Annotated in this window: 101 protein-coding genes and 3 pseudogenes (1 of these 104 cut by a window edge); 58 read left to right on the forward strand and 46 right to left on the reverse strand. The window is 60.8% G+C overall.

Translation table 11 applies throughout. The annotated features are described in order from the left end of the window. Positions 1 to 233 precede the first annotated feature (233 nt). A complete protein-coding gene (locus JG743_RS33050; RefSeq protein WP_199201102.1) occupies positions 234 to 698 on the forward strand; it encodes a transposase in 465 nt (154 codons plus the stop codon). A gap of 35 nt (positions 699 to 733) precedes the next feature. Here JG743_RS33050 and JG743_RS33055 read toward each other — a convergent pair whose 3' ends face one another. After that, positions 734 to 1,927: a DUF1173 domain-containing protein gene (locus tag JG743_RS33055; protein ID WP_199201025.1), complete on the reverse strand. Its 1,194-nt coding sequence runs from the start codon at positions 1,925 to 1,927 to the stop codon at positions 734 to 736. A gap of 184 nt (positions 1,928 to 2,111) precedes the next feature. Between JG743_RS33055 and JG743_RS33060 the strand changes: the two genes are divergently transcribed. From JG743_RS33060 to JG743_RS33095, 8 genes are all read left to right on the forward strand, one after another. Continuing rightward, positions 2,112 to 6,569 carry a strawberry notch family protein gene (locus JG743_RS33060; protein WP_199201026.1) on the forward strand — a complete coding sequence of 1,486 codons (4,458 nt, stop codon included), beginning with the start codon at positions 2,112 to 2,114 and terminating at the stop codon, positions 6,567 to 6,569. A 12-nt stretch (positions 6,570 to 6,581) separates the two neighbouring features. Further along, positions 6,582 to 7,625, forward strand: coding sequence for a DUF7146 domain-containing protein (locus tag JG743_RS33065; protein ID WP_199201027.1), 1,044 nt, complete (start codon positions 6,582 to 6,584; stop codon positions 7,623 to 7,625). A gap of 245 nt (positions 7,626 to 7,870) precedes the next feature. Beyond that, entirely contained in the window at positions 7,871 to 8,812 is a 942-nt protein-coding gene (locus JG743_RS33070) for a DUF2493 domain-containing protein (RefSeq protein ID WP_199201028.1), read from the forward strand. Between the two features lie 208 nt (positions 8,813 to 9,020). Then, complete coding sequence (locus JG743_RS33075) at positions 9,021 to 9,305, forward strand: type II toxin-antitoxin system TacA family antitoxin (RefSeq protein ID WP_199201029.1); 285 nt, start codon at positions 9,021 to 9,023, stop codon at positions 9,303 to 9,305. Continuing rightward, positions 9,306 to 9,809: a GNAT family N-acetyltransferase gene (locus JG743_RS33080; RefSeq protein WP_199201030.1), complete on the forward strand. Its 504-nt coding sequence runs from the start codon at positions 9,306 to 9,308 to the stop codon at positions 9,807 to 9,809. Between the two features lie 199 nt (positions 9,810 to 10,008). Further along, positions 10,009 to 10,542, forward strand: a complete 534-nt coding sequence (locus JG743_RS33085) for a hypothetical protein (RefSeq protein ID WP_199201031.1) — start codon at positions 10,009 to 10,011, stop codon at positions 10,540 to 10,542. Positions 10,543 to 11,222: 680 nt separating this feature from the next. After that, entirely contained in the window at positions 11,223 to 11,546 is a 324-nt protein-coding gene (locus JG743_RS33090) for a DUF736 domain-containing protein (protein WP_006205585.1), read from the forward strand. A gap of 58 nt (positions 11,547 to 11,604) precedes the next feature. Beyond that, positions 11,605 to 11,946: a hypothetical protein gene (locus JG743_RS33095; protein ID WP_199201032.1), complete on the forward strand. Its 342-nt coding sequence runs from the start codon at positions 11,605 to 11,607 to the stop codon at positions 11,944 to 11,946. A gap of 118 nt (positions 11,947 to 12,064) precedes the next feature. Here the strand turns inward: JG743_RS33095 and JG743_RS33100 are convergent, their stop codons facing one another. Together JG743_RS33100 and JG743_RS33105 are read right to left on the reverse strand one after the other, a co-directional pair. Then, positions 12,065 to 12,475, reverse strand: a complete 411-nt coding sequence (locus JG743_RS33100; protein WP_199201033.1) for a hypothetical protein — start codon at positions 12,473 to 12,475, stop codon at positions 12,065 to 12,067. Next, positions 12,472 to 13,152, reverse strand: coding sequence for a ParA family protein (locus JG743_RS33105; protein WP_199201034.1), 681 nt, complete (start codon positions 13,150 to 13,152; stop codon positions 12,472 to 12,474). The genes JG743_RS33100 and JG743_RS33105 overlap by 4 nt, the downstream gene beginning before the upstream one ends. Before the next feature lie 487 nt (positions 13,153 to 13,639). On the opposite strand from JG743_RS33105, the gene JG743_RS33110 reads away from it, so the two are divergent. The 6 genes from JG743_RS33110 to JG743_RS33135 all read left to right on the forward strand — a co-directional run bounded on the left by JG743_RS33110 (position 13,640) and on the right by JG743_RS33135 (position 21,675). Then, positions 13,640 to 14,020, forward strand: coding sequence for a hypothetical protein (locus JG743_RS33110; RefSeq protein ID WP_202303231.1), 381 nt, complete (start codon positions 13,640 to 13,642; stop codon positions 14,018 to 14,020). After that, a complete protein-coding gene (locus JG743_RS33115; protein ID WP_199201036.1) occupies positions 14,017 to 16,239 on the forward strand; it encodes a relaxase/mobilization nuclease domain-containing protein in 2,223 nt (740 codons plus the stop codon). The genes JG743_RS33110 and JG743_RS33115 overlap by 4 nt, the downstream gene beginning before the upstream one ends. Before the next feature lie 696 nt (positions 16,240 to 16,935). After that, positions 16,936 to 17,898: an ABC transporter substrate-binding protein gene (locus tag JG743_RS33120; RefSeq protein ID WP_199201037.1), complete on the forward strand. Its 963-nt coding sequence runs from the start codon at positions 16,936 to 16,938 to the stop codon at positions 17,896 to 17,898. 56 nt (positions 17,899 to 17,954) lie between these two features. Continuing rightward, positions 17,955 to 18,989 carry a quaternary amine ABC transporter ATP-binding protein gene (locus JG743_RS33125; RefSeq protein ID WP_199201038.1) on the forward strand — a complete coding sequence of 345 codons (1,035 nt, stop codon included), beginning with the start codon at positions 17,955 to 17,957 and terminating at the stop codon, positions 18,987 to 18,989. Continuing rightward, positions 18,986 to 20,524, forward strand: a complete 1,539-nt coding sequence (locus JG743_RS33130; RefSeq protein ID WP_199201039.1) for an ABC transporter permease — start codon at positions 18,986 to 18,988, stop codon at positions 20,522 to 20,524. Before JG743_RS33125 ends, JG743_RS33130 begins: the two co-directional genes overlap by 4 nt. Positions 20,525 to 20,667: 143 nt before the next feature. Beyond that, entirely contained in the window at positions 20,668 to 21,675 is a 1,008-nt protein-coding gene (locus JG743_RS33135) for a LysR family transcriptional regulator (protein ID WP_199201040.1), read from the forward strand. A gap of 2 nt (positions 21,676 to 21,677) precedes the next feature. On the opposite strand, the gene JG743_RS33140 is transcribed toward JG743_RS33135, so the two are convergent. Then, positions 21,678 to 23,234 (reverse strand): trimethylamine methyltransferase family protein, encoded by a 1,557-nt coding sequence (locus JG743_RS33140; RefSeq protein ID WP_199201041.1) that lies wholly within the window; start codon positions 23,232 to 23,234, stop codon positions 21,678 to 21,680. A gap of 196 nt (positions 23,235 to 23,430) precedes the next feature. Between JG743_RS33140 and JG743_RS33145 the strand changes: the two genes are divergently transcribed. After that, positions 23,431 to 25,851 (forward strand): GcvT family protein, encoded by a 2,421-nt coding sequence (locus JG743_RS33145; RefSeq protein ID WP_199201042.1) that lies wholly within the window; start codon positions 23,431 to 23,433, stop codon positions 25,849 to 25,851. Between the two features lie 186 nt (positions 25,852 to 26,037). After that, positions 26,038 to 27,186, forward strand: coding sequence for a GlxA family transcriptional regulator (locus JG743_RS33150; protein WP_199201043.1), 1,149 nt, complete (start codon positions 26,038 to 26,040; stop codon positions 27,184 to 27,186). A 79-nt stretch (positions 27,187 to 27,265) separates the two neighbouring features. On the opposite strand, the gene JG743_RS33155 is transcribed toward JG743_RS33150, so the two are convergent. Then, complete coding sequence (locus JG743_RS33155; RefSeq protein WP_202303233.1) at positions 27,266 to 28,171, reverse strand: LysR family transcriptional regulator; 906 nt, start codon at positions 28,169 to 28,171, stop codon at positions 27,266 to 27,268. A 98-nt stretch (positions 28,172 to 28,269) separates the two neighbouring features. Here JG743_RS33155 and JG743_RS33160 point away from each other — a divergent pair, with 98 nt between their 5' ends. The 9 genes from JG743_RS33160 (at position 28,270) to JG743_RS33200 (ending at position 38,790) form a co-directional block, all read left to right on the forward strand. Beyond that, entirely contained in the window at positions 28,270 to 29,721 is a 1,452-nt protein-coding gene (locus JG743_RS33160) for an aldehyde dehydrogenase family protein (protein WP_244673266.1), read from the forward strand. Next, a complete protein-coding gene (locus JG743_RS33165) occupies positions 29,718 to 30,734 on the forward strand; it encodes a membrane dipeptidase (RefSeq protein ID WP_199201046.1) in 1,017 nt (338 codons plus the stop codon). Before JG743_RS33160 ends, JG743_RS33165 begins: the two co-directional genes overlap by 4 nt. Continuing rightward, the gene (locus JG743_RS33170; RefSeq protein WP_199201047.1) at positions 30,731 to 33,175 is read left to right on the forward strand and encodes a DUF3726 domain-containing protein; all 2,445 of its coding nucleotides are present in this window, start codon (positions 30,731 to 30,733) and stop codon (positions 33,173 to 33,175) included. The genes JG743_RS33165 and JG743_RS33170 overlap by 4 nt, the downstream gene beginning before the upstream one ends. Position 33,176: 1 nt before the next feature. Then, entirely contained in the window at positions 33,177 to 34,190 is a 1,014-nt protein-coding gene (locus JG743_RS33175; RefSeq protein ID WP_199201103.1) for an Ldh family oxidoreductase, read from the forward strand. 26 nt (positions 34,191 to 34,216) lie between these two features. Continuing rightward, entirely contained in the window at positions 34,217 to 35,404 is a 1,188-nt protein-coding gene (locus tag JG743_RS33180; protein WP_199201048.1) for an ABC transporter substrate-binding protein, read from the forward strand. 107 nt (positions 35,405 to 35,511) lie between these two features. After that, on the forward strand, positions 35,512 to 36,399 hold the full coding sequence (locus JG743_RS33185; RefSeq protein WP_199201049.1) for a branched-chain amino acid ABC transporter permease: 888 nt from the start codon (positions 35,512 to 35,514) through the stop codon (positions 36,397 to 36,399). Further along, on the forward strand, positions 36,399 to 37,109 hold the full coding sequence (locus JG743_RS33190; RefSeq protein ID WP_199201104.1) for an ABC transporter ATP-binding protein: 711 nt from the start codon (positions 36,399 to 36,401) through the stop codon (positions 37,107 to 37,109). Before JG743_RS33185 ends, JG743_RS33190 begins: the two co-directional genes overlap by 1 nt. Beyond that, positions 37,106 to 37,852 (forward strand): ABC transporter ATP-binding protein, encoded by a 747-nt coding sequence (locus JG743_RS33195; protein ID WP_199201050.1) that lies wholly within the window; start codon positions 37,106 to 37,108, stop codon positions 37,850 to 37,852. The genes JG743_RS33190 and JG743_RS33195 overlap by 4 nt, the downstream gene beginning before the upstream one ends. Next, on the forward strand, positions 37,849 to 38,790 hold the full coding sequence (locus JG743_RS33200; protein WP_199201051.1) for a branched-chain amino acid ABC transporter permease: 942 nt from the start codon (positions 37,849 to 37,851) through the stop codon (positions 38,788 to 38,790). The genes JG743_RS33195 and JG743_RS33200 overlap by 4 nt, the downstream gene beginning before the upstream one ends. A gap of 95 nt (positions 38,791 to 38,885) precedes the next feature. Here the strand turns inward: JG743_RS33200 and JG743_RS33205 are convergent, their stop codons facing one another. Together JG743_RS33205 and JG743_RS33210 are read right to left on the reverse strand one after the other, a co-directional pair. After that, complete coding sequence (locus JG743_RS33205; protein WP_244673267.1) at positions 38,886 to 39,242, reverse strand: substrate-binding domain-containing protein; 357 nt, start codon at positions 39,240 to 39,242, stop codon at positions 38,886 to 38,888. A 128-nt stretch (positions 39,243 to 39,370) separates the two neighbouring features. Beyond that, positions 39,371 to 40,291: a LysR family transcriptional regulator gene (locus JG743_RS33210; protein WP_199201052.1), complete on the reverse strand. Its 921-nt coding sequence runs from the start codon at positions 40,289 to 40,291 to the stop codon at positions 39,371 to 39,373. A gap of 109 nt (positions 40,292 to 40,400) precedes the next feature. On the opposite strand from JG743_RS33210, the gene JG743_RS33215 reads away from it, so the two are divergent. The 8 genes and pseudogenes from JG743_RS33215 to JG743_RS34915 all read left to right on the forward strand — a co-directional run. Next, entirely contained in the window at positions 40,401 to 41,423 is a 1,023-nt protein-coding gene (locus tag JG743_RS33215) for a D-cysteine desulfhydrase (RefSeq protein ID WP_199201053.1), read from the forward strand. A 4-nt stretch (positions 41,424 to 41,427) separates the two neighbouring features. Further along, entirely contained in the window at positions 41,428 to 42,636 is a 1,209-nt protein-coding gene (locus JG743_RS33220) for a DegT/DnrJ/EryC1/StrS family aminotransferase (protein WP_199201105.1), read from the forward strand. Beyond that, positions 42,633 to 43,319 (forward strand): aspartate/glutamate racemase family protein, encoded by a 687-nt coding sequence (locus JG743_RS33225; RefSeq protein ID WP_199201054.1) that lies wholly within the window; start codon positions 42,633 to 42,635, stop codon positions 43,317 to 43,319. Before JG743_RS33220 ends, JG743_RS33225 begins: the two co-directional genes overlap by 4 nt. Positions 43,320 to 43,413: 94 nt before the next feature. After that, positions 43,414 to 44,406, forward strand: coding sequence for a taurine ABC transporter substrate-binding protein (tauA, locus tag JG743_RS33230; RefSeq protein WP_199201055.1), 993 nt, complete (start codon positions 43,414 to 43,416; stop codon positions 44,404 to 44,406). A 64-nt stretch (positions 44,407 to 44,470) separates the two neighbouring features. Beyond that, positions 44,471 to 45,259: a taurine ABC transporter ATP-binding protein gene (locus JG743_RS33235; protein WP_199201056.1), complete on the forward strand. Its 789-nt coding sequence runs from the start codon at positions 44,471 to 44,473 to the stop codon at positions 45,257 to 45,259. Next, positions 45,256 to 46,125 carry an ABC transporter permease subunit gene (locus JG743_RS33240; RefSeq protein WP_199201057.1) on the forward strand — a complete coding sequence of 290 codons (870 nt, stop codon included), beginning with the start codon at positions 45,256 to 45,258 and terminating at the stop codon, positions 46,123 to 46,125. The genes JG743_RS33235 and JG743_RS33240 overlap by 4 nt, the downstream gene beginning before the upstream one ends. Positions 46,126 to 46,141: 16 nt before the next feature. Next, the gene (gene hisD, locus JG743_RS33245; RefSeq protein WP_199201058.1) at positions 46,142 to 47,452 is read left to right on the forward strand and encodes a histidinol dehydrogenase; all 1,311 of its coding nucleotides are present in this window, start codon (positions 46,142 to 46,144) and stop codon (positions 47,450 to 47,452) included. Between the two features lie 178 nt (positions 47,453 to 47,630). Further along, a pseudogene (locus JG743_RS34915) lies at positions 47,631 to 48,023 on the forward strand (alpha/beta fold hydrolase); the annotation flags it as partial. A 196-nt stretch (positions 48,024 to 48,219) separates the two neighbouring features. On the opposite strand, the gene JG743_RS33250 reads toward JG743_RS34915, so the two are convergent. Further along, positions 48,220 to 49,158 (reverse strand): LysR substrate-binding domain-containing protein, encoded by a 939-nt coding sequence (locus tag JG743_RS33250; RefSeq protein ID WP_199201059.1) that lies wholly within the window; start codon positions 49,156 to 49,158, stop codon positions 48,220 to 48,222. 100 nt (positions 49,159 to 49,258) lie between these two features. Between JG743_RS33250 and JG743_RS33255 the strand changes: the two genes are divergently transcribed. From JG743_RS33255 to JG743_RS33275, 5 genes are all read left to right on the forward strand, one after another. Further along, positions 49,259 to 50,254 (forward strand): sterol desaturase family protein, encoded by a 996-nt coding sequence (locus JG743_RS33255; protein WP_199201060.1) that lies wholly within the window; start codon positions 49,259 to 49,261, stop codon positions 50,252 to 50,254. Positions 50,255 to 50,256: 2 nt separating this feature from the next. Continuing rightward, the gene (locus tag JG743_RS33260) at positions 50,257 to 51,051 is read left to right on the forward strand and encodes a 3-methyl-2-oxobutanoate hydroxymethyltransferase (RefSeq protein ID WP_199201106.1); all 795 of its coding nucleotides are present in this window, start codon (positions 50,257 to 50,259) and stop codon (positions 51,049 to 51,051) included. A gap of 50 nt (positions 51,052 to 51,101) precedes the next feature. Next, the gene (locus tag JG743_RS33265) at positions 51,102 to 51,425 is read left to right on the forward strand and encodes a 2Fe-2S iron-sulfur cluster-binding protein (protein ID WP_199201061.1); all 324 of its coding nucleotides are present in this window, start codon (positions 51,102 to 51,104) and stop codon (positions 51,423 to 51,425) included. 76 nt (positions 51,426 to 51,501) lie between these two features. Continuing rightward, a complete protein-coding gene (locus JG743_RS33270) occupies positions 51,502 to 52,707 on the forward strand; it encodes an NAD(P)/FAD-dependent oxidoreductase (protein ID WP_199201062.1) in 1,206 nt (401 codons plus the stop codon). 351 nt (positions 52,708 to 53,058) lie between these two features. After that, positions 53,059 to 53,724: a dimethylsulfonioproprionate lyase family protein gene (locus JG743_RS33275; RefSeq protein WP_199201063.1), complete on the forward strand. Its 666-nt coding sequence runs from the start codon at positions 53,059 to 53,061 to the stop codon at positions 53,722 to 53,724. A 451-nt stretch (positions 53,725 to 54,175) separates the two neighbouring features. On the opposite strand, the gene JG743_RS33280 is transcribed toward JG743_RS33275, so the two are convergent. The 6 genes from JG743_RS33280 to JG743_RS33305 form a co-directional block, all read right to left on the reverse strand. Next, positions 54,176 to 56,323, reverse strand: coding sequence for a type IV secretory system conjugative DNA transfer family protein (locus tag JG743_RS33280; protein ID WP_199201064.1), 2,148 nt, complete (start codon positions 56,321 to 56,323; stop codon positions 54,176 to 54,178). 12 nt (positions 56,324 to 56,335) lie between these two features. After that, complete coding sequence (gene virB11 / locus JG743_RS33285) at positions 56,336 to 57,361, reverse strand: P-type DNA transfer ATPase VirB11 (RefSeq protein WP_199201065.1); 1,026 nt, start codon at positions 57,359 to 57,361, stop codon at positions 56,336 to 56,338. Continuing rightward, positions 57,358 to 58,821, reverse strand: coding sequence for a type IV secretion system protein VirB10 (gene virB10, locus JG743_RS33290; protein ID WP_199201066.1), 1,464 nt, complete (start codon positions 58,819 to 58,821; stop codon positions 57,358 to 57,360). Before virB10 ends, virB11 begins: the two co-directional genes overlap by 4 nt. Next, entirely contained in the window at positions 58,821 to 59,618 is a 798-nt protein-coding gene (locus JG743_RS33295) for a TrbG/VirB9 family P-type conjugative transfer protein (protein WP_199201067.1), read from the reverse strand. The genes virB10 and JG743_RS33295 overlap by 1 nt, the downstream gene beginning before the upstream one ends. After that, positions 59,615 to 60,334 carry a virB8 family protein gene (locus JG743_RS33300; protein ID WP_199201068.1) on the reverse strand — a complete coding sequence of 240 codons (720 nt, stop codon included), beginning with the start codon at positions 60,332 to 60,334 and terminating at the stop codon, positions 59,615 to 59,617. The genes JG743_RS33295 and JG743_RS33300 overlap by 4 nt, the downstream gene beginning before the upstream one ends. 68 nt (positions 60,335 to 60,402) lie before the next feature. Further along, positions 60,403 to 61,446 (reverse strand): type IV secretion system protein, encoded by a 1,044-nt coding sequence (locus JG743_RS33305; protein WP_199201069.1) that lies wholly within the window; start codon positions 61,444 to 61,446, stop codon positions 60,403 to 60,405. A 12-nt stretch (positions 61,447 to 61,458) separates the two neighbouring features. Here JG743_RS33305 and JG743_RS33310 point away from each other — a divergent pair, with 12 nt between their 5' ends. Next, positions 61,459 to 61,632 (forward strand): hypothetical protein, encoded by a 174-nt coding sequence (locus JG743_RS33310; RefSeq protein WP_199201070.1) that lies wholly within the window; start codon positions 61,459 to 61,461, stop codon positions 61,630 to 61,632. Here the strand turns inward: JG743_RS33310 and JG743_RS33315 are convergent. Genes JG743_RS33315 through JG743_RS33340 form a run of 6 tightly spaced genes read right to left on the reverse strand, consistent with a single transcriptional unit; the run spans position 61,629 to position 67,191 of the window. Beyond that, positions 61,629 to 62,363, reverse strand: a complete 735-nt coding sequence (locus JG743_RS33315) for a type IV secretion system protein (protein ID WP_199201071.1) — start codon at positions 62,361 to 62,363, stop codon at positions 61,629 to 61,631. The genes JG743_RS33310 and JG743_RS33315 overlap by 4 nt on opposite strands. A 10-nt stretch (positions 62,364 to 62,373) precedes the next feature. After that, positions 62,374 to 63,531, reverse strand: a complete 1,158-nt coding sequence (locus JG743_RS33320; protein ID WP_199201072.1) for a transglycosylase SLT domain-containing protein — start codon at positions 63,529 to 63,531, stop codon at positions 62,374 to 62,376. Continuing rightward, positions 63,515 to 65,917 (reverse strand): VirB4 family type IV secretion system protein, encoded by a 2,403-nt coding sequence (locus JG743_RS33325; protein ID WP_199201073.1) that lies wholly within the window; start codon positions 65,915 to 65,917, stop codon positions 63,515 to 63,517. The genes JG743_RS33320 and JG743_RS33325 overlap by 17 nt, the downstream gene beginning before the upstream one ends. Then, positions 65,914 to 66,207 (reverse strand): type IV secretion system protein VirB3, encoded by a 294-nt coding sequence (locus JG743_RS33330; RefSeq protein ID WP_199201074.1) that lies wholly within the window; start codon positions 66,205 to 66,207, stop codon positions 65,914 to 65,916. Before JG743_RS33330 ends, JG743_RS33325 begins: the two co-directional genes overlap by 4 nt. A 3-nt stretch (positions 66,208 to 66,210) precedes the next feature. Further along, positions 66,211 to 66,525: a TrbC/VirB2 family protein gene (locus tag JG743_RS33335; protein WP_199201075.1), complete on the reverse strand. Its 315-nt coding sequence runs from the start codon at positions 66,523 to 66,525 to the stop codon at positions 66,211 to 66,213. A 12-nt stretch (positions 66,526 to 66,537) separates the two neighbouring features. Next, entirely contained in the window at positions 66,538 to 67,191 is a 654-nt protein-coding gene (locus JG743_RS33340) for a lytic transglycosylase domain-containing protein (protein WP_202303235.1), read from the reverse strand. Between the two features lie 87 nt (positions 67,192 to 67,278). Here JG743_RS33340 and JG743_RS33345 point away from each other — a divergent pair, with 87 nt between their 5' ends. Genes JG743_RS33345 through JG743_RS33355 form a run of 3 tightly spaced genes read left to right on the forward strand, consistent with a single transcriptional unit; the run spans position 67,279 to position 68,587 of the window. After that, positions 67,279 to 67,881, forward strand: coding sequence for a hypothetical protein (locus JG743_RS33345; RefSeq protein ID WP_199201077.1), 603 nt, complete (start codon positions 67,279 to 67,281; stop codon positions 67,879 to 67,881). Beyond that, positions 67,878 to 68,426 (forward strand): thermonuclease family protein, encoded by a 549-nt coding sequence (locus JG743_RS33350; protein ID WP_199201078.1) that lies wholly within the window; start codon positions 67,878 to 67,880, stop codon positions 68,424 to 68,426. Before JG743_RS33345 ends, JG743_RS33350 begins: the two co-directional genes overlap by 4 nt. Next, positions 68,423 to 68,587, forward strand: a complete 165-nt coding sequence (locus JG743_RS33355) for a hypothetical protein (RefSeq protein WP_199201079.1) — start codon at positions 68,423 to 68,425, stop codon at positions 68,585 to 68,587. Before JG743_RS33350 ends, JG743_RS33355 begins: the two co-directional genes overlap by 4 nt. Here JG743_RS33355 and JG743_RS33360 read toward each other — a convergent pair. Further along, the gene (locus tag JG743_RS33360) at positions 68,584 to 68,928 is read right to left on the reverse strand and encodes a hypothetical protein (RefSeq protein ID WP_199201080.1); all 345 of its coding nucleotides are present in this window, start codon (positions 68,926 to 68,928) and stop codon (positions 68,584 to 68,586) included. The genes JG743_RS33355 and JG743_RS33360 overlap by 4 nt on opposite strands. Positions 68,929 to 69,067: 139 nt before the next feature. Between JG743_RS33360 and JG743_RS33365 the strand changes: the two genes are divergently transcribed. Genes JG743_RS33365 through JG743_RS33380 form a run of 4 tightly spaced genes read left to right on the forward strand, consistent with a single transcriptional unit; the run spans position 69,068 to position 72,201 of the window. Then, positions 69,068 to 69,697, forward strand: coding sequence for a response regulator transcription factor (locus tag JG743_RS33365; protein ID WP_199201081.1), 630 nt, complete (start codon positions 69,068 to 69,070; stop codon positions 69,695 to 69,697). A gap of 5 nt (positions 69,698 to 69,702) precedes the next feature. Beyond that, positions 69,703 to 70,404 (forward strand): FkbM family methyltransferase, encoded by a 702-nt coding sequence (locus JG743_RS33370; protein WP_199201107.1) that lies wholly within the window; start codon positions 69,703 to 69,705, stop codon positions 70,402 to 70,404. Next, positions 70,394 to 70,939: a hypothetical protein gene (locus tag JG743_RS33375; protein WP_199201082.1), complete on the forward strand. Its 546-nt coding sequence runs from the start codon at positions 70,394 to 70,396 to the stop codon at positions 70,937 to 70,939. The genes JG743_RS33370 and JG743_RS33375 overlap by 11 nt, the downstream gene beginning before the upstream one ends. Then, positions 70,936 to 72,201 (forward strand): sensor histidine kinase, encoded by a 1,266-nt coding sequence (locus tag JG743_RS33380; protein WP_199201083.1) that lies wholly within the window; start codon positions 70,936 to 70,938, stop codon positions 72,199 to 72,201. The genes JG743_RS33375 and JG743_RS33380 overlap by 4 nt, the downstream gene beginning before the upstream one ends. Before the next feature lie 146 nt (positions 72,202 to 72,347). On the opposite strand, the gene JG743_RS33385 is transcribed toward JG743_RS33380, so the two are convergent. Further along, complete coding sequence (locus tag JG743_RS33385; RefSeq protein ID WP_244673268.1) at positions 72,348 to 72,875, reverse strand: helix-turn-helix domain-containing protein; 528 nt, start codon at positions 72,873 to 72,875, stop codon at positions 72,348 to 72,350. Positions 72,876 to 72,992: 117 nt separating this feature from the next. On the opposite strand from JG743_RS33385, the gene JG743_RS33390 reads away from it, so the two are divergent. The 3 genes from JG743_RS33390 (at position 72,993) to JG743_RS33400 (ending at position 77,046) form a co-directional block, all read left to right on the forward strand. After that, entirely contained in the window at positions 72,993 to 73,595 is a 603-nt protein-coding gene (locus JG743_RS33390) for a hypothetical protein (RefSeq protein ID WP_199201085.1), read from the forward strand. 57 nt (positions 73,596 to 73,652) lie between these two features. After that, the gene (locus JG743_RS33395; RefSeq protein WP_199201086.1) at positions 73,653 to 74,111 is read left to right on the forward strand and encodes a hypothetical protein; all 459 of its coding nucleotides are present in this window, start codon (positions 73,653 to 73,655) and stop codon (positions 74,109 to 74,111) included. Between the two features lie 691 nt (positions 74,112 to 74,802). Next, positions 74,803 to 77,046, forward strand: coding sequence for a cation:proton antiporter domain-containing protein (locus tag JG743_RS33400; protein ID WP_199201087.1), 2,244 nt, complete (start codon positions 74,803 to 74,805; stop codon positions 77,044 to 77,046). 787 nt (positions 77,047 to 77,833) lie between these two features. Here JG743_RS33400 and JG743_RS33405 read toward each other — a convergent pair. From JG743_RS33405 to JG743_RS33440, 8 genes and pseudogenes are all read right to left on the reverse strand, one after another. Continuing rightward, positions 77,834 to 78,094: pseudogene (locus JG743_RS33405) on the reverse strand (N-acetyltransferase family protein); the annotation flags it as partial. A gap of 82 nt (positions 78,095 to 78,176) precedes the next feature. Further along, positions 78,177 to 79,505: an aspartate aminotransferase family protein gene (locus tag JG743_RS33410; protein WP_199201088.1), complete on the reverse strand. Its 1,329-nt coding sequence runs from the start codon at positions 79,503 to 79,505 to the stop codon at positions 78,177 to 78,179. 36 nt (positions 79,506 to 79,541) lie between these two features. Beyond that, positions 79,542 to 80,516, reverse strand: a complete 975-nt coding sequence (locus JG743_RS33415; RefSeq protein WP_199201089.1) for a phosphotransferase enzyme family protein — start codon at positions 80,514 to 80,516, stop codon at positions 79,542 to 79,544. A gap of 309 nt (positions 80,517 to 80,825) precedes the next feature. Then, positions 80,826 to 81,494: a haloacid dehalogenase type II gene (locus JG743_RS33420; RefSeq protein WP_199201090.1), complete on the reverse strand. Its 669-nt coding sequence runs from the start codon at positions 81,492 to 81,494 to the stop codon at positions 80,826 to 80,828. A 772-nt stretch (positions 81,495 to 82,266) separates the two neighbouring features. Next, the gene (locus JG743_RS33425; protein WP_199201091.1) at positions 82,267 to 83,721 is read right to left on the reverse strand and encodes an aldehyde dehydrogenase family protein; all 1,455 of its coding nucleotides are present in this window, start codon (positions 83,719 to 83,721) and stop codon (positions 82,267 to 82,269) included. Beyond that, entirely contained in the window at positions 83,718 to 83,861 is a 144-nt protein-coding gene (locus tag JG743_RS33430; protein ID WP_199201092.1) for a hypothetical protein, read from the reverse strand. Before JG743_RS33430 ends, JG743_RS33425 begins: the two co-directional genes overlap by 4 nt. 58 nt (positions 83,862 to 83,919) lie before the next feature. Continuing rightward, the gene (locus JG743_RS33435; protein WP_199201093.1) at positions 83,920 to 85,089 is read right to left on the reverse strand and encodes an alanine racemase; all 1,170 of its coding nucleotides are present in this window, start codon (positions 85,087 to 85,089) and stop codon (positions 83,920 to 83,922) included. A 16-nt stretch (positions 85,090 to 85,105) separates the two neighbouring features. Beyond that, positions 85,106 to 85,969, reverse strand: a complete 864-nt coding sequence (locus tag JG743_RS33440; protein WP_199201094.1) for a GNAT family N-acetyltransferase — start codon at positions 85,967 to 85,969, stop codon at positions 85,106 to 85,108. A 223-nt stretch (positions 85,970 to 86,192) separates the two neighbouring features. Here JG743_RS33440 and JG743_RS33445 point away from each other — a divergent pair, with 223 nt between their 5' ends. Next, the gene (locus tag JG743_RS33445; protein WP_199200867.1) at positions 86,193 to 87,128 is read left to right on the forward strand and encodes an ornithine cyclodeaminase family protein; all 936 of its coding nucleotides are present in this window, start codon (positions 86,193 to 86,195) and stop codon (positions 87,126 to 87,128) included. A 41-nt stretch (positions 87,129 to 87,169) separates the two neighbouring features. Here the strand turns inward: JG743_RS33445 and JG743_RS33450 are convergent, their stop codons facing one another. Further along, entirely contained in the window at positions 87,170 to 88,048 is an 879-nt protein-coding gene (locus tag JG743_RS33450; RefSeq protein WP_199200868.1) for a LysR substrate-binding domain-containing protein, read from the reverse strand. A 74-nt stretch (positions 88,049 to 88,122) separates the two neighbouring features. On the opposite strand from JG743_RS33450, the gene JG743_RS33455 reads away from it, so the two are divergent. From JG743_RS33455 to ltaE, 4 genes are all read left to right on the forward strand, one after another. After that, complete coding sequence (locus JG743_RS33455) at positions 88,123 to 89,187, forward strand: four-carbon acid sugar kinase family protein (RefSeq protein ID WP_199200869.1); 1,065 nt, start codon at positions 88,123 to 88,125, stop codon at positions 89,185 to 89,187. Then, a complete protein-coding gene (gene pdxA, locus JG743_RS33460) occupies positions 89,184 to 90,194 on the forward strand; it encodes a 4-hydroxythreonine-4-phosphate dehydrogenase PdxA (RefSeq protein WP_199200870.1) in 1,011 nt (336 codons plus the stop codon). The genes JG743_RS33455 and pdxA overlap by 4 nt, the downstream gene beginning before the upstream one ends. Beyond that, a complete protein-coding gene (locus JG743_RS33465) occupies positions 90,194 to 91,249 on the forward strand; it encodes a cupin domain-containing protein (RefSeq protein WP_199200871.1) in 1,056 nt (351 codons plus the stop codon). The genes pdxA and JG743_RS33465 overlap by 1 nt, the downstream gene beginning before the upstream one ends. A 73-nt stretch (positions 91,250 to 91,322) precedes the next feature. Next, on the forward strand, positions 91,323 to 92,357 hold the full coding sequence (gene ltaE / locus JG743_RS33470; protein ID WP_199201108.1) for a low-specificity L-threonine aldolase: 1,035 nt from the start codon (positions 91,323 to 91,325) through the stop codon (positions 92,355 to 92,357). A gap of 457 nt (positions 92,358 to 92,814) precedes the next feature. Here ltaE and tdh read toward each other — a convergent pair whose 3' ends face one another. The 9 genes from tdh to JG743_RS33515 form a co-directional block, all read right to left on the reverse strand. Beyond that, entirely contained in the window at positions 92,815 to 93,849 is a 1,035-nt protein-coding gene (tdh, locus tag JG743_RS33475; protein WP_199200872.1) for an L-threonine 3-dehydrogenase, read from the reverse strand. Beyond that, positions 93,849 to 95,036, reverse strand: a complete 1,188-nt coding sequence (locus JG743_RS33480; RefSeq protein WP_199200873.1) for a glycine C-acetyltransferase — start codon at positions 95,034 to 95,036, stop codon at positions 93,849 to 93,851. Before JG743_RS33480 ends, tdh begins: the two co-directional genes overlap by 1 nt. 39 nt (positions 95,037 to 95,075) lie before the next feature. Continuing rightward, positions 95,076 to 96,020: a homoserine kinase gene (locus JG743_RS33485; RefSeq protein ID WP_199200874.1), complete on the reverse strand. Its 945-nt coding sequence runs from the start codon at positions 96,018 to 96,020 to the stop codon at positions 95,076 to 95,078. Between the two features lie 36 nt (positions 96,021 to 96,056). Further along, on the reverse strand, positions 96,057 to 97,484 hold the full coding sequence (gene thrC, locus JG743_RS33490; RefSeq protein ID WP_199200875.1) for a threonine synthase: 1,428 nt from the start codon (positions 97,482 to 97,484) through the stop codon (positions 96,057 to 96,059). 63 nt (positions 97,485 to 97,547) lie between these two features. After that, a complete protein-coding gene (locus JG743_RS33495; RefSeq protein WP_199200876.1) occupies positions 97,548 to 98,861 on the reverse strand; it encodes an NAD(P)/FAD-dependent oxidoreductase in 1,314 nt (437 codons plus the stop codon). 55 nt (positions 98,862 to 98,916) lie between these two features. Continuing rightward, positions 98,917 to 99,795 (reverse strand): ABC transporter permease, encoded by an 879-nt coding sequence (locus JG743_RS33500; RefSeq protein WP_199200877.1) that lies wholly within the window; start codon positions 99,793 to 99,795, stop codon positions 98,917 to 98,919. A 32-nt stretch (positions 99,796 to 99,827) separates the two neighbouring features. Continuing rightward, positions 99,828 to 100,778, reverse strand: coding sequence for an ABC transporter permease (locus JG743_RS33505; protein WP_199200878.1), 951 nt, complete (start codon positions 100,776 to 100,778; stop codon positions 99,828 to 99,830). Positions 100,779 to 100,856: 78 nt separating this feature from the next. Next, positions 100,857 to 102,527, reverse strand: a complete 1,671-nt coding sequence (locus JG743_RS33510) for a peptide ABC transporter substrate-binding protein (RefSeq protein ID WP_199200879.1) — start codon at positions 102,525 to 102,527, stop codon at positions 100,857 to 100,859. Positions 102,528 to 102,550: 23 nt separating this feature from the next. After that, the gene (locus tag JG743_RS33515) at positions 102,551 to 104,215 is read right to left on the reverse strand and encodes an ABC transporter ATP-binding protein (RefSeq protein WP_199200880.1); all 1,665 of its coding nucleotides are present in this window, start codon (positions 104,213 to 104,215) and stop codon (positions 102,551 to 102,553) included. 366 nt (positions 104,216 to 104,581) lie between these two features. Here JG743_RS33515 and JG743_RS33520 point away from each other — a divergent pair. Together JG743_RS33520 and JG743_RS33525 are read left to right on the forward strand one after the other, a co-directional pair. Continuing rightward, positions 104,582 to 105,110, forward strand: a pseudogene (locus JG743_RS33520) (isocitrate/isopropylmalate family dehydrogenase); the annotation flags it as partial. A 10-nt stretch (positions 105,111 to 105,120) separates the two neighbouring features. Continuing rightward, positions 105,121 to 105,597: an Lrp/AsnC family transcriptional regulator gene (locus JG743_RS33525; RefSeq protein WP_127421036.1), complete on the forward strand. Its 477-nt coding sequence runs from the start codon at positions 105,121 to 105,123 to the stop codon at positions 105,595 to 105,597. A 171-nt stretch (positions 105,598 to 105,768) separates the two neighbouring features. Here JG743_RS33525 and JG743_RS33530 read toward each other — a convergent pair whose 3' ends face one another. Further along, positions 105,769 to 107,244 (reverse strand): NAD-dependent succinate-semialdehyde dehydrogenase, encoded by a 1,476-nt coding sequence (locus JG743_RS33530; RefSeq protein WP_199200881.1) that lies wholly within the window; start codon positions 107,242 to 107,244, stop codon positions 105,769 to 105,771. 439 nt (positions 107,245 to 107,683) lie between these two features. After that, complete coding sequence (locus tag JG743_RS33535) at positions 107,684 to 108,040, reverse strand: cupin domain-containing protein (RefSeq protein ID WP_127286285.1); 357 nt, start codon at positions 108,038 to 108,040, stop codon at positions 107,684 to 107,686. A gap of 402 nt (positions 108,041 to 108,442) precedes the next feature. Between JG743_RS33535 and JG743_RS33540 the strand changes: the two genes are divergently transcribed. Further along, the gene (locus JG743_RS33540; protein WP_199200882.1) at positions 108,443 to 109,318 is read left to right on the forward strand and encodes a GNAT family N-acetyltransferase; all 876 of its coding nucleotides are present in this window, start codon (positions 108,443 to 108,445) and stop codon (positions 109,316 to 109,318) included. A 406-nt stretch (positions 109,319 to 109,724) separates the two neighbouring features. Here the strand turns inward: JG743_RS33540 and JG743_RS33545 are convergent, their stop codons facing one another. The 4 genes from JG743_RS33545 to JG743_RS33560 all read right to left on the reverse strand — a co-directional run. Further along, positions 109,725 to 111,047, reverse strand: coding sequence for an NAD(P)/FAD-dependent oxidoreductase (locus JG743_RS33545; RefSeq protein ID WP_199200883.1), 1,323 nt, complete (start codon positions 111,045 to 111,047; stop codon positions 109,725 to 109,727). Positions 111,048 to 111,385: 338 nt separating this feature from the next. After that, positions 111,386 to 112,051: a GntR family transcriptional regulator gene (locus JG743_RS33550; RefSeq protein ID WP_199200884.1), complete on the reverse strand. Its 666-nt coding sequence runs from the start codon at positions 112,049 to 112,051 to the stop codon at positions 111,386 to 111,388. A gap of 77 nt (positions 112,052 to 112,128) precedes the next feature. After that, on the reverse strand, positions 112,129 to 113,499 hold the full coding sequence (locus tag JG743_RS33555) for an aspartate aminotransferase family protein (protein ID WP_199200885.1): 1,371 nt from the start codon (positions 113,497 to 113,499) through the stop codon (positions 112,129 to 112,131). Continuing rightward, positions 113,499 to 114,447, reverse strand: partial view of a phosphotransferase gene (locus JG743_RS33560; RefSeq protein WP_199201109.1) — the 3' portion only. Its footprint extends 62 nt past the window's final position; 949 of the gene's 1,011 nt are visible here — the last part of the coding sequence; its start codon lies beyond the right edge, outside the window — the gene reads right to left on this strand; the stop codon is at positions 113,499 to 113,501. The genes JG743_RS33555 and JG743_RS33560 overlap by 1 nt, the downstream gene beginning before the upstream one ends.

Raw genomic sequence — 114,447 nt, forward strand, 5'->3', positions numbered from 1 at the left:
CAAGGAACAGACTATGAAGCGCCAGATCCGGCCATTCATCGTGGAAATGAAACAGAGGCGCGGTAAGCAGAAGCCAAGCCATTCGATCTGGGGGCGATCTCGACCTGTCCAAGATTGCCACCGAGATGACGCAGCCGGGCTATGCTGCTCCGCTCCCAAATTCCCAGGTCATTGACTTCAGTATAAGACCCCTTGATGCTGAAGAAGGGGATAAACCACAAGCGGAGTATATGATGGCCGATTTTCAGGACGCTCAGACTGTTCAGACGACAGTAGCGCCAGCCAAAGTGGAAGTGCCTGAATCCAAGAAGAAAGTTCCGCGAGAAAAGAAATCGAAGGCAGAGCTCGTAAAGCCGGCCCGCAAGAACGGAGCGAAACCTGCGCCCGCGGCCGCAGGAGCTCCCGTGGCAGCGAAGACCGCCCGCAAGACATATTCCGAGAAGGAACGCGCCCAGAAGCTTGCCCAGATCGAGAAATCGATCGCTGCCGGCGCGACCAGCAAGATTGCGGTCGGCCAGGCCGGCATATCGGAGCAGACCTACTATTATTGGAAGAGGGCTGTGGCGCCCGCTTCGGACAGCGGCGATCTCCGTGATCTTGTCGCGCTAGAAGAAGAAAACAAGCGCCTTAAGAACCTGCTCGCTGACCGTCTGCGCAAGGAAAATGCCGAGCTCAAGAAGAAGCTGGGCCTGGCCTAAGGCATACTGAGGCGCGTTGGAAATTCCGCCGACGCTCAAAGGGGTAGCGGCGGCATATCGCCTTCGCCGACCCGCCAGACCCAGGAGCCGATCTCCGGACGCGCGGCCATCAAATCCTGCAACGAAGCGTTGAACGCTTCGTCCGCACCGGCCGGGACAACAAAGAGGGCGATCGGCTCTTGCCTGTTCTGAAGCAAAGCGTTGGCGATCGGTTGGTCGGTTTGCAGGTCGTAGCGCAATCCCTTCACGCTCTTCTCGCGCAGGCGGGCGAGCCCATCGACGAGCCTTTTCTCCGGGACCGTCTCGTAGGGAATCCAGTTCTCGGAGACCACCATCAACGCAATCTCCTCGACAATGGCGAGGCCGGCCGGGTTCAGTCCGAAGGTCGCGATCACCATCAGATGTGAGTTCGGATCCGCTGCCCACAGCGACAATTCTCTCTCGAAACGTGCCTGCAAACGGCGATGCAATGCATCGTCGATGATGAAGGGAAAGCCGGGCAAGTGCCTAATGACGAGTTTCTGACCGGAGCGGGCGGGAACCATCTCCTTCATCTCGCCCACCAGGACGAGCAACTTTCGTGGACCTGATTTCGGCGGGAGCGCCGTGCCGAGAACCGCGTTGCGACGCTGCTCGATGGCTTGCCTGTTCTCGGCCCGAAACGGCTCGGGCACGAACAGGATATCGGCGAGTGGTCCGCCCCTCACTGTCATTTGCCCGGCAGCCTCGAGCAGATGCCAACGGACATTCCACCAATGCCGCTTGCCGGCCCACCTCGATGTCCAGACCGTCAGTTCGGCCTCGTGCCAGAGATAATGAAGCAGGCCACGCAGCGACATCCGCCTGGGATCGGCGGTTACACCGGCGGAACTTTGCCCCGCAGGCACCGATGCCGCCCGGCTCCCCGTCTTCGACAGGCTGAAATCCAACTTGAGGGCGGCCAAGCCGTTTTGCGGATCGAGCTGTATCGCACTGCCCATCAAGGCGCCCAGGCCGGACAGTTCGTAAGGCGATTCATATGAATCACAGGACGGATCATGGCCGCCGCCGCTCAGCGGCATGCGCTTGATCAAATGAAGGTCGCCGATGCGGGCGATGTACATCGGGCAGCCCGGCTCGCGGCACAGGCATAGCGGACGCTCGGTGCGGGCATAGGCCTTGGCCAGCGCCGCTTGCAGGTTAGGTGCTCCCTCCTCGTAGACCTCGCTGCCAATTTTGAACCGTCGCATCCCCTCCATAGCTCCAGGTCGCCGCCGCATCCCCTGCGCGCATTCAAGTCTGGCTTCGCGCAGAGCGCAACCCCTTTGGTGCATCGGCGCCAGAGGCAGAGGGGAGCCGGGAGGAGTGTGGCCCGGCTGGCGCGGAGAGAGTGCCGGCGTGAGGGCCACTCTCCCTCTCGCGAAGGACATCTCCATGAACATCGTTTCGACCACATCGATCGTCGCCCGTACGGCCGCTTCCCTTGCCGCGCCGGCACAAGACGCCGTCAACAACGCCCAGGCGATCCATCAGGCGGCAAAGCACCTTCTGCCTTTTCTCGAGCAGGGTGAGCCTGTCACCACCGCCGCACTGCGCACCGCCATGACGACAAGTTTTGGCGGCAGCGATGCGCAAGGGTTCTGGGTCTGGAAGGACGCCTATGAGTCGCTGGAAGTCGCGCAGGTGCTGTTTCTGCGCCGGTTCGGTCCGGCGATCCTGTCCCGGTCGACCACGCCCCAGGCAATGCTGGCGATGATGAAGCGCATCGCCGACCTTCTTCCCACCCATACGCGACGGTCGGACGAGAGCCAGGCCATGCAGCAGCTCTCCACGCCCTTGCCGCTGGCCTTCGTTACAGCGCACGCCGCGGCGATCGCATCTTGCGACCTCGTTCTCGAACCCTCGGCCGGCACCGGTCTGCTCGCCGTCCATGCCGAGATGGCGCGCGCCTCGATCGCCGTCAATGAGCTTGCCGCGACGCGGGCCGATCTCCTCGACCTGCTGTTTCGACGGTTGCCCGTCTCGCGGCACGACGCCGCCCATATCGACGATCATCTCGACGCGGCCATTGAGCCGTCCGTCGTGCTGATGAATCCACCCTTCAGCGTCGGCGCTTATGTCGACGGCCATGTCGCCGATGCGGCATGGCGGCATCTCTCTTCCGCATTCGCACGCCTGCGCGCCGGCGGGCGCCTGGTCGCCATTACCGGCACCGGGCTGTCTCCCGAAAACCCCAAATGGCGGCCCGCTTTCGAAGGCCTGCAGCAGCGGGGCACCGTCATCTTCAACGCAGCGATCGACGGCCGTGTCTACGCCCGCCATGGCACCACCACTGAGACCCGCCTGACAATTATCGACAAGGTACCGGCCACGGACCCGACCGGCTTCGTCCCGTCGCCCGGCAAGGCCACGGATGTTGAAACGCTGCTCTCCTGGATCACCGATCTGCCGCCGCGGGCGCCGGGCGGCTTTCCGGACTCGATCGGTGCATTTTCCAGCGGCATCCTGCGCAATGCCGCCATGCACATGGGTGCCCGATCGGGTGCGGCTCTCGCCCCCCTCGCTGTCTCAAGGGCTGCTCCGAAGACCATCCAATCGGTCCGTCCGATTGCGCGGGCGAAGCCCGCTCGCCAGGTCATGGCAAACAGCACGCCGGCTGTCCCCCTCGCCTATGAGCTCCGCGACTGGATGCCGGAGCAGGGCGGCCGGCTTACCGACACGATCTACGAACCATATGCCCTCCAGTCGATCGACATTCCCCGCGCAAAACCGCATCCGACGCCGCTGGTACAATCGGCCGCCATGGCCGCCGTCGCGCCACCAAAACCTTCCTATCGTCCGCTCCTTCCTGATGCGATCATCGACGAGGGCCTCCTGTCGGACGCCCAGCTCGAAAGCGTCATCTATGCAGGCGAAGCCCATTGCGGCCATCTCACTGGCGCCTGGACGGTTGACGAGACCTGCGATGTCGTCTCGGCCGCGCCAGAAGGTGTTGCGAACGCCGTCCGCTTCCGTCGTGGTTGGTTTTTGGGTGATGGAACCGGCTGCGGCAAGGGACGGCAAGTCGCCGGCATCATCCTCGACAATTGGCTGCAGGGGCGGCGCCGCGCGATCTGGATTTCCAAGTCGGACAAGCTGCTGGAAGACGCTCAACGCGATTGGGCGGCACTTGGCCAGGAAAAACTTCTCGTGCAGCCGCTGTCGCGCTATCGGCAGGGCACGCCGATCCGCCTTGCCGAAGGCATCCTCTTCACCACCTACGCAACCCTTCGTTCCCAGGAACGCGAGGGCAAGAAGTCCCGCATCGCCCAGATCCTCGATTGGGTCGGGAAGGACTTTGATGGCGTCATCGTCTTCGACGAGGCGCACGCCATGGCCAATGCCGCCGGCGGCAAAGGCGAGCGCGGTGGCGTTGCTCCCTCGCAGCAGGGCAGGGCGGGCTTGCGGCTGCAGCACGCCCTTCCCGACGCGCGCGTCGTCTACGTCTCCGCGACCGGTGCGACCGCGGTCGAGAACCTGTCCTATGCGCAGCGTCTCGGCATCTGGGGCAGCGAGGATTTTCCATTCGCCAACCGCGCCGAATTCGTCGCCGCGATTGAGGATGGCGGTGTCGCGGCGATGGAAGTGCTCGCCCGCGATCTCAAATCGCTCGGTCTCTATACGGCGCGTTCGCTCTCCTATGACGGCGTCGAATACGACCTCCTCGAGCACACGCTGACCGAGGAGCAGATCCGCATCTACAACGCCTATGCCGATGCATTCCAGGTCATCCACAACAACCTGACCGCCGCACTCAAGGCGGCCAACATCACCAGCGAGGCAGGCACGCTGAACCGCAACGCCAAGTCGGCGGCACGCTCAGCCTTCGAGAGCACGAAGCAGCGCTTCTTCAGCCATCTCATCACCTCGATGATGACGCCGACCCTGATCGGCGTGATCGAGCAGGACCTCGCCGACGGTCATTCGGCGGTCGTGCAGATCGTCTCCACCGGCGAAGCGCTGATGGAACGACGCCTTGCCGAGATCCCGACCGAGGAATGGTCGGATCTGCATGTCGACATCACGCCGCGCGAGTACGTCGGCGGGTACTTGATGCACTCCTTCCCCACGCAGTTGTTCGAGGAATATTCGGATGCGGAGGGCAACGTCTATTCGCGGCCTGTCCATGACGAAGATGGCAATCCCGTCCGGTGCCGGGAGGCCGTGCGTCGGCGCGACGAGATGATCGAGAAGCTCGGGTCGCTGCCGCCGGTCGGCAGCGCGCTCGACCAGATCCTCCATCACTTTGGCACCGACACCGTCGCCGAGGTGACCGGCCGCTCGCGCCGCATCGTGAAGAATACCGGCCGCGATGGCATCGACCGGCTTGCCGTCGAGAATCGCCCAGGCTTGGCCAACCTCGCCGAGACCCAGAGTTTTATGGACGACGACAAGCGCGTGCTGATTTTTTCAGAGGCCGGCGGCACCGGTCGCTCCTACCACGCCGATCTCGGGGCGCGAAACCAGAGGCTGCGCAAGCACTATCTGCTCGAAGCCGGCTGGCGCGCCGACAACGCCATCCAGGGTCTCGGACGGACCCACCGCACAAATCAGAAGCAACCGCCGTTGTTCCGGCCGATGGCCGCCAATGTGAAGGCGGGCAAGCGCTTCCTGTCAACCATAGCGCGACGTCTCGACACGCTGGGCGCGATCACACGCGGCCAGCGCCAGACTGGCGGGGCAGGGCTGTTCCGTGCCGAAGACAATCTCGAGAGCCCGTACGCGCGGGCCGCACTTCGCCAATTCTACATGCTGCTGCATCAGGGCAAGATCGAAGGTTGTTCGCTCACGACCTTCGAGACCGTGACCGGGCTGTCTTTAACGACCGACGAGGGCGGGTTGCGCGACGAGCTGCCGCCGATCACGACCTGGCTCAACCGCCTGCTGGCGCTGCGCATCGAAACACAGAACCTGCTGTTCGAAGTGTTCGAGCAGTTGATGACGGCGAAGGTCGAGGCCGCGATCGCTGCCGGCTCCTATGACAAAGGTCTGGAGACGATTGCGGCGGAGAGCATCGTCGTCACCGATCGTCGCACCGTCTACATGCATCCGGTCTCGGGCGCGCAGTCGCATGTGCTGACCGTCGCGCGCAGGGACCGTATTCGGCCGCTCGGTCTGGTCGATGCGCTGGCGATCACCCGCGCGGAGCCACAATCTGTTCTGTTGGTGAACACGCGGTCGAACCGCGCGGCGATACAGCTGCCGACGGCGAGCCTGATGCTCGACGACGGCACGATAGAGCATCGCGTACGCCTGCTGCGGCCGACGGACGAGGTGCGCTTCGGTCTCGACGCCCTTGCCGAAACCCACTGGCAGCCCGCCGACCGAAAACTTTTCTGCGACCTGTGGCAAGCAGAAGTCGCCGCCCTCCCGGAGTTCACCACCAGCACCTTCCACATCGTGACGGGTCTGCTGCTCCCGATCTGGCGTCGGCTGCCGGACCATGATTGTCAGGTCTACCGGATCCAGACCGATGCCGGCGAACGCATCATCGGGCGTCACATTGCGCCGACCCTTGTCACGACCATGTTCCGCAATCTGGGGCTCGATAATGTACCGGCGCTCGCACCGGACGATGCATGGACCGGCTTGGTCGAGGGCAGGATCGAGTTACAACTTGCCGACGGCTTGATCCTGCGCCGCAGTCGGGTCATGAACGATTACCGTATCGAGCTGATCGGCTTCACGGACGCTTTTGTTCCCCGACTGAAGGCGCTGGGGCTGATCTCCGAGATCATCTCCTGGAAGCTCCGGCTGTTCATCCCGACGTCCACGCTGGGGTCCGCCATCCTCGCCTCCCTTCTCGAGCGCCATACGCTGGTCGGGGTCACCGACCGTACTGCAGTGGCTTGAGGGGAGGCGATCATGTCCGGTTCGGCCTCCGAGCTGGCACGCCGCCTTGGCGAACATGCCGAGGCGGTGTGCCGCGAATATCTCTCCAACGGCCATCGCGCCGGCAATTACTGGATGGTCGGCGATGTCCGCAACACGCGCGGCCGTTCCATGCATGTGCGGCTCAAGGCTGTTGGTGGCAAGGCAGCCGGAAAATGGGTCGACGAGGCGACGGGGGAATATGGCGACCTGCTCGACGTCATCGAGCAGAGCTGTGGTCTGGTCGACTTCCGCGAGGTCGCGGATGAAGCACGCCGCTTCCTCTCCATGCCGCTGCCACCGCCCCAGCCCCTTGGCGTGCCGCGCCAACCTGCCGCGGCACGCAGCTCGCCTGAGGCCGCGCGTCGCCTGTTCGCCATGTCGCAACCGATCGCCGGCACGCTGGCTGAACGATACCTCGCCGGCCGCGGCATCCTGCTTTCCACGCACGAGAGTGCGCTACGTTTCCATCCCGGCTGCTACTACAGGGATCTCGTGACCGGCGAGACGCAGACCCTGCCTGCGCTGATTGCCGCTGTCACCAACCTCGACGGGGAGATCACCGGCCTGCAGCGCACCTGGCTTGATCCTTCGGGTCAGGGCAAGGCGCAACTCACTGATCCACGCCGCTCACTGGGAGACCTCCTTGGCAACGGCATCTGGCTTGGTCTTGAGTCCGGTGCGCCCGTCCCGGCCATGGTCGCCGGCGAGGGGTTCGAGACGATGGCCTCGCTGCGCACGGTGATGCCGACACTGCCTGTAGCCGCCGCCACCTCGGCCAATCACCTTGCGGGCCTGTCCTTCCCGGCGGGCTGCCGTCGCCTCTACATCGCGGCCGATGCCGACGCCGCCGGCCGGCACGGCATCGAGCGTCTCAGCCAGCGCGCAGCCGAATCAGGGATCCTCGCCCTGGTGTTGCGGCCGCAGCTCGGCGACTTCAACGACGATCTGCGCCATCTCGGCCCCGCGCATCTCGCGGCATGGCTCAGCGATCAGCTCGTCCCGGAGGATGCCCGTCTTTTCCTGCCGCCCGGGTGAACGGCCCGAACCGGCACGCGGGCAGGGGTGGCGTCACCGGAATATTCGCTGGCATGGCGGCGGTCCGCCGGAGAGGCCGCGCCCGCGGCCTGCCCGAGAGGCGACCCCTGCCACCCCCCGGTCACGGCTGCAACGGCTGCGCCGTCCTCCGCTTTGCTACGGCCTTCGGTGCAGCCGCGCCCGGCGCGCGGCCGGGTTTCGCTGTCAGGCCGCGATGGGCGCGGCACAACCGACGGAGACCCACCATGACCTACGAACTTCCTTTCGACGACGCCCACGAGCCCTACCACGCCTCCTCGCCGACCGATCGCGTCATCCTCGAACTGCAGATGTACGGCCACCGCCCGCATCAGGACGACCCGGATCCCCGGCCGCTGCCCGATGACGAGGTCATCCGGGCCGGCCTGGCGGGGATCGTCGAGACCTTTGCCGGCATGCTCGGCGATACCAGGCTCGAACCCGATCTCGACGACCTGCTCTGGTCCTTCGCAAACGTCTTCCACCGTGCCGCCGAGCGCGTCGCCCGAAGCCTCGACCGCAACGAGGAAGCGCAGCGTTCGAGCCAGCAGGAGCAGGACGGCTCCGAGGTGAAGTCGGTCGAGCTCGAACGGCTCACCGCGGAAGGCATCACCTATATCGAGCGCCGCAACGTGCTCGAAATCATGCGCGATGAGGCCGCCGACCTCTACGAGGCACAAACCGGATCGGCATGGCGGCCGCGCACCGGCTCCAAGGTCAGCCACCAGGCGATGACCGCGGCGGTGATCGACTCCAGAGACTTCCTCGCCGCCCGCCGCCACGCCGAAACCGAGGTGCTGGTCCCGGCCGGCACCAAGATCGCGTTCGCCGGCGGCCTCGACTGCAACGATCACGACCGGATCTGGAACGCGCTCGATACGGCCCGGGAGAAGCATCCTGACATGGTGCTGCTCCACGGCGGCAGCCCGCGCGGCGCCGAGCGCATCGCCGCCAGCTGGGCCGACAACCGCAAGGTCACCCAGATCGCCTTCAAGCCAGACTGGAACCGTCACGCCAAGGCGGCTCCGTTCCGCCGCAACGACCAGCTTCTCTCGGTGGTACCCTACGGCCTGATTGTCTTTCCCGGCTCCGGCATCACCGACAACCTTGCCGACAAGGCCCGCAGGCTCGGCATCCCCGTCTGGCGGTTCGCGGAGGGTGGCGCGTGAAGCGCCGCTTTCCTCGCAACCGCATCATTGAACCCGACCGGGCGCGGTCGGGTTCGGCCCGCGCGACGTGCAGCAAAGCACGCGCAGGAACCACGGCACCCTCCGACTCCACGGATCGTATCGATGCGGTGGAGCCTTCCGCCAGGCAACGTGGTATTGCGTTCCGCGTTACATAGACGTATATACGTCCGCAGCACAGGAGCGCGCCATGGCCACCACAGCCACGAGGAAGGAAACACCCGTCTCGATGCGGTTTCGCGACGATGATCTCACCATCATCGACCGCGGCGCGGAGTTGCTCGGCCTGTCGCGTACGGAGTTCGTGCGGCGCGCGGCACTCCACGAGGCGCAGGCGGCCATCCTCAACGAAACCGTCATCCGCGTGTCCCCGGAAGCCTATGACGCCTTCATGCAGGCGATCTCGGCCCCCGCCGCCGCGCCTCCGCCGAAGGCGGCCGAGCGGCTGCGTCGTTCCGCGCCCTGGGATCGCTAGGTGGCGCTTTCAGGCATTGAACTCCTCGACGACGCACACCGCCTCGACAGCTTCGATTGCGGCAAGCCGGCGCTCAACGCTTGGCTGGCCGGCTTCGCGCGAACGAACCAGGCGCGCGGGTTTACCCGCGTCCTGGTCGTTCACGACGAGGGAACAGTCGTCGGCTATTACGGCCTCGCGCCGGGCGTGATCCAGCCAAACAGCGCACCGCGCGCCATCCGCACCGGGCGCCCGCCCGATCCGATCCCCTGCCTGCTCATTGGACAACTCGCCGTCGACCACCGCTATGCCGGACAAGGCATCGGCAGCGGCCTGGTCAAGGATGCGCTGCATCGCTGCGTCGCCGGCGCCGGCATCGTCGGCGGTCGCGCGGTGGTGGTGCGGGCGATCGACGCCGAGGCCGAGCGCTACTGGCAGAGCTGGGGTTTTGTCCCGTCGCGGGACAACCCGTCTATCCTGATGCGCTCGATCCAGGATGTGAGCCTCTGGCTGGCCGACCACTAGCTTCACGCGCGTAGCGCCTCCGGCAGCGGCAGGGTCCGGGCGCGCCGGCCTGCGGCCGGCCGGGCTCTAGTCGCGGCGTCCCGCCGCTCCCCGCGCCGGCTTCGCCGCGCGGCCCTTGGGTGACGATCCTTCGCGCAGGGCCAGAGGGAGAGGGCGGCCGGCGCGGGGGCGGGGGCGCTGGAGAGAAGGGAAAGTCACGATGTCGATGATATTCATAGGTGGATCACGCGAGATATTCGAGCTGCCGGAACCTGTCATCACGCGCATCGGCGCAATCGTTGCTGCCGAGCACGGCGTGCTGATTGGCGACGCCTCGGGAGCCGATGCCGAGGCGCAAGGCCTGCTCGCGGGCTACAAGTACGAGCATGTCGGCGTCTTCCATGCCGGCAAGGAACCCCGCAACAATCTGGGCGACTGGGCTGCCTACCATGTCCCGTCTCTTGACGATGCCAGAGGGGACTTTGTCCACGCCGCCAAGGACCAGGAGATGGCGCGGCGCGCCGACTTTGGGATGATGGTCTGGGACGGTGCATCACCCGGCACGGCCGTCAACGTGCTTCGGCTCGCCATCGCGAACAAGCCGTGCGTCATCTACGATCTGGCCAGGGGCAGCGTCGCGACCACTTACCATGTGCAAGACTGGTGCGCCATGCTCCGCCATGCCGGTCCCGACATTCGCCGCCAAGCCGAGGCCCGCATGACGCCGGACGAGCGTCTGGCGCTGCCAGGATGATGTAGGCGCGGACCCGCCGACAGCCCGGCGGGTCCGATCCTGATCGCCCCCTGAACGCCGAGGCCGGCCCCTTTCGAAACCGGACCATGCGCCGCGGGGCGTTGTGCAGGACGATCATCTCCACCCGTCTCGCATCTGAAGCCTGTGCAAGCGTGGCGAACATCCTGGCTTGCGCGGTCATCCATCGTGACTTCGAGGTATTGCTACCGAGGGGCGTGAAGTTCGCTGCCAGTCGGCTCCGGTCTCGAAAACGCTGTGCCGATATGCCCGGTACGCAAGGCGGTTCACACGCCATGCTGCTGTTGGATGTAGTGACGACGCAGGCGACATGACTCGAAAGGTGCGCGGCAAGCATCCCGGCGATCCGGCAGCGTTGAATGAGCGGCCACGCGATGGCGGCCTGAGTTATTCTCCTCCGGTTACATCCGGGGCCATTCCCGTTTCATGTCGCCTTTGTAGACGACCGCCTGCTTTGTGCGGTCAACCCCCGTTGGGGGTACACTCGGCGAATATTCAGGAAAATTCGATTTCTGTTTTTGTCTGCGGACAGGCGAAGGGCCTGCCCGCTATTTTTCGGCAAATAGAATTTTCCAGAATTTTCGCCGAGATGACCGCAGCAGGACGGCCCTCTCCTTTGGCGCCATCGGGAATGGTCCCGATGCAACCGAAGGAGAACTACCATGGCCACCACGATCGCAAACCTCACCACCAAGGCCGACGGCTCGATGGAAGGCGTCTTTGCCACGCTCCGGGTCAACGCCCCGATCACCCTCATCCCGAACACCAACAAGTCGCGCGAGGACGCGCCCGACTACCGGATCGTCAACAAGCGCACGGGCTTCGAGATCGGAGCCGGCTGGCACCGCATCTCGCAGCGTTCGGGAGAGGAATACCTCTCGGTCAAGCTGGAAGCCCCCGAGATCGGCGTGATCTTCGGCAATCTCGCTCCCGCCCCGGGTGGCGAGGAAAACAAGAAGGTCATCCTCTGGAACAACCCCCAGTGAGGCATCGGTGGCCGGCCCCTCGAGGGGCCGGCTTCCCCACCGGCAAAAGGAGGTTGCAATGAGCCGCTACACCATCACTGTCACGGGCACCGTCACCGGAAAAGTCCGCTCGGATCCAGACGCTGTCATCGGCTACGATCCACCGCTTCGGACCTACTTCCTGCAAGCGTTCCCGCACGAAGAAACCGACGAGCCCGCACTCTGGCTTGGCACCCGCGATCGCGCGTTCGAAACGCTTGAGGATCTTCGCCACACAGCCATCTCACACGGCTACGACTTCATGCCGCTGCCGCCTGAACTGGCCGCAAAGCTGGTCGACGACAAAGCCGCAGCCAGCGGGCGTCCGGACCGGGACGGCGTGCTCGGGGAACTGCTGAAACACCTCGACCAGCCCAACTAGCCAAATACGTCTTAGAGCCCGCGACGGAGTATCCCGTCGCGGGCTCTTTTTTTTGCGCGTCGCAAAGAGCCAGGACCATCAGCCGTCACAGCATGCGACAGCGACTCCCGACCGCCGATTATTCCTTCGGCAGTTTGTGCTTATGAATGCGGATATAATCCTGCACAGCCTTTCGCAGCAGCTCGGTCATGCTGTGCCCGTTGCTGATCGCCAGCAACTTGAACTGGCGCTGCTCAACGGCCGTCAGATAGTACCCGCAGCGGATCATCTCCTCCTCGCGAATCTTCTTGCCGGCGATGGGATCCTTTTTCTGACCTCGCCGCAGCAGCTTGCGAAAGTCAGGCGTTGCACCCGATGTCGGCTCAGGCGTCTGCGGCATGGCCGATCCGGCATTTGGCTCCAGCTTCTGCCCCTCGTTTTTCGCTGAAGAAATGAACATGCTGGGCAATGCCGGCGGCTGCGTGGAGATCGCTTTCATCATGCGCGCTTTCTTGTCGTCACCGGGTTTCGGCGCGGTTTCTTCACTCATGCCGCGTTCCTCGTGGCTTCGATGAAGGTTTGCAGGAGGTCGTCGAAGACCCCTTCGCTCTCGGCAACCGCCTTCGCATCGGGCACCGCGGGGCTGTAAAGTGTCTGCCCGGTCTGTAGGTCGCGGTAGGCAACACGATTGTGCAGGACGTGTTCCGCAATCGGCGTGCCGTTGGCCTGGATGATGGCGCGCAGTTCGGTCAGGGCTCGCGCCCTGCCATCGATGATGGTCTGCTTGGTCAGCACGAATATCGCGGGCAGCGGTCTACCCCGGCTCTCGACCGCCAGCGGAATGTAGTGGTCGGTGATCTGGATGGCGGCGGTCACGTCGTCGAGGGCAAAATAGACAGGCACGACGACAATATCGGCCGCGAAGAGCCCGGCCATGAGGTTGTCATTTGTGGTGCCTTCCGTATCGATCAATACGACGGAGCGCTCACCGTTGTGAGTGGCTGCAGCGTCGAGAATTTCCTGCGGGGTGATTGCGCTGACCAGCTGCAGGCTGTCAGGGCGATTGCCAGCGTCACCCAGCATCTGGAACCAGCGGTTCATGTTCTGCCGCCGATCGCCATCGATAAGGGTGACCGAATAACCCCGATGCAGCGCGACGGATGCGAGGGTGCGCAGCAGCGTCGATTTGCCGGTGCCGCCCTTTGGGATCGCAGCGGAGATGATCATGGGGGCCTCCTTCCGGCGTTGGCTCCTTGTTTCCATGTCGACATGGAAACAAGTCATCATGGACACATGGAACAATGTTGCGGTCGAAACCTGGTGACATAGTCAACAGGGCAGACCGGTTTGGCAACCCAGGCGCGAATCAAAAAGGCTCGCCCAGGGGTGCCCATCACTACGAGGCTGCTACCTTTATAGGGATCGAATCCGGTGGGCCGTTCGTGACTGCGAACCGGCTCTGGTGTTTCTATGTTAACATGGAAACAAGTCCTCACCGCATCATAGACACATCGCATCAAATCACGATGGAAACATTGCGACCAGGGCCCTTGCGGTTGACAATCGGCCGGCGGAGAAAGGAACGTCCGCTTTCACTCGTTTATTGGCAGGATAGCCTATTTTGTGATACACACAAAATAGGCGGCGCGGCCCTGGCGGGCTTAGCGCCCGCAAGCGGGCTTGAGAGATGAATGCAAACCCCCAGAAAGCAGCGGTGAAGAGCGCGTCACGACGCTACGGCGAGGTGACGCACATCCGGTTTTCGGCTGACGAGCTGGCCAGCCTCAAAGCCATTGCGGAGCGGGACGGCGTCACCGTCAGCGAGGTCGTCCGGCGTCTGGTGCGGGCTGAGGCCGGGCATCTGCCTATCGCGTCAGAGGGGTTGCGGCCGGCGATCGTGGACATGACCGATCAGCTGCGGCGCGTAGGCGTCAATTTCAATCAGGCCGTGCGCGCCATGAGCGACGGCCGGGTTGCCCATGATGAGGATCTTGAGCAGGCGTTGATGGCGGTGGGCAACCTCGTGCGGCAGTTCCGCGAGGAGCTGAAGGCGATGACTGGCGAGTCCCGCAAGGCGAGGGACACCAGGCCATGAGCGGTCGCCTTGCTGGCTACGCGGCCGAAATCGAACGCTATCTTCGAGGCGAGTCCGGCGTGAAGCGTGAGGAGCTGGACGACGACAAGTCCGCGATGAGCGCCCGACGCGAGGCCGGAGAACTTCAGGCGATGAAGAGTTATGAGCGGACCGGTGGCGGCGGACGGATTGGGCAAGGACAGGCCGGCTCGACGCCAGGTGGGCGCAGGAACGCCCCTCGTTCGTCGCCGGGAGGGACAGGAGGAGGCTCCGTCTCCAGCGGTGCTCCGAAATCCGCGACGGCTGCTGCGACCTCTAGCGCGCCGATCATGGTCTATGGCGCCACGCTCGCCGGTTTTCGGCCGGAAGAGGAGGAGGAAGACTGGAAGCGGCGCGGCGGCGGCGGCCGTCGTGGGGGTCTCCCGGGCGGTACAGGGCGAGCGGCGCGGGCGGGCTATCAGGCGCGGGCCGTGGCGGCACGGGCAGGCTATGCGGCGGGCGCGCAGCCTGCTGTGTTCAAGGTCATGCCCAATCCGCCATCAACCAAGGAAGCCGCTGCTCGGCTGCTCAATTACATCGGAAAGCGCGAGGACGAAAAAGGCGAGAAGCACGACATCGAGATTTTTGACGAGGATGGACAGGTCCTTGCGACAGGCGGCGCGCGAAAGGCGTTCCTGGAAACGTTTTGCGAGACGTTCGAACCACCCCTGGAAAATACCAATTTTATCGAGGTTCGTTTCGATCTCGCCGGCCAGGTCACCGGTGCCGCCTTGAGCGAAGCGTTGAACAAGGCATTCGGCGTAAAACCGTTCATCTATGCACAGGACGGACAGACGGCGCAGGTATACGCGCACACCGATGAGCGGGCGGGACCGCTTGCGAAAGTCCTGGCCGGCGGTCGGGATAATTCCCGCAACAAGGCGCTCGACAAGATCGAGGCGCGCTTGTCTGAAGCTATGGGCGCGGCGGGGGTGGTAGCCAAGGCAGAGGTGACGGCGGCCGTGAGCCGTGAACCCAAGGCGAAATATTTCCTGCAGAAGTTCATCCGCACCCACAGCCAGGTTCGCCACGCAAATGGCGAGCCTGTGCCCGGGGCGAAGAACTCCAACAAGGCGGCGGCTTCTGTCTACGAACAATGGCGCCCGCAGTTTTCGGGGCGTGAGCGCCGCAATGCCTATCACCTGCTTTTCTCGGCAAGAGCCGGCACCGATGCCAACGCCGTTATGGCCGCGGCGCGCGCCGTGCTCGAGGAGCGCGCGCCAGGATACAAGTTCGTCCTGGCACATCACAAGGACACCAAGCACGTTCATATCCATGCGATGGTGCAGGCGCGGTCAGCCGACGGTGAGCGCCTGAAATTCTACAAGCCGGATCTCGCCGCCTGGCGCGAGAGCTTTGCGGAAAAAGCACGCGAGAACGGCATTGCGATGGTGGCGACGCGGCGTATGGATCATGCGATGACGCGGCCATTCACCAAGGAGCATGCCGGAGCCTACAGCCGCGCCCAGAGCGATCCGCGCTACCAGGTCAGCGCTAGGACGATCGAGCGGGTGGAGGCCAAACGGCAACGCCGTTTGGATGGGCAATCCCTTGTCGTTAACGGCGATGCAATCGCTGCCGCATGGCAAAAGACTGTGACGACCATGCGGACCGCGGGCGTAGTCGGTCAAGCTCTCACGGCAGCGGAGTCGATTGGCAACAATTTTCTGCAGTTCCGTCGCGATCGGACAGGGGAGGGGCAACCACGTCCTGCCGCGGGTCGCGGAGCTGATCAATCGGGACAGAAGTCTTTCCTGTCCCATCCCCGTATGAGAGAATTGAACGCACTGATAGGAGATTTGGACATGGCGCAAACCCCCTTGGAAATGCGGCGTCAGATGGCCCGCGTCAATCAGGCTTTGGACAACATGCGCGAGACGCTGCCGCCGGCGCATCAAGGACAGTTCGAGCAGTATCGTGAAGAGGTCAACGACAAGATGCACGACCGTCTCGCGCGGCTCCAATTCGAGCGGCAGCAACAGCGTCGTGGTAGTGGCGGTGGCGAGCCGATCCCCGAGCGCGAGGCGCGAGGGCGAGACCTTCCGACCCGGGACGAGCCCCGCCAGCCGGAGCAGCCGCGCACCGGCACCGAGCAGGAGATGAGAGCCAAGCAGAAGGACGCCAACAAGCAGAAGGCCCAGCAGGCTGAAGAGCAGGACCGCAAGACCCAGCGCTCGAACGATAACGATTACGAGCGCTGAGCAAGATCGCCTGCCGGCCCTTTAAGGCGCGGGAGAGCGGAGGGACAATGTTGCCGAGGCTCGTTCGTGCGTCGGAGGTTCCGGATCAAGAGCCACGCATCTCATTGCGACCTGCCTAATCGCGGGTGATCAGGTGCTGGTCCCGTTTCCGGCGAGCCGAAGCATCTGTCTTTTAACCTTGCTCTCCGATGACGGCAAATGAGATAGCCTGAGGTCGCACCGGCGGAGCCGGCATCCGGCGACGTACATAGCGCAGCTCACAAGTTCATCTTTTCTGAAGCCACCTTTCCAAAAAACTTAATTGAACAAATAATTCTGGAAGCACGTCTCCTTCCGCGCAAATGATGCCACGCAACGTGAAAGCATTAGTAGGACGATGCACCCTGCGGATCTGTCCCGACCGGGTGGCGCGCTTTAACCTGACCCCAGCCTTCGTCTCGCCCGTGCTCGAAGTGAAAGGACCTGCAGTATGTATCGAAGGTCATGCCGGGTTCAGTTGCGTCGTACGGGTAACTGGCGGGGGATTAGGCCGATAGAGCTCAATCTGCGACTGCCCCGCATCCCTATCGACCAATCAAGTGGATTTGGCGGATGGCTGTATGTCGACCACACGCCGGATGACGACTTGCAGTTCGATAATTCAGAACAAGTTCTACAATAGAGAACTAGACAACAACTATGAATGGGAGAAATGGAATGCGTGCAATCATAAAATCCATAACGGCATTGACCTTCGGGGCACTGGGCACTGTATCAACAGCCTCTGCGGCCGATGTCGTGGTCGGTCAACAGAACTGGCCATCCGCGACCGCAACTGCATATATCATCAAGGCGGCTATCGAAGAGAATCTCGGCTTGAACGTGGAACTACAAAACGGCTCGAACCCGATCATTTTTGAAGCGATGGACAAGGGCTCGATGGACGTGATGCCCGAGGTATGGCTGCCCAACCAGCAGAACCTTTATGACACCTATGTAAAGAACAAAGGTACGGTGGAGCTTAATCCCAACGGAGTGCCGGCTAAACAGGGACTATGTGTGCCTGCCTATGTTGTGGACGAAATGGGGGTCGCCTCGGTGGACGACCTGACCGATCCTGCCAAGGCGGCGCTGTTCGATACAGACGGCGACGGCAAGGGAAACATGTGGGTTGGAAATCCTGGCGACGCCTCCGGCAATGTGGAGAAGATCAAGGCGAAATCCTACGGCTACGACCAGACAATGAAGACGGAAGTTTATGATGAAGTCGTAAATTTCGCCAATCTTGGAAACGCGGTTAAGGCGCATAAGCCCTGGATCAGCGCCTGCTATTCGCCACATTATATTTTTGCGCTCTACGATCTCAAATGGCTAAAGGAGCCAGCCTACGATGCTTCGAAGTGGCACGTCGTCCAGCCGACGGACGATCCTGACTGGCTTAGCAAATCATCGGCGCCAGTCGCTTGGCCGGCCGCCTCTGTGCATGTTGCCTATCGCAAGGCGCTGGACACCGACAAACCCCAAGTCGCTACATTCCTGCGCAACATCAAACTGACTGACGAGGAGGTCAGCGCGATGACGAAGGCTTTAGTCATCGACAAAATCGAGCCCGAAACATTCGCAAAAAAATGGATACGGGATCATCAGTCCGAAATTGCCGGGTGGTTCGCAGGCAAGTAGCGGCCGCTTCAGTGGTCGTCGTTGCGACGGCCACTTCTCTCCGATCGGAGCCCTAGATGCCAGAAGCGCTTGTCAGCTTGTCGAATGTCTGGAAGATTTTCGGCGCCCGCGCTGCTGAGGCGATGACCGCTGTCAAGATGGAAGCGTTGACAAAGGCCCAAGTCCTTGAGCGCTTCTCATGCGTTGTCGGTGTTCAAGATGTCAGTTTTGCTGTGCCGCGCGGTGAGATTTTCTGCATTATGGGTCTTTCGGGCTCCGGCAAGTCGACCTTGATCCGCCACGTCAACCGACTGATCGAGCCGACGGCCGGTACGATCGAGATTCGCGGGACAAATGTCAGCGCAATGTCAGAGCGAGAGTTGCGGCAAGTCCGGTCGCGGCAGATCGGCATGGTCTTTCAGCACATGGCGCTTCTGCCGCACCGCTCGGTACGCGACAATGTCGCCTATCCGCTCCAAATCCGAGGTGTTGCCAAATCGAGACGCTGGGCGGTATCCGATCATGTGCTGAGGCTCGTCGATCTGGTCGGTTACGAGGATCGACTGCCAAGCGAGCTTTCCGGCGGCATGCAGCAGCGTGTTGGCATTGCAAGGGCGCTTGCCTCGGACCCCGAGATCCTATTGATGGACGAGCCTTTTTCGGCGCTCGATCCGCTGATCCGCATGCAGTTGCAGGATCAGTTCAAGGCGTTGGTCGGCCAGCTTGGCAAGACGACGATTTTCATTACGCATGATCTCGATGAGGCCATCCGCATCGGCCACCGGATCGCGATCATGAAGGATGGTGTCATTGTGCAGATCGGCACGCCTGAGGACATCGTGACAAATCCGGTCGACGACTATGTGCGCGAATTCGTCAAGGGTATATCGAGGCTGAAGCTGGTCAAGGCGCATTCGATCATGGAGCCGCTCAACGGCTATCGCGGGACGCTGGTGGACGCGCCGCGGACCGACGAGAACACCGATCTGGACCAGCTGATCGATCTGTCGGTCGCGACCGACAGACCCGTCGTTGTCACCAAAGAGGGTGTCGATGTGGGAGTGATCAGCAAACCGGGGCTGCTGCGGGGCATTCAGGGAGGAAAAGCGTGACAGAAATCAAGGCTGTCGCGGCCGCCGACATTAACGTTGACCGCGAAGCGCTGGATGCTTCGATTGACGAATTCGCCGGGAAGAATGGCAGCTACTACGCCAAGGCATTCCGCAGCATCCACGAATCCACCCGTGTCGTGCCTCTCAGCTTTAACGCTGCGACCGCTGTGCTGGGCCCGCTGTGGGCGGCCATGCGCGGTATGTGGGGCTTCTTCTGGACATTCCTCCTGCTCGAAATGATAGCTTTCGTGCAGATAGGTCGCGGTGCCTGGGGCAATCTTGGCGGCGACCTGATGGAGCGGGCAGCCAAACAACTCGCGCAGGCCCAGGTTTTTCTCAACAACGCAAAGGAGGCTCGCGACGCTCTCGAAGATCCAAGTCGCTTTGAAACCTTGGCTGCCAACCTGACCCGTGCAGCAGCCAAAAGTCGAGAGGCGGCGGAAGCAGCAGCGTCGGAAGCGACTTTCATCATCATTGCCGGCCTGATCTTGCTTGTCGCGATCAGGATTTGCGAGGGGATGGCGGCCAACATTGTCTATGAAAGGCAATATTCACGCTGGAGAATCAAACCCGGTCAAGTCGAATCCGGAGCTGGCCTGAGCAATCTCCTGCTGGGAATCGTACTGATTTTGGCGATTGCCCCGCTGACCGTCTACAAGTTCACCGCCGGGGATGCGCCCGAGTTCCTGAATGCATTTCCGGCCAGGAAGGAAGTGTTTGTCACCACAGCGAATTGGCTGGACATGCAGATCGATGCCGCCGCTATCGCCGGGTCCGGAGCGTTTGAGTCGATTGTGGCGGGCGTCCGTTCAGTGATCAACGCAATGTCGATTGCACTGATCGGGACCCCCTGGCCGGTGGTCATGGTGGTGATCTGTGCCGTGGCGTGGCGCGCGGCCGGGCCGCGCGTGGCCATCTTCACAGCGGCCTGCATGGCCTATATTGCGTTCTTCGGCTATTGGGAAATCTCAATGGAAACCGTCGCGCTGGTTGGCGCCGCAGTCATTATCTGCGTGGCGTTCGGCATACCGTTGGGAATCTGGTTCGGGAAATCCAAAAGGGTGTATCAGTTCGCCGAGCCGGTTCTCGATCTGATGCAGACGCTTCCGGCGTTTGTCTATCTTATACCGATCATCGCATTCTTCGGTACGGGCAATCCACCGGGAATTCTGGCGACAATCATCTTCGGTATGCCACCGGTCATCAGGCTGACCGCGCTCGGAATGCGGGGCGTCCCAGAAGGGATCAAGGAGGCGGCCACCGCGTTCGGGGCCTCCAGGTGGCAACTTCTCAAGGACGTCGAGGTTCCCCTGGCGCTGCCTTCGATAATGACGGGGGTCAACCAGACCATCCTCATGTGCCTGTCGATGGTGGTAATAATATCGCTGATCGGCGGCGGCGGCCTGGGCAAAGTGATACTCGAAGCGCTCCAGTACGCGGCCAAGGGACCGGGGCTGCTGGGTGGCCTGGCTATCCTTTGCGTCGCTATGGTCATGGACCGGATCGTCCAGGGCGCCTTCCGACGCTCCGGCTGAGCGTCCCCTTGTAAAAGGGGCATCCACGTGACGACCGCCTTGTTGGCCAACCTGCTTCTGGAGGCGCAGTCTAGCGCCTTACCGATTGATTGGGTGCGAAAATCGGTCCACTGTAGGCTTAGACTAGCCAGGTTCCCGCGCAATTGAATACCGACACAATTCGTTCCTCGAAAGCGAGCGCCAAGCCAAATTCGGGACTGAGTTTGCGTGGTCTTCGGGTGTTTGTCGCCGTCGAGGAAACAGGATCGATCGGTGAGGCGGCGACGCAGATTGGAGGCAGCCCCTCTGGGGTATCACAACTGATTACGGCACTGGAATCTGCCGTGGGGGCCAAGCTTTTCGACCGGAGTGCGCGCCCCGTCACGTTGACGCCGGCGGGTCAGGTCCTGCGCGTTCACGCGCACCGCATACTCGAAGCGGTGTCGGAAGCGCAGTCTGAATTGGCTGAATTGAACCTTTCCAGCCTGCCGCAACTAACCCTTGCGATCCTTGATGATCTTGATGCTTCACTGACGCCCGTTCTGGTCGCCAGCCTGCAGACTCGATTCCGCAATTGCTTCGTCAACGCCTTTTCCGGGCGCTCCGATACGATCACTCAAATGGTTATCGACCGCAAAGCAGATATCGCTGTCTCGGTGGTCATGCCATCGGACGCCAACCGATATCGGTCCATTGCGATTTTGCGGGAGCCTTTCATTCTGGTGGCGGCGAAGGGTGCGATCTCTCCCGGCAGCGATCTTCGCGAACAACTGGCTAGCCTTCCATTCGTGCAGTATTCGGAAGCCATGCCGATCGGGCGTATCGTGGCGCAGCAAATGAAGCGCTTGCGTTTCAAGGTGCCCCGACGCTATGCCTTCGAGGCGTCACGGTCCGTTTTTGCGATGGTCGTTCAAACCAAAGGCTGGGCATTGACTACGCCTCTGAATGTTTTGGATGCGGAGCGCTTCGTGCCGCAGCTCGACATCATGACAATACCGTTTCCGGCGTTTTCGAGACGAATTTATCTCATCGCCCGCAATGAGGAGCTTGGGCATTTGCCACAGCAACTCGCTGACGATTGCCGGCGATTGGTTCGTGAGCGGCTCCTTCCGAGATTCTCCGAGATCGCCCCGGCGATATCGTCTCCTATTGAAGTCGTTGAGGACGAATAGGGTCAGGCAGAGAGTTTCATCGCATTCGGTGCCAGGGCAATATTGAAGCGATCGCGAATTTTGGAATCGACTGCGGTGTCAAGATACAGCGGGTAGTGAGTTGAAAGGATTTGCGTAGCTTTGTCCCGCGCTTTTGACCAGATGTCGCGGGCGCCTTTTTCCTCCCAGACGCGCGGGGCATCGCGATCTGCGAGCGGCGGGTAGAAATAGTCGCGCTGCATGGCGGACATTGTATGCGGGGCTCCGAGGAAGTGGCCTTCACCAGTGACCGCGTTCCTGATCGCATCGAAGCCCAGCGTTTCGTCGTTAACTTCAATTCCGCGAATTATGCGATGGACGTGCGACAGCATTTCATTGTCAAGCACGAACGCTTCGAACGAGGCGCCAAGAAGGCTGGCCATCATCCCGGAAGATTCATAGATCATGTTTCCGCCGGCCAACCCGGCGGTCAGTGCCGCGATCGCTTTTTCCGCGCCCATTTGCGCATCGACTGCCTTTGCATCCGCCATCGATGACGCCACGCCAGATGGCAGACCAAGATGATTGCTGATCTGCGCTGCGCCAGCGTTCATCAGCGAGATTTCTCCCCCACCACCGCAGAACGCACCGGTTCTGAGATCGATGACAAGTGGCCAATTGGAAAAGATCATCGGATAGCCGGGGGCGAAGATGTTCACCAGAATAAGTCCGGCAAGCGTCTCTGCAGTGGTTTGGGCCAGCATACCGGCAAGTGTCGCCGGCGCGGTTGCTCCCGATTGTGCGGCGATGATGGAATTTATCGGCACGCCTCGTCGAATGCAGGCCAGCGTTACGTCGACCGCATCCTCGCCAAAACGCAGCGGGGAGATCACCGGCGAAATGTGCGCCTTGCAGAAAGGACGGTCAAGGAACCGACCTTCGCCGCCAAGTACCAGATCGAACATGTCGACGATCGGATCGACATGTTCGGCAACGGTAAATGAAGTGCCGACCGGTTTCATGGTCCCGGCCAAAAGGGCGTAAGCGGTGTTCACGTCAAGATCGAAATTGTCCGGTATGTCTGTTGCCACACAGCAGCGGGTGAACCAGCTTACGTTGTCGAGCGTGTCAGCCAGACGCGTGAAATCGTAAAGATCCTTGAGCGTCGACGACCGGTACAGACCCGTGTCCATGTCGAGTGTCTGCACAGCAGCTCCGCCCGTGCCGAAATAGACCCGATCACCACCGATTTCAAAGTCATGGCTGGGATCTCGGCCGTGGTAGACGAATTTCTTCGCAGCGCCGCTGACGATATCTTCGACAAAGGCTCTTGAGAACAGCAGGCGCCCGGTATCGCTTTTTGTGGCCCCCATATAGAGCGCCCGTTCGAGCACCACCGGCGGAACCTCACCAATACCGATCTCCGCCAGTATTCTGAAGGCGGTATCCAGGATCCTCGCGACGTTGTTGTCGGACAGGGGCCGATATTGCCCGCCGCGCTGCCCGGGCGGGCACGGATTGACTTCGGACTTCGGCGCCATCCGTGCCTGCACCCGAGAGGCTCGTCCACGCCGGTTAATGCGCAACTCTTCACTCGTCATTCCGTCTTCTCCCAGACCGCACGCAAATGTCGCGCGAAAGCAGATCGTGCGAAACAGCTAGTGCACATTGTTACAAATTCGGAACCAACTCTTCCGAAAAACTGAACTGCTGAAATGGGACTGGAAATGAAAGGTGGGTCCGCGCAACTCTCAGCGAGAAAATTGCTGCTGCTATTGCGGAAATCGGAAAACAAAAATGAAATCCCACGCAGAGGTTGTCGTCATTGGTGGGGGCATCGGAGGATGTTCCACACTCTATCATCTCACCCAGGAAGGGATCACTGACTGCGTTCTAATCGAACGGGACGAGCTCACTTCCGGAACGACCTGGCATTCGGCGGCGCAAGTCACGAATTTCGGCGGAACACAGACAATGGTTGGCCTGAAAAGCCACTCTATCCGTCTGTACAAGGAGTTGGCCGCCGATCCCGAATATCCGATCAACTACCACCAGGATACTGGCGGGCTCCGACTTGCCTCGAAGCAAGACCATATTGATGGCTACCATCATTTCATAAGCTTGGCGAAGGGTATGGGCGTAGATTTCGAGCTCATCGACGCCGTGGAATGCAAGCGCCGCCATCCTCTCATTTCGACCGAAAATTTGCTTGGGGCATTGTGGGACCCGATGGATGGCGACATCGATCCGGCGCAGCTCTGTCAGGCATTAGCGCAACGGGCACGAAAGGCGGGTGCGGAAATCTACCGCTTCAACCCGGTTGTCGGGCTCGTTCAAAAGCCGGACCAAAGCTGGATCGTCCAGACGAAGAACGGCGATATCCATTGCGAAAAGATCGTCAATGCCGGCGGCTATCGCTGCAACGAACTGAGCGCGATGATGGGGGTCGAGCATCCAGTCGCCTCGATGGAGCATCAATACATGCTCACCGAACCGATCGCCGAGATAGAGACGCTCGGATTTCGTGTTCCCCTGATCCGTTGTCCAACCGACGATTTCTATTCGAGACAGGAGAAAAATGGTCTTCTGGTCGGGTTCTACGAACAGGGCTGCAAAACCTGGGGCCTCGACGGGATAGACCCGAATTTCACCATGGCGCTTTGTCCTGATGATCTCGACCGCGTCGTTGATGTTATGGACGGCGCGTTCAAGCGTCTGCCATGCCTGACAGAGGCGGGCATTCACACCATCATCAACGGACCGATCACTTACACGCCCGACGGGCTGCCGCTCGTTGGCCCCATCCCGGGAAAACGCAACGCATACTGCATCACGGGTCTTCGCGCCGGCCTTGGAGAAGGCGGCGGGCATGGCTGGCTGCTGGCTCAGATCATTGCGCATGGCGAGGCTTGCTATGACACCTGGTGCATCGATCCTAGGCGATTTTCACGCTATGCAAATGTTGAGTATACCGCGCTCAAGGCCGTCGAGGACTATCAGAACGAATTCCGTTTTCACATGCCGCACGAGCATCGCCCGGCCGGCCGGCCCGCAAAGACGACTCCCCTGACTGAAACGCTTGCGGAAATGAATGCGGAATTCGGAGTCGTGAATGGTTGGGAGCGAGCGGCATTTTACAAACCATCCGCCGATTTCGTCGAAACCCATTCATTCCGCTTCAACAATACTTTCAAGATTGTCGCTGACGAGATCAACGCCGTCCAAAACGGCGTGGGTATCATGGAGGTGTCGGGCTTCAACCGATACGAAATCACAGGAGATAATGCCCAAGATTGGCTCGATGGCATTGTTTGCTCCCGGTTGACGCGCAAGTTGGGAAAAGTCGGCCTTTGCTACCTCCTCAATGAGCTTGGAAACATCAAAGGTGAGGCCACGATCGCCAATCTGGCTGACGGCCGGATTTGGTATGGCTCTGCGGCCGCCGCAGAATATCACGACATGGATTGGCTCACCAAGCACCTGCCTGCCGACGGGTCGGTGCGCCTCGAAATCCTGACGAACGACTACACCATCCTGGTCGTTGCTGGCCCGAAATCGCGCCAGGTTCTATCGAAGGCGGCCCCGCGCACCGATTGGTCCAAGGAAGCTTTTCCCTGGCTTTCTGTCCGTCGCACTTTCATCGGGAACGCCGAAGCAATCGCGATGTCGGTCTCGTTTTCTGGAGAACTGGCATGGGAACTGCACATTCCTAACGCCCAGTTGCGACGCGCATTCTCCGTTTTATGGGAAGCTGGCAAAGGTTTTGGCATGAAGCCCTTTGGGCTTTATGCCACTGAGTCCATGCGGTTGGAAAAGGGCTATCGGCACTGGAAAGCCGATCTGGTCACCGAATACAATCCGTTCGAAAGCGCGCTCGATCGCTTCGTCCGGCTCGACAAGTCCTTTATTGGCAAGGACGCGTTGCTGAAAATGCACAACACGGGGCCGCGCAAACGTTTCGTGTCGATGGTAGTTGATACGGATCTGGCGCCTGCTCATCCGGGCGATTCGATCGTTGTCGATGAGCGCGTCGTCGGAACAGTCACGTCCGCCGCTTGGGGCCATCGCGTAGGCAAGAACCTCGCTATGGGCTTCGTCGAGCCGGAGTTTTCAGCGATTGGAACCAACATTGGCATCGAGATCATCGGCAGGACATTCCCGGCGAGCATCTGTGAGGAGGTTCTTTATGATCCAGAATATCAGCGCGTGCGGGGATAGGCATCAACCGAATCTACAAGTGCGAGATTGTGGCCACAATATTACGAAGGCCCGATACGTTGCTGAACGAATTCGTAATCATCTTGGTTTAGTCTCAACCATTGTTAGATTGGCTTCCCTTTGGCAACCTATCGGCCAAGCTATGGATGAGGACGCTGCGACATCGGGCAGGGGGAGGATCGTCGAATGAACGCACCTCCACAATTAAAGGCCTTTCACGAGCGAGAGGGCGAAACCGCGTTACCTGATGCTAGATTTCTCGTTGAGACTCCTGTTGCCGAGTTAACGATCGTGCTTTTGCCAGGGTTTTCGCAGCTGTGCCTGGCATCATTGGTCGAACCGCTGCATATCGCCAATAAATTGACCCAACGTGTCCATTTCAAATGGCGACTTATCGGTCAAGACGGCGGCAGCGTCACATCCGCCAGTGGATTTAAAGTTGCCGTTTCGGCGACGCTAGATGACGAGAACAAACGCATTTCGGCCGGCCAGCCGGGTCGAATCTTTCTTTGTGCCGGCGAGGGGGTGGAAAACCACATAAATCCATCCTTGCTCCGACTGGTTCGCTCTTGCGTAAGGATGCGGGTGCCGCTAGTTGCGCTCGGCTCGGCAACTTTCGTTCTTGCCCATGCCGGACTTCTTGACGATGCAAGTTGCACAGTGCACTGGCCACAAATTGTGACTTTGTCGGAGCGCTTTGGGCGGCTTAATGTTCAAAACTCATTGTTCGTGAGCGATGGGCTTATGACAACGTGCGCAGGAGAGTTTGCCGCATTCGATTTCGTCATCGATCTCATTGGCAAGCAATTCGGCGACGAGCTGGTGCGAGGAGTATGCGCGCTGGCCTTGGCGGACCGATGGCGATCCGGCGAGCAGCATCAATCGGCGCCACCAGGTTTGAGTTACAGTGGCACCAGCGGCAAATTAATAACGGTCGTTCGTTTGATGGAAAAACACGTTGACGAGGTACTTAGTATTGACAATCTGGCGCGTGAGATAGGTCTTTCACGCCGTCAGATCGAGCGTTTGTTTCAACAGCATCTTGGCACGACCCCCTGGCAATACTACACCGGCCTAAGGCTTGAACGGGCCAAGCAGATGATCAGATTTACTGACATGCCCATCATCGAGATCGCGGTCGCTTGCGGATTTCAGACTGCCTCCCATTTTACGAAATGCTTTCGCACAAGGTTCAATACCTCGCCGAGCACCCTGCGGCGTTCGTCTCTGATCGGATTGAAACCAGTTGTGGCGTCCGGCAGACAGCGCGGCTTGACGCTGGGCCTGGACGCCGGCGATGATGTGGTAGACGTCGTCGGCACAACGGCCGCGTGACAGGTCGTTTGCTGGTTTGGCAAGACCACTAACGATTAGCCCGACCACCTTGGAGGCGTCGATCCGCAGGTGCGCCGCATCAGGCAAGAAGCCAAATCCCAAGTTCGTCCGCTCGGTGCCGCAACGACCGTCGCAGCTCGGCGATGAACGCTTCCTCGGCCGGAGAGTTGCGCTCGATCGACCGTGTGATCAGCCCAACGGCACGCTTGGCCTGGGGATCGCTCAACGGCACGAACGACAGTCCTTCGCGCGCCGAGACAATCGACAGATGCGGTAAGACCGTGATGCCCATGCCGGCGCGCACCAGGGCCAGGAGCGACAAAACGTTGTAGACGACGATCGGCGCCCCCGAGATCAATCCGGCCAGCTCGGAAATCTCCATTGCGCCGCTGATGCCGTTGCCCAGAAAGGTTCGTTCTCGCAACTGATGCCACTCGACAGCAGCCTGTACCTTTGTCAGCGGATCGTCGCTGCGGCAGACGATGCCCAACCCCTCCTCGAACAACGGTTCAAAGTGGAGCGCAGGTCGGGAGCGGCTCAAGCTGGCGATGCCGAGCGCTACCTTGCCCGTCTCGACCGCCTCAGAGACCGATGGCGAGTCGGCGTCGCGCACATTGATCTCGACGCCCGGATGGCGTTTGCGGAAATCGATCAGCAACGGCGGCAGGATCGCGGTTGCGACAGATGGCACGCAGGCGAGGTCGACGCGTCCGGACTGGTTACGCACGAAAGCCTGCATGGCCAGGACGCTGCGTGCATGATGGGCAAGCAGATCGCGCGCCTCCGCCAGCACGAGCATGCCTGTCTTCGACAACCGGTTCTTGCGGTCGCTCTCGAAGAGCGGTGCGCCTATCTCCTCCTCTAGCGCCTTGAGCGCCATGGAAACAGTGGAGGGTGTGCGGCCAAGTTTCGCGCCGGCCTCCGTGATGCTGCCCATTTCGGCCACGGCAGCGAATGTTCGTAGATTGGCCAGTGAGTAGCGCATCGCTCGATTTCAATTTTCTCGAAATTGAATTGACTTATTTCAAATTGACCGAACCGCACGAAAAATTCAAGTATGTTCTGACAATCGGGACGAGACCATTGGCTGAAGCATCTGCAAATTTAATTGGCGGCGCTTGGACAAACGGCCCATCTGCCATCGCCAACATCAATCCGTCGGACGTTTCCGATGTCGTTGGCCATTATGCGCAGGCCGATCTCAAGCAACTGGAACAAGCCATCGACGCGGCCAGGGCAGGCGCGCGCGCCTGGGGCCGCGCGCCGATCGAGCAGCGCCACAAGGTGCTGATGTCGATCGGCCGCGAGTTGATCGCGCGGTCCGCCGAGCTTGGCGAGCTGCTGTCGCGTGAGGAGGGCAAGCCTCGCGCCGAGGGTATCGGTGAGGTCTATCGCGCCGGACAGTTCTTTGAGTTCTATGCGGCCGAGTGCCACCGCCAGTATGGCGAGAACGCCGAGAGCGTACGGCCGGGCATCGATGTCGACATCAGGCGCGAGCCGGTCGGCGTGGTCGCAATCGTGTCGCCGTGGAATTTCCCGACCGCCACCGCGAGCTGGAAGATTGCCCCGGCGCTCGCCTATGGCAACGCGGTGATCTGGAAGCCCTCAAATCTCACCCCCGCCTCGGCTTGGGCGCTAACCGAAATCATCTCGCGGCAAGGGTTGCCCGCAGGAACGTTCAACCTCGTCATGGGCCCCGGGTTCTCGATCGGCAACGCGCTTGCAAGCAGTCCCGATATCGACGCGATCACGCTCACCGGCTCTTACGAAACAGGCCGGGCCGTGGCGATCGCCGCAGCACCCAACTTGACCAAGCTGCAACTCGAAATGGGCTCGAAGAACGCGCTGGTGGTGATGGACGATGCGGACATCGACCTCGCCGTGGCGCATGCAGTCAACGGTGCCTTCTTCGGCTCTGGCCAGAAGTGCACGGCATCCTCCCGCATTGTCGTCGATCGCAAGGTGCACGACGTGTTCGCGCAGAAGTTCGTGAAGGCCGCGGCCGCGCTCAAGGTCGGTCACGCCCTGGACGAAGGCACCCAGATCGGGCCGGTGGTCGACGAGAAGCAGCTTGCCGCGGCCGAGCGCTACGTGGAGATCGGCAAGGCGGCCGGCGCGGAGCTGGCCTGCGGCGGCGAAAAGCTGGAGCGACGTACAAAGGGCCATTATTTCGCGCCGACCGTCTTTCTCGGCACGAAAAACGAGATGCGAATAAACCGTGAGGAGATGTTCGTGCCGATCGCCTGCGTCATTGAGGTGGAGGGTTTCGAACATGCCGTATCCGTCGTCAACGACACCGAATTCGGCCTGACCGCCGGTATCATGACGCGCTCGCTGGGGCGCGCCAACGCCTTCCGCCGCGAGGTCAAGACTGGCTGCGTCATGGTCAACCTGCCGACCGCGGGCACCGACTACCATGTGCCCTTTGGCGGGCGAAAGCACTCGTCGCACGGGCCTCGCGAACAGGGCCGCGCCGCCGCCGAATTCTACACCGCGGTCAAGACCAGCTACATCAATGCGGGGATGCCGCAATGAGTGCAGCCTCGCCCGGCCACGTCATCGACTGCCTGCAATATTGCAACGTCTCCGAGACGATTCTGCGCGAGCTGCGCGCCGGCGGCGTCGATGCCATTCACACGACCATCTCTTACCATGAGGATTTCCGCGAGACGGTCGAGAACATCGTCGGCTGGAACACTCTGTTCGCCGAGCATCCCGACTTGATCTTCCATGGCAAAGTGGGCGGGGATGTGCGGCGTGCCCGCACCGAAGGCCGTACCGCCGTGTTCTTTGGTCTGCAGAACTGCTCGCCGATCGAGGACGATATCGGCCTCGTCGAGGTCTGCCACACGCTTGGCGTGCGCTTTATGCAGCTCTCCTACAACAATCAAAGCCTGCTGGCGTCCGGTTGCTACGAAAGGGAAGATACGGGCATCACGCGCATGGGGCGCGAAGTCATCGTCGAGATGAACCGGCTTGGCATGGTCATAGACATGTCGCACTCCGGCACGCGCTCGACGCTTGAGGCGATCGAACTGTCGCAGCGACCGATCGCGGTTACCCATGCAAACCCGCATCGCTGGCATCCGGTCGTGCGCAACAAGCCTGACGAGGTCCTGAAGGCGCTTGCCCAAGGCGGCGGCCTGCTCGGCTTCAGCATCTACCCCCACCATTTGAAGAACGGCGGAGCCTGCACGTTGCGGGAGTTCTGTGAAATGGTTGCGCGCACGGCCGATCTCATCGGCGTCGCGCATCTCGGTATCGGCTCGGACCTGTGCCAGGACCAACCCGACGAGGTGGTGCAGTGGATGCGCCGCGGCCGTTGGACCAAGGAACCTGTCGACGCGATAAATCCCGTTGTCTTCCCCAAGCAGCCGTCCTGGTTCCGCGGCAATGTAGATTTTCCGGGCATTGCGGAAGGGCTGGCAGCAGTTGGCTTCTCGCCTTCTGACGTCGCCGGCATCATGGGAGAGAACTGGCTCCGCTTTTTCGAGCAATCGTTTGCTCCGGCCGCCGCCACGTCAGGCGGTGCGAGGCAGACGCCATGATGCCCGGACCCGTCAGCGCCGCGCAGGATCCGCCGGACGGGCAGGCGCCGTTGCGTCGGCCGGAAACGGTTCTGCGCCTCGAGCGCATGGGCAGCTTCCACCAGACGCGGCTGAGTTTCATGCGTGTTCTGCTGCGCCGGCTGGCGCGTGAGGGCTGGCAATTCGCGACGGTGCTGTTTGACATCGACGCGCGTGGCAAAGGCGTCGCCATCTATGAAGCGCGCGGCAATGGCCGCGTCTACTCACTGGTCGCCTTCGGCCACGATCTCGACCCCGCCAAGCGCACCGACCGCGTCATCGCCGAAGAATGGGACGCGACATTTGCTCTGCATGACGGTGTTGTCAGCCGGGCCGATATCGAGCGCCTGTCGCGCAACGTTCCCAAGCAGGAGGCAGGCCGCTGCACCTGCGCGGAGCTAGTTCTCGCGCGCGCCAACCGCAGCGTGCGCCTGTTCGATCACGTCGTCGCCACGCTTGCCGACGGACGCCAGCCGGCCGCGCAGGACCTTGACGCCGTCGGCTATCTGATGCGCACCACGGCCGTCTATGGCAGTGGCAAGTTCGGCCTCGCAGACCGTGAGAAGATCGCCACGCGGCCTGAATTCTCCGGGCCGTTCGCCGCCGAAATGCTGACGGTCTGGTTGATTCGTGCCTTTACAATCGATCTCGTCGAGCACATGGCGAAACTCAAATCGCCCAAGACAGCCATTGCATTCGACCGCGCCCTTTGCCGGCGTCTGGGGGTCGGCAATTCCACCGGGCTCGGCATGGCCCCCTTCGTCGTCAACCATCCCAGCCTCTTCCACCGTTGGATCCACGCGCGCGAAACCGCGCTTGCCCGCGTTCGTTCGGTCAAGCACGCCAGCGCCGAGGCCATCGCGACGTTCCGCGACCGGCTTGCCCGCGGCATGCGGCAAGTGGCGGCATGGCGCGTCGACGACCTGATCCAGGGCGCACGCATCGCCGGCCTTGCCCGCGACCTCTCAAGCCTCGCCGACCACATCGAAAAGCTCGATCTCGCGGCAAGCTTCGGATGGGACCGATTGGTTCGCTTTGCCGCCGAGCAGCTCGGAACGGAAGCCCAGGAATTTCTGCTGACGCTGTTGCTTGAGCCCTATGGCGACCTGGTCGATGACCTCGCCGAGACCATGGGCGGCGAGGAAGCCAATGACCTGCGCATCGACGGCGCGGCGACGGTCGGATCGCTGCGGAACGAACTGGAGCGTTTCTATCGCCACGCCCTCGATACCGATTTCGAGCGGCCCGACGCGCAGGCCCGGTTCTGGTACGTTTCCGAGGAGAAGCTTGAGCCGCGTCTTGGCGAACGCGCCTCGGAAGACGGAGCCGAGCGCGAACAGCCCCTGGCCGTGGCGCGTGATGTTTCGCGTCTCCATCGAGCTTTGCGTGCCGAGGCAGCCGACACAAGCGTAGCGGCCTTCCTGTCGGCGCATCCCGAACACAGGCATGTTGTGCGCCGCGTGCAGCTTACCGCGCGACGGCCCTATGCAGAGATCCGCGACAATCTCATCTCGGCAAGGATGCGGCCGATCGACATTCTACGCTGCAAGCTCTCCTTCTTTGGCGCCACCGATTTCGATCCCCGTTCCGATCGCTGGGTGCGCATTTCGATGTTCAAGCATGCGCCGTTTCCGGACGAGTTGCATGCGATGGCCCCCGACGACTGGGCGATCCCGCCGCTGGAGCATTCCAACAACGCCTTGCCGCAAATGTCCGTACAATCCTGGACCCCTGCCAGGGGTACCGATCAACCGGCTGGTTCTTCGCTCAACGAAATCGAGGCCCAGGTGAAAAAAGCGGCGCGTGGCGCCGGGCTGCCCTGGGGTTTGGCCGAGGAAGCCGGGCGCGGCGGGCGCGCGCTGGCAGGTGCGTCACCGCGCCATCTCGAGGCACTCGCCGACGCATTGGAAGCGTTGAAAGCCGGACGGCATTCCTGGCGGTTCGACGCCAGCGGCACAAGTTTGCATGCACTGGACGACAAGCCGCTCAGCGCGCTCGCCGTTGCCCCTGCGGTCTCGGACCGATCGCGCGGGATGGAAGCGGGGGCGATGCTTTCGATCGACGCCCCGGTCGCCGCGGCCTGCCTGCTTGCACCGACCCTGGCGGACATCTCCAGACGCAGCGGCCGCAGGGTCCTGGTCAGCCTTGCCGGGCGCCAGATATCGATCGGCCCCGACATCGCCAAAGCCGCCACGGCGCTCGAGCAGGTTCCGGGCGACACAAGAAAACAGACTGTTGCAGAGATTTCGCTTTCCAGCGAGCCGGCATCCGACAGCGCCGCCGCCGCCTGCGATCATCAGGGCATCCACATCCCACAAGGCCTTTGGCAGCGTTTCGGCGCGCTTGCGGCTCTCACATATGTGCCCGCCTCGGAAATATCCCGCCTTGCGGGCGCCGGGGCCGGCTTGAGCGACAATGACTGACATGACAACCACAAGCCTTTCCCTCGACGAGGTCGAAGAGCGCGCCTTTGCCGCGCTGTCAGCCTGCGGTGCGTCGCAAATCGCCGCGAGCTCGCTTGCACGGGCCGTGGCAGCCGCGGAAGCCGAGGGCATTGCTTCGCACGGCCTGCTTTATGTGCCGACCTATTGCGAGCATCTCGGGTGCGGCAAGGTCGTGAGAGACGCAGTCCCCATGCTCTCGAAGACCAAGCCATCGACGCTCGTCGTTGATGCTGGCAGCGGTTTTGCCCATCCGGCGATCGACATGGGCTTCGAGAGTCTCATTCCGCTGGCGCATGAAATGGGCATTGCCGCGCTCGCCGTGCGCAACTCCTACAATTGTGGCGTTCTCGGCTACCACACTGACCGGCTTGCCGGTGCTGGCCTGCTGGCCATGGGCTTTACCCATGCGCCGGCCTCGATCGCACCTGTCGGCGGCCGCCGCCCGGTCATTGGCACCAATCCGTTCGCCATCGCCGCGCCCGGCGCCAATGGCAGCGTCGTCATCTCCATTGACCAAAGCGCCAGCGTCATTGCCAAGAGCGAGATCATCAAGCGAAAGCGTGATGGCCGTGGCATTCCACCGAACTGGGCGTTCGGCCCCGACGGCGAACCGACGACGGACGCCGATCTCGCCCTAAAGGGGACCATGGCGCCATCGGGCGGCTACAAGGGGTTCGGGGTGGGGCTCCTGGTTGAATTGCTTGCCTCGGCGGCCGCAGGTGCCCTGCCGTCGACCGAGGCCAGTCCTTTCTCCGGCCCCGTGGGCGAGCCGCCGCGGACCGGGCAGTTCTTCATCGCCATCGATGCCGGCGCCACATCGGGCGGCATCTTCGCCGATCGCATCGCGACACTTGTGGAGGCGATTGTCGGCCAGGACGGCGCGCGGCTGCCAGGGAAAAGGCGCGTTGCACAACGCGCCAAAGCCGAACGCGAGGGCGTGACTGTCCCCACCGAACTTCTGGAGCGGATCGCAAGGATCAGCTCCGGCAATTGAATAACAACCACAGAAGGGTAACTAACATGATCTATGGATTGACGCGGCTGTCCCGCCGCACGCTGTTGGGCTCGCTGGCAATGTTGGGAGCGCTTGGCGCGTTGCCAGCGACGGCCGAGGCAGCCGACATCACGCTGGGCCTCGTCTCGCCCCTGTCCGAGCCGGGCGACGCGCGTTCGGGCGATGCGATCAAGAAGACCGCCGAGCTCTGGGTGAAGCTGACCAACGAGGCCGGCGGCATCATCGGCAACCAGGTCAAGCTCGCCGTTTATGACGACCAGGGCAAGGTCGAGGTCGGCGCTGCCGCCATGGAACGCGCCATCACGGAAGCCAACGCCTCCGCCATACTCGGCATCTGGTCGTCGTCCGTCGCGCTGGCGCAGATGGAAGTCGCAAAGGGCTACAACGTCCCGCTCATGGCCTTCTATTCCTGGTCGGACGACATCACCCTGAAGAACTATCCGCAGGTGTTCCGCATCGGTCCTTACAACAGCCAGATCGCGGCGCAGATGGTGCCGTTCGTCAAGCAGCGTGGCTACAAGAAGGTGGTAGTGCTGGCCGAGGACACCGCTTACGGCCTGGGCTTCGCCAAGGCTTTCACGGAATCGGTCAAGGCCGCGCCCGAAGTGTCCGTCGACGTCGTGCAGTTCCAAGCGCAGACGCAGGACCTGACCGCCGTCATGTCGAAGGTCGCCGCATCGAAGCCCGATGTGGTGATCGTGCAGACGGTCTTCGCCGCGACCAACCTTTCCATCAAGCAGGGCCGCGAAGTGGGTTTGAAGGCCGACATCATCACCGGCTGGGACTGGCCACTTCTGCCTGATTTCTGGCCGACCGTCGGCGAGGCCGGCGTTGGCGTCATCTATCCGACTTTCTCCGATCCCTCGTTGAATGTCACCGCGACCGGCAAGAAATTCGTCGAAGCCTACAACGCTGCCTACGGAAATGACCCGGCAATCTTCCAGTACTACCTCTGGGACAATTTCAACGCGGTAAGGGCGGCGATCGAGAAGACCGGTTCCGCGGAGCCGGCGCAATTGGTCAAGGCACTGCCGGATGTCAGCTTCGAAGGCACGATCGGCCCTGTCTCCTTCCGCAATGAAGCCGGCACGGTGAATTTCCACCAGTGGGACAAGTTCGCCATGTTCTTCAAGAAGCTGAACAAGGTCGCCGATGGCGAGAAGGAAGCCGAACTGGTGGGTGTGGCCAAGTAGTCCCCTGGGGTAGCGAAGCCCTCCTCTTCACGTGGTGGAGAAGAGGGTTTCCTCCCCCTTCGAACCTAGTCCGAAACATCGCTACCTGCTTCGCCGGATAAAACTCCATGACCCAGCTTCTCGTTCAATCGCTGCTACTGGGCCTGCTTCAGGGCGGCCTCTACGCGCTGCTGGCCGTCGGCCTGTCGCTGGTGTTCGGCATCCTGCGAGTGGTCAATTTCGCGCATGGCGAATTCGCCATGCTGGGCAGCTTCGCCGCCGTCCTCGCGGTGACCACGCTCGGCCTGCCGGCGTGGACCGGGCTCATTGCGGCGGCTCTGGTCGGCGCGACCGTCGCCTACGCCACCAATATCATGGTTCTCAAACCCATCTATCTGTCGCGCATGCGGCAGAAAGGCGAATATACGATCATTGCCACATTCATGCTGAGCCAGTTCCTGATCGCGACCGCGACGCTGGTTCTCGGCACGACCTATCGCAAACTACCTGGCCTGTGGGATCAGAACCTCGCCATCTTCGAATATATCTACCTTTCGGGAAACCGTATCGTCGCCTTTGTCGCGGCGCTGATCCTGGTCGCTGTTCTGTTCTTCATCGTCTACCGCACCGACACCGGCCGCGCCTGGCGTGCGCTGACGCAGAATCCGCTTGGCGCATCGGTCGTCGGCATCAACGTCAACCGTTATGCCAACTATGCGTTCATGCTGTCGGGCGCCTTTGCCGGCGTGGCTGCAGCACTTCTCGCGCCGCTGATGTTCGTGTTTCCGTCCTCCGGCGTAGTCGCACTGGTGAAAGCCTTCATCGTCGTCATCATCGGCGGCATGGGGTCGATCGGCGGCACGCTTCTGGCCGGGCTGCTGCTAGGCGTGGTCGAGGTGATGTGCACCATCTACATCGCCACCGGCTACACCGATGCCTATGGCTTCGCGCTGATGATAGCGGTGCTGCTGTTCCGTCCCGCCGGACTGTTCGGGCGCGCAGGGAGGGCAGTCTGATGTCCGTCATCCTCGAAACGATCGGCCTCAAGAAGTCCTTCGGTGGCAACAAGGTGATCGACGGTGTCGACTTCGCGCTCAATGCCGGCGAACTCGTCGCCATCGTCGGTCCGAATGGTGCCGGCAAGACCTCGTTCCTCAATCTCATTTCCGGTCAGTTCAAACCCAACGGCGGCACCATCCGCCTCGGTGGCACGGACATCAGCCGTCTCCAGCCAAATGCCGGTGCCCGCAAACGCCTGTTTCGCAGCTTCCAGAATGGCGGCGCCTTCGGCAAGCTGACGGCCAGGGAGAATGTCGCGCTCGCCGGCATGATCCGCGGCATGGGGCGCGCCGAGGCCGAGCGCGAGGCGGCAAAGGCGCTGGAGCGCGTCGGGCTGTCGCCTGTCGCGGAGTGGACCGCCGAACATCTTTCCGGCGGCCAGCGCAAGCTGATCGATTTCGCCCGCCTGCTGCTGGCGCGTCCCAGCGTGGCCCTGCTCGACGAACCGACCGCCGGCGTCAACCCCGCAATCATGGATGTGATGCGCGGCATCATCGCGAGCATGCGCGACGACGGCTGCGGCTTCGCCGTGATCAGCCACGACCTGCCCTGGGTGTTTGGGCTCTGCCACCGCGTCGTCGTGATGGCGGCCGGACGCGTGCTTGCCGCCGGTTCGCCAGACGAGGTTTCCGCCAATCATGCGGTCCGGGAGGCCTATCTGGCATGAGCGCGGCAATTGAAATCGCAGGCCTGCGCGTCGCCTATGAGGCCGATGTCGAGATCCTGCGCGGCGTCTCGCTGTCCGGGCCGGCCAACACCATGACCGCGATTATCGGCCCGAACGGCGCCGGCAAGTCGACCCTGCTCAAGGGCGTCGCCGGCGTCGCGCCCGTAACCGGGGGCGAAATCCACCTGGGAGACAAGCGCATCGACCGCTTGTCGACCGCCGAACTGGTCCAGTACGGTGTCTCCTTCGTGCCCCAGGAAGCTTCCGTGTTCGGACAGATGACAGTTGCCGAAAACATCAGGCTCGGCGGCTGGACGCGCCGTCGCGAAAAAGCCTGGCTGGAGAAGCGCATCGAGATTTGTGGCAACCTCTTCGCCTCGATACGTCCGCACCTCGATCGCTACGCCGGCGACCTCTCCGGCGGCCAGCAGAAGCTGGTCGAGATCGCGCGCGGGCTGGTCGCCGAACCACAGCTGCTTTTGCTCGACGAACCGACGGCGGGTTTGAGCCCGATCATGGTCAAGGAGGTCTACACCGAATTGGCCCGCCTCAAGGACATGCGCTCGGTGACCGTGCTTCTGGTCGAGCAGAACGTGCGCGAGGCCTTGGCGGTGGCCGACCATGTGTATGTCCTGGCCACGGGCCGGAACGACACCGATGGAACGGCGTCCGAGGTCGCCAGCAGGCTGGACGAAATTGTGCGGAACTGGATGTTGCGGGAAGGCTCGGGGGTCGCGTCATGACCAGGTATGCTCACCACACCGCGCCGCTCATTTTTTCCCTGTCGGGCTTCGTGCTGGCCGCGATCGGGGTGAAGCCAAGTCTGGCCGACCTTCTCATCATGTCGGCCTATTATCTGCTGCTCGCCGGCTCATGGAACTTGCTGGCCGGTTTCGGAGGTCAGTATTCCTTCGCCCATGTCGGCCTTGCGACAGCCGGAGCCTATGGCACGGCCGTGCTGATCCATGCCTTCGGCTTGCCGGGCTGGAGCGGCTTCATCCTGATGCCACCTGTCATCGCGCTTTTGGGTGGCGGGCTCGGGCTGGTGGCATTGCGCGTCCGCGGCGTGCAATTGCCACTGATCACCTTCGCCTTTGCCGGCGCGTTTGCCGTGTTCCTGGCTGCCGCTGCTGATCTCACCGGCGGCTCGATGGGCATGCAATTGCCGAAACTGGTCGAAGGGTTTGACCGTTCGCCCTATCTCGTCATCGCAGGTTTCCTGGTCGCGTTGCTCTTCCTCGTCCAGAACCTCGTGATCGACGGCCGGATCGGCCTCTTCATGCAATCCATCCGCGACAATGAGGATGTCGCGCATGGCATGGGTGTCAATATTTTCGGCGTGAAGATCACGGCTTTCATGATCACCGCCGCGCTCGCCGGCTTGGCCGGCACCTTCTACGCGAACTATGTCGGCGTGCTGGCGCCATCCATGCTGTCGATGGGCGAGATGGGTTTTGTCGTGGCCATGGTGGTGATTGGCGGCCTCGGCCATCGCTACGGACCGTTGGTCGGCGTGGCCATCATTCGCACTATTGAGTATTTCGTGCGCGGCTTCGGTGCAGAATACACGCTGGTCATCATCACGGGCATAGCCCTTTTGGTCGTGCTGTTCTTTCGCGAAGGCGTGATCGCTCATGCCAAAAGCCTGCTGCCGCACAATACAACCCGATGGAAGAGCTGATTCAGTTTGCTCGATCCACTGGCGCGCCCGAATGACGCCAGGCGGCATTCACGATATCGGTAAGAGCCTGATTGGCTTGATGATTGACGACGCAGTCAAAAACCGAGCTTCGCGAGGGCGCGGCCGTGCCCCAATTCGACGACAGTTTGCCGGCTCGTGGAGGCAACCCGGAAATCGAGCCCCCGCTTCTCGTTTGATCTAATCGCAAACTCCCTACACCAGGCGGAATCTTCATAGATCGCAATTGGAAAAACGTCGCCATTGCAATACCACCGCCAGGTCGAGTTTGCCTGCATGGAGCGCTTCAATCTGTTCTGACGATGGCTGACGGTAACGTCTACCTTGGGATGGCGCTTTGCGAATGCGCCGAGTGCTCTGGTCAGCACCGAATAGCCGTACTCCTGCGGAATGCCGATCCGCACTGGCCCGCGAAATGGGCGTGCGTTCAACATTACGTGCCGGACACCTCGCGAAGCATCGTTCGACCCGAATCAAGCGCCTGATCAAAAAACATCTTCGGGCCCCGATAGCTGTCGTCTCCATGTTTGATGGCCACCGTCCATGGTAGCAGGTCAACATGCTATTCTCCGCTTGCGGCGTCAGCAGACTGATATTTGAGAAGTCTCTCCCAGACGGCAACCTCGACGGGTCTCGGCTTGCCAACCAGCCGGACCGCCGTCACGTCCAAGCTACAACTGGGAAGGGTTTCGGACAGGTCCACAAGTTTGCCCGTGTCGATGCGGTCCCGCGCAAGAGACTCGGGGACCCAGGCGACACCGATGCCCATGCTTGCCATCTCGATTGATGCGAGCGTGAGCGCGGTTTCCGCTTTTGGGGACGCATCGCCAAAGTCGCGGATTAGTGGCAGAATCGTGCGCTCCAAAACTTGGCCAAAAAAGACATCCGCAGGGTAGGCGATGTAGGGCACCTCGCCGGCCTCGCGGCTCGCGGACAATCGGGCCAATCCCTCAGGCGCCAACACGGGAATGAGACGCTCCACCCCAATAGTGACGCTGTCGATATAGGCCCCGAGGATGGGATGGTCGTGTCCTGGTAGTCGATAAACGATCAGGATGTCTGCCTGCCGCGACAGAAGTTGGGCGAAGCAGTCCGCCAGATTGGCCGAACGGAGACGGATATAGATGTCGCTGCGGTGAAGACTGATATCCTTGATAATCGAGGGTGTCAGGCTTGTCGTCAGCGAATGTTGGCTGGAAATGACCAGCTTGTTATCCGACATCCGGTCGCCGCGGCGTAGGTCGGCGTTAAGCTGGCGCAGCATTCTTGCGAGGTGTGCGATTTGATCCCGCTGCGCCTCTGTATGTTTGAGCAGATGGATCGGCTTGCGCGTCCTGTCGAAGAGTTCGGTGCCAACCTGGTCCTCAATATTCTGTATCCGGCGCGAAAAGGCAGACTGAGTGAGGTGGCGCCGATCTGCGGCCTCACTGAAGGAACCGGTTTCCGCAACCGCAAGGATGTCTTCAAGCCAATCCAGCCGCATTCGAGCCTCCAACTTGCACTATTTGCAAGTTATGTCAAAAATTTCGCATTTGCCATCGGCATATAGAGCGCAGATAGTTCCAGTACGCAAGTTATGATAAGGAAGCCAAATGCACCTCGCTCGTTTTCCTCGCGTCTTTCTGGCCCATTTGCCGACTCCGCTTGAAAAGCTGGATCGTCTGTCGAAAGAGTTGGGAGGGCCAGAAATCTGGATCAAGCGAGATGACTGCACAGGTCTGTCGACGGGCGGCAACAAGACGCGCAAGCTGGAGTTCCTGATGGCCGAAGCGCTGGCCATGGGTGCGGACACCGTCATGACCCAGGGCGCCACGCAGTCCAACCATGCGCGTCAGACCGCAGCCTTCGCGGCCAAGCTGGGCATGGATTGCCACATCCTGCTGGAAGACCGCACCGGGTCGAATGACGCCAACTATAACGGCAACGGCAACGTGCTGCTGGACCACTTGCATGGGGCGACAATTTCCAAGCGCGCCGGCGGCATGGATATGCAGGCCGAGATGGAGGCGGTGGCCGGCGAGCTGCGCGCCGAGGGGCGCCAAGTCTACGTGATCCCAGGCGGGGGCTCGAACGCCACAGGCGCGCTCGGCTATGTAAACTGTGCCTTCGAGCTGGTCTCGCAAGCGAATGATCGCGGGCTGGTGATCGACCACCTGGTCACGGCAACCGGGAGCGCGGGTACCCAAGCGGGTCTGATCACGGGCTTGAAGGCGATCAACGCGGGCATCCCGCTGACAGGGATCGGCGTGCGCGCGCCTAAGGAAAAGCAGGAAGAAAACGTCTACAATCTGGCGCTGTTAACGGCCAAAAAACTTGGGTGCCCGGATGTCGTGTCGCGTAGCGATGTTGTTGCAGACAGCAGCTATGTCGGGCCCGGCTATGGTATCCCGCGCGAAGATACGCTGGAAGCAATCCGAATGTTCGCGCAGCTCGAGGCTATCCTTCTGGACCCGGTATATTCCGGCAAAGGCGCGGCTGGCCTGATCGACTATTGCCGGAAGGGCAATTTCAAGAAGGGCGAGCGTGTTGTCTTCCTGCACACCGGTGGATCGGCGGCGCTATTCGGCTATGACGCTGCTTTTGCCGGCGACAACCAAGCCCTGGCTGCCGAGTAACCAGATGGTCCGACCTCGCTTCACCGGCAGCTTTACGCAACAGCCCTCGATCCCGGACGAGGCGATCGCAGCTGCAGTCGCGGTGATGCGCTCGGGTCGGTTGCACCGCTACAATATTGCCACCGGCGAAGAGAGTGAGACCATGGCTTTGGAGCGCGAGTATGCCTCCTGGCAAGGCTCGCGATATTGCATAGCTGTGGCGTCTGGCGGGCAAGCGATGCAAATCGCTTTGCGGGCGGCGGGAGTTTTGCCGCAAGATGCCGTTCTGACGAATGGCTTCACGCTTGCCCCGGTGCCTGGCGCGATTGCGGCGGTGGGGTGCAGTCCAATCCTCATCGAGATCACCGAAGACATGGTCATCGATCTTGACGATCTGGCCGTCAAAGCACGTCAGACCGGCGCGCGCCACTTGCTGCTGTCACATATGCGTGGCCATCAGTGCGACATGGACAGGCTGGTCCGCCTGGCTGCAGACCTAAAACTGGCCGTGATCGAAGATTGCGCGCATACGATGGGCGCAACATGGAACGGCCGTCGCTCGGGCGCTTTCGGGCTCGCGGGGTGTTTCAGCACGCAAACCTACAAACACCTGAACTCGGGGGAAGGCGGGCTTCTGACGTCGGATGACGCCGAGTTCATTGCGCGTGCGACCATCCTTTCCGGGTCCTACATGCTGTACGAACGGCATGGAGCGGGCCCCGGCAAAGAAACGTTTGCCGATATCCGTCTGGATACCCCGAACATGTCGGCGCGCATGGACAATTTGCGCGCCGCTCTGTTGCGGCCCCAGTTGAGGATGATCGACGAAAGCATCAGGGCGTGGAACGAGCGACATGACTATCTGGCTCGGCGTCTTGCCGCTTGCTCCTCGATCCAAATGCCGCACCGTCCGGATGCCGAAGCTTACGTCGGTTCGTCGATCCAGTTTCTCGTTCCCGGAATTTCTTCCGGCGCAGCCCGCGAAATTGTCGACCGTCTTGCCGAAGTCGGCGTCGAGCTGAAATGGTTTGGCGCCGAACAGCCAGTGGGGTTCACGTCCGATCACCACAGCTGGCGTTATGCAGGAGCTCAAAGCCTCCCCATTACCGATGCCATTCTGTCTGGCCTGTTCGACATGCGCCTGCCCTTGACGTTCAGCCTCGAGGATTGCGCCCTGCTGGCCGACCACATCCTCGACACCGTCGCGGTGCTCGCATCGAAGTGTGACGCATGATGCGACGCGTAGGTGTGCTCGGCGGCATGGGACCGGAGGCGACCATCCTGATCATGCAAAAGATTCTGACCCGGGTCAGAGCGGCGGATGATGCCGATCACATCCCACTGATTGTCGATCAGAATCCGCAGGTGCCCTCGCGAATTCGGCACTTGATCGAAGGAACTGGCGAAGATCCTGGTCCGGTGTTGGCCGATATGGCCCGTCGCCTCGTTGCGGCCGGAGCTGAAGCCTTGGCCATGCCCTGCAATACTGCCCACTATTATGCGCCGACCATCCGTGCCGCGGTGACGGTGCCTTTTCTTGACATGGTCGAGGTCTCGGTCGCGCATGCGGCGGCTTTGGTGGGGCAAAACACGTCGATCGGAATTCTTGCCTCGCCTGCCGTCCGGAAGGTCGGCCTGTTCGATATCCAGCTGTCGAAACTGGGGTTGACCGGGCTTTACGCCAGCGACGAGCCGGCGATGCTGGCTGCTATCCGACAGATCAAGGCCAAAGGCCCTCAACCTGAGGCGCGGCAAATCCTGAGGGCCGCTTCAGACGATTTGCTGGCGCGCGGCGCGGTCGTTCAAATGATCGCTTGCACAGAGTTCTCTCTGATCGCCGATGCCGTTGCCGAAGGCGCCACAACCTTCGACACACTTGACCAATTGGTTCAAGCCATCCTGTCTTTTGCCGCCTAGGACAGCGGCAAGAAAAGAACAGCTACGGGGATCGACTGCCCTGCAAGAAAAAGAGCGAAACCGCCGGAACACTCAACAAAGGAGAAATGAGAAAATGACCACAATGCTCACAAGGGCCATCATAGCGGGGGCCGCCGTTCTGGCATTGTCCTCGACTGCACTTTCGGCAGAAACAGTAGTGATGTCGACATTTGGCGATCCGACGCCGATGAACGCCGCGCGCGCCACGCATGAATTCGAAAAAGCCACCGGCTGGACCATCGAGTGGCGCAAATTTGACTCGGGCGCCGATGTTATCGCGGCGATGGCGTCGGGCGACGTCAAGGTCGGTGAACTAGGCTCGTCCCCCTTGGCAATCGCGACCAGCCAAGGCGTCGATCTGCAGATGTTCATGTTTTCCTACGCCGTCGGCCAGTCGGAAAGTCTGATCGCGCACAACGGATCCGGGATCACCTCGCTTGCGGACCTGAAGGGTAAGCGCGTTGCGGTGCCCGTTGGCTCGACGGCGCATTTCTCTCTGATGGGTGCGATTGCTCATGCCGGGCTGAAGGAAACCGATGTCACCATCATGTCGATGAAGCCCGATCAGATCGCTGCCGCATGGGAACAGGGCACGATCGATGCCGCCTTTATATGGCCTCCGGTTCAAAACGAGATATTGAAAACCGGCACCCGGATCGTCGGCGCGAACCAGACGGCTGAATGGGGATACCCGACCTTCAACGCCTGGGTAGCTAACACCGAATTTGCAACCGCGCACAAGGCTGAACTGGTTGCCTTCGCAAAGGCCATGGATGCGGCGAACATGGCCTACCTCAAGGATCCGTCAGCCTGGACCGCTGACAATGAAAGCGTCAAAGCCATTGCGAATCTGACGGGCGCGGAACCGGCCCAGGTCCCTGAGATCCTGACTGGCTATACCTTCATTCCGCTGAAAGACCAGATGAGTGATAAATGGCTGGGCAACGCCGCCGCAGTAATGAAGGCCACTGCCCAGTTTCTGAAGGCGGCCGGCCGGATCGACAACGTGGCGGATGACTACTCGCGCTTCGTGAACACTTCCATTGCCGAAGAAGCGCTCAAGTGACCTGACAAGGTCCTGCCCGGTTCTTACGCCGGGCAGGATACCGAGATCGCTCGAGGAGGAGCTCATGCGCCTGAATGTCGACAACGTATCCGTGGTCTACCCAGCGGCGGACGGTCGCCCCCCTGTGGCGGCTCTGAGCCAGATCAACCTGACCATCGAGAATGATGAATTCGTCGTCGCACTTGGCGCTTCGGGTTGTGGGAAGTCCACGCTGCTCAATCTCATAGCCGGCTTCTTGTCACCCACATCCGGAAGCCTCAAGCTGGATGACAATCTGGTTTCCGGGCCTGGGGCAGACCGCGCCGTCGTCTTCCAAAAGCATGCACTCCTGCCCTGGCTCAACGTCCTCGACAACGTGGCTTTTGGACTCCAAATCCAAGGTGTCGGGAAGAATGCTCGCTATGAGACAGCCGACAAGTTCGTCGGGCTTCTGGGTCTGGATGGCTTTCAGCAATCTCCTGTCTACAAGCTATCAGGCGGGATGCAGCAGCGTGTCGGTATCGCCCGAGCCCTGACCTGCGACCCAAAGATTCTGCTGATGGATGAACCACTTGGCGCCTTGGATGCCTTGACGCGTGAAAAGGCCCAGGAGCTGATCCTCAACATCTGGAACGATACCAACAAGTCGGTGTTCTTCATCACCCACAGCGTCGAAGAGGCGCTGTTCATGGGGACAAAACTGATCGTGATGTCGCCACGGCCGGGTCGGATCACGCATACTTTCGACTTGCCGTTCTCACGAGAGTTTCTGAACGGAACGCCGGCGCGTCAGGTCAAGGCATCGCGTGAGTTCATTGGCCTTCGGGAAGACGTCCTAAAAATCATCTTTGCCGACGAGGAGCAGGCAGCATGACAGACAGGGCATCTTCACCGCCGCGCGAGGTGGCCGGCCTGATCGCGCGCCTCTCCCGTGCGCGGCCCACCAGGCCGGGCGAGATCTACGGTGTTCCGGGTCAAGGCAATACGCTTTGGCTTTCGGCCTGCTCGATCGCCCTGTTCTTCTTCGTCTGGTGGCTCGTCACGGCCATGGGCTGGGTCAAACCGCTGTTCGTGCCCTCTCCAATGGAGATCGTGGGAAAGTTCATCTTCATATTGAACAATGGCTTTACTGGCACGTCGTTTCTTGACCACGTGACGATATCGACGGTGCGCGTGTTCGGGGCGTTCCTTCTGGCCTGCGCCATCGGTCTGCCGCTCGGGCTTGCAATGGGTATGAGCCCGGTCATGCGCGGCATTTTCGATCCGCCGATCGAATTTTACCGACCGATTCCGCCGCTGGCCTATTTGCCGCTCATGATCATCTGGTTCGGCATCGGCGAGACTTCCAAGATTCTGCTGATCTTCCTGTCGGTTTTTGCCCCGGTGGTTCTAGGTGCCAGATCCGGTGTCAAGTCTGCCGCGATCGAGCAGATCCATGCGGCTTATTCTTTCGGTGCGACCCGCTGGCAGGTAATGCGTTATGTTATCATGCCTTCAGCCATGCCCGAGATCCTGACGGCCATGCGGATCGGCATCGGTTTTGGATGGACGACGCTGGTCGCCGCTGAAATGGTCGCTGCCACCAAGGGTCTTGGCTACATGGTTCTGTCGGCCAGCCAGTTTTTGCAAACGCCCGTCGTGATCATGGGAATCTTCGTGATCGCCATCATTGCCTTCGCCTTCGACCTCTTGATGCGCTTTGTCGAGCGTCGCCTCGTGCCCTGGAAGGGCAGAATGTAATCTGAAAGCTAAAGACATGATTTATCTGAAAAAAGCCGGGCAGACTGCTGAAGCGGGCCACCGTGACGTGCGCGCCATCGTTGAAAAGATGCTTTCCGAAATTGCCACCGGGGGCGAAAGCGTTGCGCGAAGATTTGCGAGTGATCTCGATAAATGGAATGGCGAGATCGTCGTTTCGGTCGAGGAGCGCAGGGCTGCAGCCGCCTTGGTGCCGGAGCGGTTGAAAGCCGATATCCGTTTTGCCCACGACAACGTGCGCCGCTTTGCCGAAGCCCAGCTCGCGACGGCGACCGATTTTGCTGTCGAGATATTGCCGGGCCTCATGGCCGGACAAAGGCAGATTCCGGTATCGGCGGCCGGGTGTTATGTGCCCGGCGGGCGTTACAGCCACGTCGCCAGCGCGATCATGACTATTACCACGGCCAAGGTCGCCGGTGTTCGGCATATCGCCGCATGCTCCCCGCCGCGTCCGGGGATCGGAATTCCACCGGCTATCATCTACACGATGGATTTATGCGGCGCCGATGCCATCCTGAACATGGGCGGCGTTCAGGGTATCGCCTCCATCGCAAACGGCCTGTTCGGTTTGCCAAAGGCCGACATCCTTGTCGGCCCGGGCAACCAGTATGTCGCCGAGGCCAAGCGTATTCTCTATGGGCAGGTTGGCATCGACATGTTTGCCGGCCCGACCGACAGCATGGTCATCGCCGACGGCCGTGCGGACGCGGAGTTGGTCGCTGCCGATCTGGTTGGGCAGGCCGAGCACGGTTATAATTCACCGGTCTGGCTGGTGACCTCGGACGCAGACCTGGCTGCACGCGTGATGGCGCGGGTGCCGGTACTGATCGAAACGCTGCCCCATCTCAACCGCGACAGTGCCCGCGCCGCCTGGACCGATTTTGCGGAGGTAATTCTTTGTGATGACGCCGAGGAAATGGCTGATGTCGCGGATCAGTTCGCGCCCGAGCATCTCCATGTTCAGGCTGACGATCTTGACTGGTGGTTGCAGCGCCTGCGGTCCTACGGATCGCTGTTCCTGGGCGAAGAGACCACGGTGGCCTTCGGCGACAAGACCTCCGGCCCGAACCACGTGCTTCCGACCTCCGGGTCGGCGCGCTATACCGGCGGCCTTTCAGTGCACAAATTCATGAAAACAGTGACCTGGCAGAGGGCGACACGCGCTGCCGCCCGGCCACTGGCAGAGGCGACGGCCCGGATTTCGCGCCTTGAGGGTATGGAAGGCCATGCCCGGTCCGCCGACATCCGGCTAGCCAAGTATTTCCCTGAGGACGTCTTTGACCTGACTGCCGGAGATGTTTCGTCCTGATCTGGCCAGCGCCTCCCAAGCGTGGCGTTAAAGGGGCGATTTTTATTTCGACCTCGGTTGGCCGGGCGTATCCGGAGGAGAATTTCGGCGCTCCCGGGCATCGTTACCCCAGCTTTCAACTTGGCGAGAAGCTGCAAAAAGTCCCGTTCCTCGACTGGAAAGGCTTAAGACCCCGAAGATGTCGTTTTTGTCGTATCGAAGGCAAGGCAAAGGGCCTGCGCTTGTCCTTGTGCATGGGTTTCTTGGTGGTAGTTCGATCTGGTCGTCGCAACTGGAGGAGTCCAGCGCAACGCGCGACGTCATCTGCCCTGATTTGGCAGGGTTTGGTGATAGCGCCTCGCTGGCCGCACCGGACACGATCGAAGGCCACGCAAAGAACGTGCTTAAACTCCTAAGTTGCCTAGACATACCGGAATTCGACCTTTTGGGTCATTCGATGGGAGGAATGATCGTTCAGGAAATGGCGCGGCTTGCCCCGAAACGCATACGCAATTTGATCCTTTACGGGACAGGCCCTCAAGGCGTTTTGCCAGGTCGATTTGAAACCATCGCGCAATCTCGCGTCCGTTTTTTGGACGAGGGACCGGCTAACACGGCATCGAGGATCGCCGCGACATGGTTTCTGCACGGCGAAATGGCGGAGGGATTCGAGCTATGCCAGTCGTTGGGCAGTAGGGTTAGCTTGCAAGCGATCCTTGTATCTGGCAGGAAAGTTGCCTCGAATTCGACTCGGGTCATCTTCGCTATTGGGCAACTCCTTCGCTCTCCTACTGGGCTGCGCCAGCGTCGGACACGACGTGCGCGCTGCCATCGGATGACGCAAAGTAGATTTGGCAAGCATCAGAAAAGGCCTGCACGGCGCGTCGGCGGGGACCAGGTACATGTCCCAACGACAAAGTCAGACCACTCGTTAATCCGGTGATGGGGATGCAAGCAGTACCGCTACCGCCATAGCTCACGCTGGTGGCGGGACGCATGTTCAGCAATGCACAGCCTAGCCCCACGCCCACCAAGGATCTTACCATTTCAGTCGAGTTTGCTGTTGCAACGACATTAAACCTTCTGCCGCTGCTCTCCAGGAGTTCGAGATAATGCGTTTTCGCGACCGGACGGTCCAAAATGATCAAAGGTTCAACCGCAAGTTTTTCGAGTTCGACCGTTCGCTGTGCGGCAAAGGGATGCTGATCCGAGCACAGGCAGTAACTGGGCGCATGGATCAGGGGCTCGACGACGATCTGCGCCGCAGGCAAGTCTGCCACGAACACGATGACGTCGAAACTGCCATCGAGGAGGCCCAACTGCACTTGAGTGTTATCGCACTCTTCAAAGGACAGGGTCAGGCCAGGATTTGCCGTCATGAGCGGCGCGACAATTCTCGGCAGGAAGGCAGGTGCGATTGGCGCGTAGTAGCCGATCTTTAGCATGCCAGAGAGACTCGATCTCAGGTCGACGCCATCTGCAAGCATCGACTCATAGCGTTCCAGAAGATCCTCAATCCTGCGCAGCACAACACGCCCGCTGGATGTGGGTGAGATGCCCTTGGCGCGGGCCCTCGTCACGAGGGCCATGCCAAAGGCCGTTTCGGCCTGATCAAGGGCCGCTGACACAGCGGAGGCCGCAACGTTCATTTCGTCCGCCGCAGCCGAAATGTTGCCCAGCCGCATGGCCGCGCGGACATAACGCATAGCGCGTAGCGAAAGGTCCATTCTCATCCTCTGAATTTCCGAGGTTAATCTATTAATAATAGTATTTTTCGAGGAGCGTGTCCTGTGGCAAATTGCGAAATAACATACTCGGGAGTTCGCGATGACTGTTTCTCACAACGACCCGCCGGCCTTGCCCGGCTGGAACTACACACCGAAGGTGCCATTAGCAGTTTCTCCGCTGTTTCAATGGCCCCTGCGGCCGCTGGCGATTCTGCGCTGGGTTTGGGACAGCTGGTTCCTCCTTTCCGAACGGCTGATCATCGTCGGCATTGCTTTCGCGACCTTCATCTGGACGCAGCCGTCGCTGGAAGTCACGAAACATCTAGAGCCTGCTTGGATCGCGCAGATCTGGCTGCGTAACATCGTGCTTTTGACGGTTGTGGCCGGTGGCCTGCATATCTATTTCTACCGCTGGAACGCTCAGGGTAAGAAGCTGAGGTACGACGCTCGTCCCCTGATGGTGAACGGCAAGCAATTCACCCTGGGTGGCCAGATACGTGACAACGTATTCTGGTCGTTGGCCAGCGGCGTCACCGTTTGGACTTTTTACGAGGTCGTTATGTTCTGGGCGATGGCCAACGGCTGGGCGCCGGTTATGACTTGGGATCAGAGCCCTGTCTGGTTCGTCGCGCTCTTCTTGCTCGTGCCGATGTGGGAGAGCTTCTATTTCTACTGGATTCACCGCGCGCTGCATTGGCCACCACTCTACAAGCGTGTCCATTCGCTCCACCACCGGAACATCAATGTCGGACCTTGGTCGGGCAATTCAATGCATCCGGTTGAGCACATCATCTACTATGGGTCTGTCCTGATCCACTTCATCGTTCCGGCCAACCCGGTCCACATTCTGTACCACCTGCAGTATTATCTGCTGACCGCAGCCACGACGCATGCCGGCTTCGAAGGTCTTGTCGTGAGGGACCGTAACCGGCTGAAGCTCGGCACTTTTCACCATCAGATGCACCACCGCTACTTCGAGTGCAATTATGGCGGCTTGGAAGTTCCCTGGGATCTAGTGTTCGGGTCGTTTCACGACGGTACACTTGAAGCCAACGAGCGGATGAAGGAACGCCGCAAGCGGATCATGGGGTCGTGACAATGCATGGTCTGGCCGTACGCGACCTTAAGGCATTGAAGGGGATCCGGCAGATCGCCTTCGTCCAGGTAGCGCGCGAGGAGGAGGCGATTGCTGCCGCCGAGGCCGGGATCGACATGATCGGGACAGGCTTCCTTGCGGAAACCCGCCACTTTGCGCAGTTGGTGCCACAAACACACTTCCAGTTTGGCTTGAAATGGGGCCGGCACGCCTGTGCCACCGAGGCACTGCGCGAGGCAATGGAGGCGATGCAGTGCGGCGCGCAATCAATCTACTGTGCGATGAGCCCGAGCGTGATCGAAGTGCTGGCGCGCGAGGGTGTACCCGTCATCGCGCATGTGGGGCTGGTGCCGCCCAAGGCCACCTGGACAGGGGGTTTCCGCGCAGTGGGAAAAACGGCTGAACAGGCGCTAAAGCTGTGGCAGCAGGTTCGGGAGTTTGAAAACGCCGGGGCCTTCGCCGTCGAGATCGAGGTGATCCCGGCAAATCTCGCTGCCGAGATCACGCGGCGCACAAGTCTGCTCACAATCTCGCTTGGTTCGGGCGCGGACTGCGATGCGCAATACCTGTTTTCTGCGGATCTTCTGGGAGAAAACCACGGCCACTTTCCTCGCCACGCCAAAGCCTATCGAAACTTCGCCGCCGAGCGCGACCGGCTGCAGGCCGAACGCGTGGCAGCTTATCGCGAATATGTGGCGGACATTCGAAGCGGTGCTTTCCCCGAAGCCCGCCATCTTGTCGCAATGAATGAAGTGGAATTCGGCAGCTTCATCGAAGCCCTTCAAACACAAGCGTAACAAATCGGGAGGGACGAGACATGGCGCAAGAAGCAACGGAGGGCCAAAGAATGGCTAGGATCACTTATATTGAATACGGCGGCAAGGCGCGCACCATAGACGTCCCGAATGGTCAAACCGTGATGGAAGGGGCGCGCGACAACGGCGTCGTCGGGATCGAGGCAGAATGCGGCGGCGCGTGTGCCTGTTCGACCTGTCATGTCTATGTCGATCCGGCTTGGATCGAGAAACTTCCCGCGAAGAATGCGCTGGAACACGACATGCTGGATTTTGCCCATGACCCCGACCCGGCGCGTTCGCGGCTGACCTGCCAGATCAGGGTCGACCATGCTCTGGACGGGCTGATCGTGCACATGCCCGAAAAGCAGATCTGATTGGCCAGGTGTTTCGTGGGCCATGAAAGGTTCATGCCGTGACGCAGGATACTGATATCACCACTAGGAACTTGCCATGAGCGGGATCATTATCGTTGGCGCGGGGCAGGCCGGAGCGTCGCTGGCAACAAAGCTGCGCATGCTCGGATATGACGGGGCGATCACGATGATCGGCGAAGAGCCGGCACCGCCCTATCAGCGTCCACCGCTTTCGAAAGGCTATCTTCTAGGCGATATGAGGCTAGAACGGCTCTGTCTTCGGTCGGTCGCGTTCTGGGAGGAGCAGAAGGTCACGCTGCGCCTCGGTGCCCCAGTCACCGCGCTTGACCGTATCGCAAAGTCCGTGCGGGTCGGCAGCGAAATCATTCCCTATGGCAAGCTCGCGCTGACCACCGGTTCACGCCCCCGTCGCCTGCCTGCGGCAAGCGGCGGCGAACTTGACGGCGTCTACACCGTACGCACGATTGCAGATGTCGATGCGATGGCACCCGAGTTCCAGAAGGGCCGCCGGCTTCTCATTGTCGGCGGCGGCTATGTCGGGCTTGAGGTGGCGGCGGTGAGCGCGAATTTCGGGCTTCAGGTCACGCTGATCGAGATGGCGCCGCGCATCCTGCAACGCGTGGCCTCGCCCGCAACCTCGGATTATGTCCGCAAGCTTCATACCAATCATGGCGTGAAGATCCTCGAGAACACCGGACTTGATCGGCTGACTGGCAACGGTCGTGTGTCCGGCGCGATCCTATCGGACGGGGTCGAAATCGCGGTCGACTTTGTTGTCGCCGGCGTCGGCATCACGCCGACGGTGCTGCTGGCCGAAGAGGCCGGGCTCGATATCGAGAACGGCATCCGCACCGACGATTTTGGTCAAACATCCGATTCCTCTATCTGGGCGGCTGGTGATTGCGCGTCCTTTCCATACAAAGGTGCGCGAATCCGGCTTGAAAGCGTCGGCAACGCCATCGACCAGGCTGAAGTCGTGGCCGAAAACATGCTCGGCGCCAGCAAGTCCTACGAAGCGAAAGCATGGTTCTGGTCGGACCAATACGACGTGAAGCTCCAGATCGCCGGGCTTAGCAGCGGCTATGATCACGTCGTCACCCGGGGCGACGGCGATGCGGTCAGCTTCTGGTATTACGCTGGCGACAAGCTTCTGGCCATTGATGCGATCAACGACGCACGCGCCTACATGGTTGGCAAACGGCTTATCGAGATGGGCAAGTCTCCGGATCCAGTTGTGATCGTCAACCCCGCCGCCGACATTCGTATGCTACTGAAATCATAGACACCGTTGAAGTTAGGCGGCGCATTTGGACAAAGCTGATCGATGAACCGATGGCTGAAACGGGCACACGTAATGAGTTCACCCGCGCCACGCATGACCGCTCTAATGAAGCGGGCGCCCTTTATGCTCTGGAAGCGGGCAAAATGACGAGTTGCAAAGTCATCGAGGGCGATGCGGGGTCGCGCTTTGCGTTGCCGGGAATTGGGTGCCGCCGTTGGGATTGAAGCATTTCAACAGTTGTGTTGTGAGGCCGCGAGGTTTGCTCGCCGCGCCTATCGTGGCGTGGCTGACCTCGTCCGCCAGAGGCTGCCACGCTGAATTGAACCCCTGGATGCGGGATTGGATCAACCTATGAAAAGTGTCGCCGAAAAAGCCTTGCATAATGTCGTTGATGAGATAGATCGCTATCTGGGGCGGCTAGATGGGCCCGGCGTAGCGGATGTCCGCGCCGGGATAATGCGATGGGGGCAAGGTTCCATCCGCCCTGCATCCCCACAGCACCTGTCGACCAATAAGCGCATGTCGGAGGCACTCGCCCTGCTCAGGGCCGATGGTGAAGTGGCCTTCGCTCTGGCCCTGGAAGCGGTCGATCCTTACCTTCGCTGGGTTGCGTACGACTACTATCCCCGCTCCGAGATCGGCGAAGCATTTGCCGGAGGTCACGCCTTCGCCTCTTTAATAGGCGAAAGGGGCTCCATCATGGGAGCCGATTACGACCTCGGCCTATTCCTCATCGAACCTGGTGTACTTTATCGTGATCATCGTCATGCAGCGCCTGAGCTGTACGCTCCATTAACCGGTCCGCATGGCTGGCGTTTCGCGCCGCTCGAGCCGCTATCTTGGAAGCCTGCGCATCAGCCAATCTGGAATGAAGCCCACCAGCACCATGCCATTCGTGTTGGCAATGTGCCATTTCTCTGCATCTTTGGATGGACGAGCGATGTCAACGAGATCGCCACGGTTATTCGCTCTGACGACTGGGTAGAACTGGAAGAAACCGTCTTGTCATCAACTTAGTGAGATCGGAGTCCCCGTTCATGTCAGTGCGCGCTTTACCTACGGCCTGAGCGCGGAGCAGTAATCGCGCACTCGGTGAGTGCACCGCTACGCATAAAGCATTAAGTGCAGAGTCCGGGTTCGTGTGGGCGGCGGCCATCCGGGCAACAACGCCCCCAAAGCTTTGGGCGAATGCTAGCCATTCGCACGAGCGCTTCGTCAGCCTCACAATATTCTGCGGCTGACGTTGTTTTAGCGGTCGCATTTGGTTTTGCGGGCTGCGGCCCCTGCTTTGGCGAACCTGAAGAATCTTCTAAACAACAGCCTCCCGACGAATGGCGGGAGCGCGTTGGTCAAGCCCCGCGCCGGCGGGAATCCTCGACACCGCTTTACGCGGCGGCTGGCGGATCAAATGCGGCCTGTTACGGTTGGGCGAGAGGCTCGCTGTCGGCGATCGTCGTACATTGCTAGGCTAATCGACTAGATCAGGCAAAGCTTCTTCGACGATGCTCAGATTTCGATCGAAAGTCTCGGTGTCGGATACGTTGACGCGCAGAGAACGCACCTTGTTCAGGATGGCCGCAACCGCCGCTTCCTTGTCGGCCGCTATGCGTGTTGTCACCGCTTTGGCCGCCAAAGCGGTGAAATCTATGGCGGCATAGACTGGTACGGCTGCAGCGTCTGTTGCTTTCAGCCGGTCTTTCACGAATGCGCGCCGGCCCGGAGGCGGAGCTATACGGCCTGCCTTTGCGGCAAATGTCGCGCCGCGCCGCAGCCGGGTCTGCACAAGGCCTGAGCGGTACCTGGGTGCTTTCGGCACAATCGTCGGGAGCGCAGGAGATGGAACCGCCGCGGAAGTGTCCAATGCAGGGCTTTTCGTGCGCGAAGCGTCGATAGAGGCGGGCAGGGGCATGGACGCGCGTTTGGCTAGCTGGCCGTCGGCGAAATAGAAATTGCGGGTGCCGAGGATCGGCAGTTCCCCACGCGGCAATATGATCACCTTGTTCTTGTCGAGCGTGCGGATTTCATCTGGCCGCATCAAGGGCCGCCGCACTTCCTTGCTGTGCTCCGAGCGCGTGTAATAAGTGTCGAACAACGTTGCCTTGGTGCGCGTCACGTCTTTTTGCACGTCCGACGTTTCGCCGAGCTGCTCGGAAACGTAGCGCAGATCGTCAGCGTCCTGCGCACCGAAAAAGATCTGCACGCGAGCAGCGTTGATGAGCGTCTTGCGCCCTTCCTGGCGATAGATCTCGTCTACGGCCTTCAGCGACTGCACGAAAAACCACATGGAAACGCCGTTGCCGCCGAGCACGCTCGCCATTTCGGTCACGTTCTCGAGCTTGCCGAGGTTCTGGAACTCGTCGAGGAGCACAAGCACCGGGTGCTCGTCCGGACGCGGCATGGTTTCCGACATGAAGTTCATCATTTGCGTAATCAGGACGTTGAACAATGGCCCGAGCGAGGTGATCTGCTCACGCCGCACGTCGAGATAAACAGAGATCCGGTCGCGTTTGAGATTGCGAATATCGAACGTGCTTCGCGACGTGGCCCGCATCAGGCGCTCGTTGAGAAACGGGGCCATGGCGGTGCGAACGCCGGCGTAGATTCCGGAAAACTGCCGCTCAGACATCTCGAAATACGGCAACAGGGTTTGCAGCGTAAAATGCGAACATTCGCGGCGGCGTTCCTCGCGCAGCGAGCCAATGAACTCCAGGAGCGGCTGCTCGGTGCCGTTCATGATCTCGAGAATTGTGGCGAAGGTCTTCCTCTCGTTCGGGATCGTAGGCGATTCCATGACGAAGGACGCGATCCCGGTAAAAAGCAGGCGGGCATCGTTGACCCAATAGGGATCCGCGTTCGAAGGGGGGCGCGGAAACAGTGCCGCAGCGATGTTGCGAAGGTCGATGTCGCGCTGTGCTGGGTCCAGCGAGATGAAGTCCATCGGGTTATAGCATGCGGTATTGCCGTCCGGATCAGCCGGCGCGAAACGCACCACGCGGCTCATGGTCGAACGGTAACCAGCAGTGGCCGCATAGGTCTCGCCGCGCAAGTCGAGAACCACGAGCGAGTGCGGCCAGGTCAAGGCGTTCGGGATTATGAGAGCCGTGCCCTTACCGGAGCGCGGCGGGCCTATGACGAAGCCGCCGACATCATCGCCATCAATCCATAATTTCTTGCCACCGACCAGCTTGCGCTGGGTCAAGCGGATCTTGCCGGAGCGCTGATCGCGGCTGGGCGACAGAATTTCGGCAAGCCTGCCGCCGGCTCGACCGACGAAAACGCCGCCAACTTTCGTCAGGCCGGTTTTTGATACGTCGCTCATCGTCATGAAGCGCGAGTCATTGCGCTTTCTCGGACGCATGAGAAACAAGCTGACCAGTGGCAACAGAAACCCTAATGCTCCTGCCGTAACGGCGTATTGTACCCGGTCAAAATTCCTCGCCATCGTGTCCGCCCAGGCCTGACGAACAACCGGTAAGGGATTGGCGTTCAGCTGGTCGAACAGGACGTGGGCGCCAGTGCGATACCAATCAGTCGCGGCATAGGCGACCGTGAACAGCAGTGCGCCCAGGGCCAGCGCCATGAGCACCATGAAAATTGCTGTTGCGATTTTCTGCATGGATGGGCCTCGCTAGATCGTCTCCGCCTTGGTGAACTTGATCTCGCTGATGCCGCGGCGGCCGCCTTCGGTGCGGACCATCTGGACGACCACTGGAATGACCTCTCGCAGATAGTCGAGGATTTCACTGCGTGAGAGGCCCGTACTGCCCTGCATGACCATGAGCGTCAGCCGCTCATAGGCGGACCGGGCGGAATTGGCATGAACGGTCGTGAGCGAACCAGGATGGCCGGTGTTGATGGCCTGCAGAAATGCGAAGGTTTCAGCGCCGCGCAATTCGCCCAACAACAGACGGTCGGGTCGCATGCGAAGCGAGGCTTCGAGAAGCTGTTGCGCGGAGACTTTGGCAAGGCCCTGGTCGCCCTTCGAGGCTATCAGGGTGACGTTGTTGGGAGCCGGCAGCCTCAGTTCGCGGGTGTCTTCGATCGTGATGATCCGTTCATGAGCCGGAATCTCCTTCAGGAGTGCATTCAAGAACGTTGTCTTGCCGGTCGACGTGCCGCCTGAAACGACGATCGAGATGCGGTTGCGCACCGCATAACGCAGGAAGTCCATCGGCGATGTGTCGTGCAGCATTTCGACAAGTCGCTTTTCTTCGCTTGAAAGCGCCAGGCCGCTGCCCATCGTCGTGCTTTCGAATGCACCGAGATCGTTGTAGGCATCAAGGCTCATATCCATGATGACCTGCTTGCGGATCGATATCGCCCCGCCTTCGGGAGCCGCCGGCGGCAAGATGCATTGGATGCGCTCACCCGAGGGTAGAGCGGCCGAAAGGACCGGCTTTTCTTCGTTGATGACCTGATTTGTCGCCGAGGCGACGCCAGTCGATATGTTGCGAATCCAGCCGGGCGTGATCTCGCGCTTGACGACGTGCTCCATTTCCTTCGCGCCGAGGCGTTCGATGAACAGTTCACCCGGCCTGTTGATCGCAATCTCGGAAACCGAGTCTTCGTTCAAATAGGAGCATATCGGTTCCAGATGAGCGCGCAGGACCGGGGCTCTTGCCCAAGGGTCGGGGAGGGGATGCACGGCGTTCATTTCACCGGGCTCCCATAGCCGGGATAGAAATGATCCTTCGGCGTCGGGTAAAGGGGCGTCGGATCGATCGCTGTCTTCGGCCGACCACCTGCCTTCAGGCGCACGACTTCTTCCTGAATGGGATCAGCGTACAAATCCGAAAAATCGAGATCTCGCCGCACCAGCACGACGATCGATGTGCCCTGGTCGACGTAGACTGTCGGGCCAATGTTCTGCGTGTCGCGAAACGCCTCTTGCGCAAGTTGCTGCAGGGCGGTTGATGACTTGTCGAACGCGATGCTGCGGGCGTCGCGCTGCGAGCCATTGCCACCATACGTTACGGTCGTGGTCTCACCGGTTACGGGATCAACCGTCGACACCTGGCGCTGTTGTCCATCCTGGCTGCGATCGCCAAGCGAGGACAGATATTCAGAGACGCCGCCAACAACGGAAAGCATGATGGCGTTGCCGTACCGTTCAACCCAGTGCGTATCGACACGTCCGCCCATGCCGCCGCGGCCGAGCGCATCTGCCCCCGGCGACTTGATATCGACGGAAATGCCGTCCGAGCGAATGACCCTGTTCCAGACGATGAAGACACGCTTCTGACCGCGCGCAAGCCCGGAGCGATATTCCCCGGTTAGCCGCGAGCCCTTCGGGATGAGGATCCGCCTGCCGTCGAGCGAGAAGACATCCTCACGCACGACTGCACGTACGGCGCCGGGAAGGTCAGTGTTAACAGCGGTTTCCAAATAGCCGCGAAGGATCGTTCCTTCAGGGATCAAGGCATCGGTGCGTCGGAAGGCCCTGGCTTTGACGATACCGGAAGAACTTGCCTCAGACTGCGCCAGGAATGCCTTGTTGGGGTCAGTGTCGGCGCCGGGCACCGGAACGATCTGACCGTCGGGCGCGATTTCGACCTGTGCCGCCTGGGCGCCCGCATTCGTCGATCCGTTTTCATCATTCGTCACCATCTGGTTCGACCGCAGGCGCTCCCATACGGCCTTTTCATGCTCGGCGGCCTCAGCCTTGCGGCGAGCCTCGTCCTCAGCCGCGGCCTTACGTCGGGCCTCTTCCTCTTCGGCCTTGCGGCGAGCCTCCTCGGCCGCCATTTGCGCCTCGAGCGCGCGTCGCTGTGCATCGAGATCCGCGCCCTCCTGCACGGTCTGATCGACATTGTCTGCCTGCTGCGTGCCACTCTGGTCGGCGGCCGGCGGCGGAACCACGATCTGGTCGATCGTGCCGTCGGCAGGTTGAGGCGGCTCGTTCAACGCCGGGGGGCGAAACTCCGGCGGGTTGAAGTTTTCCTCGCCATCGCTGCGGAGATCACGCGACACCGGCTCCCGGGGCCAGTTCAGCCATATCAGCGCGCCTACGAGCACCACGCCGAGGCCGACCAGGGCGATCTTGGTACCCACGCCCGCGCCGCGGCGCGCGACCGTCGGGCTGCCGTCTAGCTGGTTATAGTCGATCTGGGTCATCACCGCCCTCCGCTCGATCCGAACAGCGTGGAACCGTGTGTCAGTTTCGTAGGACCGTAGACCTGCTCGACTGGATCGATAGCGTTGGGTCGCGCCCGGTTGTAGAGGCAGAGCGTCTTGCCATCGGCCCGCAGGGTGAATTGCCGTGCGACCTTGTCGACGACGGTGTATTTGCCCTGTGTGCGAACGTTGACCAGCGACTCCTGACGCTTGTCGTCGACAACGAAAATCGCCGGAATGTCGCCCTTGAATTCCAGAAACACCTTGGTGCCGTCGTCGAACACGGTGCGCGGCTTCAAGCTGTCGTCGCCCTTGTAGGCATAATCGTAGTTGAGATCGGCATAGTTCAGGTCCTTCAAGTCGGGATCGGCGGCGCTCTCCTTGGCCTGTGCGAGCAGCCGCGCGTTGATATCCTCGTCCGGGTATTTGAACCGAACCTGGAAGGATGCCCGATCCCGGTCATTGTCAGTCGCCTGCAGCAGCAGGGAATAGACGCGCCGGTTGGTGACGACGTTGACGTTGGTCCAAGCATCGCGCTCCAGCGGCTTGACGAACAGAAATCGCGATCCGCGTTTGGGGATGATCGACCAGCCCTTCGTGTCGCCGGCGGAGACGGTTTCGATGACTTCGGTCGGACTGAGCTCGACCATGGTTGAAATGCCAAGAGCTGCACGCACCGACGTCACGTCGTCATTGTTGAAGGTGACATATCGGATGCGGCCGTCGCGCGCGGCCGCGCCGTGGATCGTGCCGAGCATAAGGGCGGCTGACAGGGCGAGGCCCGCGCGCCATCTCATTGCAGGCTCCCCGCGGCCGGCGCCGATTCCTGGTCGCGGCGGTAATCCGTAACCTGAAATCCCAACGGGTTGTCGAAACGCCATTCGTTCTTGAGTGGCGTCGAGGTGTAGCGGAATTTTATCACGGCCACCCAATTGCCGGTTGTCGACGAATTGTCCCGCCGCGTCGTCGTGGCAAAGCGTACCGAGGCGGTGTTGCGATTGAGCAGGGAAACGGACTTGATCTCGACCGCGACGGTGACATTGCGGCCATAGGTCTTGTCCAGAGATTGCGGATTTGCGGGCGTGAAAGCCCAAGTCAAATCCTTGGACGCCGCGTCGGTGGAGTAGAGCTGCGCCAGGTCGTAATTCTGTTTCAGTTCACGAGAATCGTACGTTTCGCGGGCCCTGATGTAACGCACCAGATTGGCCGCCGTGACGGCTTCGTTTTGGGACAAATCCCCAGGCTTCAAAGCGCGCATGATCTCGAGGTAGCCCGTCGATTTGTCGACCTCGACAACGTACGGCTCGAACTGCCGGAGCGGCAGGATCAGCACGAGCGCCAGCAGCGACAGCACCGCCACCAGTCCGGAAACGCCGCTGACGATCCATGCCAATGTCCGCGATCGCCGCATTGACCTGTGCGTGTCGTCTTCCCAGGTCGCGCCTGCCCTGTAGTAGCGCTTGTCGACGAGTACGCCGCTGACGCCAGCTGCAGTTTCCGATGGTGTTGACACTTTCCTATTGCCTCGTTTGCGCGACGCAATCCTTATCCAGGGCCGCGATCGATGATCGTTCTTGAGTTCTAGGCCAGAGGCTTGGCGTTATCGCGCGCACCTTGCTGGATGGCGGACCGAGTTGCGGCATCGGCCCTTGCTGCCCGCGGAGACCAAAAACTGTTTGCCGCGAGCTGCCGGGCGCCCCGAGCGGCGCGGCCGGCTGCCCATCGTGCACCGGAGTAGCGCACGGCGTTTCTGCCGAAGTTTCTGTAAGGGTTGTATGCGCCGACGGTACTGAGATATCCGCCGCCATTCAGGATCGAAGCAATCGATGGTATCTGCATCAGAACGTAGATCCCGATGATTGTCACCAGCACCAAGGGCAGCACCAGCGACATCTTGCTGTCCATGGTCGCCCCACCGGACGTGGCGGTGTTCAGCGCCGCATTGACGAGCGAGAAGTAGAAGCCGAGAAAACCGTAAATCAGGATTTGCTGAATCATCAGGAAGGTCGTGAGCGAAAGGAAGCCTTCGCTCATGCGAGAGGACCAGCGGTAAAGCCAGAGAATGATCCATATCGGCGCCAAGGCGAGCGTGATGAACAACATCACCTTGGCGGCGATGATCGCGGCAATGGCTAGCGCTGCGAAGATGATGGCCGAAAGCAGAACGAGCAGCGACAAGAGCGCGCCAAAAATGTCATAGAAGGATCCGCTATAGACCTGATTGGCGACGTCCTGCGCTCCTCGGTAGAGATTGTCGATCAGCGCCGGAATTGCCGCCTGATCGCTGAGTTGATTGCCGGTGGCTCGCGATACGGCGCCGACGATGACCTTACCGACCTCATCCGGGATGCTTTGAACAAGCTGGTAGATCGTCGCGGAAAATGTGCCCCATCCGGTCAGCAGCAGATAGATGATGACGGCGCGGCCGAGGCGATAGGCTGCTTCGAGCGGCGAGATCGACTCTCGCCCGCTCAGGATCGAGTAGCCCCACCACACGATGTAGAGGGTGAGCATGAGGGTGAAGACGTTGCCCATCGCATTGCCCAACTGCATATAGACGGTGCGGACGAAGTCCTCGCCGATGTTGTCAATGCCACCGAGAATGCTTTCGGCAAGACCGTTCATGGATCCTCGTGAATGATGCTGGCGAACGGCGTTGAATTGACCGGCTTTAGCGCGCCGCATTCGTCGGTGTGGGCATACGCCAAAGGCCCGCACGGCGCTTTCAATTCGCGATTTGCGCATCCGAAAAGCACTGCGCCGAGCCCAATCACAGCGCATATGCGCAACGCCCGCCTCGACAAGCGCTAGCCTCCGCTCTTGCCAAATTCCGCGAACGGATTGACGTTGCGCGGTGTCATCATCTTCTGCACCTGGCTCTGGCGAAGAAGATCTCCCTTCAGCTTCTCATTCAGGGCCGCGACCGCACCATTCTGGACACCGATCAATTCGTTGACCGCGCGCGCGTTTTCCAGCTGCATCCGTGTGTTCTGGTCCACCGATCCCTTGACGTCCTGCGACTGGCCAATCTGCCCACTCGCGGACTGCAGGGACTGCTGGCGTTGGGTGACGCCCTGCGAGGCCTGCGAAGTCAGCGCGCTTAGCAACGAGGCCACGTTGACACTGCCGCCATAGGCAGTGTTGACGGCGCTCGTCTCCTTGCCGGCAATCTGCTGCAGCTGCTTCACCAGTTGCAACCCGTTGATAACGGCGCCGGCGATTTTCTGGATTTCAGGGGACAGGCCACCAAACGAAAGCGCGCCACCATTGAGGATCGATCCGAAGGACGGCGCCTGGGCAATCGACATGTTGCCTCCGAGGCCCATTTGTCCGATCCCGAGCGAACCGTCGCGGCTGCCGCTGAGAGCCTGCAGGATCTCCTCGCTCTTTTTCATGATATCCTTGTTCGAATCCATGATGGAGTTGGTGTTCTCCGCATTCTTGCGGGCGACATCGAGATTGGCGCCATCGATGACGGCAATCTGTGCAAGGGCAGCACTCGTCCAAAGCGCTATGCCTGCAGCAATCGCGAATTTCTTCATGGTCATCCTCCTATTGCTGTAGAGAATTGATCACGCTGGCAGCGCCCGCAGGATCACTGGTGATGATCATCGAGCGGCTGTCGGCCGAGCTTGCCTCCGCGTTCTCAACCGCGCATGGTAGCCACCGGCCGCGATCGATCTTCAATCGTTCCAGTTCCGCGGGATCACAAGAGAATGGGTTTGGAGAGCCGGTCTTCGGCTGCTGCACCAGCTTTGACGACTGCGATGCCTGAACATTCTGCAATGATAGAAATTGGGCTAGCAAAGCCGTAAAATCCCCCGCCTGGGCGAGGTACTGGTTGGTGACATCGGCGTTGATCCCACGGGCGGACGAGTTGAGCTCCCAAGCGTCCTTGTATTCGGTCACCTGGCCAACATTGCCCGCCAGCGCGTCGATTGCCGCGTCGTTGGCGCCCATCCGCGATGCACTTGCATCGAGGCCGCCAGCCGCCTTCCTCACAGTGCCCATGGCGGCGTCCTGGGCCGAGCCGCCTGCGCCGTCGGCCGTTACGATCGAGAATGGTGGCGGTGCGGCGGCCGGAGCCTTGCCGCTCGATACATACTCGTTGAAGTAGCCGTTCCAGCGGCCGACGCCGCCTGCCCACCCTCTTTGCTCGGCAGCGTTCGATCCGTTGTAGAAGGAGGCGAGACAGCTGTAATTCGTCGCTCCGCATTGCTTCACGCCCATTCCGAGATATTTGACGCCGCCTTCGACATTCTGCTCGTTCACGTCGCGATCAAGTCCCATGGACTTGCCGGTGCCCTTGGTCAGCTGCATCACGCCTTTGACGCCGGTGTGGCTCCCGGCGCATGTGTCGAAGCGCGATTCCTGATAGGCAACGGACAGCGCCAGGCCTTCGGGCACGCCGTATTTCTGCGCATAATAGCGGATCATCTTCACGTTGCCCGCGTCGCGCTGCAACGCTTCGGCCGGGGATCGGCGAAACATCTGTGAGCGGTATTTGTTCGAGTAGGTGCAGACTACGCTTTTCTTCTTGTCGGTTTCGTCCTTCTTGGCCTCGTCCGACTTCGTACTGTGCTGCTCGTCCTCTTGCCGCTTGTCGAGGTTCGGCCCGTCGATGACCGCGATCTGAGCGACAGCCACGGTCATGCTTTCCGCCGTCGCGAGAGCCACGGCCAGACAAAAGCTGCTAATCCGCTTCGTCATGCTCGTCCTCCCATCCGCAGAAGTACGGCAACCACATCTCCGGCTCGGCGCCGAAGGTTTCCCGCAGCCGCGCGCATTCCTTGCTGTTGGCTTCATTCGAGGACAAGACCTTGATGAGATCGGGCATCGCCGACAAATCGAGCTTGGCTACGATGGAATCGCTGTCGTGCTTGACGAGGAAGGTGCGTGTCTCCTTCGCGGTGCGGCGCACGAACTCGAATTCCTTCGCTGTCAGCGAGAAGCGCTCCATGTAGGATTCCTTGCTCGCCTTCGGGTTGGGGAAGAAAATGTTGGTCTTCGTTTGCTCGATCAATGACGACGAGATGGAGGAACTGACGACATCTTCGGCCGTCTGCGTGCCAAAGCCGACCACGCCGTTGCGGCGGCGAATGGTCTTCAGCGTCTCGTTGATGAAGGCGGCGAAAACCTCGTCGTCCAGCAGCTTCCAGCCTTCATCGAGGAAGAGCATGATCGGCGAGCCGTCGATGACGTCCTCAAGGCGGTGGAAGATGTAGAGCAACGCCGCCGAGCGCAGCTTTCGGTCGCCCAGGATCTTTGTCATGTCGAACCCGACAACGGGTTTCGAGAAATCGACCAGATCGACGGGATTGTTGAAAAGCCAGCCCTTGTCCTTCGGGTCGAGCCAGGGCTGTATCCGCGCGGCCAGATCGTTCATGTCAGGCATGAGCGAGCCCCGCAGAACTTCCGGCAGCAGGTCGAAGGTCCGCCGTTCGCGCGGGATCTTGTAGATCATGTCGACGGCGGCGTTGATGACGCGCATCTCCGCCACGTCCAGCGCGCCGCCTTCCGGCGTCAGAATGTAGAGGAGCAAATCTTCAAGGAACGAACGGTTTTCCGCCGTGTCATCAAGCTGCAGCGGCGCGAACCCGGTCGGCTGAGAGGGCTCCATCACCTCGTAGCGACCGCCGAGCGCCCGAACGAAAATTTCAGCGCCGCGCATGTAGTCGAAATAGACGCATCGCGGCCGCGGCATGATGCGCATGGCCTGCGCCATCAGGAACGACAGCACCACGGTCTTGCCCGAGCCGGTCGGGCCAAACACCGTGAAGTGCCCGACATCGTGAACGTGGAAATTGAAATAGTAAGCCGTCTGGCTGGTCGTTTCGAGCAAAGCGATGGGCCGTTTCCAATGCAGCCGCTCACGTTGGCCGGACGGGAAATTATGTCCCGAAAACAGCCCGGCAAAGTTAAGAGACGAGATCAACGCACGTCGCGCGATGTAGCTGAAATTTCCTGGCAACTGCGCCCAGAAGGCGAGTTCCGTGTTCAGTGTCTCGCGCACCGGCACGATCGACATGCGCGAAAGCTCGGCCGTGATGTCGGATAGCGCGCGGTTGAGACCGTTCATGTCCGGCGCCAATGCCATGACGCTCATGTGATGTTGTCCGAAGACGACTTCGCCGCCGGCCAGCTTATCGGCGCCGTCGTGTACCGACTCCTCGACCGTCGTGCCCGCCTCGTCGGAAGCCTCAACCTGGTTGGCGATGGTGTTGATCCTGCGCATCGCCGTCACACGGTCTTCGATCGCGAAGCTCTGCGTCAGGACAAACTCATGCGGCAGGCGCAAGAGACCGTCCAATGAGCCCGGCGCGGTGAACGGCGGGTATTCCTTGATCGACACCATGGCGCCGAGCTTGCCTTGGTCCGGCCCGCGAATTTCCAGCGCCGACTTGCCGAAAAACAGCTGCCGCGTCGCCAGCACATCGCCAAGTGACATGCGCGGCAAAGGCATTTCCACGTCCACGCCGCCGGCGAGGATCTTCGCCAGAAATTCCGCGGGCTCGGAAAAGAAGCTGTCGCGGCGCTTCACGACACCGAGAAGACGTCCCCCATATGCGGAGAAATCCTTGACCATGCCGTCAAGGATGTCATGCAGTTCGGCGATAGCCTCTTCGCGCGTTTCTTCGCCGGCGGTGCTGACGCGGAATGCATTGAGCGCCTTGTCCACCCAGCCGACCCGGCCGACCATCGGGCGGCGTATGACCGTCAGATACGCCTCGTTGACGAAAAGGTTTTTCGATCCAAGCTCATCCATGTAGCGGGCGTCGAGCTCGGCCACGAAAGGATTGTCAAAGTCGCCTTCGATCTCCGGCGTCACGTGGCGGCGGATGATCGTTGTGTAGACCGCAAAGCGAGAGGTCGACAGGTTGCGGAACGTGGTGTTGCGGTTGAACATTCGGCTGTTCAACTCGGCCTGGTCCATCGTCTGGAACGGCAGGCCGCTGAGCTGGATGGCGCCGACCAGAAAGCCACTCTTCGTCACGATCAGATTGTCATCGACATGGCGAAGGTAGGGGATGTGCATCGCAGCTGGTTTTTCGCGGCGGCGCTCACGGCCAAATTTAAGGTCGGCATCGAGGCTCATGGCGAATAGCTCCTCGCGCCCCAGAAAGTGAGGTTCGCCACCGCTCCGCGTTTGGAGACGCGCCGCTCGAAAATATGAAAGATGTAGGGGTCGCGCTGGCACAGATATGCGCTGACCAGATGCACCGCGCCGAACACGCCAAGACCGAGCATGAAGCTGCTTGTGGCGATAAAGCCGATCACCGCCAGGATGCCGTTCAGGGCAAAAACTTCATATCGCACCCCCCATTTCATCGGGGGGCGTGTCAGGGGCAGGCTGACCGGCTCGACATAGACTTCCTCGTCGTCCATGTCTCAGCCGCCTCCCGCCGTCGCGCGAACCGCGTCCACGAGCTGGGCAGCGCCGAAGATCAGAGCGATGCCGATGATAATGGAAAAAGCCATCATCCACGCCAGCCGGCCCGTCATGGCGAGGAAGCCGAGAAAACAGACCGCGATGATGGCAAATGAGCGTGCTATGTTGCCCTGCAGAACGCCGACGAACCACTCCAGCACGTTTTCGACTGGCGCCGCCGACTGGGCGTACGCAATGGTTGGCGCGACTGCTATTCCGACCGCCGAGGCCAAGGCCAGTTTCAGGGCAAATTTGCCCGCTTTCCTGTACTCCACCCTTGGCTCCTTTCAGTTGCCGAAATCCATGACATGACCATCCTGCCAAGCGTCCCCGTTTGCTGGCGGAGCGGCCGCGAGCATTTCGGATTTGGTCAGGGCGGACTTCTTCACGACACCGCCGAACTTCCAGCGGTTTAAGATTTTCACGATGTATTCCGCGGTCTCCGGATTCACCGGAATCCCTTGCGCCTTGTAGACGCTGTTGGGCCCGGCGTTGTAAGCCGCAAGCATCAGCAGCGGATCCTGGAACTCGTCATAGAGTGACTTGAGATAGCGAAGGCCAGCCCGGACATTCGCCTGCGTATCGCAACGGTCGCTGACGCCGAGATCGGCCGCCGTGGCCGGCATCAACTGCATGATTCCCAAGGCTCCAGCCTTGGACGGACCCTGACTCGCGCCGAGATCGCTTTCAGCCCATGCAATCGCCTCGGCCAGATCGGCGTCGAACCCTTCGTCTTGCGCGATTGAACGCACAAGTTGGGCGACTTCAGTACGGTTTCCCGTTTTGCACGCCCCCTGCCTTTTCTCCCCGCCCGCGGCAATGGGGTCTGTCGGCGTTGCAAAGGCGACTGCTACGCGGTCTGATGCCAGGTCACGGCAGTGCGCTACCAAGGGTATTGCAGCGCCACACAAGGTGAGCAGGAGAGCGAATCGAGTGTTCATACTGTCGCCAAAATTTGACACTTTACTATGGCTACACGGAGCCCTAGTAAAGTGTCAACACGATATGCACCGCAGGGACGAATTTCGATGAAACAGATTGCCCTTTGCATGGTTTTGCTGCTCCAGGGGGCCGTGGCTTATGCCGCCGGCGCCGACGCGCCAAATGCCTTCGCGCAGCCGTCGGAGCGCTACCTGCTTCAGTTTGCCAAGCCGGGTGAGAAGGTGTTCGTCTATGAGCGCTACGATGCCAAAGGCGCGCTCTTCCAGCGCGACGCCGCGACCCTCATCTCGCCGGTCAAGGTGCCGTCGGCGACCGAGCGCGTCATCAACGGCGTGACGTATCGACTGCGCGGCCTTGCGGCCTGCCCAAAACCAAAGATTACCTACAAGACGCAGGAGTGGGACTGCACGAAGGCCGCGCAGGACTATGAAGGAGGAATCTACAACGATCGTGCATCTGTCGTGCTTTGCAAAACGCTTGTGCTGCAGAGCAGGAAGGGGGAACCCGACGCCGTGTCGTGTTTCTCTCTCGTGGGCGGGGGCAATGCGAACGACCCGTACAACGTCGCCTATGACGATGACGAAATGGTCTTTTTCAACATGGCGGCAATCGGACGTAACAAGGACGGCAAGTCTCTGCGCCCGGATTTGGAGCACTCTGCCGACCTCGGTGGACAGTTCCAGGAATGAAACAGGCGAGCTTTGCAGCGCTGGCCGCGTTCTCGGTATGCGCATCGGCACAGGCGCAGGATGCTCCCGATTCTGCCGCTCCAATTCCCTTGGTGGTATCGAAATCGGCTCAACTGCTTACCGGAGATACCTGGCGCGACGGAGATCGCACTTTCCGGCTCTATGGCGTCCAGTCATGTCTTCGCAGCACATCAGCCGAAGAGCCAAATGGTAAGAAAGTCGATTGCGGGAATGCCTCGCTGGCGCACCTTGCTGCCCTGTTCGATAGCGCCGCGGTGACATGCCAGCCAATCGGCTACGCCCTGGACAAGGCGGTTTTTGTCATTTGCGGTGCGCAGCTAAATGGCGAAACAATTGACGTTGGCACCGCGCTCATAGCGACTGGATACGCGTTTGCCGCAACGACAGCAAAGGGTAAAGCCGTCAATGAGAACTACCTTGTCGCGGAAATCAACGCTAAGATGAAAAGAACAGGTCTGTGGGGCACGACGTTTCAGCATCCTGTTCAGCTGCTGCTAAACAAGCGGTCGGAGATACAACAATGAAGCACGACGATGAGGCGCACAAATTTTACTATCCCGTGGAAGGACGCGGTGACGGTGCTATTGGCGGAGCCGCTGCGTTCTTGGCCATCATCTTGGTGCCGGCGGGCATCTACGTGGCCTGGAATACCTTGGCCGCATGGATTTCGGCGCTGTTCTACTAGGACTGCAGCTTCGTGAAGGAACCGAGCAACGCGCGCCAATCGTCGACATCAATCTCGCACCAGCCATGAGCCGTCAGCCGTTGGAAGTAAGCAGCCTTCATTTTCATTTCCGCGATAGTGGCTACTGGAGCGATGGCAGCGCGCCTTCGCACCGCGGCCTCTTCCGCCATCACCGCGTCCAGCTTTTGACCAAGCAGAACCGCGTCCGCACCCTCGGCCTCCATCGCTCGCTTGCCGAGACTTTCAAGCTCAGCGACGCTCTGACGATGTTCCGCAATCAGTTTCGCGACGCCCTCAGCCTCCTGCATCCGTCGGTTGCTGCAGACCAGTTGAATAGGCATCGTCTTGCTCCTGGCTTACATCGGTCAGACACAGATACCTCTGGAGGTGAGGAAAAATAGGGATGGGACCATCCCTTTTTTGAAGCGACCAATTCTGAAAGACAGGGCGGGGGCGCCTGCGTAGAAGGACTGGCTTTCAATGTTTCGTGCCCTGGTGGTCGAAGACCAGACGCTCATGCGTCTGGCTCTGATGAATGAAGTGCAAGCGAGCTTCGAAAAATGCGTCGTCTTGGGCGCGGAAACGTTGAACATCGCGACCGTAGAACTTCAAAACAGCCATTTCGATCTTGTCGTTATCGATCCTGGCTTGCCCGGTTTTGATCCCACCTCACAAGGCGATCGCGTCGCGGTCGTCGACAGGATCATCGAGGCTTCACCTAGTGCAATCCATATTGTCGTAACCGGTTCCGACAACCGTTGCGAGGCAGATGGTTTCCGGCGCATAGGCGCTGCCGCCTATCTCGGCAAGACCGGCCTCGCGCCCGGCGTGTTCAGCGACGTGCTGGACGATATTTCCACCAAGGGATTCTCCTTGCGCCTGTCGCGGGCTGTCATGACCAAACCCGATTACCGATTTTCCGTCCTTACACCGCGCGAACAGGAAGCCATCGACATGATGGCGCACCGCGCACCTGGCGTGAAACGAAAGGAGATCTTTTCGCTCATGGCCGATCGGCTCGCCATTGATGCCGGATCGGCCGAGAAATATTACAAGCAGGCTCGTGCCAAACTCATGAGGCAAGGTCATCCGCTCCCACAGGGGCTATGATCGCAATGGCCTCTCTAACCGTACATGGGATCAAGGTCCCCGTCGAACCGCGGGATGTTTCGCCGGTGATCTGGCGAGCACTTCAAAGCCAGAGCTATGAAGCGAAGGAAGCGAAGTGGATCTTCAGGGCAGTCAAGGCGTGCGATCGCGTACTGGAGCTAGGGTCCGGTATTGGCATCATCACCGCACTGATCGCAAAAATCCCCGGCGTTCAGGTGTGGGCTTTTGAAGCAAATCCGGCAACAGCGGAACTAGCCAAGCGCGTGATAGCGGCCAACGATCTCGACAATGTTACATATTCCCAAGGTATCCTCACAGCAGGCCCGCCGCGGTCCTTCACCTTCTACGTTCGCCGCGACCTTTGGATGTCTTCCACGGACAAAGACCAGGGACCGTATGAGCGGGAACTTTCGATCCTCTCGGCGGATGTCGATCGTTTCATCACGGATCATCGAATAAACGCCCTCGTCATGGACATTGAAGGTGCCGAGAAGGAACTTCTGCAGGATGCCGAGCTGCCCGGCATTGAACGCATCTTTCTTGAGTTGCACGACCATCTCTACGGCCTTGACGGCATCCGCAACATCACGCTTGCCCTGGCAGAAAAGGGATTTGCCTACGATCCGCGGGGCTCCCGAGGTCCATGCGTGCTCTTCGCCAAGAACGATGGACCCCGCGAATACGAGGATGTGGAAGATGTTGCATAATGCTCTCGCCGTCATAATTGCGCTGGCCTTTCCGCTCGCCAGCGCCGCCGAGGAAATGCCCCTCGATCCCAACCAAGTGTCGGTTCAAGACCCCAGTGGCAAGACCGTCGCGGTGTTTTCGGTCAAGCAGCTGCAGGCAGAGTTTCCGCAACAGACCTATGACACGCGTACGCCATGGACGAGCGACAACGAAAAAATCGAATATCGTGGGCCACTGCTTGCAAACGTGCTTGCCAAGGCCGGAATCACCGCCGCACAGCAGGTCAAAGTCGTCGCCTTTGACAATTTCGTTTCCGATATTCGTATGGACGAAATCCGTTCTTATAATCCGATCCTGGCGGTCGAGCGCCGTTGCACCGACACCGACAAGGCCGGCTCGCTTTGCCCGGCGGGCCAGGATTTCCGCCCGATCAGCATGGTCGAGAAAGGCCCCATTTTCATTGTTTGGCCCCTCGACCAATTGCCCGCATCATATGTTCCCGCAAGGAACTCGATCTGGGTGTTTTTCCCAGTCATCTTGCGCGCTACGCAATGAAGTTCTTCCACGGCCGTTTGCTCACTGTTCTTCCGTATCTCGGTATGGCTGCAGCGCTTGGGCTGAGTGCGTGGACATTCATCCAATCGAACCGCTACCGTCAGGAGACGGATGCCATCCTCAATCAGACTTTCGAGATTCAGTGGCGCGCGGCACAGATCCGCGAGCGCCTCATACGAGTCTACGGCTATCTTCGCATTGCCGACGAAACGGGCAAGCTTGATGCAGACATCGACCGACAAATGGCTCTAGTGAGCGTCAACGTCGCGCAGTTGGAGAATCTGCCCTATCTGAATCGCTTTTTTCCCAACCACGAAGCCGAACTCTTGGGCGGAATTCGCCTCACACTCGAACAGAAAATTGCCCCTCTTGTGTCAGCGCGCACAAACTACACCCAGGCCATTGCCGATATGGCCAAGCTGGAACAGTCAATTTACGAGATTTCCAGCTCTACCGTCGATCACAGTGCCACCTTGCAGCAGACAGCCAGCATCGACATTGCGGCCTCGCGGAACTGGTTCATCTTCGCCATCGCGCTTGGCCTGGGTGCCACATTCTATCTCGTTATCCATCAGCGCTATGCGCTAGCCAATCGCCGTGACCAGCATATGCGCTCGTTCGCTTCGCTGTTTGCGCATATGACCCGATCGCGGGTTACAGCCTTGAGGCTGTTTCTTGAGCACGCACAACCAGACAAGCGGCCGAGCGGCGAAATGCTTGAGGCTGCGCGCAGTGCTGCTGCCGAACTGGAATCGATCACCAACGGTGTGCTTCAGATCGCCTATGCACCACAAGATTCAAGCACCATGGCGCTCGGCCGACTGCTTGAGGATCTCACGCGCGATCGCAGCAGTTTGGTGCAAGTTTTGGTCGATCCCAAAGCACGCCTGCACCCTGTACCGGCGGCGCCGTTCCGGTTGGTGGTCAACGAGCTGATAGAAAACGCTCTGGCCGCGTTGTCCGGCGCCAGAAACGTACGAGTTCTCATCTCCGCGACCCTCAAACGACACCCATTCCTGCCGCGCAGTTATCTCGTGCTAGAAGTGGCGGATAAAGGCTCAGGCATGTCACCTGATATCGTTGCGAAGGCGACGACACCATTCTTTTCAACGCGAGCTGGAAATCATACTGGCCTTGGACTGACTGCATGTTCCCAGATGGTCTCGACGCTGAAAGGGAGACTCATTATCAACAGCGCACCCGGTGCCGGCACAACCGTAGAAATCAGGATTCCAGTGCATTCGACTGCCGTCGCTTCATAGCGGTCGTTCTTCCGGCGCGGGCGAAATGAAGCTCGTGGATAAGAATGGCCCCATCCGAAACATTGATCGACAAATTAGGGTCGCATCCCGCGCGGCCTGAACGGATGATCGAGCTGGCAGTCTGATGTCCCACCGAAATGAGTACCCTACGCGCGGGCTGGATTTAGAGCAGGCTGATCAGGTGTTGGCGGGATCTTTTCGGAAAAGAGGAAGGTCGCTGGATCAAGTTTCAACGCCTTGGCGATCGCGGCAATCGTGTCGACGCTGATGTTGCCGCTCGCGCGTTCGAGTTTCATGTATGTCGCTTCCGCCACGCCGATGAGCTCAGCCATCTCATAGCGGTGCAAAGTACGTCGTTGTCGCTCAATATCGATGATGTGGGCCAGCCGCTTGCGGATCGCATTGTCGTCCAACCGATGCGCCCACTCCGGAACTTTCTTACCGCCGGCGAGCAGCCCTGCAAAGGACACTTGCAAGCCGTTTGCCATGATCTGCAGTGTCGCCAATGTGACATTATTTTTCTGACGCACAGTCTGAATGTAGGTTCGATAGGCCAGTTTTTCGCCCTCGGCGGTCCGAAACAGTTCGGCCATGTGCATATGGGATAGGCCGCGTCTGGCTCTCTCCCGCTCAAGCGTCAGTGCAATGTTGGCGCGCAACGGGTTGTCGACCACGCCTCCGTCGTCTCGCTTCATAAATCGATGTAGTCGCACAAACCTGCCTTTTCGACCTGTCCTTTTTCGAGCGGATCATCCATAGTAAAGTGTCAAATCCGCAGCGAGGAAAAGGCTATGACCATACTCAAAGTCCTTTTGTTGGGTGCCGTCGCCATCGTGGGCGCCGCAGCTCTTCCATCCCAATCACAGGCGTCGGAATGGGGCTGTCAAGTCCTCCTCTGCCTTTCCGGCGACTGGCAGGGTACCCCCTCGTGCCACCCGCCAATTTACAAGTTGATTGCGGCGATGGAAGCCCCGGGTTTTGACTGGCCGACTTGTCCGCAAGCCAACTCCAGCGCCGCGAGGTTCGAGAAGTATGAGGATTGTCCGCCTGGCTGGCAAGCAGTTGGCGGCAACGATTCCGATCGACCCGGAATGGGGCAAGAACGGAACATCTGCCGCATCGCGGCCGACAGACTCACGCTGCCCGTCACTTTCATGAATAGTCGCCTCGGCCAGAATCATGACAATGGATCTCGACAGGCCCAGATCGAAATCAACGGAAAGTTGGTGGCGGCAAAAATCCAAACCACCGCAGCCGATAGAGGGCCTTCCCGTAGTAACGGCTCGACCTTCGTCATCATCTCTCGGCCGATGCGCGAAAAACCCTGGTTCATCGAGTATGACGACGCGAACGGTATGCGCCAGAGAAGCTGGTTCAATCTCAACATGCCCTAAGCCAGGCGATCGAGCAGGACGAGGCACTATCAGGGCCACAATTCTGGGAGGTTTGTAGTGTTTAAGGTACTTCTCCTGTCCACTGTGATTTTGAACTCAGGCGCTGTGTTTATGGCGGCTAGTCAGAGCGACAAGCCGCGATCAAACGTGGACAATCCTATGTGGCCCGCTTCACTGAAATGGGAGTGCAAGACCGCTGCCAAAATCGTGTGTGAGCGTGATGGCAGTTGCTCGGTTGCTGAGGACCACACTGGATTTGTACTGAACTACGGCAGCAACGAAGCTGAGTTCCCGACCAGCAATGTCAGGATCAAACGCCACTATCAACAGACCGTACAGGGAAGCCCTTTGCAGCAGGAAGTTAAAGTCGAACTGGCCGACAATCGGGTTCTTTGGCTGACGGCCGTGGATGCCAGCCGCACTTATTCGCAAGCGTGGGTCGGCGCACTGAGCGAGCTGAAGGGTGGCGCGGTCCTGATGGTATCCGAGGGAGTCTATTGCATGCCGCACAAGTGAGTGCACCGAGAGGGGAGGCGAGCGAAGGCCGATACTGCGCGACCCAGCTCACATCCACGCCATCTGCGAAGAGTACCGGGCCGTCGCCGGTATCGACCGGGGGCACGACCGGGCGGACTTGACAGCCGGCAGGCGCATCGCCTGTCCGCTACTGGCCCTCTGGGGTACGCCGGGCGCGCTCGACGATTGGTGTGGCGACGTTGGCGGTCCGCTGGAGCTTTGGCGCGTTTGGGCTAACGACGTCCAGGGTCGAGCCCTCAGGGCGGGCCACTTCCCCGATGAGACGGCGCTGGCGCTGAGCACCTTCTTCGCGCCGCCTGAGCGCCGGGTTGGCATCCTGTCATAACGCTAGAGGTCGGCTCCGCGAGATTGCGCGACCAGCCAATTCCTAAGCCCTGACGATTTAGCAACCTGCCAACGCGTTTTTAATGAGATATGCGCCGATGCCGGCTCGGACCGCACGTCGGTTGACGGTGAGTTTCTAGGGTCTGCGCTCGTCGCTACGCTCCTCGCTTCGCCCTAGGATGACAACTGCACGGGCAACTCGCCAACCGCCGGCATTCGAGAAAGCGCTATTGGCTCAAGCCGGTGCAACCGATGCATGTGCCAAACCGTTGTGGCCGTGCATAATCGAGGGGTGCAGAGTTTGTCCTTCATACTCGACCGGCGCCGGTCCCTCGCGCTTGCGGCGATGGCGTTCATCTGGATGCCGGCCGCCGCCTACGCCGCCGAGAAGACCGGCATGTCCTCGGAAGGCATCTTCGTCCTTGAAATCATCCTGCTGCTGCTCGTCGGCCGCGGCATCGGCGAGTTGCTGGAGCGCATCGGCCAGCCGGCGGTGATGGGGCAACTGATCGGCGGCATCCTGCTCGGGCCCTCGTTGCTGGGCTGGTTGTGGCCGGCGGCCGAGCGCTTGGTGTTTGCCGGCGACGCGGCGCAGAAATCGATGATCAACGCGATCGCCCAGCTTGGCGTGCTGATGTTGCTTTTGCTCACCGGCATGGAGACGGATCTGCGCCTGGTGCGCCGGGTTGGCCGCGCCTGCTTCTCGATCTCGGCCGCCGGCGTGGCGGTGCCTTTCGCGATGGGCTTTGGCGCCGCCCAGTTCATGCCGGCCTCACTGCTTGCCGAAGGCAGCGAGCGGCTCGTCGCCGGCCTCTTCCTCGGCACGGCGCTGTCGATCTCCTCGGTCAAGATCGTCGCCATGGTGGTGCGCGAGATGAACTTTATGCGCCGCGACCTCGGCCAGGTCATCGTCTCCTCGGCGATCATCGAGGACACGATCGGCTGGATCATCATCGCCATCACCATCGGCATTGCCACTAAGGGCCGCATCGAGATCGGCAGCCTCGTCTTCACGATCCTGGGTGTCGGCGCCTTCATGGCGTTTTCCTTCACCCTCGGCCGCCGCATCGTCTTCGACGCCATCCGTTGGACCAACGATACTTTCCGCTCTGAATACGCCGTCGTCACCGTGATCCTCGCCATCATGGGCGCGATGGCGCTGATCACCGACCTGATCGGTGTCCATACAGTGCTCGGCGCCTTCGTCGCCGGCATATTGGTGGGCGAGTCGCCGATCCTGTCGCGCCATATCGAGGGTCAGTTGCGCGGCGTCATTACGGCACTGTTCATGCCGGTGTTCTTCGGCGTCGCCGGCCTGTCGGCCGATCTCACCGTGCTCGTCGATCTGCAGCTTGCGATGCTCACCGTGGTGCTGGTCGCCATCGCCAGCATCGGCAAGTTCGCCGGCGCCTTCATCGGCGCCGAACTCTCCGGCATGAGCCGGCGCGAAGGCATCGCCGTCGGCTGCGGCATGAACGCGCGCGGCTCGACCGAGGTCATCGTCGCCTCGATCGGCCTGTCGATCGGCGTGCTCTCGCACAACCTCTTCACCATGATCGTCACCATGGCCGTGATCACCACCTTGGCGATGCCGCCGACGCTGCGCTGGGCGCTCGGCCGGCTGACGCTCGGCGAGACCGAGAAGAAGCGGCTGGAGCGCGAGGAGATCGACCAGCGCGGCTTCGTCGCCGGCCTCGAGCGGCTGCTGGTGGTGGTCGACGAAGGCGTCGTCGGCCGCTTCGCCGCCTACCTCGCTGGTGTCGTCGGCGCCGGCAAGCCGACGACGGTCCTGCATTCGAGCGGCGAGGGCGAGGCGGAGCCCGGCGAAAGTTCGCATATCGAGGAGATCGAAAAGGGCGCCGAGGAGAGCCGCGAGGCGGCGAAGAAGACGGACGAGACGCCGGTGCGCGAGGCGCCCGTCACTCGCCGCCGGCACGACGCGCCGCTCTCGACCGAGGCGGTGGCGAAGGAAGCGCGCAAGGGCTACGGCATGCTGTTGATCGGGCTTGGCCGCTCGCTGACCGCCAAGGGCGGCTTCACCCGACGCCTCGACGAGATCGCCGGCGCCTTCGACGGCCCGCTCTGCCTGGTGCTGAAGCCGGTCGGCGCCGGCCGTCAGATGCCGAAGCTCGGCCCCGAGTCGGGCCGGATCCTGGTGCCGGTCAACGGCACGTCGGTAGCGCGCCGCGGCGCCGAGCTGGCGCTGGCGATCGCTGCAGTCACCGGCGCGCCGGTCAAGATGCTCTATGTCGCCCGGGTCGGCCGCGACGAGCCGCGCGACACCGTCTCGCATCGCCGCAGGGAAGCGGTGCTGAAGGACATCGTCGCGCTGGCCGATCGCTACGGCGTCGAGATCGAGACCGCCATCCGCAGCCGCGCCGCCGCCGCTGATGCCATTGCCAGGCAGGCCGGCAGGCAGGTGGCGCTGATTGTCATGGGCGTGGCGCGGCGGCCGGGCGACGAGCTCATCTTCGGCGAGACGACGAGCAGCGTGCTGCAGCGCTGTCCGTGCCCCGTGGTGCTGATCTCCGACGCCCGCCTGCGCCGCGACGACGAGGGCAGGGAGGCGCTGAGGTCGGGGACAGGGTGATTGGCGATCTCCCTCCTCGAGGGAGAGATAGCCGGCAAAGCCAAAGGATTGTGAAGGAACGCGGCCTATCACCGTCGTCATCCTAGGGCGGAGCAAGGAGCGTAGCGACGAGCGCAGATCCTAAGGCGTGGACTCAACATGGCGCAGCCATATTCGGAGTGAAGCCAGGTTGAGAGTAAGAAGAGTGCAGCGTCTTACGTCAATTATAATCAGACGGTAATGTGGTAGTAATTAGTATCGATCTGTCGATCCGGAACTTTGAGCAAGTCAAACCTACGCAGCACTGATCGGATGCCCTGTATATTACAGCAATAATGCTTTCGATAGGTGCGATGAACGCTATGAAACGCTATGAAATATTAGGTGTTACTGATGAAAGTCGCATAATCTATCTTATGGAACAAGACTTTTTTGTGTAAATACAATACCTTGTCGAGAGCGCGACTACGCGAGGCGACGTTCGTCGGTTTCAAAAATCGTACGCGACCCGGAAGCTCGCCAAGTGATCACGCAGGACATCCTTGTTGTAGCTCGGATTGCTGCGCGACCTGGGGATTGTCCGACGACTCGACCAAGGCCGAGCTCGAACGGCCCCATTGAAGGACAGGTTAAGGACCAGTCGCAACGCTTGTCAGTGATAGTAGATATCCAGGCGATTGCAGTCCCTGACCGACATGGCGATATCGCAGGCGATTTTCGCTCGCGTTCCGGCACAGCGTCGCGCTACCGCCTGAGCACGCGTCTGAGCCTTCGCAGAACCCCATTTGTCCACCAAGCGCGTCGCTATCGCTTGCACTTTGGTCTCGTACAAACAGTTGCAGACATGCCGGCCACCGCCGGCCTGGTTTGGCCGAATGTAGTAGGTTCCAAGGATGGCGCCCGCTTCCTCGGCAACGAAGACTTCCTTGTCTGCTCCCATCCAGTAGGCAATTGCCACTGCCTGGCTCAGGTTGCGATCAAGCGTATAGGTTTCCCCCACTCGGATCGTGGGCTCGAGGATCGACCAGATGGCGGGAGCGTCAGCGGATGAGGCGGGACGAATGTGCATGACGGCGTGATCAGCGTTGCAGCGGGTGCTGAGAAACGGATGGCAGCGGCAAGGCCCGGCCATTTGCTCGCAGGTATGCGGTCTAGCCTCTGACCTTGATGAGCGCGCGCTCTAGGGATGCAAGGAAGAGATCGACATGCTCGGCCTGGCAAACCAGCGGCGGGCGCACCTTGAGTGTGTCCTCACTAGCCCCTGTCGAGCTGATAAGAACGGCATCATCCCGCATTGCGTTGACCACATCCAAAGCCATTGCACGCCGGCTCGCTGCCGGAGCGCCTTCAGGACCCATGTCGACGCCAATGAAGAGTCCGGCATTTCGGATCCCACGAACGCCATCATGTCGCTTTGCGATTTTCTCCACGCCCGCGCGGAGGCGCTGGCCCATGGCAAGCGCATTCTGGGGGATCTGATCACGTTGCAGGATCGTCAGTACAGCGTCTGCGGTCGCGATGCCAACCGTATTGCCGGCGAACGTGTTCGAGTAGCGCGCAGTGGCGCCGAACCGCTCCATCGGGGATTTGCGGCCAACGACAGCGCCGATCGGAAATCCGTTGCCCATCGGCTTGCCTAGGGTCACGAGATCCGGAACGATCCCGTGCCGCTCGAAGCCCCACATATGGGCGCCCGTTCGCCCGAAGCCCGGTTGAACTTCGTCGGCGATGACGAGGCCACCAGCCTCCCGCACAGTCGCCACGCCGCTGGCGATGAAGCCAGGCGGATCGACCCACACGCCGTCGCTGGAAAAGATACTGTCCATAAGCAGGGCCGCAACGCCGATGCCACGACGGTTCAGATCCAGAATGGCTGAACGGACCTGCGCCTGGAAGAAGTCCGCGGCCTGGGCTTCTGGCATGCCGGACGGTCCGGGCAGCGATACCATGCGCACGAACGGGCTGAGATTGACTGCGTCGCCCAGGTTCGGCGACACCGCGGCGACCGCAGCGCTTGTGCCGTGATACGCATAGGAGGATACGATCACGCCTTCGTTGCCGCTGGCAAATCGCGCGATTCGCAAGGCCAGATCGTTGGATTCGCTCCCCGTGCAGGTGAAAACGACCCGATCAATTTCGTTCGGGAAGGTATCGACCAACCGCTCGGCATAGTCGACAAGTCTCGGCTCGAGATAGCGCGTGTTGGCGCTGATCTGGCCCGCCTGCTCGGCCATAGCGGCATTCACTTCCGGGTGGCAGTGGCCGAGAGACGGCACGTTATTGTAGAAGTCGAGATAGGCCCGCCCGTCAGGATCGTACAGCCACATCCCTTCGCCGCGAACAAAGTGCACGGGCCGGCGATATTGCAGCCGATAAGAAGCCCCTAGAACGCCGTCGCGGCGGGCAATCAGCTCCGCCTCGCGCCTGGGAAGGTGGGATGCGCCGGGTCTGTAACGATTAGGCATGAGATCTGTGGACATGTGCTGCTGCCTATCTGTGGGAGTAACTTGGTCGATTCACCCTACTGGCGGCCGCGACGACGATATCGCGGCCACGACTGCCGCCTCGCCCGCTCTGCCATCAAGAGACGCCAAGATGGAGAGGCCGTGCTCGGCACGCGCGACGTTCTTTTTAATGTACTGGGCGTCAGCCGGGAAAAGGTGGGAGCGCCAGTAATTGACCAGGATCAATGCGCTTTGCCGCGCCCGCATCAGCCCGGCGAGCATACTTGCTTCCAGCGTCGAAAGCGCAATTACTGATGCATAGCCGGCAATCAGATGTTCGGCCCCACCCAAGGGAAGGGCCGGATCCTTTACCACGTGACTTGCTGCGATCGCCAGATCCTGAATCCTGGGGCTCCAGCAGCCATCGCCAAAATCAATAAACCCCACTCCCTGGCCAGTCACCAGCATATTGAACGGGCTGGGATCATTGTGAGTGACCTGCCAGGCTACATTCGCGATTTGTGGCTCGATCAACTCCACATACTCGGCCATCGCCGCGCGGACGCTGTCGGCAATCCCACCGGATGGTAGGTATTGCTCCAGTTCCATCAGCCGCGACCAGCACCCGATATGCCAAAGAACAGGGCGATGGGCCGCGGGCACATTGACCCGCTCAAGGGCAAGGTCCAGCCGGGCCAGAGCGCTGCCAATTCGAAAAAGCAGCTCTGGAGCAGGCGTCTCCCAGTGCAGCGGAACGCCCTCAATCCGGCTCTGCAAGTACCCGCATACCCCCTCTTCCTCGAACATCAACGCGCCGCTGCCCGTGCGGAGCACTTCGGGTGCAACGAAGCCCCCAGCCCCTTGCAAGGCCGCCATGGCGGCGGTTTGGAAACGGAAGCTGCCAATCGCCTCCGGCCTTGTCGAGGTCTTCAGGATCAGTCGGCGGCCGTCCGTGAGGTTGACCTCGACCGTCCGCTCGACCTCGGAGGACAATGTCGCGATCAATCCCGCCAACCCATAATGGCGCTTCAGTAGTGCCGCCGGCATGTCCGGCTCGGCGGGATCCGGCCGAGCCGCCAGGATGGCGGCGGCTGCGCGAAAATAGGCCTCGGTTGAGGCTGCCGCGCAAGGCAGGTGGTCGCGTCCCGCAGCCAGGGACCTATTGTGCGGGACCAGATCGCTACAAGCACCCAATTCGAATGATCCTCACCTGTTGGAAATGGTGTTCTTCATTCTGCCAAAGGAAGCAGGGCTCCGGCCATGAGGCCCGCGCTTTTCATTTTTTGCGGCGGTTGCAACAGTTCCGCTGGCAGCGCGCGAAAACGGATATGAAAGGCCCGCCGCCCATCTTCGCCGTCAGATCCCGAACACGCCTGGTAGCTGCGTCACATCGCGGATTTCGGTGTACTCGTAATAGGGGTTGGCCGGCTCATGGCCGCGGTTTACCCAGACCTTGCTCTGGATGCCCAGATCATAGGCGGACATCAGATCATGGCGGAACGACGAGGAAACGTGCGTAATGTCCTCCGGGCCGCATCCGAGCATATCGAACATGTATTCGAACGCCTTGAAGTGCGGCTTGTAGGCGCCCGCCTCTTCGGCAGTTAAGACGGCATGAAAGGGCGCACCGAGCTTTGCCACGTTCGACGGAATCTGCGCCACCATGGAGTTCGTCAGGGTTACCAGCGGAATTTCCTTGGCCAGTCTGGCCAATCCCGCGGGCACGTCCGGATGCGGTCCCCACGTCGGGATACGATTGTAGATCGTTTCAGCGTCTTCGGCACGGAACGGGACATTGTTGCGCCGGCAGGCGCGCTCGAGCGCGTTGTGGACGATATCCGCGTAGGGCTTCCAGTCCTGCATCACCTCATCGAGGCGGTAACCTTGGAAATTCCTGATGAATTCATCCATGCGCGGCCCATCCAGAAGATGACCGAGTAGGTCCCGAGCGGCTTCCGCCATCTGGAAATTGATCAGCGTGCCGTGGCAATCGAAGGTTACGTATTTCGGCCGGAAGCGAGCCATGTTCCTGATCCCTGTAATCTGCTTATAGGAAAAAGGATAGCCACAGGCGTTGGGCAGAATGTGCCGGAACGCATGATCATTCAGCAGAGGGCCCTCCGATCTATCGCAAACCCAGCACGACCTTCGGCAGCACTTGCTTGGTTCGCCCTCCCGAGCCGAAACCGACCTGCTGCGCTCGCACTGTGTGCAGAGCCGAGCCGAATAGATCAGGGTCGTACTCGGTTCGGCACGCGTCTAGCGCGTCGTCGAGATGTCATGGACACCGTGAGGAACCGCAGGCAGCTATGGTGCGCCAGTTCATGCAATTCATCTCGAGTAAAGGTCGAGGAAATCCTCAACCCGTCATTCCGCCGACAGGATTCAACTGACGGGCCGTGCTCCGCAAACGCTATGAAGAGGTGCAGTTAGCCGGCATCAAACGTCACCATCCAACTCCCGTATCATCCCCGGCAAGCGTATTAAGTAGTGCCACGGCGGATCTCCTCTTCTTCGAGGAGGTTTATCCGCCCCACGTCCGACGTCGATCGCCAGATTTTGTGATTGACCCGCGCGTCTGCTTCATCCGTGCGATCGCCCGTCGCCTGCCACACTGCGCGAACAGAACGAGTACCAATACCGAATCCCCTATCGGAGCTGTTCAAGATCAAGACGCAGCCGGTCGGCGGTTCGGTCGCTGGAAACGGCCGGCAGGACATATCTTGCGGTGAGCGGTCCAGCTATCGAAACCAAACATGGGAACACCAACTCCCTCCACGCGCGGCGAAAATAACGCTTAGAAATAGCCGAGGATGGATTTGACCTCGAGATACTCCAACATGCCCTCGAGGCCGTACTCGCGCCCGTTTCCGGATTGCTTGAAGCCGCCAAACGGTGCGTGGGGATCCCAGGCCGGGTAGTTGAGATGCACCTGACCGGCGCGGATCCGCGACGCGACGTCCTTGGCTCGGTCCATATCTCTGCCCTGCACATGCGCCCCGAGGCCATAGACGGTGTCGTTGGCGATGGTGACGGCCTCCTCCACCGTCTCATATGGGATGATGCAGAGGACCGGACCGAAGATTTCCTCCTGGGCAATACGCATGCCCGTGCGCACCTCGGAAAAAATGGTCGGCTTGACGTAGAGCCCGGCATTCAGGCCGCCTGGACGACCCTCCCCACCAGTGATGAGCTTCGCGCCTTCGGAAATGCCGACGCCGATCATGGTCTGGATTCTGTCGAACTGGGCTCGGTTGGCGATCGCACCATGGGTGGTGGTCTCCGCCAGAGGATCGCCAACGACGATCTCGTCCGCGGCGCGCTCGGCTATCGACTCAATCTCCGCAAGCTGCGCGCGCGGCACGATCATGCGCGTTGGCGCGCTGCATGACTGACCGAGATTGCGGAAGGCGGCGGCTATGCCCAGAGAAATGGCGCGATCGAGATCAGCATCCGGCAGGACCACGTTCGGCGACTTACCGCCGAGCTCCTGCGCGACGCGCTTCACAGTCGGCGCTGCCGCCTGGGCCACCGCAATGCCTGCACGGGTAGAGCCGGTAATCGAGATCAAATCGACGTTGGCATGGGACGCAAGAGCCGCCCCGACGCAGAGGCCGTCCCCATTGACGAGATTGAAGACACCCGCCGGGAAGCCGGCTTCCTCGATCGCCTCCGCGAACAGAAGGGCGCTCAACGGAGAGAGTTCACTTGGCTTCAGCACGAGTGTGCAGCCCGCGGCAAGTGCCGGCGCGACCTTGGCGGTGAGTTGGTAGAGCGGCCAGTTCCACGGCGTAATCAGCCCGCAGACACCGACCGGTTCGCGGGTGACGGCCGTGTGGCCGCGCTGCTCGACGAAGGTGAACGATGTCAGGACATCGCGGGCGGTCTTCACATGGGCAATGGCCAGCGGTACCTGCGCTGTGCGCGCATACCCGATCGACGCGCCCATTTCCAGGGTGAGGCATTGTGCAAGCAGTTCGCTGCGCGCTTCGAGCAACGCATGCAGGCGATCGAGCAAGCTCACGCGGTATTCCGGCTTTGTCCGGCTCCAGGTAGCAAATGCCAGGCGGGCGGCGGAAACGGCTGCGTCCACATCCTCGCCGTTTCCGAGCGGAAACCTAGTCATGACCTTTTCCGTGGCCGGATTGATAACGTCGCCCGTAGCGGTGCCACTCGGCTCGCGCCATTCGCCGCCAATGAAGAACCTATCCACGCGGCCGTTGCGGGACAGGTGCTCGAGGGGTGCGGTCATGTCACGAGGTCCTTCATCCGGTAATAGGCACCGAGGATCGGCCGGAACCAGGGACGCCCGAAATAGCGGCCTTCAAGGAGTTTGGACGGGCCTTGATCGAGCCGTTGAGACGCCTCCAGCCCGTAGGAGGTAAGTTTCATTTGCACCACCAGACGTCAGTTTCCATGGGCGTCATGCAAAGCGCGGAGATCGGGGCTCCTACCAGCCGCGGATCCGCTCCCAGCGCGCTTCAATCTCGGGGCTCTCTCCGTTAACGACGCTGTAGAAGTCATGCTGCGCGGCCATTGCGCACGCATGGTTGGGCAGGATACGGATTCGAGTCCCGACGGGGAGTTCGGGCATGCTCTTGCCGGACCCGCTGCGGATCGCGAGGATGCCGTGTTCCTGGCTGGCTTGTGCCACCACGACATCATCGAGCACGCGCCCACTTTCGTCGCAGACCACGCCGTAGCCCTGGTCGACACGCTGGTTCGCGGTTCCGCGGTCGCGCGAGAGGGCCATCCACCCCGCGTCGACCAGCACCCAGCCTTTTTCCGGCTTGGCGCCGATAACGGTGGCCAAAACGGAGATCGCGATATCGTCGATGGCACAGACCCCCACCCCGGACTGAACGAGGTCGAAGAACATGTAGACCCCGGCGCGCAACTCGGTGACGCCTTCCAGATTTTCGGCAAAGTGCGCGGTGGGCGTCGAGCCGAGGCTGACGATCGGGCAGGCATGTCCGTGAGCGCGCAGGATTTGGGCTGCGCGCACGGTGGCGGAACGCTCGTTCTCGGCTGCCTTCACCAGCGCGTCGGGCGTGCTCAAGCCATAGGACTCACCGGCATGGGCGAGGACGCCGACAAGGTTGGCGCCCGCTGCGACAACCTTGTCGGCCACCTCGACCAGCGTGGGATCATCCGGCTTCAATCCGCCGCGATGGTCATCGCAATCCAGTTCGATGAAGACTGATGGCACAACGCCCGTTGCCTTGCGCACATCGGCTAGGGCATCGGCCTGTGCTACGGTATCGAGGAGCAGTTTGAGATCGGCCCCCGTGCGGCGACAAAGCTCCATGGCGCGCACGGCCGAAGCCGGCGACATGCCGACGGCATAGGTCATGTCGCGAAAGCCATGGCCGGCGAAATATTCCGCCTCGGCGATGGTCGAGACCGTGATCGGACCGGGCCCGTCCGGGAACGTTTGTCGGGCGACGTCGACGCTCTTGGCCGTCTTCATGTGAGGGCGCAACACAACCCCGAGCTTTCTAGCGTGGTCGGCAAGACGATGGATATTGCGCTGGAGTTTCTCGCGATCCAAAAGCATGGACGGGGTGACGAGGGCGTCGATTGTTTTGGCTGCTTCACGCATCTTTGCATTCGACTCCATCGCTGCCACATCCTCATCAACCGAACGACTGGTTTGCCAAGGCATACAGGCGGGTCGTCCCGTCGGAAGTCGGCCGCTGCCCCTTAACCATGGCGGTCGCATTGCCGACTCGCTTGAGGCCCAAGCGCTCCAGCCAGTCGCTCAACCCGTGTTCGGCGTTGACGTCAATGCGCACGAACTGCCCAGGAAGCATCGCAAGGTGAGCCAAGATCAGGCGTTGCGCGTCGTGGGCACTTTCGGCCGCGGTGGGGCCGATGACGTAGCCGCGCCCGAACCTCCTGGCGATGGCGTAGCCCGCAACTCGCCCGCCGCGGTCGACCACCACCACGTCACCCGCATCGGCAAGTGCAGCCACCATCGTCTGACGGGACATGCCCGATGCCCGTTGGTCGAAGGAGTGGATCGCCGGGAGGTCGGAAACAGTCGCCGGGCGGATGTCGTCGCGGCCGTCCGGCGTCACGGCGATAGTCAGCGGGCCTTGGTGTTGGTGCACCATGCCCAAGGCGGTGAAGCCGCGCCGCTCGTAGAGCGTCAGCCCCTCCTCAGTGGAATTGAGCAGCACGTTCCGCTCGCCAGTCGCTGCAAGTAGGCCATCGAAGAGCTGCGAGCCAAAGCCGCTGCCTTGTGCGGAGGCGGTGACGATGATCATGCCGGCGCTGGCATAGGCTCCGTAGTTCCACCACATGGCCGTGCCGAACACGTCGCCTGCCCGCTCCAGCACCAGGCCGTGGCCCACCATCGCAGCGAACGCCCAGTCCTCCCGGCGATAAGGCCAGCCCATCTCCTGCGACAGCTTCAGCGCGCCCGGCACGTGACGGCTTTCAAAATTCATCAGCTCGAGCGGGGTGCTGAGTGTTCTTCTTACGTGTTCGAGGGTCATAAGAAAATGCCGTCTCTTGGTCCGGGTCCGATGAAGTCGACCTTAGAGTTGCCTCCCACTGACGGATTTCCCTGCCGTTTTGACCTTTCAGATCAGCGGTATTGTTCGTTCTGAGCAGATTCTCGGCATGCCAAATCGCACAAATCGGGAGAGATATCTGACGTTTGAATCGCCCTCGTAAATCCGCGGTCGGCGTGCGGTTGATGCTCAGGAGGAGACCTGGATGATCTACATCAGCGAAGAAGAGTCTGCCGCCCTCGTCACGCACGACCTTGCTTTCGAGGCGGCGCGAGCGGCCCTCGTGGCCGCAGCGTCCAAGCAGAGCGGCGTCTTTCCTGCGGTTCTCGGGCGCTCGCGGGAAGCGAGCAACACCTTCTCAATCAAGTCTGGCTGGTCGGACGACCTGACTGGGATGAAGATCGGCTCCTTCTGGTCGGGCAATCTTGCGCGTGGCCTGCCCCGCCACAACTCCACCATCGTGCTGCTCGACCAAGGTACGGGTCAACTCGGCGCCGTGATCGAAGCGGGCAAGGTCAACGCCTACAGGACAGCCGCCGCCGACGCGGTTGCGGCCGATCTTCTTGCACGAGAACAAGCCAATGTTCTGGCGATATTCGGAGCCGGCAATCAGGCCGGCTTCGAAGTGATTGCGCTGGCGCGCATCCGCCCGATCGACACCGTGTTGGTCGTGGCCAGGCCTTCGCCGCGGCGTGACGCCTTTGTCGACCAGATCGGCGAAACGGGCCTGGAGGTGCGCGCCGTACCGGCCGAAGAAGCCGTGCGCGCAGCTGACATTGTGGTGACGGCGACACCCTCACGTGAACCTCTGTTCGATGCCGCCTGGGTGAAACCCGGAACCCATGTCGTCAGCATGGGCTCGGACGCACCCGGCAAGCGCGAATTGCCGGGCGACTTGTTGTCGAGGGCAAGGCTGTTCTGCGACCTGCCCTCGCAGTCCCTCCAGATTGGCGAGTTCCAGCACGTCCGCAGCGAGATCGGCGCGGGCGTGCTTGCCGTAACACCCATCGGCGACGTCATTGAAGAGCGTGCACCCGGACGTCGCTTGGAAGACGAAATCACGGTCTTCGACAGTTCCGGTATCTCCCTGCAGGACCTCTACATGGCCGACGCGCTGATCCGCGCTAAGCTCCGCCGGTGATCCCGCCTGGGCCTTTTGACCGACGTCGACCACATACCTTTTCAGCCAAACGAAATCTTGCATTGTGCTTTCAGCCATCGAGCAAGATCGTGAACTTTCCCAGACGGTTCGGTTTCTCCTATCCATATGAGCCCATAGTGGCTTCCGTCGGGATCGAAACCGGCCGGTGCGATGAGCCGCTCTCTATCTATGTCGTCGGTTGCAAGGACCATGGGACTGAGCGCAACGCCCAACCCCGCCGCTGCGGCTTCAATGATCAGGAAGTGATGGTCGTAGAAGCGGATTTCCGTGGGGCGCGGCACCGAGGAGTGGATGGATAGCCAATGCGACCAAGCGTCCGGCCGGGTCTTTGAACCCAAGGCGACATATTCCCCCGATGCAAACGCCGGCGCGAGCTGAGGGCTCATGACTGGCCCCACCTTCTCAGGAAAGAGGCGCTGGACATGCCAGGCGTCGGGCAGCCCGAAGTCGAGTCGGCGGATGGCGAGATCTATCCGGTCGCGACGGAACTCGACCGGACCGCCACCCACTGACAGATGTAAGACGATCTCGGGATGCGCACTGTGGAAGTTTGGCAGTCGCGGAATGAGCCAACGCATCGCGACCGAGGGCTCGCATGAGAGAACCACGGCGTTTTGCTGAACGTTGGCAGCCCGCAGGCCTTCGACCGTTGTCGTCAATTCCGTGAAGAAGCGGCCAAGGGTAAGGTTGAGCGTCTCCCCGGCCGCCGTGAGGCGCAAACCCCGGCCACTTTTCTCAAAAAGTTTGAATCCAAGGTCTTCGGACAGCTTGGTAATCCGACGGCTGACGGCGCCATGGGTCAAGGCGAGACGGTCTGCGGCCAGCCGGACGGAGCCGAGACGAGCCGTCGTCTCGAACGCTCGCAGATCATCCAGTGAGGGTATTTCGGACCGCTTCATCGGTGAGTTTCTATCACCGATTTTGCGTAGAAACTATCGCTTTTCAAGCGGCGTAGGATCGGCATGATTGATCCATGCGAACCAATAGCCAATATACGATCGGTATCCTCGCCGACGACCTGACCAGCGCCGCGGATGGCGCCGGACCGTTCGTCGAGCGAGGTTTGCGAGCTGTAGTCGGCCGAGCCTGCCTGCCGGCGGAGGAGGCAACGATCGTCGCCGTCGACAGCGGATCGCGATCTGCTACCGCCTGGCAGGCTGCGGAACTCGCGGCGGAGCTTGCTGTGCAGCTCGCGTCGCGCGATGTCCTCTACAAGACCGTGGACTCCACCCTGCGGGGCCATGTGACGGAGGAACTGGAAGCCGCTTTCAAGGCAAGTGGTCGCAAGATGCTTGTCTTTGCTCCTGCGTTCCCCGCTGCAGGGCGCACGACCGTGAGCGGCGTTCAGCTCGTTGATGGCGTGCCGGTAGCGGAGACCGCCTACGGTCGCGACCCCGTTCATCCGACGCGGCAGTCACGGCTGGTCGACTTTGTTCCGGCCACCGTCAGCAACGCCGTCATTCTCGATGCCACGACGCAGGATGATCTCGACACACAGATTGCCGCCCTGCCGGATCCGGAAGCGATCCTTTGGGTGGGTTCCCCGGGCATGGCGGCGGCCCTGGCGAAGCGCCTTGCGCCGGTTGCGGCAGCATCGAATGCGATCGTGGCGGCCGGCGACATTCTCGTCGCGATCGGCAGCGCCAACCCCCTCAGCCATCGTCAGGCCGATCAGATCGCGGCGGACGCTCGGGTTACCTTGCTTCGGGCTCCGGCCCAGCGCGCGGATGATCCCATGTCCGTCTTACACGACATCGCTCGGGATGCGGCTGGACGACTGCGCGACAAGCGCTTCGATGTCGTGATCGCCACCGGCGGGGATACCATGGAAGCGATTCTCGACCTCCTGGAGATCCGGGGCTTCGAGATCCTGCGGGAGCTCGAGCCAGCCTTTCCGCTGGGCCGCGCCTTCCTCAGGGATGGGCGCGAGCTTCTTATCGGCATGAAGGCAGGCGGCTTCGGTGACGACGACACGCTGCGCCGCGCAATCGCCCAAGTCCGCCAGAACGCCTTAGAACCAGGACAGGCATTGTCATGACGCAAGTCGCTCCCCTTGCCATCACGATGGGCGACGCCTCCGGCATCGGCCCGGAGATCGTGTCGAAGACATTGGCCAACGGCAGTGAGCGGGCGGTCGTTTTCGGCAGCTACCTCGTGATGGAGGAAGTCGTCCATCGCCTGGGTCTCGACCTAGCGGTCAAGCGTATCGCCGGACCTGAAGAGGCGCGCTTCGCGCCGCGGTCCATCGAGATCGTCGAAGCGACCCAAATCTTGGCGCTGCCGCCGCCTGGGATCGTCAACGCTACTTCCGGCCAAGCTTCCTTCGACGCAATCACATCCGCCATAACGGCCGCCAAGGCCGGTAGCGTGAGCGGTATCGTTACCGCACCTATCAACAAGGAAGCGATGGGATGCGCGGGCATTCGCTATCCAGGACACACCGAGATTCTGGCGGAGTATGGCGGCGCAAAGCGAGTCGCCATGATGCTGGCCAATGACGATATCCGCACGGTTCTGGTCACCATCCACACATCGCTTCGCAAGGCCATCGACCAGGCCGATTTCGACGCACAGATGTCGGCGATCCGGTTGGCGCATGACGGCGGCAAGGCCCTGGGGATCGCGGCACCGCGAGTTGCAGTCGCAGGGCTCAATCCACACGCCGGTGAAGGTGGTCTCTTCGGTGACGAAGAAATCCGGATCATACGGCCTGCGATTGAGGCGGCGCGCGCCGAGGGCATTGATGCCAGCGGACCCTGGCCCGGCGACACGGTATACATGCAGGCCCGCAAGGGTCGCTTCGATGTGGTCGTAGCCCAATATCACGACCAGGGGCTGATCCCGGTGAAATATCTTGGCCTCGAAAAGGGCGTCAACATCACGCTGGGCCTGCCGTTCGTCCGCACTAGCCCCGACCACGGAACGGCGTTCGATATCGCAGGTCAAGGCATAGCCGATCCCAGGAGTCTGGAAACCGCCATCGCTTACGCTCGGCGGCTCGTTGCTGCGCAAACCGAGACCAAAGAACATGAAAGGGTAATCTGATGGGCCTCCGCTTCATCTTCATGCTCACGCGCAACGACCGCACCGTCGAGGACGCGTCGAAACAACTTCAGACCGCCTTGAGGCTCGGCGTGCGCCATATCGGCTTCAAAGATATCGGCCTGCCGACCGACCAGCTGATGGCCCTCAACGCCGCCATCAAGGCGGGCGGAGCGACCTCCTATCTCGAGGTTGTGTCGCTCGACCGCGACAGCGAGATCGTTTCGGCACGCGCCGCGACCGAGATTGGCGTGGATGTGTTGCTGGGCGGCACACGCGTCGATGACGTCCTGCCTGTAATCGCCGGCACAGACATCCAGTATTGCCCCTTCCCGGGCCGCATCATGGGCCATCCCAGCGTTCTGGAAGGGAGCATCGAGGAGATCGTCGAAAGTGCCAAGGCGCTTGCGGGGCGGGAGGGCGTGCATGGCCTTGACCTGCTGGCTTACCGGTCCAAGGAAGACGTTCCAGCTCTTATGAAGGCGGTCTGCGCCGCTGTGTCCAAGCCCGTCTACATCGCCGGCTCCATCGACACGCCCGAGCAGATCGCCGTGGTGAAGGCGGTTGGCGCTGCCGGCTTCACGATCGGCACCGCCGCGCTCGATGGCAAATATCCGGCGCAGGAGGACGGCGTGCCGGGTCAGCTCGCCGCGATCATTCGCGACGTCGCCGCGCTCAACAACCATATTTCACCATTCCACAAGAGAAACCTGACGAACGCGTTCCAGCGCTTCTCCGACACCTGGACGCCGAAGATCGCGGGCCAGGTCAACGGTATGCAGATCAAGCTCGCCAAATTCGAGGGCGAACTTTCCTGGCGTTTCCACAAGAAGGAGGACGAGCTCTTCTTCGTGCACAAGGGGCGTCTTCTCATGAAGTTTCGTGACCGTGACGAGATTGTCGAGGCGGGCGAATTCATCATCGTGCCGCATGGCGTCGAGCATTGCCCAGTCGCTCTGGACGACACCTGCGATGTCATGCTGCTCGAGCCGGGCACCACGCCGAACACCGGCACGGCAGCCGATGCGCGAAGGATTGCTGAACGCGGCCAGGTTTGAGGAGCGTGCGCGAACTAGTAAACTGGCACCGAAATTCGGTGGCACAGTAATTCACTCCGACAGGTTCTCAATCATGCAATCCAATGCTATCCGCCTCGATTTCCGCTCTGATACGGTCACCCGTCCCACCGCGCAAATGCGTGCGGCGATGGCGGCTGCCGACGTGGGCGACGATGTGTTGGGCGATGATTTCACAGTCCAGGCGCTCGAGGCGCGGGTTGCCGCGGTGTTCGGCAAAGATGCGGGACTCCTGCTGCCGACCGGCACCATGGCCAATCTCGCTGCGATCATGAGTCATTGCCAGCGCGGCGAGGAGTATCTCTGCGCGAGCGGAGCGCATACCTATCTGTGGGAAGCCGGGGGCGCTGCCGTGCTGGGCTCGGTCCAGCCGCAGCCTTTGCCGGTCCGGGCCGACGGCACGATCCCCATCGAGGATCTACACGCCGCGGTTAAGGACGACGATCCGCATTTTGCAGTCACACGTCTAGTCACCATAGAGAACACGTTCGCCGGGCGAGTTTTGCCGCGAGAACATCTGGCCGAGGTCGTCGAATTTGCGCGGGAGCGGAAGCTCGCGACCCATCTTGACGGTGCGCGGCTGTTCAACGCGGCTGCGGCGCTCGGCGTTGATGTCGGGTACCTGGCAGAGGGCTTCGATAGCGTGTCGTTGTGCCTTTCAAAGGGGCTCGGGGCGCCGCTCGGATCAGTGCTGGTCGGCGATGCCCCGTTGATCGCCCGTGCGCGCCGGTGGCGCAAGATGCTCGGCGGCGGCATGCGACAGGCCGGAATAATAGCAGCGGCGGGGCTGTACGCGCTCGACCATCATGTTGACCGTCTGATCGAGGACCACGCCAACGCTCGGGCGCTCGCGGACGGCTTCATGGGAATTGAAGAACTGACGGTGACACCGCCGCAGTCCAACGTGGTGTTTGTCGATCTAGCGCCCGAGTTGGCGACCCGGCTATCACAGGCGCTACGTGAACTCGGCATCGCGGCGAGTTTCTGGCCGGGTGGACGAATGCGCTGGGTCACCCATCTCGACGTCGATCGTGTCGCCGTTGGCGAGGCAATCGCAGCGGTGCGCGAGGTCGCTGAGAGTCGGAGATGAAATGCGCGCACGGACTGCACGGTTGCCTCCCGGAACCCGTAGAAGAAGCGGTATTCCCAACGATGCTCGTGGCTGCGATAGCCGAGTTAAATTTTGCATTGAGTAATTCAGCGGCAAGCTCGTGTAGGAGTGGCCATGGCCCCCAGACATGGGTGTGGTTCCACTCGACGTGAATCATGTCGAGATTCTGTCGCCCAGCCGTGCTCCAAGCCTCCAAACGTGCTCAAGACTTCAAGCCCATAACAACCACTATTTGAGGTTTATTCCTGCGTGCCCAGTCCGCGCCTGGGACCTTCAACGAGACTACCCGCCTGTCAGCGGCAGGCCCGATCAAGTTTTGGCTTCGACAAGCCTGAGCAGGTTGTCGTCGCCCTCAGCAGGGGTATATCGCTCTGCCTCCAGGACATTCATGTCCACCGATGGCGAGCCCTGACCTCTTGCACTAGGCGCTGCCCCCTCACCAATCCATCACCACCTTGCCCGAACTGCCGCTCCGCATTGCGTCGAACCCTACCTGGAAATCATCGATCCCGATGCGATGCGTGATCAGCCCCGACACATCCAGCGGCCCCTGCACCAGAGCGATCATCTTGTACCAGGTCTCGAACATCTCGCGGCCGTAGATGCCTTTCAGATGCAGCATCTTGAAGATGACCTTGTTCCAGTCGATCTCGAAACCGGTTGGCGCGATGCCCAAAATGGCGATCTTGCCGTCATTGTTCATGGTGTCGATCATGTCGCGAAAGGCGGGCGCGGCGCCGGACATCTCCAGGCCGACGTCGAACCCTTCGGTCATGCCGATCGAGGGCATGACGTCGCGCAGCTTCTCCTTCGAGGCGTCGACGACATGCTGGACGCCGAGTTTCCGCGCCAGATCGAGGCGAACGGGGTTGATGTCGGTGATAACGACTTTTCGCGCGCCGACGCATTGCGCCACCAGCGCGCCCATGATGCCGATCGGGCCGGCACCGGTGACCAGCACGTCCTCGCCGACCAGATCGAAGGACAGTGCCGTGTGCACGGCATTGCCCAGCGGATCGAAGATGGCGGCGATCTCATCCGGCACGTCGTCGGGGATCGGCACGACATTGTGCTGCGGGATGACCATATATTCGCCGAAAGCGCCGGGGCGGTTGACGCCGACGCCGAGCGTGTTGCGGCAAAGATGGCCCCTGCCCGCGCGGCAGTTGCGGCAATGGCCGCAGACGATGTGGCCTTCGCCCGAGACGCGCTGGCCAAGCTTGTATTCGGTGACGGCCGCACCGAAGTCGGCAACCGTGCCGACGAATTCGTGGCCGGTCACCATCGGCACCGGCACGGTCTTCTGCGCCCACTGGTCCCAATTGTAGATGTGGACGTCGGTGCCGCAGATCGCGGTCTTCTTGACCTTGATCAGCACGTCGTTGGGGCCGATCTCCGGCACCGGCACCTCTTCCATCCAGATGCCCGGCTCGGCCTTGGCCTTCACCAGCGCCTTCATCATGTTGGACATCAGCCGATTACCCCGAGTTCGCGTCCCACCTCGCCAAACGCCTCCACCGCCCGGTCGATATCCTCCGCCGAATGCGCGGCCGACATCTGCGTGCGGATGCGAGCTTGGCCCTTCGCAACGACCGGGAAGGAAAAGCCGATCACATAGATGCCGTGGTCCATCATCATGTCGGCCATCTTCCCAGCGAGCGCCGCGTCGCCGATCATCACCGGGATGATCGGGTGGTCGGCGCCGGCCAGCGTGAAGCCCAGCTTTTCCATGCGCGCGCGGAATCGGGCGGCATTGTCGTAGAGCCGACGTCGCATTTCCGTACCCTGCTCGATCATGTCGAGCACTTTCAGCGAAGCACCGGCGATCGCGGGCATCAGCGTGTTGGAGAAGAGATAGGGCCGCGAGCGCTGGCGCAGCCATTCGACGATCGGCCTGCTCGCGCTCGTGTAGCCGCCGGAGGCGCCGCCAAGCGCCTTGCCGAGCGTACCGGTGAGGATGTCTATCCGGCCTTCCACGCCGCAATATTCCGGCGTGCCGCGGCCGTGCTCGCCGACGAAGCCGACGGCATGGCTGTCGTCCACCATCACCATCGCGTCGTATTTTTCCGCCAGGTCGCAAATCCCCTTCAGGTCGGCGATCACGCCGTCCATGGAAAAGACGCCGTCGGTGGCAATCAACCGGAACCGAGCATCGGAGGCCGCCTTTAGCCGCTCCTCCAGCTCCTTCATGTCGTTGTTGGCGTATCTATAGCGCTGAGCCTTGGAGAGCCTTATGCCGTCGATGATCGAGGCGTGGTTGAGCGCATCGGAGATGACCGCGTCCTCCTCGCCGAGCAAAGTCTCGAACAGGCCGGCATTGGCATCGAAGCAGGAGGAATAGAGGATCGTGTCCTCCATGCCGAGGAACCGCGACAGCCGCGCCTCAAGCTGCTTGTGCTCCTCCTGCGTGCCGCAGATGAAGCGCACCGAGGCCATGCCGTAGCCGTAACGGTCGAGCGCGGCCTTGGCTGCCTGGCGCAGTTCCGCCTTGTCGGCAAGGCCGAGATAGTTGTTGGCGCAGAAATTCAGCACCTTGCGGCCGCCGACCTCTATAGTCGCCGATTGGGTCGAGCTTATCACGCGCTCACGCTTGTAAAGGCCTCCCCCCTCGATGTGCGAAAGAAGCTCGCGAAGGTGATCTTCTAAAGTCGACGCCATGATGCCATCACCTCCAGTGTCGCAAACGTGCGGTCTTGCTCATGCGATCTCTCCACGAAGCGCTCGCAAGATGCGCTCGAAGTGGCTGGGATCGTGTGCGTTGAGGAGCGCTGCTTCTCGTGGCAGGTACAGGTCCCAGAGGCGCGACAGCCAAAAACGAAATGCGCCGGCCCGCTGCATTGCAGGAAGCAATGTGCGTTCGGCTGGAATAAGCGCGCGAACAGCCTCATAGCCGCCGAGGAAAGCCGCAACCCGCTCATCGTGTCGGCGGCCGGTGCAGCCATCGACGCACCAATCATTGAGGCACACGGCAATATCGAACAGAAAGGTGTCGCATCCGGCGAAGTAGAAATCGAAGACGCCCGTTAGCTTCCCACCGTCAAACAAGACGTTGTCGCGAAAAAGATCGGCGTGCACCGGCCCTTCGAGGAGCTGCCCGTAGGTCAGGGAGGCCGCGACCTGCCTCTGAAAGGCCAGTTCGTTCGAGAGCAACGCTCGCTGTGCATCAGAGACGTATCGGCCGACTACCGGTACCACCTCGTTCCACCATTCAAGTCCTCGCGGATTGACCTGGCCTCCTGCGTAATCGCTTCCGGCGACATGCATTCTCGCAAGAATCTCCCCGACAGAGCGACAATGGGCCTCTGTCGGTTCTGTCACGCTCTCGCCAGGAAGCCTGTTGACCACCACCGCGGGCCGGCCTTTGAGCGAGTGAAGAAGCTCGCCATGCCTGTCAGCAACCGGATCCGGGACCGGAATGCCGCGCTCCGCAAGGTGCTTCATGAAATGGAGGTAGAACGGCAGTTGCTCGAATGTGAGCCGCTCGAATAACGTGAGCACATACTCTCCGGTTTCAGTATCCACGAAGTAGTTCGTGTTCTCAATTCCGGTTGTGATGCCGCGGACTGATTTCGGCCAGCCCAGACCCAGCGCCCGAAAGAACGCTGCGACTTCGTCGACTGACAGCTCCGTATACACAGCCATGGCGAAAAAGCGGTTCCCGATTGCTGAAGCGGCTGTTCAGCAGACCGCAGCCTGCAGGGCTTCGGCGATAAAGGTCTTTACGGTCTGCACATCGGCGGGGAGCAGTTTGAACCGCCTCGCCAATTGCTCGATGCCATCGAACCGGTCTGGACGATCGGGCTCCCGGCCCAAAGCCTCCTTGATCGTCCCAGCAAATTTGATCGGCAGTGCGGTCTCGAGCACGATCATCGGCCTCTCCGGGACGCAGTGCTCGCGCGCGACCTTCACGCCATCGGCCGTATGCGGATCAATAACCGTGTTGGAACGCTGCCACGTGTCACGGATCGTCGCCAACCGGTCGGCGTGGGTGCTCTTCCCGCTGCGAAAGCCAAAACGACCCGCCATCTGCGCGAAGGCGGGATCACCGCTGACATCGAACGATCCTCGATCCGTGAGTTGACCGTCAAACATGGATTTCGTCCGGCTCGCATCGCGACCGAGCAGGTCGAACACGAAACGCTCGAGGTTAGACGCTTTCGAGATATCCATCGAAGGGCTTGAGGTTTCATAAGTGTCCGCGTGGCCTCGCAACCGATAAACACCGGTGCGGAAGAATTCGTCGAGCACATCGTTCTCGTTGGTCGCAACCACGAGACGGGATATGGGAAGACCCATCATGCGAGCGACATGGCCCGCGCAGACGTTACCGAAATTGCCCGAAGGAACGGCGAAGTCTACCTGTGATGAATTCTCTTCGGTCACCTGAAAATAGGCGGAGAAGTAATAGACCACTTGAGCCGCCAGCCGGGCCCAATTGATCGAATTGACGGCGCCGATGCGGTGGCGCCTCTTGAAGTTGGCATCGCCAGACACCGCTTTTACGATGTCCTGGCAATCGTCGAACACTCCTTCGATGGCGATGTTGTGGATGTTTTCGTCAAGCAGGCTGAACATCTGGGCCTGCTGGAAGGCGCTCATGCGTCCGTGCGGCGACATCATGAAGACACGGATGCCCGTCTTGCCGCGCATGGCATATTCCGCCGCGCTTCCCGTGTCGCCGCTGGTCGCCCCGAGGATGTTCAGTTCCTCGCCCCGACGGGCCAGTTCATATTCAAGGAGGTTGCCAAGCAACTGCATGGCCATGTCCTTGAACGCCAGGGTTGGGCCGTTCGACAGTTCTGCGACGTGAAGGTCCATCCCGAGCGCGCGCACCGGCGTGATCCGATCGCTCCTGAAAAGCTCGGGCGTATAGGTCTTCGCGCAGATGGCCCTCAGATCGCCAGGTGGAATATCGTCGATATAGAGCGACAGGATTTCGAAGGCGAGCTCGGAATACGACAAGCCCCGCCACCGATCCAGCATGGCATCGTCCACAATCGGGTAAGCCTCGGGCACATAGAGCCCACCATCGGGCGCCAGACCTTCAAGCAGGATATCGCAGAACGACCTGCGTTCGTGATGGCCACGCGTGGAGATGTAGTGCATGTGCTGCTTTTCCTCATGGCCACGATCGGCGGGCCGGGGTCGAGAGACTGCCCCCCCGGCTTCTCAGCGGCAGGCCCGCCACCAGGCGATCTTGTCCTGCAGGCCATAGCCTTTGATGACCGCCGGCAAGAACCAGGGATCGCCCCTATAGAAGGGGATGGAAGCCGGCGGTCGGAAGTCGAAAGCCGTGCTGGCTTCCGGCGCGCGACCCATCAGCTTGTAGGCGGCTCGCGTACCGACCCACGGTGCCCAGACCACACCCGAACCGCAAAAGCCGGTGGCATAGACGATGCCATCCTTCTCGAAGATGCGGGGCAGCATGTCGCGGTTCATGGCCACGTTGCCGAACCAGCTGTGCGAAAAGCGAACCTTCTCCAACTCCGGGAAAAGCTGTACCAGACCGTTGCGAAGGCGGAGCGTCGGGGCTGTCGGATCGCTGTTGCCGTGGGAACTGTCTCGCCCACCGAGCAGAATGCGCGTGCCGTCGGGCGAAGGACGATAATAGAAGCCCAGCTCTCGGTTCTCGCCCATCATCATCAGCTTGGGCATCAGCCGCGCCATCAATTCAGGCGGAAGTTCCTCGGTCGCGATAATTCGGCTGCGAACTGGCACCAGCCGTCGGCGCAGGAATGGAGCGGCGGCATCGGTATAGCCGTTGGTGCAGACCAGCACCTGCCGAGCCTGCACAGTCCCGGCCGATGTCGCGACACGGAACCCGGACACATCTTTCTCGATGGAAATCACGGGCGTTCGTGAGTGGACCGTCAGCCCGGAAGCCAAGGCCACCCGCAGGAGCTCGGCGTGGAACTTAGCCGGGTGCAAACCGCCAATGTCCATCCGAACCGTGCCGCCTCGGTAGAAGTTGGTGCCGATGTAGTTGCCCTGCTCGGCATGCGGAACAGCGTAGGATTCGATCCCTAGCCTCTTCGCCAGCGCCTCGGCGCCGCGGGCCATCTTCTCGTACTGGTCGTATCCGATAGCACCCATGAACCGGCCGACCAGCTTGAAATCGCAGTCGAGTCCCTCGGTCTTAATCAAGTCATAGAGGAATTCGCGCGCGAGCTTGCCTTCAGCCTCAATCGCCTTGGCTTTATCCTCGCCAAAACGCCTGGTGATCGTGGCATAGTCCGGTCGGATTGATCCGCTGGTGATCCCTCCGTTGCGCGACGAGGCTCCTTCGCCAGGGTTCATGGCATCGAAAGCTGCAACAGAACGCCCTTCTCGGGCCAGTACGAGCCCGGCCGAGAGACCGGCATAGCCGGCGCCCACGATCGCCACGTCCAGCCTCCTGGCCAAAGGCTGTGGCGACAGCGGCCTCACCGGCGCCGCTTCCCACCAGTAGGGCGTATTCTTGTCGGCGACTTTGAGCTCGGCCACGTGACTGACTTCTCGTTGCGTTTGCTGATGAGAGAGCGGGCTATTTGCCCAACGTTCAAATGTGGTCGTCCCGGACGTCCAGTGCGTCACGCAGTCCGTCACCGATGAAGTTGAAACTGGTCACCGCGATGGTGATCGCAGCTCCGGGAATGATGGCAAGCCAAGGTGCGCTGCCCAGATATTGCTGGGCGCCGTTGAGCATGTTGCCCCAGCTTGGCAGGGGCGGCTGGATGCCGTAGCCGAGGAAGCTGATATAGGCTTCCATGAGAATGGCGCGCGCCACCGTCAAGGTGGAAGCAACGATGATCGGTCCCATGGCGTTGGGCAGTATCTCGCGGAACATAATGTGGGTGCCGCTCAATCCAAGCATGCGTCCGGCCAGGACGAACTCGCGTTCGCGCAACGAGCGCACTTCCGCTTCAACGATACGGGCAACCTCCATCCAACTCGTGAGGGCGATGATGACTGTGATCATCACGGGACTGGGCTTGAGTGCCGCAGCCAGCGCCAGCAGCAGAAAGATCGATGGGAACGACAGGAAGCCATCGACCGTGCGCATCAGCGTTGCTCCGATCCAGCCACCGCGATAGCCTGCGATCACGCCGACCATCGTGCCGACGAGCGTCGACAACACCATGGCAAAGAAACCCACCAGCAACGAGATCCGTCCCGCCATCAAGAGTCTTGCCGCCAGGTCGCGGCCGAGCGGATCAGTGCCTAGAAAGTGGTGCCCCGTGAGCGGAGGAGCAAAGCGGGCCCGCAGGTCGATATACAGTGAGTCATAAGGCAGGATATGGGGGCCGAGGACGCAAGCGAGGCACAGGAAAACGATCATCGTCAACCCGAGCAGCGCCAGGCGATGCCGTATGAAACGGAGTGCGGCGCGGTTGTTTATCCAGCGGCTTGGAGCTGCATTTGCGGTGAAAGCGGTCATATCGGCTGTCTCCTGACGGGGAAGTAGCGCGCTCAAGCCAGACGAATGCGCGGATCGACAATAGCCACGACAATGTCGGCGATCAGGTTTCCAAGCAGAACGAGGATAGCCGAGAACATCAAAAGCCCCATCACAACGGGATAGTCGCTGTAACCAAGGCTATCGAGAAACAAACGTCCCATTCCTGGCCAGGTAAAGACAGTTTCGGTCACCAGCGCGCCGGTGAGCACACTGGGAAGCTGCATTCCGGCCAAGGTAATCATCGGCAAAAGCGCGTTACCGACGACATGCTTCATCAGAATCCGGCGTTCACTCAATCCCTTGGCCCGAGCCGTCTTGACGAAGTCCTGGCTAATGGCGTCGAGGGTCGCCGTTCGCATGTAGCGGCTCCAGATCGCGACATGGACCAGCGACAGCACGATGCTTGGGAGGATTAGATGGTGGAGATAGCCCAAGACCGAGCTATCGCCAATCTCTGACATATTGCCCGCCGGCAGCCAGCCCAACTTCAGGGAAAAGATGTAGATGCCGACGAGGCCAAACCAGAAGGTAGGGACCGACAATGCGACCATGGCGCCAACGGTCGCAAGATAATCGAATAGCGAGTAGCGGCGTGTGGCGCCGCGGATTCCAACCCAAGCGCCAATGGAGATCGCAATCACGGTTGAGGATCCCATCAGCAGCAGCGTGGCGAACACGTGGCTGCCAATGATCTGCAACACCGGCGCTCCGTCACGGAAGGAGTGACCCCAGTCGCCTCGCACCAGCCGCCACGCCCAGTCCAGATATTGGACCCATATTGGGCGATCAAGGCCCAGCAGCCCCTTGAGACGCTCGATATCCTGCTGGGTCATCCCGGGATCGAGCCCGAATTGCGCCATCGGTCCCCCGGGCAGAAGGTTCAGAATGCCGAAGCCAATGATCGAAACGATCACAAGCAGTACCAGGCTCTGCGAGAGGCGATTGAGCAGGAAGCCGCGCATTCGAATCCCTCCATAGTGGGTTGACGATACGGTCTGTTGCCGCCGCCACTGTAAATTCGGCGGCGGCAACAGCGTGGATTAGGCCTTCCAACGCCAACTTGCGGCATGCCACGACGCGGTGCGCGTGTTGGCGTTGGGCTCGAAGCCGTCCAGACCCTTCTTGCGCCCGAGGACGTTTGTGTAGGCGAACAGCGGCAGGAACGGCAGATCATGGCGCACCGTCTCCTGCACGCGATTGTAGATCGCGCGCCGCTCTTCCGGATCGAAGCTGCGAGCGCCCTTTTCGAGCAGGGCATCGACCTCAGGGTTGGAATATTGCGCGGTGTTCGAACCGTGGCCACCCTGAGCGGCGATTGCCTTCGTATGCAGCCGGTTGGTGGCGTCGGGGTCCGCTGCAATCAGATAGGTGACGCCCGACATGGCGGTGTCGAATTGCGACTTCACCCAGAAATCCCCCCACATCACGGCAGCTGGCAAATTCGAGATCGTCATCTCGACGCCGATCTCGGCAAACGTCTGCTGCAGGAACTGCTGCGTCTGCTCGCGGAGGTTGTTGCCAGACGTCGTTGAGTTGGCGAAGGACAGCCGCACTCCGTCCTTGGCGCGTATTCCATCCGGGCCAGGCTTCCAGCCAGCCTCATCCAGGATCTGGCGCGCCCGATCCAGATTGAACTCCTGCGCGGGCAGGTTCGGATTGTAGTAATAGGACTCCTTCGGCATGAAACTCTCGGTGAGTGTGCCCACGCCGTAGTAGATCGTGTCGACAATCGCCTTCCTGTCCAGAGCGGCGTAGAGCGCTTGGCGCACTGCCAAATCCTTGAACTGCGGGCGGCCCAAATTCAGGTAGAACGACTCCAGCGATGCGCCGGTCTCCAGGGTCACTAGGCGGTCCGGCAGTTCGTGGGCTTCAGTGTAGTGGTCGGGAGTGATGTAAGCCTGATCGACCAGGTCCACGTCGCCGCTCTTGAACTGAGTGTAGAGCACTGTCATATCGGGAATGTATTTGAAGATGAGCTGCTCGATATAGGGACCTTCCCCGGCATACTCAGGATTGGCGACGAGTTCTATATGATCGCCCGCGACGCGCTGGCTCCATTTAAATGCGCCGGTGCCGACCGGCGCCTGGTTGAATGCGGCTGCATTCGGATCGGCCTCTTTCTCTAAAATGTGTTTGGGCACGATGAAGGTCTCGGCCAAGAACGAAAGATAGGGAGCAAAAGCCTCCTTCATCCGCCATGTGATCTCAGTAGGTGAAACCACTGTAATGTCCTGCACGAGCGAATGGCCGCTCGTGCGCCAAGCCCGAAACTTCGGGTTCGTGATAAGCTCGAGGGTGAATTTCACGTCCTCGGCCGTGAATGGCTGGCCGTCGTGCCAGCGGGCATTGTCGCGCAACTTGATGCGCCAGTTCAGACCGTCCTGCGAAATGCCGCCATTTTTCTGGCTTGGCACCTCGGCTGCGAGATTGGGCTGAAGGACGCCTTTGGCGTCCATCCTGACCAACGCATCAAAAACCGAGAAATGGACCGCGTCATCAACTTCGATATGCGCCATCAACGGATTGAACACGGTCGGCTCTTGTGAAAGACCGACGACGACGCGACCGGCCGGACCCGCGGCAGGGGTCTTGGCGAAAGCGGACTTGCCCAGAAGATTGGGCGCGATCAAGCCTGCAGCTCCACCGAGCGCCATCAGTCGCAGCGCCTGGCGTCTCGAGTAGTTGGATGTAGTCGTTGAATTTTTGGTCATGGTAGTTCCTCTCTTGTTATTTTTCATGCGTTTGCTGCAATTGGACGGGCGTTGCCTGACCTCTCCCCTGGAATTGCCGCTACGAGCTGACGCGTGTACGCGGCTTGCGGGTTTAGGAATATCTGCGAGGGCGGTCCGCGCTCGACGATCTGGCCCTTCTGCATAACGGCGATTTCGTCGCAGATCTGGCTGGCCACGCGCAGGTCGTGGGTGATGAAGACCATAGACACGCCGGTCTCGCGCTGTATCTGGTCCAGAAGCTGCAGAATCTGCGCCTGGATCGACACGTCGAGCGCGGAAACCGCCTCGTCGGCAATCAACAGCTTCGGCTTGAACATCAGCGCGCGAGCGATGCCGATGCGCTGGCGTTGCCCACCCGAGAATTCGTGCGGATAGCGGCCATAAGCGCCGGCATCGAGACCGACATGGGCCAGAAGCGCACGCGCTTCCTCGCGCGCTCGGGCATAAGGCGTCCCGTGAGCCACCGGACCCACGGTCAAGATGTGGCCGACGGTCGAGCGTGGGTTCAGAGACGCGAAGGGATCCTGGAAGATCATCTGGATCCGCGGTCTAAGCGGGCGGAACTCCGCTTCGGAAAGCTCGGCGATGTCAGATCCCTCGAACAAAATCCCGCCGCCGTCGCTGTCCAGCAGCTTGATCAGCAGCCGGCCCAGTGACGATTTTCCCGAACCGCTCTCGCCTACGACGCCTAGCGTGCGGCCGGGTGCCAATTCGAACGAAACCTCGTTCACCGCTTTCACAATCCGCTGCGCGCCGAACAGCGCACTGCCGTCACGATAGGTCTTCACCAGACCTTCGACCTTCAGGATCGGCTCCTTGCTGACAGGCTCCGCACGAGGGCGATCCTCGCCGGTCAGATGCGGTACGGCCGCGATCAGGCGCTGGGTGTAAGGATGCTTGGGCGCCTTCAAGACCTGCTCGGCGCTGCCCTGCTCGACGATGTGACCCTTTTCCATCACCACGACACTGTCGGCGATCTCGGCCACCACGCCGAAATCGTGGGTGATGAACATCACGCTCATGCCCTTGCGGCGCTGAATGTCGCGGATCAGTTCCAGGATCTGTGCCTGGGTAGTGACGTCGAGCGCGGTGGTCGGCTCATCGGCGATCAGCACCGTTGGCTCGAGCGCCAGGGCCATGGCGATCATGACGCGCTGCCGCTGCCCGCCAGAAAGCCGGAAAGGATACTGGTGATACATGAGTTCGGGGTCGGGTAGTCCCACTTCAGTGAGCAGCTCAATGGCGCGGTCGCGGCAGGTTTTTGGCGTGCCGTAGCCATGCGCTGCCATCACCTCATCAATCTGCGCTCCCACAGTCATCAGCGGGTTGAGCGCCGAGAGCGGATCCTGAAAGATCATCGACACGACTCGTCCACGCAGGTTGCGCAGCTTGTCGCGCGACATGCCGATGATGTTCATTCCCTCCAGCTGGATGACACCCGATGAAACGCGGATCACCTTTGGCAGCAGCCCCATGATCGCGTTCGCCGTGACCGACTTACCGGATCCGGACTCGCCTATGATGCAGAGGATCTGGCCGCGTTTCAGATCAAACGAGATATTCTCAACTGCATGGACCCGCTCCATGCCGGCCGGCAGGCTGACTGTCAGGTCGCGTACCGAAAGCGCTACCTCATGAGGAGCTACAGCTTGGATGCTGGCGATCATCGAGATCTTCTCCCTTTTCAGCCGCCATCTCCAGCCCGCTGCGGATTGCGTTTTCGATCTCCGCCTCGGGGCGATCGATCGGTCAAACTGTTCCCTATCGTGAACTCTCCGGCTCACTTTCCAAGCCTCCCTTCTGAAGCCTACCGCGCCTACTTGGCTCTTGGCGACTATCCGGGAGTAACGGACCTTAGTCACCGATGAGTGTGACCCTTTCTGGCCGATAGAATCGCCGAAACTTAGCAGGCACGCAGCAGGAACTTCCGCGGAGGGAGCCCAAATTGGTATTTCACTCTGCGCCTATTCCGGCATTCGAGCCACGCGAGCGCGTTCTGTGGGCGTTTACATTTCGGCTGTTGCAGGTCGCCGCCCTGCAAGTTTCTGACGGTGGTCACGGAATCCAACGCGAAGCGCCGCGGCATGGTAATGTAGGATGAGATCGCGGCAGAGGTGACGCGGGAGTGATGTCGCGTGGGACAAGATACTGGTTAATGCTATGACGGTGCGTATGACTTTCAAACCTCGCAGCCTCGACACGATTGTCGCCACCGCCCTTCATGGCGATATATTGTCCAACATTGCAGGGGCGCTGGCGGGCGGCCTGGGGGTGGACACCACCGCAAACGTTGACCCCGAGCGGTATCCCTTGATGTTCGAACCAATTCACGGCTCGGCTTTCGACGTTGCTGGCAAAGGTATCGCCAACTCCATCGTCACCTTCTGTACCGCCGCCCAGATGCTTGAACATCTGGGTGAGAGCCCAGCGTCCATACGGTTGATGAGGGCCGTGGAAACGGTCTCGAGCGAAGGCGTGCTGACGCCGGATGTGCGAAGGACAGCGACCACGCACGAAGCGATCGATGACGTCTGCCGGACGACCTGCGGTTCGAACGTGTGACAGGTTAACGATGAAGCTCGACAGGATCGACATCAAGATCTTAGCACAACTGCAAAAGAACGGGCGGCTCACGAATGTCGAGCTTGCCGACTTGGTCAACCTTTCACAGAGCCCTTGCCTGATGCGGGTGAAAAAACTTCAGGCAGAAGGTTTCATCACCGGTTATTCTGCCCAGATCGACGTCGCGAAGCTGGGGCAGACTTTGACGGTTTTCACAGAAGTGACGCTCAAGCATCATCAGCATAACGACTTCGCGAGATTTCTCACCGCCATTCAGAAGGTAGAGTCGGTCATAGAATGCCACCTGGTTTCAGGGGGTTACGACTATCTTGTGAAGTTTGTCACAGCTGGGATTACTGAATACCAGACGATCATGGAGCGCTTGATCGAATTGGATATTGGAATCGACAAATATTTTAGCTTCGTCGTGCTGAAGTCACCGATCGCGAAGTCCCATTTGCCACTCGATACCATTTTCGACAGATGAGAAGGCAGCTCCCGGTCTTCAGCCCAGAGAGCAGCATGCCGCCGCTCCCTTCAAACCGAAGTCCTCTCGAACAACGTGAAGTGACACCTGGTCGAAATAGAGAAAGGGCCGGTCTCCACCGCCTCTTTCTGTTGTTCCAGCGCGCCCATACGCGTTCAGTCTCTGCAGAAACTAACCAAGCCCGCCAACATGAAAGGTCTTGATCTCGAGATATTCCTCGATGCCGAGCTGCGATCCTTCGCGGCCAACTCCTGACTGCTTGACACCGCCGAAAGGCGCTACCTCGGTCGAGATCATGCCTGTGTTGAGCCCGATCATACCGAACTCCAACGCCTCGGCAACACGCCATGACCGTTTGAGATTGTCTGTATAGAAGTAAGCGGCAAGGCCGAACGGCGTATTGTTCGCTATTGCGATGGCCTCGTCCTCCGTCTCGAAGCGAAAAAGGGGCGCCACCGGACCGAACGTCTCTTCCGATGCCAGGAGCATCTCGGTAGTGGCCTCTCCCAGCACGACGGGCCGTGCATATTGCTTGCCGTCGGGCACTGCCTCGCTTTGGGCGATGATCTGCGCGCCCTTCTCTTTCGCATCCGCGATGTGACGCTCGATCTTGTCGATCGCGGCCGCGTTGATCATTGGGCCGATCTCAGTACCCTCGTCGGTCCCTGCGCCAACCTTCATCCGCGCGACGCGCAGGCTCAGCTTTTCGGCGAAAGCGTCGTAAACGCCTTCATGCACGAGAATCCGGTTCGCGCAGACGCAGGTTTGACCGCCATTGCGGAACTTGGATGCGATCACCCCTTCAACTGCCTTGTCCAAATCGGCGTCATCGAACACGATAAAGGGCGCGTTGCCGCCGAGCTCGAGGCTCAGCCGCTTGATGCTATCGGCAGCGCCACGCATGAGCAGCGCACCGACGCGCGTCGAGCCGGTGAACGAGATCTTGCGCACCGTCCCGTTCGCCATCAGTTCGTTGCCGATTCCGGTGGGCATGCCGGTGACAATGTTGATCACCCCGGGCGGAATACCTGCCCGTTCCGCCAGAACGCCGAGCGCCAGTGCCGAGAATGGTGTGAATTCCGACGGCTTGATGACAACCGTACAACCCGCAGCCAGCGCCGGCGCCACCTTGCGCGTGATCATCGCGTTGGGGAAATTCCACGGCGTGATGATGGCGCAGACGCCGACGGCCTCCTTCAGCACCAGAATGCGGCGATCGGGCGTGGGCGACGGAATTGTCGAGCCACCGATCCGGCGTGCTTCTTCGGCGAACCATTTGACGAAGGAGGCGCCATAGCGGATTTCGGCGCGTGCCTCCGCCAAAGGCTTGCCCTGTTCCAGCGTCAGCAGCAATGCCAGGTCAGCCTCATTTTCCAGTATCAGACTATGCCAGCTTTCCAGAAATGCTGCACGTTCGGCATGGGTCCTGGCCTTCCAGTCGTAAAGCGCCGCCTGCGCCGCGTCTATTGCTGCCCTTGTTTCGTCAATGCCCATATCGGGCACCGTTCCAAGGACTTTCAGACTTGCTGGGTCGGTCACATCGACCGTCTCATTGCTGTGCGCATGCTGCCAAACATCTCCGATGAGCGCCCGCTGGCGAAACAGGTCCGCATCCTTCAGGAAACCAATCTTCGTGATTGCATTCATGATCGTCATTTGTCCTTTCAGCCGATGCCGCCGGCGCCTTGCACGATGGAATTCGTCCGCGTGTCGCCGCAATCGTATCTTTCGATGAGCACGCTCTTGAAATTGCCGGGCAAAACAGGTTTCCCGCCCGATATCCTGCTGCTGCTGGACCCGTTGTAGTCGCCGCTCGGAGGGTCGCCCAAGCGCGCCCAGCTGCTAACGGACGGATCGTGCTTTCCAGCGCGCCGTCCGTCCACGCCCGTTCATTCCCGATGAACGCAAGTTCCTGTAACGGATCGAAGCTCTACGTCGCGGTATCTGATGATAGTGGAGAGCACACCGCATTTTTCATTGAGATAGCGCCCTCTGACCGTGATCACATTGCGTCAACCAGGACTTCGAAAGCCGATCGTGCTGCAATCGCGGCGCGTTCTATTGGGCGGGATCTTGTGCATTGAAATTAGTCATTCACCACTACGTAGATCTTGCGCACGGTCTCGATCGTGCGCCACACGCCGACAAAGCCAGGTTTCATCACGAAACTGTCGCCGGCGCGATAAGTCTTGGTCTCGCCGTCCTTCTCCTCGATTTCAATCACACCCGAAATGATGTGACAGAACTCGTAGGTGCTGCCTTTCACCGAATGCGTAACGCCGGGTGTCGCCTCCCAGACGCCAGCCAGAACCTTCTCACTTTTCGAAGCGTCCTGCGCCCAAGTCTTGAAGGATGGAGCGCCGGAGATGAGTCGCTCCGGCAACGGCAATGACTGCTTCGGCGTGAAGGCGGGATTCGTGTCGATCGAGATCAGAAGTGACATGTGAGGTTTCCTGCTAGTAGCCAAGTTTCCGATCGGCGACGCCGATCAGTTCTCCCAGGCGCGGTGACGCCGGGTATTCTCCACCAGCGATCGCGCAGCCGTATGCATGCTGGGGCTGCGGAAAATGCGATCAGCTTCGCGAAAACTTCTTCGACATTCACGAGTACCGCTCGCCAGCGCTATTCATCGGATGCAGATAATGTCGCAGCCCGCGGGAGCATTCCCTGCCGAACGGCGCTGCGCTTTGGCTGAAGATTTTGAATATTAGGTCAGAACCAGCGAAACTTGCTGGCCTTCGAGTGCAACTTTGGGGCAAAAGAGGGCTGCAAAACCGTGCAACAGGCACCCGATCAAGACGTGCTCGCGAGCTTGGCAATTCGATAAAGGAGCGGGTCGACCTAAATGCAAAGATCAGTGCGCCTGAAATCTTTCGAACTGGTCGCGCGCGACATTGATGATGTCGACGTAAAGCTGCTGCATGCGCTCTCGATTTCGGTCCGGTGGCCGCATCGACCAAAGGATTGGGAACTGCTGCGCCGTGCCGGCCGGGGTATCGTTGCTGTGGACGGGATCGGACGGGTTTTCGGCAGTGCGATGTGGTTTCCCCATGGGAACGATTTCGCCACCATCGGTTTGGTCATCACAACGCCCCGCACGCAAGCGCAGGGAGGCGGTCGATGGCTCATGGACTTGGTTCTGAAAGAGTGTGGCGATCGCAGCTTGACGCTCAACGCCACCCACGCTGCATATCCTCTCTATGTCTCACTCGGCTTCACCGCCGAGGCGACCGTATACTTGCGCCAAGGCGAGGTCTTACAGACGCTCCCAGTTCCGAACTTGGACGGCGAATTGAAGGCCCTGTCGAGCGATAGGCTAAAGGAGATCGCGGCGCTGGATACGCGCGCGTTTGGGACAAACCGCGAGAGGTTGCTCGCGTTGCTCTCCGAGGATGCCTCAATTTACACTTTGAGCCGTAGCGGCGAGATCGTCGGGTATTCCATGTGTCGCGAATTCGGGGGTGGTTTTGTAATCGGCCCGATCGTCGCGCGCGACGAACTTGACGCGATCCATCTTACAGCTGTGCATCTGAAAAATCTGATCGGGCGGTTCGTCCGCGTCGACTCGCGCGAAAAGGACGGCGCGTTTGCCGAGTTCCTCCAGAAGAGCGGCCTTGATATCGCGGAGTCTGTTACGACCATGTCCAAAGGGCGCCGCTTCCTCAACCGAGAACACAACGAACCTTGGGTTTACGGGCTGGCCAGCCACGCATTCAGCTGAATACGAGCACGTTTTAGTAAACGCGGAGCGTTCGCCGACAACTCGAAAGCCCGGAGCAGGAGGGCCATCATTGGAGACTGCCGCCTGCACTACCGCGATCCTAATGATCGTGAATATTTCCGAAGACGTTGTCAGGCGGGCATACCCCTGCCCCATCAGATCGAAATGACCGATCCAGCCCCTGCCTGCCGCGTGGCCCCGAGTGCGAAATGGCGACGGCCGTATCCTGGACACCGGTCCAGATGAGGTCGCACGCGAACGAACCGAGCGAGGTGCGTTCCTGAGCGCATTCTGATGCGACTCGTACCGGTTTGCCTCATTCCCCGACAGACTCGGGAAGGCGGGTCCCGCTCACTTGTCTGCCGACACCTTGATCTTGTTTTTGGCGTGCCTGATTTCCGGCTCTTCAGATGGCGGCAATGTCCAGCTTCGAACCGTCGACCAGACGCGACAGCCGGAACGGTGTGGGATCGACGGAAGGTGTGTCGTTCACGACAAGCTCTGCAGCCAGATAGCCGAGCCCCGGGCCCAAACCGAAGCCGTGACCCGAGCAGCCCGCCGCGAGGACGAGACCTTTCACCCCCTCGATCTGCGAGACCACAGGCACCGCGTCCGGCGTGCAATCGACGAAGCCACCCCAGGCGCTATCGATCTCTAAATCGCGAAGTTGGGGAAACGTTTTCCGGACACTCTCCACCACTTGGCCCACCAGCCATTTCAAGGGCGGTGGATCCAGCACGCGATTCTGTTCGAAGATCCGATCATCGTTGGTCAGCAGCGCCTGTATTGAATCCGGACCCGAAATGAACGAATGACCGACGCCGAGCCTGACGTTCTTCAGGCGGCGCAAGAACTGCGGCATGAATTCCCGGCAATACCGGATAGCCTGGGGCGTGATTTCGAGGTTCGCCTTTCCGCTAATCGCAAGCGTATAGCTGCCGTCCAGTCGGCGCGTGATCGTGCAGTAGGGCGTGGAGACCGCTTCGCCTATGTTGATTGTCGGGGTGGAACGCAGTGCGGTCTGCCTGATGCTCGCTTGGGGGAAACTGATCCCGAGGGGCCGAAGGAAGCGCGAGGACCAAGCGCCGGCGGCGCACAGCACCGCGCTGGTTCTGATGTGACCCTTCTCGGTATGCACGCCCGCAATCTTGCCATTGGTCAAGTCGAGCGCCCGCGCGGCGCATCCCTGGTGGATCGTGGCGCCCAGAGCTCTGGCCCCTTCGGCGATAGCCGGCGCGGCGAGCGCAGGTTCGGCCTTGCCGTCCCGCTCCGAATAGGTCCCGCCGACCCATTTGTCGCGCGCTTCGGGGACGCGCTTGGCCACCTCCGCCCGGCTCAGCACTCGGGTTTCGACCTCGTACTCCCTGGCGACCTCGCGCCACCTTTCCCAGCCGGCGAGCACAGCCTCGTCGTGGGTCGCATAGACGAGACCGCAGCGTCGGAATCCGAGGTCCCGATTGATATCGCGCGTGAGCTCGTCCCACAGTCGCATGGAGATCACCGAGAGCGGCAGTTCGCGCCGGTCGCGGTTCTGCTGGCGGCACCAACCCCAGTTTCGGCTCGATTGTTCACAGGCGACGTAGCCCTTCTCAAGGAGCGCCACAGAGAGGCCACGCTTCGCCAGGTAGTAGGCGGCCGTAGACCCGAGGATGCCCCCGCCGATGATGACGACGTCGGCCTCGGCCGGGAGACGCTCATCGCTGTGAATGCGTTCTACGCGGGGCGACATGTTCAAACCAACCTCGGCTGCCAAGAATGCGGAAGCAAAGTTCCGATCAGCCCTTGATCGCATCGCGCACTCGATAGAATGTGCCGAAATCATCCAGGACCTCGCAAGATGTTTGGGTTTTTGACCGCTTGATCGATAAGAGTTGCTCAAGCGCCGACCGAGTTCCAGTTCGGCGTAGAGCGGCGCAACATGCTCGCGTGCTCGTTATCGCACTTGTGGGCCTGCTCCTCTTTCGGCCGGTGGCGTTGAAAAACTCGCGTTTGCGCTTGCGTCGAACCGGCGGCTCAGAGCCGCCTGGCAGGTATCGTTTCTAGCTGTCAATCCACAGAGCGGGCTGGTCAGCGTTGATCAAGCAATTTGATCTGGAGATCTTCCCAGTGCTCCTTGAAGGCTTCTCGGGCGGTGTCGTAGTGGCGGCTTCTCAGGCCGTTGATGAGCCGCTCGTGCTCTAACGCCATTTCCTCAGCCGTCCCATAGAAATCCTGCCGCTGGACGAGGAGAAGCTCGATCTCGCCTTCTAGGCCCGAATAGGTTCGCCCCAGTCGAACGCTCCCACTCGCCGCGACAATGGCGCGATGGAAGTCGCGGTCCGCGGTAACCAGCGCGGACCTGTCAGAGGACAGGGTCGAGGCGTGCATGACCGCGACCGCCTTGAGCGCCAAGGGCGGAATGACTCCGGTCAGCACGATCAAACGAATGGCTTCGCCCTCTATGGCGCCCCGCACACGTGTGATGTCGACAATGTCGTCAGGTCCGAATTCGGGCAGCACGAACCCTCGGTTCGGTATTTGACGCAGCAAGCCCTGGGTGACGAGTATCTGGGCCGCCGTACGGAATGTGTGCCGTGAGGTCGAATGCTCCTCGCACATTCTGGCGTCGCGGAGGAATTCGCCAGGCTGGAAATCTCCCGACAAGATGCGCCCTCGCAGGTCGTGCGTCAGGGCTTCTACCGCGCTAACGGGGAAAGGCTCAGCGTTGGTTTCTATGTCTTGGACTTGCTTCATGGCCTTGGTCGTCGATGTTGCGCGTGCAGCTTCATATGCGGCGATGTAGGGCAAGGAAGATCATGCTGTATCGCACCCTACTTCTGCACGGACCGAAGCGCCTCGTCGAGGCCCTCCAGCAGACGTCCTGCGTTGGACGATGTGAAGACAAGCGGAGGCCTAATCTTGAGGATATTGGCATCTGCTCCCGTCGCGGAAATGAGGATGCGCCGGTCGCGCAAGGCGTTGACGGCCGCTAGCGCACGGTCCATGTCCGGAATCTTCCGGTCGCGATCTTTGACGAGTTCGACGGCGAAATAGAGGCCCGTCCCCCGAACATCGCCGACGAATTCGTACTTGTTTTGCAGGTCGCGGAGGCCGTCGAGGATTTCGCCGCCGACCTTGGTAGCGTTGTCCATCAAACCCTCTTCGACAATCGTGTCGAGCACGGCCTGCGCAGCGGCGATGGCGACGGAGTTGCCACCGAACGTGTTGAAGTAGCGCATGCTGGACCCGAATTCGGCCACGAGTTCGGGCCGCACCACCAAGCCCGCAACGGGATAACCGTTGCCCATAGGCTTTCCAAGGGTGACGATATCCGGATCGACCTCGTGACGGGCGTGCCCCCAAAGGTGGGTACCGGTCCGCCCGAAACCGGATTGTACTTCGTCGGCTATGAACAGGCCTCCGGCCTTGCGTACTACTTCGGCCACCGGCGCCAACGCGTCCGTGGGCTCGACATAGAGACCATCGGAGGAGAAGACGGGGTCAGCGATGAAGGCAGCGAGGCCCCCGCCATGCCTCTCGAGGTCGGCAATCTGTCGCGCAGTATCCTCCGCCATCCGCCGCCCGATTTCCTCGACGGGCAGACGGTAGGAATCAGGCGCGGCGACCGTTCGAACATAGGGATCGAGGGCCGATTTCTTGCCGAGTGACGGCGAGATTGCTGCCACCGCGCCGCTGTTGCCGTGATAGGCCTCGGCCGTGACAATGACGCCGGTCTTGCCCGTGTGGTACCGCGCGATGCGCAAGGCAAGGTCGTTGGCTTCCGAACCTGTGCAGGTAAACATCGCGCATCCGGTTCGCCCGAGTTCACCATCGAAGGTATCAATCAGGGCTTCGGCGTAGTCCAGCAGGGGCTCCTGCATGTAGCGCGTGTGGGTGCAGAGCGTCTCGAACTGCTTCTGGATCGCCGCAACGACGCGCGGATGAGCGTGTCCTAGCGACACCACGTTATTGTAGGCGTCGAGATATTCGTTGCCATGCTTGTCATAGAGGAAGACGCCCTTGGCGCGGGAAATCTCCACCGGCGATCTATAGAATAGCCGATAAGCGGGGCCAAGCAGCCTTTGCCGCCTGGCCACATGCGCAATGTCTTCACCTGGGAGATGAGACGCGTCCTGAGGGTTGAAGCCATTGGCCATGTCGCCACGGTAGCCCTTAGGCAGGGCAGTCGCTTGTTTGGGCATTACAGTTCCTCTCGGGTCAGAAGATCGGATATTTGTGCGGTCGACACTGAGTTGAACCACTCCAGATGAGCCCACCCGGCTTCGGTGTGGCGCAGAATGTAGCGGCTGTTCTCAGGGAACATCTCGGCGCGCCAGCAGGTCAGAAGCGCGCGGACCGCAAGTCGGCCCATTGCCAGGAAAGGGATAAGCCGGAGTTCTTCGTCCGTCAGTTCGGCATAGCGAAGATAGCCGCGCAGAACATCGCGCGGTTCATCGAACAGGTCACGCCGGTTCGCATGGTCGATGGTCTTTGGCATCTGATTCATCAACGCAGTGGACACGTCGACCGCGATGGCGGTGCGGACGGCATCGCCAAAATCGATGACCCCAGTCAGGAACTGCGGGCTGGCGTGGTCAACGACCAGGTTCGACGTATTGAAGTCGTTGTGGAGCACTTGCCGCCGGCACAGGTCGAGCCGCGGCTTGATCTCGGCAAACCGCTCCAGCGCGCGGACGGTCCACGCCCGCTTGCCGCCCTCTGGAATGAAGCTCAAGAGATCGGAGAGATCGAGCAGATGGGTGACGTCCCATGCCAGCGCCCGATCGTCCGCGGGATGGGAAAAATCGGCCATTGAATGACGTAGCTTCGCCAAGACCTCGCCAATCCGTTCGCGCTGTGGGGCGGTGGAAGTCGTCCGGTCGAGCGGCGCACCGCAGAGGAAGGTGATGAGCCGCACCACTCTCCGCTCGCCGGCACTGGTCGTGACGATGGGCAAATCCGCGCCGTCGACGCCGCGATGTGCACGGGGGATGGGTAGGTCAGGAGCCCGCTGCTCGAGATGGCGCAACAGCGCGACCTGGAAATCGAGTTCCTCCACCCGCTCGGAAGGATGAGCGATCTTCAACACGAACTTCCCTCGGCCGGCGCAATCGAGGAGGAACGTGTCGTCTTTCTCGGTTTCAAAGCGT

Origin of the sequence: Mesorhizobium sp. 131-2-1 (assembly GCF_016756535.1) — a bacterium.
Taxonomy (GTDB): domain Bacteria; phylum Pseudomonadota; class Alphaproteobacteria; order Rhizobiales; family Rhizobiaceae; genus Mesorhizobium.

Excerpts from the sequence above, each read along its gene's own strand:
- JG743_RS33105 (WP_199201034.1), bottom strand. The coding sequence starts at position 13,152 with ATGATCATCTCCGCTGCGATCCCAAAGGGCGGCACCGGCAAATCGACG.
- JG743_RS33435 (WP_199201093.1), bottom strand. The coding sequence starts at position 85,089 with ATGGAGTCGAATGCAAAGATGCGTGAAGCAGCCAAAACAATCGACGCC.
- JG743_RS33480 (WP_199200873.1), bottom strand. The coding sequence starts at position 95,036 with ATGGCGTCGACTTTAGAAGATCACCTTCGCGAGCTTCTTTCGCACATC.
- JG743_RS33100 (WP_199201033.1), bottom strand. The coding sequence starts at position 12,475 with ATGAGTGAAGAAACCGCGCCGAAACCCGGTGACGACAAGAAAGCGCGC.
- JG743_RS33050 (WP_199201102.1), top strand. The coding sequence starts at position 234 with ATGGCCGATTTTCAGGACGCTCAGACTGTTCAGACGACAGTAGCGCCA.
- JG743_RS33425 (WP_199201091.1), bottom strand. The coding sequence starts at position 83,721 with ATGACCGCACCCCTCGAGCACCTGTCCCGCAACGGCCGCGTGGATAGG.
- JG743_RS33190 (WP_199201104.1), top strand. The coding sequence starts at position 36,399 with ATGTCCGTCATCCTCGAAACGATCGGCCTCAAGAAGTCCTTCGGTGGC.
- JG743_RS33540 (WP_199200882.1), top strand. The coding sequence starts at position 108,443 with ATGCAAAGATCAGTGCGCCTGAAATCTTTCGAACTGGTCGCGCGCGAC.
- JG743_RS33320 (WP_199201072.1), bottom strand. The coding sequence starts at position 63,531 with ATGACGAAGCGGATTAGCAGCTTTTGTCTGGCCGTGGCTCTCGCGACG.
- JG743_RS33515 (WP_199200880.1), bottom strand. The coding sequence starts at position 104,215 with ATGATCGCCAGCATCCAAGCTGTAGCTCCTCATGAGGTAGCGCTTTCG.
- JG743_RS33370 (WP_199201107.1), top strand. The coding sequence starts at position 69,703 with ATGGCCTCTCTAACCGTACATGGGATCAAGGTCCCCGTCGAACCGCGG.
- JG743_RS33250 (WP_199201059.1), bottom strand. The coding sequence starts at position 49,158 with ATGGACCTTTCGCTACGCGCTATGCGTTATGTCCGCGCGGCCATGCGG.
- JG743_RS33380 (WP_199201083.1), top strand. The coding sequence starts at position 70,936 with ATGAAGTTCTTCCACGGCCGTTTGCTCACTGTTCTTCCGTATCTCGGT.
- JG743_RS33260 (WP_199201106.1), top strand. The coding sequence starts at position 50,257 with ATGCATGGTCTGGCCGTACGCGACCTTAAGGCATTGAAGGGGATCCGG.
- JG743_RS33530 (WP_199200881.1), bottom strand. The coding sequence starts at position 107,244 with ATGAATGCAATCACGAAGATTGGTTTCCTGAAGGATGCGGACCTGTTT.
- JG743_RS33455 (WP_199200869.1), top strand. The coding sequence starts at position 88,123 with ATGCGAACCAATAGCCAATATACGATCGGTATCCTCGCCGACGACCTG.
- thrC (WP_199200875.1), bottom strand. The coding sequence starts at position 97,484 with ATGCACTACATCTCCACGCGTGGCCATCACGAACGCAGGTCGTTCTGC.
- JG743_RS33525 (WP_127421036.1), top strand. The coding sequence starts at position 105,121 with ATGAAGCTCGACAGGATCGACATCAAGATCTTAGCACAACTGCAAAAG.
- pdxA (WP_199200870.1), top strand. The coding sequence starts at position 89,184 with ATGACGCAAGTCGCTCCCCTTGCCATCACGATGGGCGACGCCTCCGGC.
- JG743_RS33150 (WP_199201043.1), top strand. The coding sequence starts at position 26,038 with ATGAACGCACCTCCACAATTAAAGGCCTTTCACGAGCGAGAGGGCGAA.
- JG743_RS33360 (WP_199201080.1), bottom strand. The coding sequence starts at position 68,928 with ATGCCTATTCAACTGGTCTGCAGCAACCGACGGATGCAGGAGGCTGAG.
- JG743_RS33485 (WP_199200874.1), bottom strand. The coding sequence starts at position 96,020 with ATGGCTGTGTATACGGAGCTGTCAGTCGACGAAGTCGCAGCGTTCTTT.
- JG743_RS33170 (WP_199201047.1), top strand. The coding sequence starts at position 30,731 with ATGATGCCCGGACCCGTCAGCGCCGCGCAGGATCCGCCGGACGGGCAG.
- JG743_RS33165 (WP_199201046.1), top strand. The coding sequence starts at position 29,718 with ATGAGTGCAGCCTCGCCCGGCCACGTCATCGACTGCCTGCAATATTGC.
- JG743_RS33270 (WP_199201062.1), top strand. The coding sequence starts at position 51,502 with ATGAGCGGGATCATTATCGTTGGCGCGGGGCAGGCCGGAGCGTCGCTG.
- JG743_RS33545 (WP_199200883.1), bottom strand. The coding sequence starts at position 111,047 with ATGTCGCCCCGCGTAGAACGCATTCACAGCGATGAGCGTCTCCCGGCC.
- JG743_RS33295 (WP_199201067.1), bottom strand. The coding sequence starts at position 59,618 with ATGAGATGGCGCGCGGGCCTCGCCCTGTCAGCCGCCCTTATGCTCGGC.
- JG743_RS33200 (WP_199201051.1), top strand. The coding sequence starts at position 37,849 with ATGACCAGGTATGCTCACCACACCGCGCCGCTCATTTTTTCCCTGTCG.
- JG743_RS33505 (WP_199200878.1), bottom strand. The coding sequence starts at position 100,778 with ATGCGCGGCTTCCTGCTCAATCGCCTCTCGCAGAGCCTGGTACTGCTT.
- JG743_RS33280 (WP_199201064.1), bottom strand. The coding sequence starts at position 56,323 with ATGCAGAAAATCGCAACAGCAATTTTCATGGTGCTCATGGCGCTGGCC.
- JG743_RS33555 (WP_199200885.1), bottom strand. The coding sequence starts at position 113,499 with ATGCCCAAACAAGCGACTGCCCTGCCTAAGGGCTACCGTGGCGACATG.
- JG743_RS33120 (WP_199201037.1), top strand. The coding sequence starts at position 16,936 with ATGCGTGCAATCATAAAATCCATAACGGCATTGACCTTCGGGGCACTG.
- JG743_RS33210 (WP_199201052.1), bottom strand. The coding sequence starts at position 40,291 with ATGCGGCTGGATTGGCTTGAAGACATCCTTGCGGTTGCGGAAACCGGT.
- JG743_RS33535 (WP_127286285.1), bottom strand. The coding sequence starts at position 108,040 with ATGTCACTTCTGATCTCGATCGACACGAATCCCGCCTTCACGCCGAAG.
- JG743_RS33255 (WP_199201060.1), top strand. The coding sequence starts at position 49,259 with ATGACTGTTTCTCACAACGACCCGCCGGCCTTGCCCGGCTGGAACTAC.
- JG743_RS33550 (WP_199200884.1), bottom strand. The coding sequence starts at position 112,051 with ATGAAGCAAGTCCAAGACATAGAAACCAACGCTGAGCCTTTCCCCGTT.
- JG743_RS33220 (WP_199201105.1), top strand. The coding sequence starts at position 41,428 with ATGGTCCGACCTCGCTTCACCGGCAGCTTTACGCAACAGCCCTCGATC.
- JG743_RS33350 (WP_199201078.1), top strand. The coding sequence starts at position 67,878 with ATGAAACAGGCGAGCTTTGCAGCGCTGGCCGCGTTCTCGGTATGCGCA.
- JG743_RS33275 (WP_199201063.1), top strand. The coding sequence starts at position 53,059 with ATGAAAAGTGTCGCCGAAAAAGCCTTGCATAATGTCGTTGATGAGATA.
- JG743_RS33155 (WP_202303233.1), bottom strand. The coding sequence starts at position 28,171 with ATGCGCTACTCACTGGCCAATCTACGAACATTCGCTGCCGTGGCCGAA.
- JG743_RS33390 (WP_199201085.1), top strand. The coding sequence starts at position 72,993 with ATGACCATACTCAAAGTCCTTTTGTTGGGTGCCGTCGCCATCGTGGGC.
- JG743_RS33420 (WP_199201090.1), bottom strand. The coding sequence starts at position 81,494 with ATGGCTCGCTTCCGGCCGAAATACGTAACCTTCGATTGCCACGGCACG.
- JG743_RS33215 (WP_199201053.1), top strand. The coding sequence starts at position 40,401 with ATGCACCTCGCTCGTTTTCCTCGCGTCTTTCTGGCCCATTTGCCGACT.
- JG743_RS33240 (WP_199201057.1), top strand. The coding sequence starts at position 45,256 with ATGACAGACAGGGCATCTTCACCGCCGCGCGAGGTGGCCGGCCTGATC.
- JG743_RS33085 (WP_199201031.1), top strand. The coding sequence starts at position 10,009 with ATGTCGATGATATTCATAGGTGGATCACGCGAGATATTCGAGCTGCCG.
- JG743_RS33145 (WP_199201042.1), top strand. The coding sequence starts at position 23,431 with ATGAAATCCCACGCAGAGGTTGTCGTCATTGGTGGGGGCATCGGAGGA.
- hisD (WP_199201058.1), top strand. The coding sequence starts at position 46,142 with ATGATTTATCTGAAAAAAGCCGGGCAGACTGCTGAAGCGGGCCACCGT.
- JG743_RS33345 (WP_199201077.1), top strand. The coding sequence starts at position 67,279 with ATGAAACAGATTGCCCTTTGCATGGTTTTGCTGCTCCAGGGGGCCGTG.
- virB10 (WP_199201066.1), bottom strand. The coding sequence starts at position 58,821 with ATGACCCAGATCGACTATAACCAGCTAGACGGCAGCCCGACGGTCGCG.
- JG743_RS33180 (WP_199201048.1), top strand. The coding sequence starts at position 34,217 with ATGATCTATGGATTGACGCGGCTGTCCCGCCGCACGCTGTTGGGCTCG.
- JG743_RS33140 (WP_199201041.1), bottom strand. The coding sequence starts at position 23,234 with ATGACGAGTGAAGAGTTGCGCATTAACCGGCGTGGACGAGCCTCTCGG.
- JG743_RS33225 (WP_199201054.1), top strand. The coding sequence starts at position 42,633 with ATGATGCGACGCGTAGGTGTGCTCGGCGGCATGGGACCGGAGGCGACC.
- JG743_RS33305 (WP_199201069.1), bottom strand. The coding sequence starts at position 61,446 with ATGAACGGTCTTGCCGAAAGCATTCTCGGTGGCATTGACAACATCGGC.
- JG743_RS33185 (WP_199201049.1), top strand. The coding sequence starts at position 35,512 with ATGACCCAGCTTCTCGTTCAATCGCTGCTACTGGGCCTGCTTCAGGGC.
- JG743_RS33465 (WP_199200871.1), top strand. The coding sequence starts at position 90,194 with ATGGGCCTCCGCTTCATCTTCATGCTCACGCGCAACGACCGCACCGTC.
- JG743_RS33330 (WP_199201074.1), bottom strand. The coding sequence starts at position 66,207 with ATGGACGACGAGGAAGTCTATGTCGAGCCGGTCAGCCTGCCCCTGACA.
- JG743_RS33440 (WP_199201094.1), bottom strand. The coding sequence starts at position 85,969 with ATGACCCTCGAACACGTAAGAAGAACACTCAGCACCCCGCTCGAGCTG.
- JG743_RS33065 (WP_199201027.1), top strand. The coding sequence starts at position 6,582 with ATGTCCGGTTCGGCCTCCGAGCTGGCACGCCGCCTTGGCGAACATGCC.
- JG743_RS33195 (WP_199201050.1), top strand. The coding sequence starts at position 37,106 with ATGAGCGCGGCAATTGAAATCGCAGGCCTGCGCGTCGCCTATGAGGCC.
- JG743_RS33235 (WP_199201056.1), top strand. The coding sequence starts at position 44,471 with ATGCGCCTGAATGTCGACAACGTATCCGTGGTCTACCCAGCGGCGGAC.
- JG743_RS33310 (WP_199201070.1), top strand. The coding sequence starts at position 61,459 with ATGATGCTGGCGAACGGCGTTGAATTGACCGGCTTTAGCGCGCCGCAT.
- JG743_RS33375 (WP_199201082.1), top strand. The coding sequence starts at position 70,394 with ATGTTGCATAATGCTCTCGCCGTCATAATTGCGCTGGCCTTTCCGCTC.
- JG743_RS33075 (WP_199201029.1), top strand. The coding sequence starts at position 9,021 with ATGGCCACCACAGCCACGAGGAAGGAAACACCCGTCTCGATGCGGTTT.
- JG743_RS33430 (WP_199201092.1), bottom strand. The coding sequence starts at position 83,861 with ATGAAACTTACCTCCTACGGGCTGGAGGCGTCTCAACGGCTCGATCAA.
- JG743_RS33175 (WP_199201103.1), top strand. The coding sequence starts at position 33,177 with ATGACAACCACAAGCCTTTCCCTCGACGAGGTCGAAGAGCGCGCCTTT.
- JG743_RS33340 (WP_202303235.1), bottom strand. The coding sequence starts at position 67,191 with ATGAACACTCGATTCGCTCTCCTGCTCACCTTGTGTGGCGCTGCAATA.
- JG743_RS33365 (WP_199201081.1), top strand. The coding sequence starts at position 69,068 with ATGTTTCGTGCCCTGGTGGTCGAAGACCAGACGCTCATGCGTCTGGCT.
- JG743_RS33115 (WP_199201036.1), top strand. The coding sequence starts at position 14,017 with ATGAGCGGTCGCCTTGCTGGCTACGCGGCCGAAATCGAACGCTATCTT.
- JG743_RS33415 (WP_199201089.1), bottom strand. The coding sequence starts at position 80,516 with ATGCCGGCGGCACTACTGAAGCGCCATTATGGGTTGGCGGGATTGATC.
- JG743_RS33355 (WP_199201079.1), top strand. The coding sequence starts at position 68,423 with ATGAAGCACGACGATGAGGCGCACAAATTTTACTATCCCGTGGAAGGA.
- JG743_RS33450 (WP_199200868.1), bottom strand. The coding sequence starts at position 88,048 with ATGAAGCGGTCCGAAATACCCTCACTGGATGATCTGCGAGCGTTCGAG.
- JG743_RS33325 (WP_199201073.1), bottom strand. The coding sequence starts at position 65,917 with ATGAGCCTCGATGCCGACCTTAAATTTGGCCGTGAGCGCCGCCGCGAA.
- JG743_RS33090 (WP_006205585.1), top strand. The coding sequence starts at position 11,223 with ATGGCCACCACGATCGCAAACCTCACCACCAAGGCCGACGGCTCGATG.
- ltaE (WP_199201108.1), top strand. The coding sequence starts at position 91,323 with ATGCAATCCAATGCTATCCGCCTCGATTTCCGCTCTGATACGGTCACC.
- JG743_RS33070 (WP_199201028.1), top strand. The coding sequence starts at position 7,871 with ATGACCTACGAACTTCCTTTCGACGACGCCCACGAGCCCTACCACGCC.
- JG743_RS33265 (WP_199201061.1), top strand. The coding sequence starts at position 51,102 with ATGGCTAGGATCACTTATATTGAATACGGCGGCAAGGCGCGCACCATA.
- virB11 (WP_199201065.1), bottom strand. The coding sequence starts at position 57,361 with ATGAACGCCGTGCATCCCCTCCCCGACCCTTGGGCAAGAGCCCCGGTC.
- tauA (WP_199201055.1), top strand. The coding sequence starts at position 43,414 with ATGACCACAATGCTCACAAGGGCCATCATAGCGGGGGCCGCCGTTCTG.
- JG743_RS33205 (WP_244673267.1), bottom strand. The coding sequence starts at position 39,242 with ATGTTGAACGCACGCCCATTTCGCGGGCCAGTGCGGATCGGCATTCCG.
- JG743_RS33315 (WP_199201071.1), bottom strand. The coding sequence starts at position 62,363 with ATGAAGAAATTCGCGATTGCTGCAGGCATAGCGCTTTGGACGAGTGCT.
- JG743_RS33060 (WP_199201026.1), top strand. The coding sequence starts at position 2,112 with ATGAACATCGTTTCGACCACATCGATCGTCGCCCGTACGGCCGCTTCC.
- JG743_RS33095 (WP_199201032.1), top strand. The coding sequence starts at position 11,605 with ATGAGCCGCTACACCATCACTGTCACGGGCACCGTCACCGGAAAAGTC.
- JG743_RS33400 (WP_199201087.1), top strand. The coding sequence starts at position 74,803 with ATGGCGTTCATCTGGATGCCGGCCGCCGCCTACGCCGCCGAGAAGACC.
- JG743_RS33410 (WP_199201088.1), bottom strand. The coding sequence starts at position 79,505 with ATGTCCACAGATCTCATGCCTAATCGTTACAGACCCGGCGCATCCCAC.
- tdh (WP_199200872.1), bottom strand. The coding sequence starts at position 93,849 with ATGTCCAACATGATGAAGGCGCTGGTGAAGGCCAAGGCCGAGCCGGGC.
- JG743_RS33055 (WP_199201025.1), bottom strand. The coding sequence starts at position 1,927 with ATGCGACGGTTCAAAATTGGCAGCGAGGTCTACGAGGAGGGAGCACCT.
- JG743_RS33125 (WP_199201038.1), top strand. The coding sequence starts at position 17,955 with ATGCCAGAAGCGCTTGTCAGCTTGTCGAATGTCTGGAAGATTTTCGGC.
- JG743_RS33510 (WP_199200879.1), bottom strand. The coding sequence starts at position 102,527 with ATGACCAAAAATTCAACGACTACATCCAACTACTCGAGACGCCAGGCG.
- JG743_RS33500 (WP_199200877.1), bottom strand. The coding sequence starts at position 99,795 with ATGACCGCTTTCACCGCAAATGCAGCTCCAAGCCGCTGGATAAACAAC.
- JG743_RS33445 (WP_199200867.1), top strand. The coding sequence starts at position 86,193 with ATGATCTACATCAGCGAAGAAGAGTCTGCCGCCCTCGTCACGCACGAC.